This window comes from Rosistilla carotiformis (assembly GCF_007753095.1).
GTDB classification, from domain to species: Bacteria; Planctomycetota; Planctomycetia; order Pirellulales; family Pirellulaceae; genus Rosistilla; species Rosistilla carotiformis.
Genome location: NZ_CP036348.1, coordinates 5550153 through 5665495, shown reverse-complemented (window position 1 = coordinate 5665495; position 115343 = coordinate 5550153). Strand labels below are relative to the sequence as shown.

The following is a 115343-nucleotide window of genomic DNA, read 5'->3' as shown; positions in this document are numbered from 1 at the left end:
AGCTGCGTTGGCTTCATCGTTGGCGTTTCTGACGAAGTCGTTCAGTAAGTTCTCGCAGGTTCGCTTCAATTCGGTCGCCGCCGGTCTACTGAAGACCAGCGCGTCGGCGGGGATCCCCGGCTATGTCGATTCGTACCTATTCGCGGAATCGGTGATCCCGCGTGGCAAAGCGGTATCGACTAGCGAAGTCGCCGACACCGCGGCGTTTCTGTTGAGCCCACGGTCATCGGGAATCTGCGCTCAGCAATTGATCGTCGATGCCGGCATGGAGATCAATTACTTCGATCAAGATGTCGTTCGCCGCGCGACCGATCACTGAACCGCGGATCAGTCCTGAGTCTTCTGCAGCGAGCGTTCAAACAGATTTTTGGTGATCTGTTGAACGCGGCGATCGGGACCGTGCGGACGGCTGTTATGCGACCAGGGGATGATGTGTCCCGGCGGAGTCGCAAGGCCTTGAGCCCAGTAGATCGTCGCGGCGTTGAAGACAAAGTTGCCTTTCGGGCCGGGGAAGATCGTCGCGGTCCAGTGTCCCGGATTGGTGCCGCCGGCCCAGGTCGTCCCCTCGGCGACGACCTGCAGTCCCGGTCGCTGCAGATCGGGATCGCCGTGATGCTCCCAGCCGATCAGGCCTTCGATGCGGTCGCCCTGGCGCATTTGGGTTCCTTCGTAAATCCAGTGCTTGGGCTGAGTGCAAACCCAGTCGCCGCCGCCGTTGAAGGGCACGACCGACCGCGCCCCGATGATCTTTCGTTCGTCGGGGCCATGCGTTTCGAACGGGCCCATGATCTTGCCGTAGGTCTTCGTCTCCTCTTCGCGCATCGGACCGAAGCTGCCGGTTCGGGTGATGATTCGGTTCGGCTGGCCACTTTCGCTGGGGCTGAACGGGCTGACCATATAGACGCTGTTGGCACTCAGCCACAGCACGTTGGTCCCGCGATCGATCGCCGCCGCGACGGTGTCATATTGCCGCGTGTCCCAGTATTCGTCGTGCCCGACGCTGAGGAATGTTTTGCAGCGGTCGATCTCGCCGGGGTTTAGTAGATCGCTGTTGCTGACATAGGTGACGTCGTATCCCTGTTGCTCCATCCAGAAGCACAGCGGGAATTCCCACAGCAGGAATTCACCCGAACCGAGCGACAGCGGATGTTCGAAGATCTGGCAATACATGCCGTAGGGGCGGTCGAAGCTGACCGCGACGCCCGGTTTCTGCGGTCCGTCGGGATGGGTGTACAGCGAGTCGTTCACCGGCCAGCGGTTATACGCTTGCCATGTGTTGTCCGAACATTGGAAGACAAAATCGGCGGGGCGATCGTCTTTCACAATGAAGATCACGTAGCTCTGCCAATAAGGTTGGTCGGCTTCGGGGACCGTCGTCAGTTTTCCCAGATAGACTCCACTGACCCAATCCTCGGGAATCGTGAAGCTGACACTCGGTTCCCACTTGCACTGCCGCACGCGGTCCTTCCCCGCGTCGGGAACCGGTTGCGTGATCGTGTCGATGTTGGATAACGTTTTGACCAGCCGGCCGCCGGTGCCGCCGTAGTAACCCATCCGGTAGATGTCCAGGTTTACGGGAAGCGCCGGATCGGAACTGATGAAGACTTTCAGTTCCTCGCCGACCGCAAGCGATTGCTCCGAACAGTAGCCTTCGACAAGCGAGGTTCGATATCTGCCGGCGTTGGGACGGACGCGGGTTAGCTGCCAATCGGTCGTTCCGGTCCGCTGGTTTTCGGCGACGATCCGGTTGGTTTCGGCAATCGATTGGCCCGGCGCGATCGCGGTGAATACCAACAGAAGGACTGGAATCAGCCCGCCCGACATCGGTTGGCAGAGACTGCGAAGCGGACTCGTGGAGGAGAGCTTGTGTCGCTCGGGGCGAGCAACAGGTGGGATCGTTGGCATCGGTGGGTTCGCTCGTAAAGGCGGGAATCGAGATCGGCGAAAAGACTGCGCTCGAAGTATTGCCAGCATAACTGAACCGCGGTCGGGCTGCATGCGATTCGCCATGGACTCGAAAACTCGTGGCGCGGTATATCGGCCTATGGATCGACGTTGCATGGCGGCAGGCGTCGTTGCATTTCTATGACACGCAACCGAGCCGATGCGGATGAACGAACCGAATAGCGGACGCGTCGATAGAACTCGTCAAGCGTTTCAAGCCTTGCTGATCTGCATGCTCTTGTTGGTGGTTGTTCCGGCGCGAGCGGTCGAGCCGATCGAACCGACGGCGGTTGTCGCGGGAATCGACGCCGATCCGTTGGCCGGAATGCCCGATGCAGAGGCGGGGCGGCTGCGTCAGATCGTGGCCGACCTGATCCGCAGTAGCATTCCCGAAACGTACCAGAACGAAAAGGACTGGGGGCATCAGAAACGAATCTATGCGGGAGTGAAGGTTCGCCGCGACGGATGGAAGATCGATACGAAGCGTCGATGGCGCGAGGTGAACCACGGCGCGTGGACGCGGTACGAGATCCGCTTGATCGATCCAGACCAACAGATGAAAGCCGACCTGCACGATCTGCGTTGGTTGCCCGATGGAACGGCAACGTTTCAGTTGACTCTATCCGGGCGATTGAACTGTTTCGCCCGTCGCAGTCGCTGGAACTACGGCGTCCAATTGTGGAGCTTCAACGTCGACGCGGACGCCGACATCGCGATCACCATTGTCGGCAGCATCGGCGTTGGATTGGATTACGTCAACATCCCGCCAGATGTTGTCGTGAAGCCGGTGATCGAATCGGCACAGATTGCGGTGCCTCGGTTCGAGGTGAACCGGATCAGCGATGTCGGCGGCGATTTCGCCGAAGGGATCGGCGATGCGTTGGAAGGGATCTTGCGCGACGAGATCATTTCCAAACAGCAGGTCAAACTGGTGGAGCGGATGAATCGCCAGATTGCTCGGAAAGAGGAAACGCTGCGGTTTTCGATGAGCGATTGGTTGTCGAAGCTGCTGTCCGACAAGACGCTGACTGCAGAAACACCGAAGGCCGACCTGTTGCCAGGCCGGCCTTAAACTCTGGTCGTTGCGAGCTCGGGATGACGTCGAAGCCGATTGTCGAATTCACCCTGCCGGTGTTATCGGTTCAGTTGCAGCGTCTTCAGGCCGACGGGGCGCGCGACGTGAACTGTTGGCACTTCGCTTTCGATCATCGCATCGGTGGCTGCCGTTTGCATGACGCCGTTGCCGATCGCTGGTGTCGGAATGGAGGGCGAGGGGGCTGGTTGTAATTCGTTGGCACCCAACAGGCATCCGCCATCATCACAGCTGCCACAACTGCCGTCGTCGCAGCAGTTGTTTCCGGCGCCGCCGCAGCATCCGCAACCACCGATCATCTTCGGTGTCCATGTGAATTCAAGCTTGGGGCACTTGTATTCCTTCTTCTTCAGCACGCGAACGGTTCGCACGCAGGCACCGTTGTTCGCACAAGGGTTGCAGCGTTTTTGCCAAGGGAAGACAACTTTGGGGATACAAACTTGTTTGCATTCGACTTCCCATGCGGTCTTCTTTTCATCGACTTTGTCGACCTTCAGGGTGCAGCAACCACAGTTGTCAGCACACAGTCCGCATTGGCAGTTGGCGGCCCGTACGGTACCGGTGAACTGGATTGTCACCAGGCCACCGAACAGCATCGCACCGATCACTAGTTTGTGGATGTTTTTCATCGTATCACTCCGGAATGCCACATCCTTGTGGCAATCGATTTGAAGAACTTAATTTGAGAATGAAACCTTCGTGTCGCAATTCTTGTTGTCGTTGGCACGATTAGAAATCGAGCATAAATCGCATGCCAAGAATCGCGTAGTCACCCGAGGTGTATTCGGTTCCCGTGGGACCAACGGGGCTGTGGTCGTCGATCTCGCCGTAGATCAAGTTGGTCTGCAGTTTCGAATATGCGGTCCAGTACCAGTTCAGGCCACCGGTGACCGAATGCCCAACACCACCTTGGATATCGCCGTCGGTGAGGTCGATGTAGTCGTATCGCAGAGCCAACGCGAGGGCTCCCATTCCCATCTTGCCGCCGCGATTGCCACAAAAGCGATCGACCAAGAAGAAGTTCTCGAATGGCTTGACACGATCGATCGTTCCGTGGCTACGTTTGTAAGGAATGTGTTCCCCAGTCAGGAAGTAGGATGCGAAGATGTAACCGCCGTGGAAGTGCGTATCGGGTCCCGATCCCGCGATCTGGTCGTCGCGTTGAACCCAGTTGAACAGATATTCGCTGGTGATCTGCAGCGATCCGATGTTCAACATCGATTCCAATCCGATCGTTTCAAACCAGTCGGCACCGACGATTCGACCGGTGTTGAGCCAGCGCGAATCGCTGCGCGCTTCGGGGCGTGTGCGGAAGCGCGCTTCGTTGCTGTTGGAATCGGCAGCGCTGGCGTCGCCATCGGGTTTTGCGACCGCACCGGACATCGCCACGTGCCAGTAGCCGCGACCGCCACTGACCTCGTCGTACCAAGGGCTTCCGCCGACGCGACCGTAACCGCCCATTTGCATGCTGTCACCGATGAACCGGCCGGTGGTGCTGGTGTTCTCAAGGTTATAGATGCCGTACGCCCAGAAGGTCGATTCGGAATCGTTGTGGCCGTACATTGCCAAACCGATCCGCCGAGCGTCTTCGTTAAACGCTTCGACGGCAAACGGTCGTTCCATGAAGACGTTGTGGCGACTACTGTTTAGATGGTCCAAGCCCATCGGACGCTTTTGGTTGCCTAACAACAGCGTTTGGTTGTAGGGAAGGTTGGTCCATCCGATGTAGGCGTCCTTGTATTCCGGGGTCGAAGGATTGTTGAAATCCATTTGGATCCGGAAGACCATGTTCTCGGGAACCGTCCCCTCGATTTCCAGTCGCAAGCGACGGAACAGGAAGCGGTCTTCGGGGTCGGTTCCGTAGTTCGCCTCGGCTGCGTCGTCGTGCTCGAAGTATCCGATCCCTGGAGAGTTATCCATGAAGTTCCAATAGTCCATGTGAAGACGACCGCCCATCTTGTAGGACGATTTCTTCTTCTTGGCTTCGGCTTCTTTGGTGATCTTGCCTTGGTATTCGTCCCACGACTTTTCCATGCCGTCCAGACGCTTCGTCAGGTCTTCGATCAATTCGTCCCGTTCGTCCTTCGTCTCTTCCGCACCCTCGGTCACTTTGACCGAATCGCCCAGCCCTTCGGCTGGCATTGCGTCGTCGGCAACCGCCCAATTCGCATTCGCGGCGGGGGCATTGAAGCCGACGGGAGCGACGGCCCCGCTATCGGATTGTCCCAACAGGATGGGACGAAACGCGGAGGCGTCCAAGGCGGCTTCATTCGCTGGGAATTGAGCGTAGCTGATTGCCGCCCCGCTTTGGCAAACAAACGCCAAGCCCAAAAGCTTGAGCAGCCAATATCGTTTTCGAGATTTGAACATCTGGAGTCCTTTCCAGTTCACTTCCATACACAATTGCAACAAATAGAACGGCTAAGGAGAATGAAGCCCCTTTAAACTAGCCATCCTGGCTGTGCTCAAAGGCGATCTGATCTTCTGACATCGATTCCCTACATGCCGTTCGTATGGGTTGAATCGTCGCCACCTTCGGTAGTTGTCCGATCGTGTGCGCAAAAGATGAATAATCTTCACAATCGGTCTCCCTGCAATCGTTACAAAGGTTACGACAGTATCGAAAGGGATAGCGGGCCCAGCTGGATCGGGTTTGTTAAGGAACTGTGAAGAGCCGGTGAAAATGAATGGATACCTTGTTTTGCGACTTGAGCGTCCCCGTTTCGCCCCATACCGTAAGACTGCGTTAGATCGCATTTACACCTCCGTCTTTATGGGAAATCATCGTGCGTTGGCGAAACACTAGCGTTTTTGTGGCAGGCCTTGCTGTTTGTCTTCTGGTTACCGGATGCTCTTCAAGCAGCACCAATTCCGACTCAGGATCGGGCGACGGCAGCACCACAACGGGAAGCGTCAAGCTGACCGGATCGGGGGCAAGTTTTCCCTTCCCGCTTTACGATCGTTGGTTCAAGGAATTCAGCCGTGCCAACGACGGGGTGAAAGTCGACTACCAAGCGAAGGGTAGCGGGGCGGGGATCAAAGATTTCACCAATGGCACCGTTGATTTTGGCGCCAGCGATGCGGCCATGTCCGACGAAGAGATTGCTGCGGTCAGCCAAGGAGTACAGCTGCTGCCGATGACGGCTGGCGAAGTCGTGCTGGCTTACAACCTGCCCGGAGTTTCCGAACTGAAACTATCGCGTGACGCCTACATCGGGATCTTCTTGGGGAAGGTGACCAATTGGACCGACCCGGCGATCGTCGAAGCGAACCCCGGAGTCAAGCTGCCCGATCAAGACATCACCGTCGTCCGTCGCGCCGACAGCAGCGGAACCACCTATGTGTTTACCCAGCACTTGAGCGCGATCAGCGAAGACTGGGCCAATGGACCTGGTACCGGTAAAACGGTTGTTTGGCCAAGCAGCGACAAATTTGTCGCCTCGCCCAAGAACGACGGCGTCACCGCCACGATCACGCAAACGCCCGGTGCGATCGGATACATCGAGTACGGCTACGCCAAGCTGACGAAGTTGGCGATGGCGAGCCTGCAAAACAAGGCAGGCAACTTTGTGCTGCCCTCGTTGGAGAGTGGCCAAGCTGCATTGTCGAACGTTGAAATGCCAGCCGACTTGCGTGCTTGGCTTCCCGATCCTCCCGGCGAACAAGCGTTCCCCATCGTCAGCTACACATGGTTGTTGTGCTACAAGAAGTACGACGATCCGCAAAAGGCGGAAGTGCTGAAATCGATGGTCAAGTACTGCTTGACCGAAGGCCAAAAAGTGAGCGATGAAATGGGCTACGTTCCGTTGCCAGCCGACGTTGTCGAAAAGGTAACCGCCGCTTTGGATTCCATTCAGTAGTCGCGGGTCGGTAGGATTCCACCACCGCTTTATCACGCCACCAGAGGATTTATGGCAACGTCTATCGAGCCAAACACGTCGATTCAATCGGTCGCTTCGCCCCCCACGAAATGGGACATTTCGTGGGATCGAGCTTTCCGCGGAATGACGCACATGTTCTCTTGGTTGACCATCTTGTTGGTGGTTTTCATCCTGTACGAGATAGGTGGCAAAGCTTTTCCCGCAATTCAGGAATATGGTTTCTCGTTTATTACGGGAACCACTTGGGACGCCAATCGAGGTGAATTCGGCGTGCTCCCAGAAATCTGGGGCACGCTTTACAGTTCGCTTCTGGCGTTGATGATCGCGGGCTTCTTCGGTGTTTCGATAGCCATCTTCCTGACGCAAGATTTCTTGCCGACCTACCTGGAAGTTGTTTTCAAGAACATCGTCGAACTGCTCGCCGCGATCCCCAGTGTGGTTTATGGCCTGTGGGGGATCTATGTCGTGATCCCCGCGATTCGTCCGGCAGCCAACTGGATCCATGAGCATTTCGAGTGGATCCCGTTTTTCAAAACATCGCTCAGCGGACCGGGGATGTTGCCCGCTTCGCTTGTGCTGGCGATCATGATCCTGCCGACCGTTTCGGCGATCTCCCGTGATGCGATCAGTTCGGTTCCTAGAAAGCTCAAAGAGGCGGCGTTTGGACTTGGAGCGACGCGATGGGAGGCGATCTTCGGAGTGATCATTCCCGCCTCGGCGACAGGCATCTTCGGCTCGTTGGTGCTTGGGTTTGGTCGCGCCCTTGGGGAGACCATGGCGCTCGCGATGCTGGTGGGCAATTCAAATCAATTGACGGTTTCACTGTTCTCTCCGGCCAATACCTTGGCCGCTTTGCTGGCGAATAACTTCCCCGAAGCGGGCAAGCAGGAAGAACAAGTGCTGATGTACGCCGCGCTGCTGCTGATGGCGATCACATTGGCGGTCAACATCTTCGGAGCGGCGATCATGCGGCGCGCTTCGGCGCACATGAAGGGAGCCACCAAGTGAGCCAAGAAATCACCGATGCATTTGATGACATCGATTTTCCAACCCTGGAACGTTCGCTGCGTCACCCGCGAACACTATTCAGTTCGACGTTGAGCATTCTAACCGGTCTGGTCACCGTCGTTGCCTGCATCCCGCTGTTTTCGGTGTTGTTCATGCTGATCTGGCGCGGTGGCAAGCGACTCAGTCTCAGCCTGTTCACCGAAACGCCACCATCGGCATTTGAGAGTGGCGGCGGCTTTGGCAACGCGATCGTCGGGACGTTGCTGATGGTCAGCATCTCCGTCGTGATCAGCGTTCCCTTCGGTGTTCTGGCCGCGTTGTTCCTGGCCGAATTTGGCAAGGACAGCAAGACCGCCTCGGCCGTTCGCTTCTGCGCTAAATTGCTCACCGGTTTTCCGTCAATCCTGGCGGGCGTGTTTGCGTATGCGGCGGTGGTTTTGGTCACCGGCACTTATTCGGCCCCCGCCGGCGGCATCGCGCTTTCGATCCTGATGCTGCCGATCGTCATGCTGACCGCCGAAGAAGCGATCAAGATGGTTCCGCATCGGATGAAAGAAGCCGCGATCGGAATGGGTGCAACGCAGACACAAGTTGTTTGGAAAGTGGTCCTTCCCACGGCGTTGCCAGGGCTACTGACCGGCGTGATGTTGGCCGTGGCCCGCGCCGCGGGCGAGACCGCGCCGTTGCTGTTCACCGCGCTGAACAGCAACTACTGGATCGTACAAGATGGCAAATTGGCGTTGATGGATCCGACGGCTTCTTTGGCAGTGCTGATCTTTAATTTCTCTGGCGTTCCCTTCGAGAATCAAATTGAACTCGCTTGGGCAGCCGCTCTCGTGCTGGTGATGATCGTGTTAGTGATCAACATCGGTGGGCAAATCCTATCACGCAATAAAGTCACAAGCTGAGCAGGTATTCCAATGGTCCAAGCGTCTCCAGATAAGAAGCCGCATCAAGCGAAGCAGGGCAAGAAGCTTAACGGGAAGAGCAACGGAGTGCCCGCCAATACGGTTATCGATTGCAAGATCGATAATCTTTATTACGGCAAGTTTCGCGCGGTCCGCGATAGTCATATTCCTGTCCAGCAGGGACAGATCACGGCTTTTATTGGCCCATCGGGCTGCGGCAAGAGCACCGCGCTGCGATGCCTGAATCGGATGAACGATTTGGTGCGCGGCTTCCGTTTCGAAGGGCATGTCCATTTTCGCGGTCGCGACATCTACCATCGCAGCGTCGATCCCGTGGCGGTGCGTCGCTACATCGGGATGGTCTTTCAACAGCCCAATCCGTTTGCGATGAGTATTTACAATAACGTTGCCTTTGGCCTGCGCCTGAACCGCGTCAAAGGAGACGTGCCCGAACGCGTCGAGAAGGCGCTGCGCGGGGCGGCGCTTTGGGATGAGGTGAAGGACAAGCTGAAGAACAGCGGATTGTCGTTGTCCGGGGGGCAGCAGCAACGTCTGTGTATCGCCCGAGCGATCGCAACCGAACCCGAGGTGCTGTTGATGGATGAACCTTGTTCGGCCTTGGATCCGATCGCGACGCGACGGATCGAAGAACTGATGACCGAACTGAAGAAGCAGTACACGATCGCGGTGGTCACTCACAATCTGCAACAAGCTCAACGCGTCGCCGACATGACGGCGTTCATGTATGTCGACACGTCGGAAGGTGCGCGAACCGGCTATCTGGTCGAATACAACAAGACCGAAGCGATGTTTGCCGATCCGCAAGAAGAGTACACCAAGCAGTACATTCGGGGCGAGTTCAGCTAGCGTCGGATTCGATCAAATCCCCAGATCGCCAAATCCGTTGTCCTGCAATCGCACCAACAGCTTGATCAGTTCGACCTGCGATTCAACTTCCATCGTTTGCAGGATCGCGTTGTAACGGGAATCGATTGCGTTGGCTTCGCCGCGACCGTGATCGATCGTTCGTCGCCCTCCGGCGATCTCGATCGCAAGTTGGCGGTCGGTCGGGTCCAACTGTTCAAAACGCTGCCATTTGTCGGAAAGGTGCGACCTGGTGGGCGCCTTCGATGCGACGATCCCCAGCACGCGCGTGATCCCAAGGATCGCATAACGCGGGTCGCCGGCTTCTTGTAGGGAACGCTTGTACGTGCGGAATTGAAGCGTTCGCCCCAGCGCATCTTCTCCCACATGGTTGAATTGCACCGTCGAGCAACCGCCCAGGACCATCTTGTCGCTGCGTTGCGACACGTCGATGATCGACGAATGCAGATAAGAATCCCCCGGTTTCCCCGCTGGATCGATCCCTGCGGTAAACCGAAGGTGGTAGGCACTGTTGACTATTTGAGTGTGCCCGTTGGCCGACTTTATGAAAATGCTATCGGGTTCATCTGCAATCGACGCTTGCAAGGACTGTTGCTGCCGAATGCAGGTGAGAACCCTGTCGGAGATGCATTGGACGGTCTGTTCAAAGTTTTCAAGGTTGTTGCCCATGAACGGCAGTGTCTTAGAATGAATGGCGGAAATGGAGTCGGCTGCAATGGGCCTTTATGGCTGGCTGTCGTCGTTGGCAGTGAAGGAGGGTGCCAGATAGGCCCCCCTCTGCTAACTAACGCGTCGGCACTTAACTTGCTCCGCAGGGGCAAATGTAGAGTAATTACCACCATCGGTACCGCTGACGATCGACATTGTGGCTTTGAGAAGCGAGAGTCGCTAAGCGGCGAGCTTTCGTCGGATCTGGTATACAGGATCCATGGGGTTCGACTGGACAACAAATCAAAATCGCGGATTGGAAAATGAATATGCTCGCTTCGACCCGAATCGCTATCGGATGGATCGCGTTGGCTGCTTTGATCGTCGTCGGTTGCGATCGCTTTCGCATGGCAGACGGTTCGGGCAGCGATGACCCGCACTACAGCGAACAGCAGTTCGACGAATTGGTCGCAAAGTCGCCTCTGACCCTAATCAAGTTTGGTGCCCCGTGGTGCGGCCCGTGCCGGATGCTCGACGAGGAATTGCCAAACGTCACCGGCGACGTCGAGATCGTTTCGATCAACGTCGACAACAATCCCGAACTCAGTGCGCGTTACCGAATATCGGGAATCCCGCACATGGTCATGTTTCGCGATGGAAAGAAGATCGACGAACGGACCGGCTATTATTCGGCGGATGAGATCTCTCAGTGGGCTTCTGGTTTCTCTCATTCCGGCGACGCGACCCTCTGATCGTCCGCCGTGTATTGGTTGCGTGCCGCTTGTGGGCCGGTCGGTCGCCAACTCGCTAGGTACCGGTGAAGGCCCGTTGAACGGGCTCGCTTAGTCCAAACTCTTCACTTTCCATTTCTATTCATTTGGGCAGCCATGAACTTTCGAGATCTGACGCACTGGGGCTTTCAACGCAATCGCGGGGCGAGTTTCGGGCGAGTTGTTGTCTGTCTCCTGGCTTGGGGTTGCAGTGGGCTGTCCGCCGTGGCAGCTGAATCGGTTCAGTCGTTGCAGTTGCCGTCGGCGGTGGAAAACCAGTCGCTTCGGCTGCTCGATCCCGAAGCGGGCAAGCTGCATGTGATCTGCTTCTTGGGGACTGAGTGTCCATTAGCCCGATTGTATGGTCCGCGGTTGTCGGCGTTGGATTCCGAACTGCGCGATCGCGGCGTGCGCGTCTTGGGAGTCAACAGCAACCGCCAGGATTCGCTGCAAGAGGTCCGCGAGTATGTCGACCGGTATGCGATTTCGTTCCCGATGGCGAAGGATTACGACGGCGCTGCGGCGACGCTGTTGGGAGCGACGCGAACGCCCGAGGTCTTTGTCCTCGATGCGACCGGCAAGATCCGTTACCAAGGCCGGATCGACGATCAGTATCGACCAGGCATTTCGCGTCCCGTCGCCACGCGCAGCGAATTGCGCGAAGCGATCGACGACCTGCTGGCCGATCGACCTGTCGCGATGCCGCGGACTACGGCGGTCGGTTGCATCATCGGGCAATCACGACCGTTGGCAGACGAGGGCTCGATCACCTTCTGCAAACAGGTCTCACGCGTGCTGCAGCAGCACTGCGTCGAATGCCACCGCGCCGGCGAGATCGGTCCGTTTGCCCTGACCGATTACGATGAAGTCGTCGGCTGGGCCGATATGTCGCTGGAAGTGATCGATCAAGGGCGGATGCCTCCATGGCACGCGAATCCCGAATATGGCGACTTCTTAGGGGCCCGGCAGATGTCGGCGGGGGACAAGCAGATCTTGCGAGATTGGGTCGATCAAGGGATGCCCTATGGCAATGCCAACGACCTTCCCGAACCGCTGCCGCCGCGCGGCGATTGGGGACTGGGAACTCCCGATCTCGTCTTTGCGATGAACGACAAGCCGTATCGCGTGCCGGCCGAAGGGACGGTGGAGTACCAGTATTTTGTCGTCGACAGTGGGTTTACCGAGGATCAGTGGATCCAGGCGGCTGAGGTGATCCCTGGCGACCGCAGCGTCGTCCATCACGCGATCATCTTTGTGCGCCCACCCGATGGCCAACGCCAACGCGGCGTCAATTGGTTGACCGCCTACGTTCCCGGCCAACGCGTCGCGGAGTACCCGCCTGGGCTGGCCCGCCGCGTTCCCGCCGGTTCCAAGTTTGTCTTCCAGATGCACTACACGCCCAACGGTTCGGAGGTTGACGATCTGACGAAGGTCGGCATCAAGTTGGCCGATCCGGCAACGGTTACCAATGAAGTCTTCACCGTTGCGGCGATCGATCAAGAGTTCGAGATCCCACCGCGGGCGGCCAATCATCCTGTTCAAATCAAGCCGGGCGGATTGCCGAAAGCCGGGCAATTGTTAGCCGTTGCGCCGCACATGCATCTGCGCGGCAAAGCGTTCCGTTTAATGGGGCAGATCGCGGGCCAGCAGGAGACGTTGTTGGATGTGCCAGCGTACGACTTCAATTGGCAGCACTCCTATGCCTTCGCCAACCCGATCGATCTGTCGACGGTCAAGGAACTAACGGGGACCGTTTGGTTCGACAACTCCAAGGACAATCTGGTCAATCCCGATCCATCGCAATACGTCAGCTGGGGCGATCAGACTTGGGAAGAGATGGCGCTGGCGTTTTTCGAAGTCTGCCAGCCATTGGACGACAAGCCGGATCGCCGAGCCAATAAGCAGGCGAAAGCAAAGCAGTCGCATGAGAAGAGCGTCGCCGCCGACGAAGCGACACAGCGAGTCAACGACTTCGTCCGCGACTTTTTTGAGCAGATGGATACCGACGGCGATGGCAAGGTCGCCCGCGAAGAGACGCCGATGGCCTTCAGCCGCTACGGATTTCGTAAGTTCGATCGCGACGGCGATTCGATCCTCACGCGGCGGGAAATCGAACAGGCCGCCAAGAAGCGGTTTGGCTCGTGAGTCGCTTGTCCTCATTTGCTGCCCGAGAGGCCGATCATGGATGCCGCTGATCTGCCGCGACGCTATCGAAACTTCATCCGCTTTCACACGCATGTGACCTATCCGGACGAGAGCGAGCGGCGTCAGCAAATCAACACCGCCGAGGTGATTCGGCGGCTCGACGCGATCGGAATGCAGCACATTCCGATTCCAACGATCTGGGATGGCGTGCATCTTGTCGACGACGGACGCTTGGCCGGATCGCTGGAGATCGAGCGGCGGATCGGGCTGACCTACCGGATGCGGATGGGGCGGATCAAGCGTTTCCTCGACGACATCTTTCATTGGTCGCAGCGTGATACGGCGATCTACCATGCCTTGGCATCCGCTTTGCGCGAGATCGAATTCGATCAGCTGGAGGGACGCACCGACATCGATCGCGCGATCGCCAATGTCGCCTTGATCTCGACCGTCAAACAAGCCCTTGCGATCGGGCTGGCGTCCGACGTGATCGCCGCGCAAGTCAACTGGGCTCTTGGCGAAGTGGGCGGGCTGACAGCCGATGAGATCGAATTGTTGGAGTGTCTGCCCGACGAGGATTCGCTGCAATCGACCGACCAGCTCGACCTGGAACGGATGGCCTTGGATCGTGGGATCAGCCAGATTCAATTGGTCGAAAACCTCGAGACACGCGATAAGATCGCGTCGCTGCTGAGCGACTGTTTCGGTGGCGTCCGTCGCGAGACCGAGCACAAGGAGATCCATCCGCTGTCGGTCCGGCGGTTGGATATCGCGTCGCGGATGCTCAGCGAACCGGGGCTCGAAGCGTTGGTGCGGATCGCGCGGATCGCCAACGAATACGTCGGCTTTCAGCCTCGCTTTGAAAAGAAAATGTTGCCGGCGGCCGACGGTGACCAGACGCGGATGCGGATGATGCAATCGTTCGACGAACTGTCGCGGATGGTGCCGGCAGCGTGGGCGCTGAAAGTCGCGTCGCCCAAATATTTTCGCTACCGCGTGGCGACAAAAAGCTTCATGGTCCGCGAGAAGATCAAGAAGAGCGACAAAAAGCAGCTGTTCTACGCGATGTTGGATCGCTCGAAATCGATGCAGCAGGGAGAACGGATCTACAAGCTGATCGCCATCCTGATGAACCGTTTGCGAGCTGTGCTACGGCGCGAAGCCATTTTGGGATTCAGCTTTTTCGATTCCGTCGTTCACGAACAGGTGCTTGTCGACGAAGTGTCTCAGGCACGCCAGGCGATGCAAAACCTGCACTCCAGCTTTTTCCTTGGCGATGATACCGATATCAACCTCGCGATTCGCGAGGGGATCACGCGGATCGAAGCCGTTGTCGCCGACACTCAGGCCGAACGTCCCGAGCTGATCATCGTGACCGATGGCGATCATGGGATCAACGTCAAGCCAGAAGAGCTCAACGGGATCATCCTGCACGCGTTTATCGTCGAAGAGGTCAACGACGACCTAATCCAGTTGGCTAAAGCGACCGGAGGCGTCGCCTTGCAACAGCTTTAGCTTCAGGCTTGAAGATTGCTGAAGCAAAGTTGTGGCGAGTCGATGTCGCGGGAAATCCTGGTCTCAAGCAAGACGTCCCAGGAAGTCGCTCCATTTCGCTATTTGCCGTAGAACCAATCGACGTTCAGGCGAGACATGTGCAAGCCATCGTTGCTGTGATAGACGATCAACGCGGTTCCATCTTCCAGGAATTCAATGCACTGATATCCCAGATCGTTGGTAGGGTCGTCAACCAGGTTTCGTTGGTGCACGAAGGTTTCGCCCTCGTCTTGCGAGATCGCTGTCGACAGCACGCTTCGCAGTGGAAGGCCGCTCTCGCTCTTGGACTTGCCGCTGATCCAAATGAACAGCAAGTCTCCGGTCGATGGAATTCGGCGGACCGTAGGCAGGCCAGCGTAAGGCATTTTCAACTCACGAATGAGTTCGCCCTTTGACCAGGTTTCGCCTCGGTCTTCGGAATAGGCTTTCAACGGGTAACCGCTATATGAGCGAGCGAACATCAGCAGTCGGCCGTCTTTTAATTCCACGGCATCGGGTTCTTGGACCTCGATTTTTCTCGAGTCGTACAAGTCGACGTCGTTTTTGCTCGGATGCCAACTGTATCCTTGGTCGTCGGAGTAGAAGGTTAAGCCGACATAACCATTGTGGTCATGGGAACTAGGCATGTATTTCTTCGTCGCCGCTACCGCGATGATGCGGCCATCCTTGAGAGACAGCAGCTTGTCGTTGTGCACGAGGGTGTATCCCGCGTACGGCGTCATCGGCAGTTGCTCACTCCACGTTTCCCCTTGGTCGGCGCTGCGACGATAAAGGGTCATCGCGTAATACGGCTTGGCGGGGTGAGTGGTGTAGTTGTAGGAGATGAGAAGGTCCCCGTTGTCCAGCTGCAGCAAGCTTGGATGGTTGTATCTTCCCGGTCCCGACGAGGGTGGCTGAGCGACGATAACCTTCGGCTCGCTCCATGTACTTCCTTGATCGGTCGAAGTCTTGGAAACAATGCCTCCGCCTTCACCGGGTTCGGTGTAGCAGAACAAAAGGGAGCCATCCTTTCGCTGGATCAAGTCGCCATTGATGCCGCGATATCCGCGTAGCTTCTCTGCTTTGGGAACAATGTGTATGTCTTCGATTGCTTCGGCGGCAACAACTGAAGAAATCGAGGCGGCGATGACCAGCAATGTAGCAAAAGCGGTGTTCGTTCGTTGATTCACGCGATGGATTACCTGAGGTGATGTTCTTGTTGGATTGCCGAATTCACAAGCTTCTAAGCAACTTTGCGGCGTTGAGACTATTTGTCTTGATTCCAGCGAACCGTGCAGCGCAGGTCGGTCCACTTCGCCGCCGCGTCTTTGTCGCCGAGTGAAACCGTGACTTGGTTTTCATTCAGCTTGAGCATTCCAGGATCCACTGTGCATTCCAGCCATCCATCCGCAGCGGTCGATGGCTTCAGCGCGACTCCATTGAGCGCGACTTGGATGTTCTGAGGAGCTTCCTTGTCAAACTGAAGACGGAGTGTGATTTGGGGCGGAGTGGCGGAATCCAGCTTTTGATATTCCACGCCGTTGTAGAAACTGACCGTCGCCGCTTTGTCGGGTGCTACCGAAACCGCTGCTTTCGGATTGAGCGTGGCGATCTTTTGGTAGCTGCGATGCGGCAAGGCGCCTCCTGCGGCCGCTCCGACGCCTCGGATGCTGGCAAAATAATCATGGTCTTGCCGGGCGAGTGTTGCCGGCTCACCAAGCTCTTTCCAGATGGGCGCGTGGGGATCAAACGAATTGAATAGGTTGAGTCCCGCCATGCCGGCGCTTCGAGCGGCCAATGCGCGGCCGCGATAGGCCTCAACCGTCATTCGCAGTTTTTTAGCCTCGGGATCTCGGACGCGGGATTCATCCAACGACGGGTAGACCGGAACGTTGTACTTGTTCCCTAGTTTGACCGAATCCTCCCATGGGCTCAGCCGGTAATATCCCGACACCGTCATCAGGTCGATCAAATCGTCTTGCATCCATTTCTCGATATCGAGACCACTGTCACGGCAGTAGGAGACCGAGTCGGGGACGCGGACCGAAAGCAGGATCGGGGTGCCTCGCTTTTGTCCTTCGATTTCCGTGACTTTTCTGATTCGACGAATCATGTCCGTCATCAGATTTCGTTCTTCTTCGTTGCAGGGCGTTCCCGATTGGGCTGCCCGTTTGAAGAAGACTGGGTGTCGAAAGAAGTCGAGTTCGATTCCGTTGATGCCGTAGTTCTGGCAAACCTCTTCGACATACGCGACCGCAAGATCGCGAATCTCAGGGCGAGTGAAATCGACAGCGCTCCAACCGCCGAACTTGGGGCGATTTTTCGGGGTCCCGATCAGCCATTCGGGATGCTCGAGCTTCAACGGGTTCGCTCGCAACATGATCGGCCCGTATCCCGATAGGCCCGCGTCATGCGTGTCGTTCATGCGAAACGACCAGAAGATTTCGATGTCATTCTTCTTGCCGAAATCGGCCATGACTTGCAGCGGGTCGGTTCCCGCGTCAAGCATTTTTTCGATCGAGTTCTTGGAGAACAAACCTTCTTTTGTCTTAAAGACATTCCCCACTTTCGTGTCGTGGGTGAACATGCCGAAGCCGCTGCTCCACGTGCAATAGAAAATCGTATCGACGTGGGTGTTCACCAACGGAGAGGTGCGGTGACGAAGCAGTTCCTCGGGTGTCGTATCGCGACAGAGATAGACCGGTTCGTTTCCGTCGTTATTAAAAATGATCCGCCGCTCGCGCTGAGTGGCCTGCTCCCTGTCTGCTTTCAATTGAGCAAGGGAAAGAGGCTCGTCAGCTTGAGCGGGACCGATTGCGACAACCAACAAAACAAATAGCGTAGTACCAACAAGCGGCAATCGGATCATCAAACAAATCTCGAAAGTAGGTGGGGAGTTTAAGAAGTGTCGTTCGAAGCCTAACGATGTGGTTTAGAAGTCTTGCAGGACTTCGCCTCCACCTCGTGTCGTCAGGCCATAAAGAAGCGTCTGGTCCATCGTTTCGGTGAACAATCGAACGCTGCCGTCGGCGAGTGCGAAGTGGGCGCCACCGGGGTGATAGCTCGAAAAACCTTGCGGCCGGTAATTGAAAGTTCCTCCGCCGGGCAAGGTGAATGGCCCGTTGATACCGGTCGAGGTATCGAAGACGTCATATAAGGAATAAGTATTGGCGTTCAGGGTGTTCGCTGGATTCAAGTCGCCGGTGACTTCGCCGATCAGCAGTGTGTTGGAGGTGCCATCGATGATGTCGCGGAACTTGGTAGAGGACCCGCCATAAAAAATGCCGTTGCCGTCGGATCGCGGGCGAACCCCCGTGGTTCCCGAACTGTTGCAACGCCAGTCACGAGAATCCGCAACGCCAGCCATGTCGGTGCGGGCAAAGGCATCAACGAGTCCGGCTAAACCGGTGTTGACCATCGTATCGCTTTGCGGATTGGAAGGACAAAGATAAACGGGGATTGGTCCCAACGCGATGTCCGGATCATGGTTTGGGCCGTAGCCCGTAACATAATTGTTGACGTTGAATTCAATCGCATCATAACGCGCGCTCTGTTCGATGAACGGCAACGTATGAACGCCCCACGAGAACATGTGAGGGCCGGTAAGGCCGCTGCAACCACCGGTGATTCCTCCCCCCAAGGGAAAGGTTCGGTGGGTGTCGTGATAGTTGTGAATCGCCAATGCAACTTGTTTGTAGTTGGCCGAACAGGACATGCGGCGTGCGGCTTCGCGTGCGGCCTGGACTGCAGGCAACAACAGCCCGACCAAAATGCCGATGATCGCAATCACGACTAAAAGTTCGACGAGTGTAAAACCACGGCGCAGCAAGATGCGTTTGTTCTGCGGAATCATTGTCTATTCCTAAAATCAAAAGGGAAAAAAGAGTGGATCTAGAAGTGGAGGCGGGAAGGGGGAAGGAGCTAAAGATTCGGTGGGGTGTTCGAGGCTATTTTCAACGCGCTGTCCAGGCTTTAGCGACTTTGGCTCGCGTGATGTGTTCTCTTAGAAGTTCGGAAGCTGCTTTGATTTGATTGGCTTCCAATTTCGCAATGATTTCGCGGTGCTCTTGAATCACGACCGCTTGGTTTTGTTTGCGGATGTCTTCGGTGACCGGAGCGAGCGGATAAAAATGTTGGGCCGAATGGGAAAACATCTTCGCAAGGATTTCGTTTCCCGAGAGTTCTAAGAGGGTCTGATGGAACAGAAAATCGGATTCATAAAACCCCATCGTCAACCCTGCCAGATGCAGGTCTTCCATCGTGCTGCAGATCTTCTTAAGCGGGGACAAGTTTTGGGGGGCTGCATCGGGACCAAACGTTAATTCGAGCGCGCCGATTTCGAGAACGACTCTGGCGTCCCAAAGCGAGTCGTAGTGGACCTCTTCGGTGGTCGGCACAAAAAAGCCTCCGGTCGCTCGCCGTATCAGAAGCCCATCGTGGGTAAGAAGTATCATCGCCTCGCGCAACGCAGCTCGCTGAGCCCCTAGCCGTTGTGACCATTCGACTTCCGCCAAACGACTGCCGGCGGGGATCTGGCCGCACACAAGCATCTTCCGCAACACGGAATAGCATTTCTCACTCGCGTTCAGCAGGACAAGCCGCTGTGGTTTCTTCTCGGTGATCATCCCGTTCAGAATAGCACCTGCTGTGTACAATATCAACAATAAAATGAACTCAATATTTACATGGTCCGACGAGCCGAGATTGGGCTCGTTGGAGCCCTTTTGCTGCGATTTCGGTTGTGAATATGCCTATTCGTCGATGATTCCTGTTACTTCAACCCGCCGTTCTTCGTGGATGGTGCACAAAAAGTGATTGATTTCGTGTACTGTTTTGCTAAGGTTGGAGGGCTGTCGTGGGGGAACTCTCGGTTTTGCCTCCCCAACTTTCTTTCGATATTCCATAATAGATGGGTCAAGATTTATGAGACCGTTCGAGTTTCGCATCGTGGGTTTGATCGCGTTGGGGCTTCTCGTTTCTGGAGGCTGCTCTAGCGAAAGTGGACCGGAACGACGCGTCGTGACGGGGCGCGTTACCTATCAAGGCGAAATCGTGCCTTCGGGAGAAATACGGATCGCTCCAGAAGGAGACGGACCGGTGTCGGCCGCACAAATTTCGAACGGCGTTTTTGAAATCGCACAGCGCGGGGGCGTAGTCATTGGTCCGGCGAAGGTGATGATTGTCGCGGTGCCTTCGGCGGCTGGTGTCTCACAAGACGAATTGGACCGTGGCGGCGCTAAACCAAAAACGATGGCGATTCCCGCAAAGTACAACGACAAGTCTGTATTGACCGCGGAGATCCAGTCGGGCGACGGTGCGCAGACGATTGATTTTGACCTGGAATAGGCGTTCCTTTTCGGCCGCGCGGACCCTCCGGAAGTACCGCGTGCAGTGCAAAGTTCGTTTGCACTGATTGGTTGAGCGGCAGCTGTCTTCGATCCCCTCACGCTAGAAAAGTTTGATATGCAGTTGTCATCTGTGGTGACACCTTTGGATGATGAGAACTTGGCGCGCGTGGCCCAGTTGGGCGTCAGCGCTGTCGCCATCCGTTATCCGGGCTTAGAGCTTCGGGATCTTTTGGAAACCCGCGAGCGATTGAGTCGCCATGGCCTCAAGATCGCTGCGATCGAGGGGGAACTGCCGATTCAAAATGCCATCTTAGGCACCACGGATCAGGCGAATGATTTCAGCCGCATGAAGCGGTTGTTTGCCATCATGGGCGAGGCTCAGGTGCCCATCTGTTGCTACAACTTTATGCCGGCAACCGATTGGGCTCGAACCGACACAAAGGTTCCGGCGCGAGGTGGGGCGCTCACAACCGCCTTTCGCAGTTCGGATGCGGAATCGGCGGCATCGTTGCATTCCATCTCGAGTGCCGATTCGATTGCGCCAATCTCCACCGACCAAATGTGGCGCAACCTTCAGCGGTTTCTGGAGGAGTTGTTGCCTGCAGCCGAAGCGGCTGGCGTCGCCTTGGCGATGCATCCCGATGATCCCCCGCTGGCATCGTTTGGCAAACATGCTCGGATCATGAATCGCGTCGAGGACTTTGACCGGTTGCTTGAAATTTCCGCTTCGCCAAGCAACGGGATCTGCTTTTGCCAGGGGAACTTCGCCGCAATGGGAGCCGATATTCCAGGCACGATCCGGCGATGGGGAAAGCGGATCCGCTACGTTCATTTTCGAGACGTCCAAGGGACCGCCGACGACTTCGTTGAGACGTTCCACGACAATGGCCCAACCGATATGGTGGCGGCGATGAAGGCCTACCAGGAGATTGGATTTACCGGACCGATCCGTCCCGATCACGTGCCTCAACTGGTTGGTGAGGAGCAGGGGCAACCGGGATATACCATGTTGGCCCGGTACTTTGCTTTCGGATATATCCGAGCGCTCATTCAAGCGACAGCGCTGCCTGCGGACGGCTAAGGTATTGGACGAGGCCACGAGTCCTTGCTCCTGCGTCGAAGGTAGTGGACGAGGTTACGAGTCCGTACGTCTCTGCGGCGCGGCGGGACTCGTGGCCTCGTCCACTACGGAGAGAACATTTCACACGGGTGATGGTAGTGGACGAGGCTACGAGTCCTCGAGTCTCTGCGGCTACAAGTCCTTGCGGCGTCGTGGCGCGGCGGGACTCGTGCCCTCGTCCACTACGGAGCCGGAATTGCGAAATCATTTTCGAACACTGCCTGGAGAAAATGCCTAACGAATTCGACGAGGCGTTTTCGACGACCAGCGACCGTTCCACGGAACCCAAACAAAACGCATGAAACTAAAAGATAAAGCGATCATTGTTACGGCAGCAGGCAGAGGGATCGGGAAGGGGTGCGCTGTCGAATTGGCGCGCGAAGGTGCTGTTCTGATCATCAATGATCGCCCCGGAAGCCAAGACCTGAAGGCAACCGTGCAGGAGCTGCGCGACCAGGGTGCCAGCGTGAAAGGTGTCGAAGCCGATGTCTTCACGCGGGCAGGCTGCGAAGGTTTGCTTCGCGACGCGGTGGAGTATGCCGGGCCGGTGTATGGTCTGGTTAGCTGTCCCGCTTTTCAGAAGGTCTCTCCATTTCTCGATCTGCAGCCGGAAGACTTTGAGAAGGTGGTCCAGGGAACGCTTTGCAGCAGTTTTCATATGAGCCAGTTGGTGGCACGCCAGATGGTCGACGAGGGGATTGCGGGGAAGCTAGTTTTTATCTCCAGCGTGCTTGCTCAGCGTCCGATGGCTCAGAAAAGTGCGTACTGCGCAGCCAAGGCGGGCTTGAATCAATTGGCCATGACAATCGCTGTCGAACTGGCCAGTCGCCATATCAATGTCAACGTGATCGAACCTGGCTGGATCGATACCCCTGGGGAACGCGAGGCGTTCACGCCGAAGTTTTTCGAGGAGGAAGCGCCCAAGCTGCCTTGGGGCCGACTGGGATCAGCTCGGGATATCGGCCGTGCGGCCACGTTCCTGATGTCGCCCGATGCCGACTACATCACGGGAACGGTCTTGCCAGTCGATGGGGCGTTTCGTTATCGCGACGGACGCATGCTCGACTGATCCAATCGATGCGGCGTGGGCCGTGAATCGCGTCGCCACGGCTCAACGTTTTTCGTAATTCTGATCGACAGCGGCTGCGAAAAGCTTCTGTTGTTCTGTCGACTCGATCTGCGGCAGTCGTCGCGTGCGTCGGATAGTTGACGCTCATTTTGGATTAGCTTGGACTGCCGCAGCTTTTACGTTCGTGGCGCCCGCAACGCTATTTGTTCCACGTCGGGCGGGCGTTTGCCGTGATCTCGGCGTCAAGCGCTTTCATGCGTGCTTCCATCGCCGCAACTCGATCGGGATGGGCGTCGGCCAGGTTCGTCTGCTCACCCACATCGGCTTGCAGATCGAACAGCATCCGCTGCGGCAGGTTGGTATCGGTCTTCAGCTTCGCCGACGGCTTCTTCTTCGGCGGCGCTTTGACTAACAGCTTCCACTTCCCCTGCCGCAGGCCTTCCAGATCGCCGCGGGAAGTGTAATAGACAAATTCGTCGCGCGATGCCTCGCCCGATTCTCCAGTCAGCAGGTGGGCGAGATTCATTCCATCGATCTTGCGATCGCTGGGCAGTTTACTAGCGGTCAGCGCGGCGATCGATGGCAACAGATCGATCGTACCCATCAGTTCGTCGCACTGGGTCCCGGCGGGGATCCGGCCTGGTCCCCAGACGACGCAGGGAACGCGTTGCCCTCCTTCGAACGTGGTCCCTTTCCCCGCGCGAAGCGGACCGGCCGAGCCGCCATGATTTTTGAACTGCAGCCATGGGCCGTTGTCCGACGTGTAGATCACGTACGTGTTTTCGGCCAGCTCCAATTTGCGAATCGTATCGATCAACCGGCCGACTTCCGCATCGATGTGCTCGATCACGCAGGTGTAGGCGTTTTGTGGATCGGCGTCGTACGCATCCTCGGGAACGTACAGCGGAATGTGGGGCATGCTGTGCGGAAGATAGACGAAGAAGGGCTTCTTCTGGTTCTCGCGGATGAACTCGATCGCCCGATCGGTGTAACGTCGCGTGACGGTCCGTTGGTCGACGGGCAGTTCGACAATTGTTTCGTTTTCGACAAGGGGCGTGTTCCAGAGCGTCAACGCACTCTCCGGACTTCGCCACAGTTCATCCGACGCCACGCGCGGCTTCCCTTTGTTGTCCGGGTGATTCATGTCGTTGGAATACGGGATCCCAAGATAGGTGTCAAACCCGTGCTGGCGGGGCAACGTTTCGGGGTGGTGCCCAAGATGCCACTTGCCGAAACATGCCGTCGCATATCCGAGCCCTTTCAGGTGATCGGCGATCGTATGCTCCGCTGGGTTCAGCCCTTTCGTTGATTGCGGAAAGAGCACATGTTCGTGAAGACCGACGCGCTTGGGGTAACATCCGGTCAACAGTGCGGCTCGCGACGGAGTGCAGACGGGTGACGCGACCATAAAGTTTGTCATCCGTCGCCCCTCTTTCGCCATCCGGTCGATGTTGGGCGTCTTGATCTTTTCGGATCCGAAACATCCGAGGTCGCCGTAACCTTGGTCGTCGGCGAAGATGATTACGAAGTTGGGAGTCGCGGCAGGGCTGATCTCGCAGCGGAACAGACAGAAGCCGGCAAACGCGGCAAATAGAATCGATCGATACATCGACAAACTCGCTAGGTGTTGGAGGATGGGGAGTCGCCATTCTAGCTGCCCGCCCGTTGCGATGTGGGGGTCGTGTTCAGTCGGCTCGCATTCCTTTGTCGCGCGGTCGATTTTCGACCGCGGTCTCGAAGACCGTCGCAGCGGCTTTCGCCATCAAGTGCAGTGTTTTGCGGGATGGATGCAACGGCAATGAGGCGTGACTCGGCTGTTCGAAGAGCTTTGCTAACGCGGCTTCGATCTGTCGTTCGACTTGGTCGACGATTCTTGGTTCCATATCGAATTCTCTGATAGTTGCGGAGTGGACTCTGCCATTAGCCTACCATGAGGCCGTTCGGCGAGTACTGAGGATCTGTGGTCTATCGCAGGGTGTTGCTTGCCACCAATGGTGGTTTTCTTGTGCCCTTGCAGTGTGGTTTCTGGTTCCTGTGGTGTGGATCTGCGTTCCGTTTGTGGTGTTTCGTGTTCCCTAAAGGTATGGAAAAATTCCGAAAAAAGAACGTTGTGTTATCCACCGATGAATGGTGGATATGTGGATTAGTGGTTGGTGGTGGTCCTTTGTGGTTGCCTAAGGCTTGATTGTTGCACTTTTGCTAAGTTGACAACTTTTTTAGGTCGACGCAGACTTGGGGAAGTTCCTAGTTTTTCATTAAGTTTGTATCCAGAGTATCGAGGCTTTGCAGAAGATGATCCGAACCCAGAGACGTGGTTTTACACTGGTTGAGTTGTTGGTCGTGATTGCGATCATCGGTATTTTGGTCGGGCTGTTGTTGCCCGCAGTTCAGGCGGCACGCGAAGCGGCGCGTCGGATGCAGTGCAGCAACAATCTGAAGCAGATTGGCTTGGCGTTGCACAACTACCATGACACGTTCAAAAGTTTCCCGAGTGCGGCGATCTACACGGGACAAGCACCGAAGCAGAGCCCTCCATTGACTTCCAACCGCTGCAATGGTCGCGATGAGTTTTGGGGCGCGACATGGATGGTTTTGATTCTGCCGTTTATCGAACAGCAAGCGGCCCACAATCAGATGGATTTTGGACAAGTCGCACGCTCGACGGTCAACAACGCGATCACAGGGGAGACGATGGAAGCTTATAATTGTCCGTCGCACCCTGGCGTTGGCTCTCGATTGACACAGGATTACAACGGTTTCGCGAAGGGCAATTATGCTGCAAACGGTGGAACACACTACACGCAAGACATGAGCACCTTCACCAGTAGCACTTACAAAGGACCGTTTTCGCTTCCAGCCCAGTACGGAGCGAAGTTTCGTGATATCACCGACGGAACGTCGCAGGTGATCGCCGTAGGCGATATCGTCGCCTCGCTTGGCAACACGGGAGACGATCGCGGTGCGTGGGGGTGGCCCAGTGGAGTGATTTTCGGTTTGCGTGCCTCAGCTTTCGCTAACGGTCTCTTGACGCCAAACGATTCGCGGCAAACCGACTGCACCGCTTACGCGAGCAACGACAACTCCAACGTCAACTTCAACCAACGCAACAACCCGGATTGCTCCACGACACAGGGGATGGCGTTGCGTAGCTACCACCCCGGCGGCGTACAAACGGTCTTCTGTGATGGAAGTGTTCACTTTATCACCGAAACCATCGATGAGGTCATCTATGAAAATCTGCTACGGATTCAAGACGGCCAACCGATTGGGCCGTACTAATCTGAGTTAGCGATTCTGCGGGAGCAGATTCACGTTCAATGAAGCGGGGGAGTACGCGCTCCGCGTCTCCTTCGCTTGACCTTTCTCGAGCCAGCTGGCGGGTATGGAACGGGTAGGTCAGGACGACATTTCAACCGACCCAATCGTCGGCTCGAGCTGTAAGCGATTTAGGGGAGCCCGGCCTGTATCAACGGTCCTCCCCTTCATGAGCCCGCCTTTCGTGTCTGACGCCCCGTCGCACGGACCCTTTCTTCGTTCCCCCGTACCTTTCAGGATCGACTGCAGATGTTGTCCCGTTCTTCTAGTGTTATGGCATCCCTTTTTCTTGTTTCGGCGCTGTTGACCGGATGCACGGGGGGAGCACCTGTTCCTGCGGAAGGTCAAGTGCTTCAAGACTCGGCGCATTTTGTGTGGGGCTTCATTGATGAGGCCAAGAAAGCACGCAAGGCCGATGTGATTGAGGAAAAACTAAGCATCTTGATGGAATCACTCGACGCTCAGGCCGATGCGTTTGGCGGGAAGTTGATTGTTTTACGAGATGCGGGCAAGACGCTCCAAGCTTCGTTGCAGGCGGGCGCCCCACCAGCCGAGAGCGTGCAAAAATTTGCCGACGCGGTCAGCGCGGTGATCCCTGAGCCTCAAAATCTGGGCGAGTAGTTCGTTTTCCCATTGCGCTCTCAAGGCTGCGCTTGGAGCGGATTGTCTTTCTAGGATGAACCCGGGGGCACTGCGCTCCTGGTGGACTGGCTACGGCTTTAACGCATGCGTTCGCTGAAATTGCATAGACGATGTGGCGCAGCCTGGTCTGTGGATAGGATCGGAAGTTGGCTGTCGGCGCTGCAATTGCGTTTCCTGACGGAAAAAACTGAATGGCCTGCAGGCCGCCCATGGTGGGCAGCCGGGTTCTGCTGATCGTCTCCACGTGGAGGGGCGTTGGCGGTGACAAGCGGTCTGCGTAGCCTGGTCTCTTCTTTGGTTGTCGAGGCTGTATTTCTTGAACATGCAAGGCTCGCGTCACGTTGCGGCGACGTTGGCGAAGCCTCTCTGATGCAAAGCGTCGGCCGCGGGCCAGTTTACCCGCCGGCGGGCGTTCTTAGTGCGATGGGTTGCGCTCGTCGCGATAGGCCAATACTGCGAACGTGGTAAGGTTGCGCATGCGCGGCTACGGTGCAGTGTGTGACATGACATCGCTCTTTATAGCGCCTTCGCGGCCCAACGTGAAAAAAATGAATGACGGGTTGTCCACCAGAGCGTGGTGGATTTGTGCAATAGTGGGGGCGAGGGTGCCGTTGAGTAGGGGCTAGTCGCGGTGGGGCTCCCGGAAAGAGTTGACAGACATCTCAGTGGGGGGCACACTCCCCCTCTGGTAATTGTCTCTCTATCTTCCGTTAAAGCGTTCTTGAGGGTGTTAAGTAATGGCTCGAATCAAGCGACAGGGTTTTACATTGGTCGAATTGTTGGTCGTGATCGCGATCATTGGCATTTTGGTTGGTCTGCTGTTGCCTGCGGTCCAAGCGGCGCGGGAAGCGGCCCGGCGGATGCAGTGCAGCAATAATTTAAAGCAGATTGGCTTGGCGTTGCACAATTACCATGACACCTACAACACGCTGCCGCCTGCGGTTATCACTCCCGCAGCCGATCCAAGTGATACGACCGCAAATAATCCAATTGGGGGCGGAAACGTTGAAAGCTGGGGCTGGGCCGCTTTCATTTTGCCCTTCATCGAACAAGGTGCTCTCCACCAATCCGCAGGGATTGGAGAGGGACGTTTGTTGGAGCTTGAAGTCAACAACGCTGCCAAAGTGGTTGTGTCGGCGTACCGCTGTCCTTCCGACGTCGGCACGGACGTCGGCGATGCAGCCCAGCGGTTTCTGAAAGGGGCTGGTTCAAATTACGCGGTTTACAATAACTCCCGCTCGGGCGTCTTCTATCACAACACGACGCCAGACGGTGGCTTCTATCAGAACAAATCGCGTAAGTTTCGCGACGTGACCGATGGCCTCAGCAACTCGATGGCAGTGGGAGAATCGTGCTCGCGATTGAACGGCCAAACGATGAGTTTGAAATCATGGGCAGGTTGCTTCTACGGTGAGGATGGCAACTGCTTGGATGAAGTGGGGCTATCGGGGCGTTGGCCCATCAATGATTCAACCGGTTCGATCGACCAAAAGGGAGAAGCGCTTAGCAGCTTGCATCCTGGGGGCGCGATGGTGCAGTTGTTTGATGGCAGCATCCGTTTCCTGTCGGAAAACATTCAGTTCGCCCGCAGTGCCGCCCCGAACAACAATACGAGTGCCTGCGACAGCTTGTATGAGTTCTTGATTGGGATCAACGACGGAAATCCTCTCGGCGATTTCTAGTCGCTTTTCAATCTGCGGCGTTTTGAACGTCGAATTGTTGTTCAAGTGAATGATGCTGGGCTGGGAGGTTGGTTTATTCCGCCTTGCAGCCCCGGCCTAACCACGATGTTTTTTCCCACTATCAAATTGTGATCCAAGGCTTTTTTCCGATGCCCGTTGTTCGTCGAAATTTTCAGATTCAAACTGCAGTATTGATTGTCGCTTTATCCCTTGCAGCGATCGGTTGTGGCGGCTCAAGTGCCCGTGATTTGCCGAAGCTTGGCCAGGTGACCGGAACCGTTACGCTCGATGGACAACCATTGGCCGATGCGGTGGTTTCGTTTCAGTCGAAGGATGCGGGGCGCGTTGCTTCGGGAGCAACCGATGCGGCAGGAAACTACACGATCTACCTGCTGAACGACATTGAAGGAGCTCCGGTCGGTACGAATCAAGTCATGATTGTGACCGCCAAACCGGGCGACGATGCGATTCCAGGAAGTGCCAAGCCTGAAGTGCTTCCTGCCAAATACAATGCTGAATCCGAGCTTTCCGCGGACGTCCAGCCAGGCGACAATCAGTTCGATTTTGAACTTACGTCCGCCTGATTCAATCGAAGCAGGTACTTCAATCTGCGGCAGCGGCCTTGTTGATTGCTAGGATGCTCCATTCGTGAGTCCACATGTAACGAGGGCAAGAGTCGCCGCCATCAGCAACGAAGTCGCGACAGTTGCTGCATCGAGTTCGGCGATGCGCTCGGCATCTCCGATTCGATACCTCTCTCCGCTGGAACTCGTTTTCGGCCGTTGAGTAAAGCATTTCGGCATGAACAACAAAGACGATGGACCCGGCTTTCAAACGGGGCCGCAGATCGACTCTGCGAACTCGGTTGCGCTGCGCTATAAAACGAGCTTCAAATATTTCGATGTTCACAGAGCGTTTGCCCACAGCGTTGTGGCATCGTTCTATTGCTTCTCCAACTTCCCACCGATCGGTTTGCGGAGATTGGCGATGTTCGCGGAGTCAACGACAGTGTCAACTGGCGTTGACAGTTCGGGTCGCGTGTGTCAACACAAGTCGACGCCTCGCCGCGAGATTCCTCATTTCAATGCAGGGCTTTCGTATCTGGCTCGCGATTTGCACTCTCGATTCCTTATCCAGCACCATTTCGGAACCGCGGTAAACTCGCTCGCGATGAACGGATGAAACCAGCGATTTTTACCTCGCTGGGATTCTATCCAACGAGAGTGTAGACCAATGCTTACCTCACTAGTCGCAAACACGCCGTCCGGTACAAAGACGCATGGAACTCCGGTGCCACGTCCTGTCTTCCCATCCGCTGGCAAGCAAGCATCACGGTCCGATGAGATAGCGGCGCGTAAGCGGATTCACCGATCGCTTGAGGAGAACGAGGCCATCTCCATGCACGACGCGGAAGAACGGTTTCGCTTGAAAGCAATCGCGATCTTGTTTGTCGCCATGGCGCTCGCGGGGCTGATCTTGATGGCCTACGTCATTTTTATCCCCGAATCGCTGGACTACGACATCACGCCGCAACGGGATTTTTCAACTTGGCACCCTGGCCAATCGTCGTAAGCTTTGAAGCCGACTGCCGTTTGGCGGAACTGCCTCACGAAGGTCTGCTCCGGACGATCGTGAATTAAAACGAGCCTCCTCATCCGCTCGCTCTCCCTCCATTACGCTTCCACTCGCAGGAAGAAATCCTTAGTGCTTCAAACGCACAACTTCGCTGAGAGTTTTGGAGGAAGCCAAAAGGCCACTCATTTCATTGGTTCGTTTGCAGTACACAGAGTGTTCCATGAAAATCATCGCTTGACCGCACGCGTCGCGATGAACGTGTCGAGAAAGTCGGACAAGGGATCGTTGTCTGTTTTTGGAAAACGATCTTCATAGAATCCGGTCAGCATCAGTCCAGCTCTCAATTGTCCGCCGATCTGATCCTCCAAGGTGTGCCCAAATTCAAGCGGCTTCTCCGCATCGATCGCCTCTTGAATGTGAACCTCATCCAGATGGTCCAAGTCGGAATAGGGCAGCGGGTACCGGACTTCCAAATTGCCGTTTTCCTTGCGTTCATCGTCGAAGAGGAACCGCATCGGATTCGTGAAGCCAGCCAGCAACACGCCCCCGCTTCGCAGCACACGGTGGCACTCGCGCCAAACCGGCAACACCTTCGGCACGAAGGAGTTGGAGCAGGGATGGAAGATCAAGTCGAACGACTGATCGGAAAACATCGACAGGTCGACCATATCGCCTTCGACGCACGTGATATCCAATCCGTCGCGATCGGCCACCAATCGGTCTTGTCCCAACTGGCTGGGTGAATTGTCGAATACCGTCACCTCGGCACCAGCGGCCGCCAGAACGGGAGCCTGTTGCCCACCGCTGGAAGCGAGGCACAGGGTCTTCAATCCAGTAAGAGGTGGAAACCAATCGGCCGGAACCGGCTTGATCGGTGTCAGGACGATTGCGAAATCTCCGCACCGCGCCCTTTGAATGGTCTCTCGATCGACCGGCGTGGTCCAACGATCGCATCGGTCGACCTGTTTGTCCCACGCTTTCTGATTGTGTCTGCGAACATCCGATTCGTGCATGAGGAACTCCGGCATTGAGTCGGTAAGTTTGGTCGTGCGGGAAACCCGACTGAAATCCGTCACGCCACGACTGGGTTTTGAAGTGTCGGGATCTTCGCCGATTTGAACAGCGTTGCCTACCCTTTCGCTCGGAACAGCCGAATGCCAAACCGTATCCCAACGTCCACAATCCATTCGAATCGCTCGATTCGAAATGCTTCAGATTTCCTGCGGTGAATCGAATCAGCCGCTGCAGTCGGCTGGCGAGTTCATCTACAATCGCGTACCAACGATTCCCACTTCGACGGACACCTCCTATGCGATGCAACCGATGGCTCCAACGCAAAGTGCGCCCCAAGACGGAAGGAAGTCGCGATGTCCGCGGATAGTTCGCAAACCGACGCACCGCTCGACGAAGGCCAGCCGCCCGATGAGGCCAAGCGGCCGATGCGTTTCGGCAAGGTAGCGATGACGTTTTTTGTCTGCCTGGGTCTGCTGGCGGGTGTCGGGACGTTTACGTTTGGATACGGCAAAGGGGCCAGCTATCTGAGCAATAATCCGGAAACCTGCATCAATTGTCACGTGATGCAGGACCACATGGATTCCTGGCAACAGAGCAGCCATCATCATGTGGCCGTTTGCAACGACTGTCACTTGCCCCACGACTTCGTTGGCAAATGGGTCACCAAAGCGGACAATGGCTTCTTCCATTCGCTCGCCTTCACGATGGGAGGCTACAAAGATCCGATCCAGATCAAGCCGCGAAACCAACGCGTTACGCAGAGCACCTGCATATCGTGTCACAAGGATTTTGTTCATCCTCTGCTGCCCGCGATCGCCGGGCACGACATGTTATCGTGCGTCCATTGCCACGCCGATGTCGGCCATGCCGGTCGTTAGATCGATCGGCTGGCACCGAGCCGATTGACTCTCGATCCCGCGGCGTCCGATCCGACACGTTGTCTTTACTCGCCACACAAACTTCCACTTCGATTCGCCTCCAACCGATCGCCTCTCATGACAACTTCAGACAACCGATCGCGCAGCCTTGGCTGGTTGGCATTGCTAACCGGCACCGTCGCCGCAACCACTTTTGGTGTCGTCGCGATTCTGGTGAACATCTTCGAACGCAAGCAGGAAGCGCGGACACCGTTTGTCCGCGTCGTGGAGGTCGATGAGGTCAGCACCGATCCCAAACCGTGGGGACTGAATTTCCCGCAGCAATACGAAGACTATCTGAAGACAGTCGACGACGAATACACCGACTACGGCGGCAACCACGCGCTCCCCCCCAGCAAACTGGAAGAGTATCCGTGGCTGAAACGATTGTTCGCGGGGTACGCGTTCAGCATCGAGTACCGCGAAGCTCGCGGGCACGCGCACATGTTGGCCGACCAAGAGGTGACCCGGCGCGTGACCGAGGTCCAGCAAGCGGGAGCCTGTTTGCACTGCCATGCATCGATCATCCCGACCTACCGCCGCATCGGCATGGAACAACTGGGGCAGGAAGTCACCGCGGCGAAGCTGGCCGAGTCGTTCAACCAAGAGGCGGTGATGGCCGGCTTTAAAGCGGTCAGCCAGCAGACGTACGAAGAGGTGCACGCGGAACTGGAGAAGACTCCCGACGGCGTGGTCGAAGCGGCCGCGGGCGATCCGCATCTTGGCAACGCGCATCCCGTCTCCTGCATCGACTGCCACGATCCCAAAACGATGGCACTCCGCGTCACACGTCCCGGCTTCTTGATCGGAATCGACAAACTCGCCAATAGTGACGATCCGGTGCCGCATCTGCCCAGCATCGCCAAGTGGCGCAAAGCGGGCTCCAAAGGGACTTACGATCCGAACACCGACGCGACGCGGCAGGAACTGCGTTCGTTTGTCTGCGGCCAGTGCCACGTCGAATACTACTGTGCCAACAAGATGACGTTGACCTTCCCGTGGAGCAACGGGCTGAAAGTCGAAGACCTGGAAGCCGAATGGGACAGCACGACCTTCCCGAGCGAGAACGCGGATGAGACGGGCGAGCCGTTCTATGACTACGTTCATAAAGAGACGGGGACCAAGGTCTACAAGGCACAACATCCGGAGTTCGAATTGTGGAGCCAAGGGATTCACGCGCGTGCCGGCGTCAGCTGCGCCGATTGCCACATGCCTTACGAAAAAGTTGGGGCGACGAAGGTCAGCAGCCACTGGGTTCGCAGCCCGATGACCAACATCAACAAGGCCTGCCAGACATGCCACAAGGTTTCCGAGCAGGAGATCAAAGACCGCGTCGATTTGATCCAGCATCGCACGAGCGACCTGATCGACCGAGCGGCCGCCGCGGTGACGGAGATGTTCGACGCGATCATCGCAGCCCGCGAGGCGGGAGCCAGCGACGAACAACTGAAGCCGATCCGCGACCTGCAACGCAAAGCGATGTGGCGACTCGACTTCATCGCCAGTGAAAACAGCAAGGGTTTCCACGCCAGCCAAGAGTCGGCTCGGATCCTCGCCGAATCGATCGATTACAGCCGCCAAGCGATCGCTGGCTGCTACCAACTGGAAAGCGAGCCGGCGGCAGAGCCGGCCAAGGGCGACGCATCCTAAATAAGCGTCGCCGACGCGCGTGCATTCCGTTCGATCGCCAAGGACATTTCTGCGGCGATCGGAAGCGATTTGGAGGGTCCGATCATGCGGATTCTGCCACAATTCGCCTTCGTTTCCCCGCGACTCAGCCACAAAATGGGACCAGCCAACCGCAGCGGCTCAGCTTGTCCTGCGTTCTCGATTAAGATGGCACAGCGTCGCGTTGGCTACCGCAGTTTTGTCGCTGCCCCAGCAAATGCGACCGCAACTGATTTCATCGCCTGTTCGAATCGCATGGAAACCCACCCAATGACAAAGTCGTTCTATACGTCCCTTCTTTCGCTGGCCCTGCTGGCCGCCTCTACCACCGCAGCGCTGGGCCAGTCGTCGCCAAACGCGTTGACTTTTAATGATCCCAATCCGCAGCGGTACCAATTGAAGGCACGAGCCAGCGAGCTGGATCCGCGAGTCCAAGCACATCCGGAGATCGATTTTTTGATCGATACCAAAGAGGGCAAACCGGCTGATTTCCAACAGGCGGCCGTCGACACCCGCGTCGCGCCGAAGGGGAAGTTGGTGATCTGGTTGATGGGGCACAACCAAGGTCTGTTCGATCGCTGGAACAGCTATGGCTTGCACGCGATCCGTGTCCACTACGCCAACAAGTGGTTTTCGATCTGCTGTCGCGAAAATCCGGTCGGTGAAGAATGTCGCGGCAACATCCGCTTGGAAGCGGCCACCGGCGAAGACTTCAGCAGCGATGTCGACATTCCCAAACCGGACGGCATGATGGAGCGGGCACTCAAATTTGTGCAGTGGCTGGCGAAAGAGAATCCTCAAGGCGGCTGGGATTACTTCTTAACCGAAGATGGCAACGGCCTCCGCTGGGAGGATGTGATCATGTCGGGAAGCTCGCACGGTTCGACGACGGCGGCGCGGTTTGCCAAGCATCAGAAGGTCAGTCGAGTCGTCGCGTTGTGCGGACCTCGCGACAACTACCAAACCTGGCAATCGCTTCCTTCAGCCACTCCCGAGAACCGATACTTTGGCTTCTCTCACGTGCTCGACGGCGGTTGGACGGCAGATCACTATTGCCGCAGCTGGGAGATGCTGGGGATGAATAAATTTGGTCCGATCGTAAACGTCGACAAGATCGGACCGCCCTACCAAAACACCCGCCGATTGATCACCGACTTCGACGTCGACGGCAATGCGCGACGAGCTCACAGCAGCGTTCAACCCGGCGGCAGCGCGGGCAAAGACGCCGATGGCAAATATATCCACGAAGCGGTCTGGAAATATTTGTACACCCATCCGGTCGACGTAGTTGGTGAAGCCACGCCGCCGGATGCAAGCTGTATTAAAGATCAACGCTAAATAATCGGAGCCGCCGACAGATCTGGTGACTTTGCGCACCAGATCGCATTTTGGTTCAGCGTGAATTGGAGTCGATCGAGATCGCTGGTATTCGGAGGTGGAAACAAAGTGGGGCTCATGCTGAAGTGAGTCCCCGTTTCGAGATGTCAAATATTGGGCTCCCGATCCGAATAAGCGATGGTTCAAGCGTGGAAGGTTTTTCGCACCCGCGGGAACATTGAAGGGAACAGTAGCGGCATCGTGGGACGCAACTGCCCTTGGACAGTTCACTTGGCACGGCGCTCGAGATGGTTCTCGCCAGAACGCTCTATCTTTCGACCAAGCAGTTGCACTTTACCTCGGGCCCACAACTGTTGAGCTAGCCGTAGCTCGAGTTGCAACGCGGGTCAGAGAAGGTGGGCACAATATTCCAGAACCGCATATCCGCCGTCGTTACCAACTTGGCATCAACAACTTTGCGTCGCTATATAAGCCCGTTCTCGATGAATGGGTTATCTACGACGGATCGAGCCGACCCGGTGAGATCATTGTCGGAGAGCAGGACAACGTTCGCCGAGTCTATGACGATGCGCGGTTTGCTGAACTCAAACAATTGTCCCCGGAGCTAATGCGATGATTCGAGACAACACACCCGAGCTAGTACGTAAGGCGAACGCCGCAATGCAGCAAGCAGCCAATGACGTTCTTGTTCGCGCCCGCCAACACAACACCCCGATCGTCCTTTGGCGTGATGGCAAGGTCGTTGAAGTCGATCCGTTTTCAGAGGAATTTGACCCGCCGTCGAAAGAGCCACCAGCAGCAGGAACGGAATAGACGACTGGTTCACCGACACGTGTATCGATTCGTTTCCGTAACAATCGGCCACCATCCGGTCGACGTGGTTGGTGAAGCCACGCCGCCGGATGCCAGCTGCATCAAGAACCAACGCTAATAATCATCGCGTTGCCGCGGTGGTTATTGAACCTCCAACAGCAGACTCTCCGAATGACTGTTGAACTCCGGTGCGTACATGCACTGGATGTTGGCGAATCCCGATTGATACCTGCCTCGCAATTGAACGCGCGTCGAATATTCGAAGACGTACGTTCCCTTGGGCAGGTAATCGATGAAGAAGTGACTGGCCGTGTCGCGAGTCGATTCGTAGTAGGCCAGTCCATCTTGGTACTTGTACCGCGATAGCACATTGACCGGTTCGGTGCCGCTGCCACGCTGATCCTTCAGATGCAGATACTCCATGTCGCGATCGGTCTTCAAAACGATCCGGACGACCAATTCATCGCCGACCGCAATCGGCCCGTCGACAGGTTTCAGAACCGGTCCATCTTTGGTCGTCTCTTTCACGAACAGCTGCTTGGTTAGCGTCAGCGGCGTTCCATCGTGAGGCGTGACCTTGGCGATCTCCTCCATGTATTGCCACGTCACGCTTCCCCAAGCGACCCCTTGGTCGACCTTGGTGACCGTGATCTTTCCTTGCTGCGGCGTCACTTCCGCTCCCGAAAACCGCTGCTCGTAAAAGCCGGTTCCCGCTTCGACATCTTTCGGCTCGACCGCCTCGCCCCCCAGCTCCACGCGGACCAATTCGCTGGACGCCAACAGGTCGGTGCCTCGCAACAGCAACGCATAGACGGCGTCAGTTGTCGCTTTGGTCGTCTTCCAGTCCTGCGTCTGCTTTTGCTTCAGCAGCCAAACTTTGCAGTCTTCGACGGCCGCCGCATCGTCCATCACTTCGTCAAACGCTTCGATCATCATCGCCTGCGTTTCGATCGGAGCTCGGTACCACCACCACGATTCTTCGGTGTCGCGCCAGAACATTCCTAGCTCGGGATCGCTCACCGATCGCTCTTTGATCGACGCCATGATGCCGACGGGCGTCTTCAAATCGCCAAACCGTTTTAGCGCCACGGCCAGATGCGCTTGCGATTGGCGGTTGTTCAATTTCAACCAATACTGCTTGGCTTGTTGCAACCAATACAGAACAGCGGTTCGATGTTCTGGGGCGACAGGTTGGTCTTCCAAGAAGAAGCTGCGGCCATACAGATACAGCGCGATCGTCGCGGTCAGATGATTTTCGTCACGGTTGCTTTCCGCGATATCGGTGTACTGCTTGGTAACCCACGCATCCAATCGCGTCAGCGACTTCACCGCCGCCGCGGTATCAACGTCGACGCCCAGGTGACGCATTCGGCCGAATCCGGTGGTGATGTAAAGCGTGATGTAATCGTTGGCCGGACCGCCGGGGAACCAAGGCCACGCGCCGTCGGCGAGTTGTTGATCGGCCAGCTTCTTCAGCAGGCGAGCGGTCTCGTCGTTCAAGCGGTTGTCGTCGAACAAGATCCCCACGTTGCGGCGAGCTTCCGATTCGGATTCCGCTTGTCGCAGCCAAGGGGTCTCTTCGATCATCACGGCCTTAAGATCTTCGTTCTTCATCAACGGACTCTCCAGCGCCGGAGTTCCCCGCCATTGTTCGAAGACGCGATGGATCTTCGGATCGCTGCCGGCGATGTGCCGCGCCAGTGCGTTGGCATACAGTCGACTGAACGTCTGCTCGCTGCACTGGTGCGGGTATTCCATCAGATACGGCAGCGCCATCACAGCGTACCACGACGGGTTGGAAACCATTTGAACGTCCAACGATTGATGCCGCAGCGAATCGGAGTCGCCCGATTTCAGCAGCTTTTCAAAATCGAACTCCACTGTTTGTGGACCGCGAATCGGCAGCGTTTGCGATTCGGTCACCAGCACACGTTGCGACAAGACGGGCAGATACCCTTCTTCTCCGTCGGACAATCGTCCCGTCGAACCAACCGCTTTGTAGGTCAAGAACCCGATTCCGTCGGGAATCTGGATTCGCCAAGCCAACGACTTCGATTGCCCCGCGGCGATCTCAAACGCTTGGTCGCGTTGATCGTTGCCGATCGCCGCGTCGACGCTGTCGCCGGTTCGCGCTTCGGCAAAGCTCAAGCGCACCGTACCGGTCTGACGCGTTGGCGATTGGTTGCTGACTTTGACAGTGAATTCCAACACGTCCCCTTCGCGAACAAATCGCGGCGGATTGGGTTGAACCATCAAGTCCTTTGCCGTCACCACGGTATCGGTTAACAGCCCCGATCGCAGTTCGTTGTCGTGAGCGAATCCCATGAACCGCCACTTCGTTAATGCCTCGGGCATCGTGAACTCCATCCGCACCGTGCCGTCGTCGCCAGCGATCAGATGCGGAAAGAAGAAGGCGGTTTCGTTGAGGTTCTTCCGCGCCGAAACGTTTTCCAGATCGAGATCGGCCGCTGGCGGCTGCTCGTCGGCGGGTGCCCCTTCGGCAACGGGAGCACTCGCGACCTGCGCGTTGGAATCCTTTGCCATTCCCTTGGCCATCGCCATCGGCGCTGGAGCGGCAGCGGCAAACGAATCGGCTTCCATCATCCCGAGGCCACCAGCAATGCCTCCGCCTCTTCGACTACGGAACTGAACATTGCCTCGCATGCCGTAGATCGCGTTGATGATCTCGCCGGGGAACGAGCGGTAGATGAGCGACGCGTCGCGGGCATCGACGTTCCAATTGAAGAGCAGACCTTGCAGCTGCTTTTGTTGGTTTTCAAATTGCGAATAAACGTTGCTGCGGTTGTGCCGGAAGACATGGAATCCATCGGCCCAATGGTGCGGCAGATAAGCATCCAACGACGCGTCGTACATCCCCGCGACCATCTCGGCGGCGGCTCGCTTTGCATCGGGAGCGTCGATCACCGCGGTCCAAGTTTGCTTTTGCGCCGGTTCCAGTTTGGAGACAAAGTGCTCCCAACGAACCGCCAGTTGTTTGTTGGTCCAAGGGACCTCGATCTGCCGCGATTCGAGATAGGCTCGGTTTTCGCGAACCATCGTCGTTCGCAGCGACAGCCCGCCGCGCATCGCTTCTTCGATCGGTTGTTTGATCTGAACCTGAGTCACCCCGGGGGCGGTCCAGAAACTCTGCAACAATTCGCCTCGATGTTCGATCTCGACGAACGCGCGAGCGGTGTCGTATCCGCTTCCCCAGACGCCCTCGAAATCGCTGCCGGGTTGGACCGACCATGCAGCGGAAGCCAACAGGTTGGGGATCTTGATCGACAATTGCTTTGCATCGGGATCGACCACCTGGATCGGCAGCAACGCGGTCACCGCCTTGCCGAATCGATCTTTCGTTTCGAAGATCGCTCGATAGATTCCAGCTTTCAACTGGACCGAAGCTTCCGCTTGCCCGCTGGCTTCGATCTGAATCGCTTGTTCCAACGCGACCTCCCCAAGTGCCCATGAGTTGGGATTGACGGGATCGGGTTTCGGAGCGTCTGCCAAATCGATTGGCCTTCCCGCGCGGTGGTGCATCGGTCGCGGTTGGTTCGACAATCTGCCGCGGGCTGGTTCGTCGGGCTGCTGCAACGCGTAAACCTTCAACACCCCTTCGGCAGCGATCGCTTCGCCGTCGAGCGTTGTGGTGCTGAGTTGGATTTTTGTCGGTGTGTTGGTCGTCTGCCAATCGTCGCTCGAAACCGTCGCTCGCAAGGCGACAAAGCCGACGTTCACTTGGCGGCTGCCCGAACGCGTTTCGCCCGTCGTGTCGACGACATCGGCGTAGATCGTGAACTGGAATGAGGCTTCGCTTTCGGGCGAGACCGACGGATCGGGACGGGCGTCGAAGCGGATGTCAAAGCTGCCGTCGGCGGCGGTTGTCGTCGTGCCATGAGCGATCTCCTGCCCGGCATCGGGAACTTGCGGGATCCACCAACAACGCCACGACCACCAGATCGGATAGCGGACTTCGCGGACGACGCGCCAGCGAACCTCGGCAGCATCGATCGCTGCACCGGTATACGCCTTAGCCGATCCCTGCAGATTGACTTCACCGCCAAGCCGAGCGGCTTTCTTGGGAGCTTCCAGCGAAACCAGGAACTTTGGCCGCTTGTACTCTTCGACCGTGACTTGCGTTGCCCCATTCGGTTCGCCTGCCACTTGGATCGACATCCTCCCCATCAAACGATCGCGTGGCGCGTTGAAGCTGCCGCTGAAACTTCCGTAATCGTTGGTGCGATGATTCTGCCGCTGGATCTCTTTTCCATTGACGTCGTTGAAGACCACGGTCAATTCGCGACCGGCAATCGTTGCATAATCGTCCTGCTGTTGGTCGACTCGCAAACAGATCCCCTTGTATTGGATCGTCTGGCCGGGGCGGTAGATCGATCGGTCGGTGAAGAACCGTGTCTGTTCATCGGGTCGAGGTTGTCGGTTGTTCTGGTAGCTGTCGACGTTGTGTATCGAAGAGAGTGCGTTGTCGCCATCGACGACGTGAAAGACCATTCCTCGCAGTCGTTGGCCACGGAATTCAAACCGCCCGTTTTCATCGGTCTTCGTCGACGGAAGCGGTTGGCGGCGGTTGCCATTGTTCGTTCGCTGCCACGCTCGCACGTTGGCATTGGCCAGCGGATCGCCGCTGCGGGCGTCCAAGACAAAGCCGTCGACGAATCCATCGCCGTTGTGATTTCGCAATACGAGAGCCAGATCGCTAACCCAAATCTCCGTGAACGACACTTGGTTGTCGGTGCGGACAAATTCGGGATGGTGGCTGGCGATCAGATAATAAGCTCCCGGTTTCAAATCGTCGGGCGTCGGTAATTCTTCGACGCGTTCTTGGTAATCGGTTGTCGCTGGCAGATCGGCATCCCAAGCGGTAACCGGCGCGCGTGCCAGCAGTTCCTGTTGCTGGCGTTGATCCAGTTGTTCGGGATTCCAGCGGTCGGATTGGACAAAGGCATCGAAATCAAACGGAACCAATCGGAAGTAAATCTTGGTGACGTTGCGGTATTGAACGTCGATCGTCGGCAGTGGTTCGTTCCAGACGCGTTCGGTCGAAACCTGCGCCGAACGGGCTTCGATCTGCTGGATCAAGTTGAAACAGAGCGCTCCGCCAACGCTCTTGGGAAAATTCTCCAGCCCTTCGCTGGCGATCTTGTGGGCCTCGACCAACTCACCCTCGTCGCGAAGCGTTTGCGCCAGTTGCGCGTTGCCTCGAGCAGAGATCTCGTGCCCGGCGGTCGCTTCGATGAATCGTTTCAGCGACGCCTTAAATCGCGAACTCTTCTCTTCGCCAAACGCCTTGTTATTGCCAAACACCAAACGGGACAGATCGGCATCGTAAAACGCCGACTTGTCATCATCGTCTTGATGGAAGACCAACAGATCTTGGTACAGCGTGATCGCCCGCAACGTGGGCGATTGTGCGTCGTCGGTCGGCGGTTCCCAAGCGATAAAGTCGGCGGCGGATGCGAAGATCGGGCTGTCGGCTTGCAGATCAAAAGCGTCCTGCGAACGAGCACCTGCTTGTTCGCCCGCGGCATAAAAATCAATCGCGTCGAATACCAGGAAATCGTAAAGCGTCGGGCGGTAGGCGTCCGGTGCGTTCCCCTTGTTCAATAACGCATCGTATTGATCGATCGGCGTCTTTTGCAGCGCTTCGGGATTGGCGAGGGCCAGCTGGAAATGCTTGTCGATTTCAGCCAGGATCTGCGGCAACGCCCAGGTGGTAAAGTCGTCGCTGGGGGAGGTGGCGGTCTCGGTCCGCTGCATGAAACGCCAGCGATTCTGCTGGAAATATTGCCAGTACCAATTCGCCAGGATCGCCTGCATCACAGGCCGCATCGGCTCGGGAGCCTTCTCGATCTCGGCGGTCATCCGAGTGACTTTTTCCTCGGGCTTATCCCCTTGGATTGCCCCTTCCAAAGCAATCCGTTGGCTGATCGCTTTCACAGCTTCGGCGTACGCCTTGTCTTTCAACGCGCCATCGATAATCGGCTGCAACGCCTCGATTGCCGTCTTGGGCAAACCTTTGTTCATCGCGTCTTCGACAGCCTTCCATTGAGTGTCTCGAGGTCCCACCGCCGATGCGACCGCAAATGCGATCAGCATGGAAAGGCAGGGGGCGATTAGCCGTAAATGAGTCAAGAGTCTGATCCTTCCTACGTGTTGAATAGCTTCGGTGCAGCGCACGGAACGTGAAATCATAGGCATGGACGACAAATCGGACCAATGCGCACCCAAGAAAGTCGACGAATTTCGAAATCGATTCGTCTCCCCCACAGAAGGAGCGTTCCCGACGATCTCCGCTACGGCCTCGTTTAACCGCGGCGGCAACGCCCCACGCGGTCATGAGGTTCGCCGCGCGGCCCGGTGGGCACGCGGTTAAACGATTTGCAGTTGCAGCGGATTCGACGCATCCCGCAGGGATGTGAGACAGTAGCCGGAGGTCGCCGCGCAGCGGCGTACCTCCGGTATGCGCTTACGCGTTTTCGCTCCACGATCGTTCGAATCTTTCGATCGATGTCGCTTTGCCGGTCTCTGGATCGATGTCGATCACCGCGCCGCATAAGCGGACGTCTTTGCTGGCGACATGGAAGAAGGTGGGGGTGAAGGTGAGGGTCGTCTGCATCACCGGGTCGATCTCACGGCCGATGATACTCTCGTACGCACCACTCATCCCCACGTCGCACATGAACGCGGTGCCGCCGGGCAGGATGCGAGCGTCCGCGGTGGGGACATGCGTGTGCGTGCCAAGAGCTGCGCTGACGCGGCCATCGAGATAGCGACCGAGCAGTTGTTTGTCGCTGGTCGCTTCGGCGTGCAGGTCGACAAATCGGACTTTCACGTTCTCGGGAATCTCCGCCAACACGCGATCCACAGCGGCGAAGGGGCAGTCGACGGGACGCATGTAGACGCGGCCCATCAGCGAGACGATGGCGACTTGAATTCCCGACGCCGTCTCCACGAGAGCGAAGGTTTTGCCGGGGGCTGTGGCGGGGTAGTTGGCCGGTTTGACGATCCGCGAATCTTTCTCAAGCACCGGAATGATTTCGCGTTTGCGATAGATGTGGTCTCCCATCGTAAACGCATCGATTCCGTTTGCCGCCAACTTTTGGAATTGCTTAACGGTTAGCCCCGATCCGTCAGCGGAATTTTCCGCGTTAACGATCACCAAATCGGTCTGCAATTCGTCGCGTAGACCTGGCACCATCGCAACACAAGCCTGCACGCCAGGCTTGCCGACGATGTCTCCTAAAAACAATAAACGCAAGGAAAGATCCTTCTTAAATCAATAATGCCGGTCGTGGTCTGCGGCGCGGCGATCTAGTCGCCGCCGCCGATGTCTTGCATCAGACCGTCGTGCATCAACTGCGTTTCGGCCGATTCGTGCTTCTGTAACTTATCGGCAAACCGATCGAACGCGATAGGAATAATGGTGGTCAAGGCGGCCAAATCGCGAACACTCAACAATTGTTCCGCTCTTTCGGCGATCGACGCGATCTCCATGTACAGGTCGCGATGCTGTTGCAGCAATTCATTGGACCGACGGGCAAACGTCGGGCAACAGAACGCGGGGTCATCGAAGTAACCGTAAGCTTCTTCAACCGAGAACTGAAACGCCAGCTTGTCGCGAAGATCGGACAATCGGCCAATAAACTCGAAACACTTTCCTTCCAGCGAGATCGGCAGGGAACACATCTCCTGCAACGCATGCAGCCCGTCCCAAAGTTCTTGATGCAAATCCTTCACGTCGGCCAAAAATGCCGGATTGATGGTGACAGTCTTTGCTTTGTTAGAAACGCTCATACTAGAAGCTCCTGCGATCGAGAAAAGAATGGTGTCGGGCTACACTTCGAAGATCCTGTGTCCACTGAATATCGCGACCCTACGCTCGGTCGCTGTCCATTTGAAGTCTAGCGAATATTCGGCAGCGATGCGAAGCAATTTCGCTCGCGAAGGGACGCAAAAAGTCGAACCAAAGCGGCTCAGACGACGCACCGTACAACTCCTCAAACCGTTGCAAATGAATCCTAATGGCAAAGAAAAAGCCCGCACTAGTCAGATCGACCGTGCGGGCAGCAATTAATGGTTTCGGAGTGCTTTCCAGCGAATTGAACGAAGGGTTCCGTCCCCGCCGCTATTTGATATCAATCCGCTCGATGTCGGTGAATTTTCCGATCGACATGTTCGCTCCACCAACCAGTATTAGCGAACGATCCCCCAGCGGAAGCATGACGTGAAAGAAGCGCCCTGGATCACACTTGCCGACGATCTCCCACTGCGTGCCGTCGCTGCGGAGCCGTTGGATCGTGCCGTCGATCGCGGTCACATACAGCTGGCCCGCCTGCGAATAGGCCGCGTTGCCAAATCCGGTCATCGGTTTGCCGATCAGTTGTGGCCCCTCGGTCCAGGTGTCGGTTTTGGGATCGTAGATGTCGGTTCGCGTGCTCGGTTTTCCCTCGTGCCCCATGCCGCCGATCACGTAGATCTTTCCGTCGTGTGCACTGACGCTGACAGCTCGGCGTTGAAACGGTGGAGTGGCAATCGGTTGCCAAGTCGCCGGAGACTTGCTGAGATCCATTTTCCAGGCGGTCTGATGCCAGACGTTCTCTTCGGCATCTCCCATCGCCCATCCGCTAGCGACGTAAACGACGTCACCCAAGATCGCTGCGCCGAGCGACGATCGCGGCTCGGGCAACGGCGCCAAATCGGTCCACTGGTTGGTCGCCGTATCGAACTGGCTGACCGTCGATTGCGATTGCAGATCGTGATCCTCCCCTTCGGCATTCATCGCAGTGAAGCCACCGACGCGGATCAGTTTGTCACCGTGAGCGACCAGTCCCAAACCTTGCATTCGCGGTCCGGCGGGCAATTTTTTCCACTCGCTTGGTTGTTCTAGATCCAACGCCCACAACCGGTTCGATTGCTCGGCCGTCGAATACGAGTGGGCCGATCCGGTGTGGCCACCGTAGACGTACAGCTTGCCGCCGGCGATCGCTCCGCCAAAACTCGTCAGCTCCTCAGGCAGGTCGGCCATCTTGGTTGGACTTACCGAAACCTGATCCTTCGCCGCCGGAGCCGCTTGTTTTTCCAGCTGCCATGGAAAGGCAACCGTCAGATAGTGGGCGGCCCCTTCGAAGGCTTCGTCTTTCCATTTGCCCGTCTCCTGTTTGTCGGTGAAGCCAACGCGCAAAGCGTTGTATCCCGACTCCAGTTGCTTTGCGGTAAAGACAACCGCTCCTTGATCGTCGGTCGTCGCCGAACCCTCTTCATCTCCGTCGTCGCAATAAAGTTTTACGTCGACCTCGGGCAACGGCTTGCCTTTAAAAGTGACCGCGACGCGGATCCCGTCTTCCTGGGGAATCAGGCTGGCGGCGAGATCGATTCCGGCGGGAGCAGTTTTCGCCCACTTGGCAGGATCGGTGTCGAGCAATTGTTGTGTGTAGTAGACCAGCTTGCTGCCACGCATCAGGCCGTAGGTTTGAGAACCGACGATGCTGCCGCTGGCGGGAACCGCCGCTTCGGCTCGCAGACCGATCAGATCGTCGTTGTCGATCGGCTGCATCGACAACGCGGTTCGCTTGCCGTCGGCATCCAGATGCGCCAGCGGATATTCGGCGAGCGATTCGGGCAGGTGGTACTGGCGGTCGGTGACATCTTCACCGAAGTAGAGGATCGGATGTCGATCGTCGTCGATCGCAAGCCAAGGAAAGTGGGCCGTCGCTTGGCTGCTCATCATCACAAGCAAAGCGAAACTCAATTGAAGCAAACGCGAGAGGTTGATGTTCATTCTCTTCTCTTTCTTCCACGGTAGAGAGGTTATCGGTTGATGCGTGCGGGTCGACGCGGCGTCGCCCAAAGTGGCGTCGCGACGGGGATTGTCGCGGCGGTTTACTTGCACACCAGAGGGAATCTGTGCCGGCTCCTCCATTGGAGACCGGAATCGGACCGAGCGTGGCTGGCTAGGGAGCAGAGCCCGTCAGGCGAGGGGGCTCGTATCTATCGCTTGCTGCGTCGTCGGATAGCCAAACGCTATTGAGAATCAGTTTCAATTGAATATACTGAGCGTCTGATTTGCGATCAAGGATTGCTCGCGAACATTTTGAAATTAGCGCAACACAAGCACCGCACGGTGGTTACGACGATGACAAACGATCCCGCCCCGCAAGAGGATGCCGCCGCCAAAGATCCCGATCTGGCGGCGGCTGCTTTGAATCTTCCCAAAGTGATTCAATTCAACGATCTGCCCCGCTGTGGCGATGAGGTTTGGATCACCAGTGATGGGCAACTGTATCGGCTGCGAAAGACCCGCCAAGGAAAACTGATCTTAACGAAATGATCCGTTCCTCCCGCACCAACCGGCCCTCTGCGGTCTGGATTTTTCCGTTCGTGGTGGCAGTCGAACGATCGAGCGATTAGCTTATTATCCGTTCCCATGCGCGCTTGATTCGCGGCCGAATCGCGCGATCCTTCCGGAACTGAATTTCTGCTTCCTTGAGACCGCCCCCAATGCCTTCGATCAACCTCTCAATCGCACTTCCCCGTCTGCTCCTTTCCCTCGGTTTGAGCCTGTCGCTGATTGCGACCACCACAGCTCAAGATGCCGCCGACAAGCCAGCGGCAGCGGCCACCGAAGCGAAGGAAAAAACAGAAGCGTCCAAACCGCCGGCCGAAGCTGCGGAAAAGGAATCCAAACCGGCGGATTCGAAGCCAGCCGAAGCGAAGCCTCAAGAAAAACCGGAAGCGAAACCGGAAGACAAGCCCGAGGCGAAGCAGGAGAAGAAGGCTGACGAAAAGCCAGCCAAGCCGAAGAAGGAAGCTGAGCCGGCCAAGCCTGCGGCGGAGGAACCCAAAGCCGAAGCGAAGCCCGAACCGAAAAAGATCACGTCGTTGGGCTACAGCAGCACACCCTTTATTCGCGGCCAACGCTGGAAGGTTCACGACATGAACCGCCCCCGCCCGCGAGCGATCGTGCCTGGGAACGCGTCGACTTATGACAAGCCAGGCACCGCGCCAAGCGACGCGATCGTGCTGTTCGATGGCAACAATCTCGACAACTGGGGCCAGCTGTTGCCCGAAGATCCCGGTTCGATCTATCAACCTCTTTGGTCGGTCGCTGACGGTGCGGTGACCGTCGTTCCCGAAACCGGTCACCTGCGCACGCTCGATACGTTTGCCGATTGCCAGCTGCACATCGAATGGGCGTCGCCCGAAGAGGTTCAAGGAGCCAGCCAAGAACGTGGCGACAGCGGCGTGTTGTTGATGGGCAAATACGAAGTACAGATCCTCGATTCGTTCAACAATCGCACCTTTGCCGATGGACAAGCGGGCGCGATCTTTGGCCAGCACCCACCGATGGTCAACGCCTCGCGCCCCAGCGGCCAATGGCAGGTCTACGATATCGTCTTCGAAGCACCGACCTTCAAAGATGGCAAACTGGAATCACCCGCTTATCTGACGGTGATCCATAACGGCATCCTGTTGCACCACCGCCGCGAACTGGTCGGAAGCGTGAAAGATAAAGAGCTGCAGCCATACAGCGAAGATCAACCGGCCGGGCCGATCTTGTTGCAGAACCACGGCACTCCCGTCCGCTATCGCAACATCTGGATTCGTCCACTGAACTGATCGGCGTCGACGCCGCGAAGAACCTCTGCGGTCATCGCCACGACGGATGACCGATCACTCCCTTCCGCCGCTGTTCCTCGTCGAAGACGCGTTGCGGCACGATCCGGCGGAAATCTTTGGCATCGCCGCGGATCCCGGCGTTGATCAACAGCAGGCCCAGACGGACGCTGTCCTTAGGAATCAACGGCAGCTCGGCAACGCCCTGGCCCAGCGAACCGATCCGGCCGCGAATGAAGATCATCGCGTCCATCATCGCTTCGCCAAGATTCATCCCCGCGTCGCCGCCGATCACCAGCGTTCCGTGCAGGGCTCCGTGAGCCGCGTTGTGGCCGACGTCGCCCCGGACAAAGACCTCGCCGCCACGCAGTGCCGCAGCGCATCCGTCCCCCGCGTTCCCGTAAACGGCTAGCGTTCCGCCGGTCATCGCCACACCGACGCCAACGCCCGCATTCCCGTGAACGCGAACCGCCCCGGAGACCATGCTCTCGCCCAAACCGTCGCCCACCGAGCCTCTTACCCGGACATGAGCCAAGCGATTGAACGCCAACGCGTAATCCCCCAGCGTTCCGCGGACATCGATCCGCCACGGTTTGTCTAACCCCATCAATAGATTGTCGCCACCACGGGCACGGCGGAGTTCGATCGATGGCGTGTCGTGATCGATCGTTTCGGGCATTTCGACAGCACGCAACCGCTCGAGAACCTCGCCGGCGTCCAATTCAGAAATGTCGATCGTCGCCAACGATTCGCTCTTTGCCTCATCCGACACGACTGAATTCCTTTGAAGAGTTTGATTGCTCACCTATTGTTGCGGATCGGCAACCACAAGGGTATCCCAACTGCAAAGCCCCGCCGAATCCAATCGACAAGGAAAAATCCGCTTTTTGTGTTGGGGCGAACTCGTTCCGTTTAAAGCTGCACTACCGGAGTGCAAGCTGGCGATCACGGAACAAGTGCAGTAGATTGGAGCACTCCAAAGGCCGATGTGGATCGGTCCGTCCAAACTTTCCTGCCAAAGATCCCATGCCAGAATCCATCGCAACCACTGCGAGTCTCGTCGGGCGATTGCGTGCTCGCGACTCCGATGCTTGGTCGCGGTTTTCGGTGATCTATTGCCCACTGGTCTATCGTTGGGCTCGGCAGGCTGGGTTGCAATCGTCCGACACCGATGATGTCGTCCAGGAAGTCTTCCGCGGCGTGACGTCCACGATCGACAGCTATCGAAATCAAAGCGTTTCGGGGAGTTTTCGACGATGGCTGTGGGGGATCACGCGACATAAGCTCGCCGATCATTTTCACGCCGCTGCCGCGCATCCGCCGGCGGTTGGAGGGTCCGATGCGAATCAGCGGCTTCAAGAGTTGCCTAATAAACCGCCTGAGGAGATCCGCGACGATGGTTCCTACGATGCCGAGGCGTGGATCTTGCGTCGAGCTCTTGGATTGCTTGAATCCGATTTCGAGGAACGAACTTGGCGCGCGTTCTGGAGGACTGCAATCGACAATTGTTCAGCCGCAGAGGCAGGCGAAGAATTAGACATGAGTTCGAAAGCCGTTCGTCAGGCCAAGTATCGCGTGTTGCATCGACTCCGATCGGAACTTCAAGACCAAGTCGACTGGTAGAATCCTGCCGTTGCGCCCTCCGTTCGCGCGGAAGCTTGTTTCTTACGGAATCGCGTGGCGCTTTGGCGAACAGCTTGTAGAGGTTAATTTTTTGGCCTCGTAGATTTCTCTACAAACTTTTGGGGTATCGGATGCGTTTAACAGACTGCCCGCCAAACGAAGCGTTGGCTGCCTACGTTTCCGGTGCGCTCGAAGAAGAATCCGTCCAGTCGGTTTCCGAACACGTCGAAGTCTGCCCGTCCTGCGAAGAAGCTGTATGCAACCTTGAATCCAGCTCCGACAGGCTCCTGGAGAAACTCCGGCTTCCCCTTCCGCAGGATCCCTTCGCGGAAGAGGAGGGCTGTGATCGCGCGATCGAATTAGTCAAAGAGATTGGCCTGGAGCCGACATTTATTGGCGAAGATGCCACGGTCGCCGGGTCCAATCCCGGCGACGCATCGAATGGGAAGAAGGCTCCGCCGCCAGAAATCGTAGGGATGCTTGGACAATATGAATTGATCAAGAAGTTGGGGCAGGGGGGCATGGGGGCGGTTTACAAAGCCAAACACACGCGGCTGCGGCGCATCGTCGCCTTGAAGGTGCTGCCCGCGAATCTGTTGCAGGATGAAGCTGCCATCGCCCGCTTTGATCGTGAGATGCAGGCAGTCGGAGCGTTGGACCACCCCAACATCATCCGCGCCAGCGACGCTGGCGAGATCGATGGCACACATTACCTGGTGATGGAGCTGATCAAGGGAGACGATCTTGCGGTCGTCGCGCGCCGTCGCGGCCGATTGCCGGTCGCGGACGCTTGCGAAGTGATCCGGCAAGCCGCTGTTGGACTGCAGCATGCGATGGAAAATGGCCTGGTCCATCGCGACATCAAACCAGCCAACTTGATGCTCAGCCAAAAAGGACAGGTCAAAATTCTGGACATGGGGTTGGCATTGCTCGAAACTCCTTTCGGTGACGACGACGGATTGACCTCGACCGGGCAGATCATGGGCACCGTCGACTACATGGCACCCGAGCAAGTCACCAACAGCCACAACGTCGACATCCGTGGCGACATCTACGCGTTGGGCTGTACGATCGATCGGTTGCTCAGCGGCGTGGCGCCGTTCCAGGATGGGAAGTACGACAACGTTATCTTCAAGGCGATGGCTCACGTCGATACACCACCGCTACCGCTGGGCGAGCGGCGAGCCGGCTTGCCTGCGGAGTTGCTCGCAATCGTTGACAGGACGTTGGGCAAGAAACCAGCCGACCGTTTTCAAACACCGACGGAACAATCATCGACGCTGCGCGAATTCCACACAGTGAATCGTCACGACGAACGATAGGAAAACTGATCCGCCGCATCACTGGACGTAACTACGCGAACCGGGACATCAAAAGACGCTTCTCCGCAACTTTTTGGTTATTAATAACGTTTTGGTGGCCCCTTCCAAGGCTCTCTTGCGCATGACGTGATGGAAAGCCCCAGGAACACGCATTGTCGTCGTGGATCTTGTCAAAAATCCGGCCGCGCGGAGATCGTTGGCAAGATCAATGATCCTGGGTAACCGAGCTTCAACCGCAAGAGAAACGTAAAACAAGATGGCTAAAGACGGTTCCTGGCAGACGTGGGGCAAGCGATTGATGGTGTTGCCGCCGATCGTTTTGGCCGTCGTGGTTTTCATGTGGCTGGCCAAGCATCCGCCGTCACTGTCCAAGCATGCCGAGGAGGAAAGCGCTCGGATGCTGAACACCATTGTGGTACCGCGATTGGATGTTCGTCCCATCGTCAGCGGTTACGGGACTGCGAAATACGCTCGATCGTGGCGAGCAGTGGCTCAGGTTCAAGGCCGGATCAAAAAGATTAATCCAGACCTTCGGGCAGGAGCGCGAATCCGAGCGGGGAAAGTGTTGCTGGAAATCGACGATTCCGATTACGTCTCGCGCGTGAGCGAATTGGACGCAGCGATGGACCAGCAAAGAGCGGAGATCGAACAACTCGAACAGACAATTTTAAACGGCAAGAAAAAGCTCGAGCTCCAAAACGAAACCTTACTAATCTTAAGGCGAGAATTTGAACGCGAGGAAGAGCTGCAGGCACGGCAAGCCGGCTCGAGTGCTTCGATCGACTTGAAACATCGCGAACTGTTGGCTCAATCAGAAGCCATGCAGGATCTTGAAAACAGTTTGGCGTTGGTGCCTTCGCAGATTAAAGCCTTGGAGGCGGCCATGAGTCAGTCAGAGGCCCAGAAAGTTCAGGCACTGCGCGATATCGAAAGAGCCAAGATTGCAACACCATTCGATATGCGTGTAGGAGAGGTGCAGTTGGAAGTTGGCCAATTTGTCAGCGTTGGCGAAGCGTTGTTTACTGGTTACAGCGGTGCGGACATGGAGGTCGAGGTTCAGTTGCCGCTGCAGGACATTCACCGATTGCTTGTTTCTGAAGTCGGTGAGAAGGGACTGCGTGAAAGCCTGACTCCGGAAACGTTCAAGGAGATGTTTCAATTCGAGGCCTTGATCCAAGTCGTCGGAACCGATTTCACACAATCGTATCCTGGAGAATTTTTGCAAGTGCGAGAAGTGGTGGACGCTCAAACCAAAATGGTCGGCTTCGTGGTCGGCGTGACGAATTTGCCACCGTCCGAACAAAAACGACCGCAACCACCATTGCTAGAAGGAGCGTTTTGCGACGTCGATGTTTTGGGGAAAATTCTGTCCGACCAAGTCGTGATTCCAAGACGAGCGATTCGCAACGGATCCGTTTTCCTGGTCGATGACAAAAACCGTTTAGCCAAAGCGGATGTTGATGTGACCTTCACTCAAGAAGATTACGCCGTGGTCGGGTCTGGATTAGAGGGGGGCGAGACGTTGGTGATCGCAAACCCTTCGCCCGCGATTATAGGCATGTTGGTCGAACCGATCGCTGCGGATGACGAACTGGAAAAACTGACCGATTCGGTTCACGTCGGCGACAAACTTTATCAGCAGGCCGAGACAGAGTTATCGCAGACCAGTTCGTGAGCGCTGCAAACCATAGTTGCCGAGGGCACGAGCCCCATACTGCGAGACTCGTCGCTTCGTCCACTTCCGCGGCTCCCAATACGATTCAACTTCCCAAAACCGATATGGACCCGTCTCCGTGCTAGAGAAATTCGTTAACCATAAGGTGTTGGCCAACGTGCTGATGCTGTCCCTCATCGGACTGGGAATCTACGCCATCCCGCGACTGCAGAAGGAAACCTTTCCGCGGTTCGACAGCTCAGAAATCCAGGTTCGGATGACGTACAGGGGCGCGTCAGCTGAAGACGTAGAACAAGGAATTTGTTTGCCGATCGAGGATGCGATCGACGGAATCCAGAACGTTAAAAAGGTTACCTGCACGGCGCAAGAGGGTTCGGCGACGGTCGTGGTTGAGATCGATGAAGGAGCTGACATCGCGACGGCGCTCAGCGATATCGAAACCGAAGTCGACGCGATCACGGACTTTCCCGCGGGAGCAGAAGACCTGATCGTCACCGAGCTGAATCGCAGCGATCGGGTGCTCACGATCGCCGTCACTGGCCCCATGGATGAAGACTCGCTGAAAGATTATTGCGAAGGCTTCAAACAAAAACTTAAACGCTTGCCCGGTGTTTCGCTGGTCGAGATCGAGGGGTTTTCGGATCGGCAACTTCGTATTGAATTGGATGCCGCCGCGCTGCGTCGTTTGGGACTGTCCGCCCAAGCCGTTTCGCAAGCCGTCCGCAGTCAAAACTTGGATGTCCCGGTAGGCACGATCGAATCGGAACACGAAGACCTGTTGTTGCGGATGGTCGAACAAAAACAAACTCCGCAGGAAATCGAAGACATCGTCATCAGCGGAGTGACCGGTCGTGCGGAAGTAAAAATCGGCGACATCGGACGCGTCGTGGATCGGTTTGCCGACGCCGAGCAAATGTCTTGGATCGATGGGAAGCGGGCGGGCATCATTCAAGTCAACAAGACTCGGTCGCAGGACACCACCAAAATCGCTGAAGTGGTTCGTGACTTTGTCGTCAAAGAACAACAGCGGCATCCTCAGTTACAGATCTCCATCACGAGTGATGGAGCCGAATTGATCATGAGCCGGCTGACGCTGTTGGCCAAAAACGCTTGGCAGGGCGTGGTGCTGGTCTTCTTGGTGATGTGGTTGTTTTTCAATTTCCGACTTTCGTTCTGGGTTGTAATGAGCCTGCCGGTGTCGTTCATGGGCGCGTTCTTTGTACTGCCGTTGGTGGGGCAGAGCCTGAACATGATGTCGTCCGTGGCGATTCTGATGGCGACCGGAATCTTGATGGACGACGGGATCGTGATCGCCGAAAACATTGCTCGCCACGTTTCGATGGGCAAGAAATCGATGCAGGCCGCCGTCGATGGTGTTCGTGAAGTCGCCATTGGCGTGATCTCATCATTCCTGACCACCTGCAGTGTGCTGTGTCCGCTGTTTGTACTCGAAGGGCACATGGGCAAGGTATTGCGAGTGATCCCGATGGTGCTGCTGACGACATTGATCGTCAGTCTGGTCGAAGCGTTCTTGATACTTCCCAGTCACCTCGGCCACTCGCTGGCCCATCATGAAAGCGACGCGCCGCGAGGGCTGCGGAGAAAGATTGATGGCGGAGTGGATTGGGTTCGCGAGAGTCTGTTCGGAAGTCTGATCGATTTCGCAATTCGTTGGCGTTACTTGACCGTGGGTATGTCGATCGCCGCGTTCATTCTGTCGATCGCGATGGTCACAGGCGGGTTGGTGAATTTCAGGCCATTCCCTGTCTTGGAAGGGGACAGGGTGGAGGCTCGGATCTTGATGCCTCAGGGAACGCCGCTTGCCGAAACCACCGCGATCGTGCGGCACATCAACGAGGCCGCCGCTCGCACCAACGAGCGGTTTCCGGATCAGCCGGGGGGTGCCGAATTGGTGGAGTCGGTAATGTCGATGTTCAATGAGAACACGGACGCTGGCGAAGCGGGACCTCATGTCGCAACGGTCTCGATCAAAATGTTGGCACCCGATGAAAGAACTACTTCGACCGACGATTTCACTCGCGCGTTGCGAGAAGAAGTCGGCCGAATCCCCAACGCTATTTCTGTCTCCATCGCCGAAGCCACTCCAGGACCGGCGGGACGCGCCGTCGAAGTGCTCTTCAAAAGCGACGACTTGGAAACCGCTCATGCGGCCGCGATGGAAAGTCAAAAGTGGCTGTCGCAATACGACGGCGTGCATAACTTCAACATTGATTTAAGGCCAGGAAAACAAGAGATTCGTTTGCACCTGAAGCCAGACGCCGTCGCGCTCGGTTTGAACGTCGAGGCGATGTCGAGCCAATTGAGTACGGCGTTCCAGGGAGCCAAGATCAGCGACATTCAAGCCGGTGTCGATCAATACGAGATCAACGTGCAGCTGGATGCCGAAAGCCGGAACACGCTCGAATCGTTCTTGGACTTCGAGTTCATTCTTCCCGGCGGCGTGCAGGTTCCATTGCAATCGGTTGCGAATTTGGAAACGACCTACGGTTGGTCCAAAATCTCACGTGTGGACGGATGGCGGACGGTGACGTTGATCGCTGACACGTACACGCAGGTGGTGAACACGACGAATTTGATGCGAGAGTATAAGTCGGAGTTCATGCCCAAGCTGGCCGAAAGGTACGACGGCTTGCAGGTTTCGTTGGGCGGGGAAGCGGAACGGTCCAGCGAAACCGGTTCATCGATGGCTTCTCTATTCCTGATGGGGCTGTTCGGGATCTATGCGATCTTGTGTTTTCAATTCGAGAGCTGGCTGGAACCGTTGATCGTGATGGCAGCGATCCCGATGTCCTTGATCGGCGTGATCTTTGGACACATGGGCATGGGCGTCGACATTTGCATGCCCAGTCTGATCGGGTTCGTGTCGCTGGCGGGTATTGTTGTCAACGACTCGATTCTGTTGGTGATGTTTTTGAAAAAAGAACGCGTCGAAGGAAAGCCCAACGTCGACTCAGCCCGCAGTGCAAGTCGGTTGCGATTCCGCGCGATCATGTTGACCAGCATGACGACGATGGTCGGACTGTTACCTCTCACGTTAGAAAGAAGCACGCAGGCACAAGTGCTGATTCCCACCGCAATCTCGATCGTCTTTGGTCTGTTGACGTCCACGGTCTTGGTGCTGGTTGTCATCCCATGTGCCTACGTCATTATGTGTGACCTAAGACTGGTCCGGTCCGAGGACAACGAATCCGCGGTAGCTCATTGAAATCCGCCCCACCTTTCACCCAGAATCAGCACTCAGGCCATTGAGAGGAAGAGGTGACGTGGGAATAGCTTCGATCTTTGGTTCATGGATCGATCCGACCCATTCTTTTTGGGGCGGACGTGTCGAACATCGGCAGCAAGTGAATTCTTTGGCCGTGAGGCTGCAGGGATTCATAGTGCATCGCCGCTATAGAATGGCGCCGTCCTTTCGCCGTGAAAATTGGGAATGGCTGCCGAAACAGACAGCAAACTCCCAGCAGCGGGAACTTTCACAGCCATCTCTCCGTAGGTTGAATCCAATTCCATCAACCTCGAGGGTGAATACGACGCAGCAGTTCCCGCAAGTTCAAACACTGAATAGCCCTGGCCAAACCGACAAACGAATTCGCCCGGCCGCTGCAAAACGGTTACAATAAAGCTCCTTCCCACCTTTACGAAAGCCAGCCGCTCGATAGGGGTTCACCCGACTGCCGGTTTTCGCCTGCCTCCCTCTCCGCACTGGTATCGAGATGCAAGCTTCCAAGCTCTTGCTGGCGCTGACGTTTGTCGCACTGTGCGGCCAACCTGCGGCTGCCGTCGATTATCTGACCGACATCAAACCGATGTTGGAAACCAAATGCTACTCCTGCCACGGAGCGCTGAAACAGGAAGCCGATCTGCGGCTGGAAACGCGGGCGTTGATGCTGGAAAGCGATTCGATCGTTCCCGGCAATGCGGCGGAAAGCCTGCTTTTTGAACGCGTCTGTTCGACCGACGACGACCGCATGCCGCCTCCCGAAGATGGAGCGGCTCTGAAACCGGCTGAGCTTGAGCTGCTGAAAGCTTGGATCGATGCCGGGGCGGTTGCACCGGACGAACCGCCGCCGGCCGCGCCCGATCAACATTGGTCGTTCTTGACCGTCGAGAAGCCGCCGATTCCCAAAATCTCCGATTCCGCATCAGACAGCGCAATCGCGAATCCAATCGACAGCTTCCTGCAAGTCCGTCGCGAGGCGTTGCAGCTGCAGGTTCAACCGCCGGCCGACCGTCCGCTGGCGCTGCGCCGATTGTATTTGGACCTTATCGGTTTGCCGCCGACGAGCGAACAGCTGCGCGATGCGCGGCCCTGGGATCAGATCGTCGACGAACTATTGGCTAGCCCCGAACACGCGCAACGTTGGGCCCGGCACTGGATGGACATCTGGCGTTACAGCGATTGGTACGGGCTGGGAGCTCAGCTGCGTAACAGCCAAAAGCATATCTGGCACTGGCGCGACTGGATCGTTGAATCGCTGCAGGCCGACAAGGGCTACGATCAGATGGTGATGGAGATGTTGGCCGGGGACGAACTGGCCCCGAGCGATCCCGACGTCCTCCGCGCCACCGGATTCCTGGCTCGCAACTATTATCTGTTCAATCGCACGACCTGGCTCGACAGCACGATCGAACACACCGGCAAAGCCTTCTTGGGACTGACGCTCAATTGTGCCAAGTGCCACGACCACAAATACGATCCGATCACGCATGTCGATTATTACCGGATGCGAGCGATCTTCGAACCACATCAAGTGCGGCTGGATCCCGTCCCCGGCGAAACCAACTTTGAAAAGGACGGCCTGCCGCGCGTCTTCGACGATCACCTGCAAGCCGAAACGTTCTTGCACTTGCGAGGCGACCCGACCAAGCCCGATCCCGATACCGAGATCACACCCGGCGTGCCAGCGTTGTTGGCCAGTTTTGCGCCACCGGTCGCGCCCGTCGACCTGCCAGCCTGGGCTTACGCGCCCGGTTCCCGCGACTATGTAGCTCGCGATCAGCTAGCAGAAGCGAAGCAGCGGGTTGTCGCCGCCGAATCCGAATTGCAGGCCGCTGAACAGAAAGCAGCTCAATTGCCCAAGACTCCCGAAACGACGAGCGCGGCGGACGACGAAGCCGAATTTGCGGCGATCGAAGAGTCGTTCGATGCGCTCGATCCCAAGCGATGGGAACTTGTCGGCGAAGGCTGGCGATTTGAAGAGGGGAAGCTGTTGCAGACGATCAGCGGCCGCGACAGCCACTTCCTGCATTTGCAGACGCCGCACCCGCGCGACTTTGATCTGACTTGCCAATACACGACCACCGGCGGCGACACCTACAAATCGGTGATGTTCCGATTCGATGATTCAGCGGACGGCCAGTTCAATAATTATGTCTACAGCAGCGCTCACGAACCGGCTCCGAAAATCCAAGTCGCTTACGCACGGCAGGGTAAGAGCAACTATCCCGGCGCGGGGCGAGTGTCGCGGCAGATCGCTGTCGGCAAAGAATACAAGCTGCGAATCGCCGTTCGCGATACGTTGATCAACGTCTGGCTGGACGATAAATTCCTGTTGGCGACTCATCTGCCCGAGCGGCGAGAGTCCGGCCGGTTTTCGATCTCGGGATTTGATGCCACGCTGGCGCTGAATCACCTGACCCTGGCACCGCTAGCGGCCGACGCAAAGCTTCAAGCGGCGAAGGGGAAGGCCCCCGCAACGCCTGCCACGATCAAGCAGGCTGTCGAAATCGCCGCCGCGAAATTGCAGGCCGCTCGCGCTGCCGAAGCTTCGCTGACCGCAACGATCGCCGCCGATCAACTGCGATTCGCCGAGGATGCCGACGAAGCCGCCACGACCGCTGCTGCATCGCTTGCCGCGCTGCGTCAGGCGGAAAGCTTGCAAGCCGCTGCGGAATACGAACTGCTGCTCGCCGGCGAGGACGGGAATAAGCGCAAAGCCGCGGAAGCGAAGCGAGCGAAGGCGGAGAAACAGCGACTGGCGGCCGAAGCTGGCAAGGGAAAATACAAATCGGTCCGGGCCTCCAAGAAAGCGTTAGAGACTCCCGAGCACAACGATTCGTATTACGGGGCAACCTACCCTTCGCAAAGCACCGGCCGGCGGCTGGCGCTTGCTCGCTGGATCACCGATCGCAAGAATCCGTTAACCGCGCGGGTGGCGGTCAACCATCTCTGGGCTCGGCATTTCGGGACGCCGCTGGTCGAATCGGTCTTCGATTTTGGTCTGCGTGCGAAACCGCCGGAGCATCTCGCGCTGCTCGATTACCTGGCGGCTGAACTGATGGAATCTGGCTGGAGCATGCGGCATCTGCATCGCATGATGGTGACGTCGCAGACTTACCAATTGTCGGCGTCGACAGTCGATGCCGATGCGACGACGCTGGCGGCGGATCCGACCAACGCCTTCTATTGGCGGATGAACACGCGGCGGATGCAATCGCAAACCGTTCGCGACAGCTTGCTGCATCTGGCGGGCGAATTGGACCTGACCGCGGGCGGGCCGTCGGTCGATCCGGGTCCGAAGAGTCGACGTCGCAGCCTGTATTTCAAACACTCGCGCGACCAGCAAGACAAATTCCTATCGATGTTCGACGATGCCGATCTGCTGCAATGTTATCTCCGCAACGAGAGCATCGTGCCGCAGCAGGCGTTGGCGATGGCCAACAGCGAATTGTCGCTGACGATGTCCGAAAAGATCGCTCAACGGATTGGTGATGCGACCTCCGATCCTTCGCTCGCCAGCTTCATCGATCAAGCGTTCCTGACGCTGCTGGCGCGGTTGCCGGCCGATCCGGAGCGACAAGCGTGCGCCGATTTCTGTCGCCAATTGGTCGATCGATCAACGCTCGAATCCGCGGCGGAGCGCGATGCCCGTGCGCGACAGCGATTGATCCACGCGCTGCTGAACCACAACGATTACATTTCGATTCGGTGAGAAAAATGGCTGCCAACAAATCGCAATTCGATTCACAAATGAACGATCCACACAACCGTCGCCGCTTTCTGTCGGGAGCCGGCTTGGGACTCGGGTCGATCGCCCTGTCGTCGATGCTGGCCGACGAACAGCGAGCCAACGCGGCGGGGCTGCATCTGCCCAATGGCCGGCCGCACTTCGCGCCCAAAGCAAAAAACGTGATCTGGTTGTTCATGCGTGGCGGGGTCAGCCACATGGAGAGCTTCGATCCCAAGCCGATGTTGAACAAGTTTGCCGGCAAGTCGATCGATGAAACGCCATTCTCCAGCGTCAACGATCCCGAATTGCTGAAGCGGGTGCGGGTCGTGGTCGTCAACGATGCCAATGGTCAGCAGCGGAAGCAACTCTATCCACTGCAGATCGGTTACAAGGCGTACGGTCAGAGCGGGATCGAGGTCAGCGATTGGTTTCCGCACATCGGTTCGTGCATCGACGACATCGCGGTCGTCCGTTCGATGTGGACGACCGACGACAATCATGGCGCTCAGGTTCAATTCCATTCCGGCCGCCACATGCTCGATCCGCGCGTGCCGACGATTGGGGCCTGGATCAATTATGGTTTGGGCACGTTGAACCAGAACCTGCCGCAATTCATCAGCATGGGGCCGCGGTTCTTCGACCGCCGCGATGGGCATTATCTGGGGCCGGCCTACGATGCTGTCGAATTGAAAGTCGACCCGAGCAATCCGCTCGACTACGCCTCGCCGCAACGAGCGGTGACGCCGACGGAGCAGCAGATGGGGTTTGATCTCGTCAGCCAGTTAAATCGGCTGAGCGATTCTCGATACCCACGCGACGCGGCGATGGAAGCGCGAACCAAGTCGTATGAACTGGCGTTCCGGATGCAGACCGCGGTTCCCGATGTGATTCGGTTCGACCAGGAGACGCAAGCGACCAAGAACCTGTACGGCTTGGACCAACCCGAGACGCGGGCCTTTGGCGAGCAACTGCTTGCCGCGCGGCGGTTCAGCGAACAGGGCGTCCGATTTATTCAGATCATGCACGGCGGCGGAGCGGCGGGGGCGTGGGATCAGCATTCGAATCTGAAGGCGAAGCACAGCCAGCTGTCGATGCAGGTCGATCGGCCGATCGCGGGACTGTTGAAGGATCTGAAGCAACGCGGAATGCTAGATGAAACGCTGGTGGTGTTTGCCACCGAATTCGGCCGCACTCCCGGTTCGCAAGGGAGCGACGGACGCGATCATCATCCCTACGGCTTCAGCGTTTGGATGGCAGGGGGCGGAATCAAGGGAGGCGTTGCCCACGGGGCGACCGATGAGATCGGATTCCATGCGACCGAAAACCCGCACTACGTGACCGACATCCACGCCACGATCATGCACCAATTGGGCTTGGATTCGCACCGCATGGAAGTCGCCGGGCACAAGCGGCTGGAGCAAGACTTTGGCCACGTGATTCACGACATCTTGGCGTAACGCGGGCGACGTTTGGCGAGCCTAGACCGGAAACGATTTGCCTTCGAGTTTTTCGACCGCTTCGCGAATCGCGTCGGGAACGGGGACCGGTTTCTGTTGAGCGAAGTTGTAGAGCACGACGTCGCAAGACGCCTGAGCCGCCGGGACGCCGGTCGCTTCATCGACGATCAAACATTCCAGCGACACGCTGCCGATCGAAACGCGACAGACGCGGACGCCAACGGCCACGTCGCCGGGAAAGTTCAACTGGCGAAGATACTTGCACTGGACCGAAGCGACGATCGCTCCGGTGCCGCTGTCGCGCGAGACGACTTCGACGCCAACACGCTCGCCGTAGAGGCAGCGAACGTGTTCGAACCACTTCATATAGACCACATTGTTGACATGCCCATAGGCATCCAAATCGCCCCACTGGATCGGAATCCGGACGACGATGGGAAAGTCTTGTAACGCTGTCGGTCGTTGAAATTCGGTGGAGCTCAATCGTCTACTCTTCTTCCCGCGGCATCGGTTCGCCACATTGGTTGCAGTATCGCGCGTCGGATGGTTGATCATCGCGACCGCAGCGTTGGCATGTTTTCAGTTCGTCATCGTCATTTTCATCGGCGAGGGCTCGATTCCCCAATCGGTCGCGAGCATGCGCGGTCTCGCTGAGTCGAGCAGTGACGAAACCTGTCGGCACGATGATCAAACTGTAGCCCAACAAGATCAGGATCGCACTGATAATCTTGCCGGCGGTCGTCTTGGGAACAACGTCGCCATACCCGACCGTGGTCATCGTCACGATCGCCCAATACATCGACTGTGGGATCGAATCGAAACTGGAACTGGGGGCGCGATTGTTCAAGTGGTCGTCGAAGTTTTCGACTTGGTACATCAACGTTCCGCTGAGCGTGACGGCGATCACGACGGTGAACAGAAAGACGACGATCTTGCCGCGCGAGTCCCAGATGCTGCGGTATAGGACGTCCGCTTCGCTCATCAAACGCAGCAGCTTCAGAACCCGAAAGACCCGCAGCAATCGGATCGATCGGACCATCGCAACCGAAGCGAAATGGCTGCCCGCCAGATAGAAGATGTAGGTCGGCAGGATCGAACAGAGATCGATCAGCCCCCAAAAGCTGAACATGTAGCGTTGCGGTTTGCGAACGCAACTCAAGCGGACCAGATACTCGGCGGTGAACAGGATCGTGAACGACCACTCCAACGCCTGGAAGTACCACGAGTATCGATCGGCCACGCTGCTGACCGTTTCCATGCTGACAACGGCCACGCTGACCAGAATCGCGATCAACAGCCCGATATCGAACAGCTTGCCCGTCGGCGTGTCCGATTCGAAGATGATGATGTAGAGTTCGCGTCGCCAGCCCGACGCCGGGCATTGCAAACGGCGTTCTTGGCGAGTGAAATGATCGTGAACGTTCATGCAGGCCAAAGCTTCTTCGGTTCGGCGCCTATGTTGGTTTTTCGATGCAACGGTTTCCGGTATCATCGAATCGCGGAACGACCACTTTACAAACTCCCGATGTCGCCTCAAACCACGTGATTGCGCGAATGGCCCGATTAAAGCTGATTCTTGTTGTTTCGTTCCTGCTTCTGCTGGTGATTATCGCCTATCTGAACCGCGGCAAGGTGGCCCTGAATCTGCTGTTTTCCGAGTTTGAAGTCCCCGTCACGATCCTGATCGTCGTCACGGCGCTGATCGGATTTGCGGTGGGAGTCGTGTTTGGGTCGAGAATTCCGCGAAAGTTGAAAGTGACCGGCGTGCCGGGCGATTCCAAAGCGTCGGATAAAACGAAGCGGTAACGCACGCCCAGCGACCCGTCGATGGGGCGGCGAATCATCGCGGTTATGCGTCGGCGGGGCGAACGACGTAGCAGCAACTAGGGACCCAGCGCCGCGTTGATCGCTGAACCAACTGGTATTTGCAATCGTCGATGACTTGCAAAACGACGTCGTCGGGGACAAACAGATTCTGCACGCCAAACACGACGCGGCCGTGAGGCGACAGAAACGCGGGTGCCTGGTTCAAGAACTCGCGAAGTACCTGGGTCCCGTCGTGGCCGCCGTCCCAAACCTGGTCGCCGTCAACTCCCAGACGCTTGGTCAATTGAAGGTCTTGCCCTTGCTGCGACGGAACGTAGGGGACGTTAAAGAAGATCACATCGTATCGACTCTCGGAATCGACACCCGAAAAGAGGTCGCTGACGACAAACCGCGTCGGAACATCATTTGCGTCAGCCACCCGCTGCGATGATTCCACTCGCGTTGTCGAGCAATCGGCGCCATGCAGTTCGACGTGACATTGTTTGGCGACCGACAGTCCGACCAATGCCGCTTGCCCGATCCCCATCTCGAAAACGGCGGTGTCATCGGGAGTGAGCGTGTCGCAAACCGCTTGCCGCAGCGCCACGGTCGTCGGATCGAAACTGACATCGACTTCGGCGGGAACCTTGACGCCAAACAACTGCTTGATCAGCCAATGGTTCGAACGAACCATCGCCAGGATCGGATGGGTGACTTCGTAAACCATTGACTTCAAATCCATCGATCACCCTTCGCGAACGCTACATCCCCAGATGGGGACTAGAAACAGCTGATGATAGTCGGTTCACGCCAGCTAAACAGCACAGGACCGATGTCGACACACTCACCACCTCATCTCAACCCTCACAACACCACGTGTTTCTAGGCTGCCGTCGTCTCCCATCCGGTGGAATAGAAAGGTGGAATCGATCGGCTGCGAGGTACCAAACGGACATCGCTTGCCCGTCGCGTGAGGCATGAAATTAAATCATGTTAAGAAACTGCCCTGTGGTCCATCATTGCGGGTCGTTGTTTATGCACCACAAGGACTGGAGTGAGCCGTTTCGGATTGATTGCCAGTCAACAATTTTTCAAATTTCCACGACCATCCTTCTCGACAATGTTGCTCCCGAAGGCGCAGAGAGGACGTGTATGCGGTGGAAACTCCCGCAGGAACATCGCCGCTGCCGCACCGCGACGGTTAACCGGTTCTTCACCAAACAGAAGCTTTCTCATCACAGTCACTATGTAGCTTGCGGTTGCTTTATGAAGTCGTGCCCATCGAGATGAGGCACACGCGCGTCGGCCGCTGTTGCCACGCAGACTTCGATTCATTTGATACAAAACCGGAGCATCCCCCTGTGTGCTGTTTACAACAGACTTCAACCCTCTCAGTTCGTTCGAACCGTCGTGGTTTCACGCTGGTCGAACTGTTGGTCGTGATCGCGATCATCGGAATTCTTGTCGGCTTGCTGCTGCCAGCGGTTCAAGCGGCGCGCGAAGCGGCAAGACGAATGCAGTGCCAAAACAACATGAAGCAACTCGGGCTGGCGTTGCACAACCACATGGACACCTACGGCTCGTTGCCTCCAGGACACGTCAACTTCGACACAACCGACAATCGTTTTAAGACCGGCGGTTGGCAGCACGGACAAGAGCAACTGGGCTGGCACTGGCTAGCGCTCGTCCTACCCTACATGGAACAACCCGGTCTTTGGGAACAAGTGAAGGTATGTGACAAAGCGATGGTGAGCACGTCCAACCCTTGCGATCACTGCGAAGCCATGAGCACCAACTCCAACTTCGGACGTGAGCAACTGCCTGCGTTCTCCCGCTGTCCATCGGCCGTCACCCTTTCGAAGCAATTCAGCGATGGCGGTTACGGACTCGAAGCGCTCGGCAAAGGGAGCAATTACGCAGCCAGCTGGGGTTCGGGAAACATGCTTTCTTGGGAATCCTCCAGCACCCGCGGTGCGTTTGGGACGGTCTACCTGTCTCCCAACAAGGTCTATTCGGCCAGTGGCACGTCGAACAAGTTTCAACATTCCAAGGGAATGGGCAGCCGCGACTTTATTGATGGGATGAGCAACACCGTTGCACTGAGCGAGATCATCGGCAGCGACGGGCTGACGGGAACGTCCAGCCCCGACATTCGCGGCGTCTGGATGTCTCCAGCAATGGGGGCAACCATCTTCTCCGCCTTCCTGAATCCCAACTCGCGTGAGCGGGATGTGATCGCAGCGTGCGACGAAGCGATTCCAGACACCAAGTTCCCGTTGTTGGCGTGCACCGAAGAACGCGACACCGAAAACGTTTACGCTGCGGCAAGAAGCTACCACGCTGGCGGCGTCAACACGGCGATGGCCGATGGATCGGTTCGCTTCTTCTCCGAAACGGTTGACAACGTCGCCGTCTGGCGTCCGTTGAACACCGCTCAGAACGGCGAAGTGATCAGCGAATAGAAGATCGCCCAAATACGATCAGCCCACGATAAGCTCGCCTTTCTCAACTGAAGAGAGGCGAGCTTTTCTCGTTTTGATCGCAGGCCGTTCCGGTACATCCACCGGCTCCACCCTCGCGCCGCGGCCTCGACGCGTTAACACTTACTCAAGCCCTGGGAGCGGCTATTTGTAAGCCTTCAGCGGTTCGGACTGGCTCAGCGAACCGGCGATGTCGAGGAATTCGATCTTTCCCGATTTGACATCGTACAACGCTCCGACCAGCTTTACGTTTCCGGCGTTCACTGCGTCGCGGATCACCGAACTGCGGCTCAAGATCTCCTCGCCCGTCCGCCGAACGTTCTGCTTGGCGACCTCATCGACAAACGTCTCCAAGGCTTCCTCGTCCATCTGATCCAGCGTGCTCGCATCGATCCCGCTGACGCTTGGCGCGATCTCATCGACGATCGCCTGCAGGTGTTGGCAACCGGTCACCGACATCGCGTCTTGACCATTGGCAACCAATTTGACCGCTGCGGTAACCGCACCGCAGCGAGTGTGGCCGAGGACCGCAACCAACTTCACTCCCGCCACGCCAACGGCATATTCGAGGCTACCGAGCGACTTGGTACCGACGATATTTCCCGCCACGCGGACGCTGAAAATGTCGCCCACGCCGAGATCGAAGACAAGTTCGGTGGGAACCCGCGAATCGATACAGGACAAAATCGCCGCCAACGGGTTCTGTCCCGCCGAGGTTGCATTGACCTGTCGCCCGAGATCGCGATTCAACCGCGTGCCATCGACAAAGCGACGATTCCCTTCGCGGAGAATTTCGATCACTTGATCCGAAGCAACTTGGTCTCGCAATTCGCGACTGGAATAATCGGCGAACTGGACCTCGTCCTGCAGTTGATACTTCGCTCGGAATCCCTTCAAACTGACCGTGATCCCGCGCGCCGGCCCCACGTTCTCTTTGAAGTCGCGGATCAAACTGAGCACATCCGGATCGATGTAATCCGATTCCGTTGCGTCGATCAATAAGTCGCTTCCACGCTTTGATTCGTTCAAGACCCGTTCGATCGCCGCTCGGTTCAAGAAGCTGACTTGGTTTGCCAATTCGATATGCGTTACATCGCCGGCCAGATGCGTTTCAACAATCCGGCGAATCGGTCTACGGAGATTGCTGTTCAAAATAAACAGCACGCTGACCGCCAAGCCGATCAAGATTCCGATCAACAGATCGGTAAACACGATCGCAACCACGGTGATGATAAACGGCAAGAATTGGTAGCGTCCCTCGTCCCACATCTGCTTGAACAGTTTGGGGCTTGCCAATTTGAAACCGGTCACCAACAGAATCGCAGCCAATGCCGACAGCGGAATCATGTTCATGTATCGCGGCAAGATGGCGACGCTCAACAGCAGCAACACGCCGTGGAAGATGGCTGAGAGTTTTGTCTTGGCCCCAGCGCCAACATTCACCGAACCGCGGACGACGACCGATGTGACCGGCAGACCACCGATCAGACCACAGACGAGGTTGCCGCAGCCTTGCGCGATCAATTCGCGGCTGGGAGGCGAATTCCGTTTTTCGGTATCCAGTTTATCGACAGCTTCCAGGTTCAGAAGCGTTTCCAACGAGGCCACCACGGCGATCGTGATCGCCGCAACGTAGACCGCCGGGTTCACAGCTTGGGTAAAGTCGGGCAACCGCAAGAAACCGAAGAACTCCGAAATACTTCCGGCAGTCGGAATCTGAACCAGATGGCTCGCGGTGATCGACCACTGGTCTCCCATCCCCTGGAACCACATGCTCAAACCAACGCCCAGAAAGACTACAATCAGCGGGGCGGGAACCAGTGAGTTTTTCAGCTTGGGGATCCGATCCCAAACGATCAACAATGCAACCGACAGCAAACCGATAACCATCGCGCCGACGTGGATGTCGCCAGCGACAATCGTCAACAGTTCGGAGAAGGTGTTCTCTTGATCGGGCTGCTGGAACGACATCTCTCCTTCGGGATCGGTGTCGTGACCAAAGACGTGAGGAATCTGTTTCAGGATCAGGATGATACCGATCGCAACCAACAGACCCTTAATGACGCTGGAGGGGAAAAACGCGGACAGCGCGCCCCCTTTGGCGATACCAAATCCAATTTGGATCACGCCGGCGATCGCAACCGCCAATAGAAAAGCTTCGAACGAGCCGAGGACCGCGATCTGAGCGGCAACAATCGCTGTCAAACCGGCGGCCGGTCCGCTGACGCTGGTGTGGGAACCGCTGATCGCGGCGACGACAATACCCCCCACGATGCCCGCGAGCAGACCTGAAAACAGATCGGCTCCCGAAGCCAACGCGATGCCCAAGCAAAGGGGCAACGCGACGAGGAAGACAACCAAACCCGCGACCATGTCGCGGGCGATCGTGGTGGGGGAAAACAAAGAGGTGTTCTGGGGCATCGATGTACCGTGACTGTAAAGGAATCTTGACGCAAGTCACAACGAATCTTCGACGAAACGGCAACGGTGCCACAAACGCAGCCCAACCTTGGGATCAACGAAGAACGCAGCAACTCCAATGGAAATAAAACGCCAAAACCTGGCCGGGATCATTGTCCGCCGACGGTCGTTCGACACGAATGTCGATCGGGTTTATGGAGTTTGGAGTCGTCTAAATGGATTCGGCTAGCACCGCATCGGCGCAAGTAATCCGTTGGCGATTCGATGACCATCGACGGGCAACGGTAGCGCAATCACACGCGAAGTGAAGCGTGCGATGTAATCGAATTGGGCGTGTATCGACATTCGGTCAAATGACCGATTGGCACGCTCGCGACGCTGTGAAGAGCAAACGACGCGTTCTTCGACTTCTTCGGTTTCCGTTTGACGTTCGTTGCCAAGCAGCGAACGCGAAGCCGACGATGTGATGCCCAGGCTCGGAAGCGCAAGCAACACCAGCATGATGCATGGCATCAAGCGGATGATTCGTGGGATTCGGAAACCGTTGAGCATGGAAAGCAGTTACTGGGGCAGCTGAGCTTTGTTGCACTGAACGGCACAACGTATGCTTATTTATCTTAGCGGGCCGTCACACCCTGGCAAGAACGATTCTACGCGACCGCAGCCCAAAGGTTCGATATTTCTGTCGGCAATCGAACGACAAAACACGAGTCTTTCCCTCGGTATTCCGCCTTCCTGCGTTGTCGAATTGGAGTGCAATCGGAGCTTGAAGTAAATGAAATTCATGAAGATTTCATCCCCAGGAAAAACTAGGTTTTTCACCAGCTAGCCTCACTCCTTTGGTTGCGTGACGCCATATTTTGCTCCGATGGGAGCCCAAGTCCGCTAGCAATCGACGCTGCCCGGCGAGGTTTGCGTTCCATCGCAAAGTTCGTTGCAGATCCGTTAGGTGTGGGTTACTGGTGGTCGGTCGTCGATTAAACTGCAGGTCGCTTTCCGCTGAAATGCAAGCAGGGTGAAGTGGGGTGGCAGTCAACAATGCTCCACCATGTTTGCTTGTTCCTTCCGTTTCTTCATTAGCCCATCAGGATTCATGAACGATCAACCCGCCCCACCGGATCGACGCAACTTCTTTCAGCACGCAATGCTTGGCACCGCGGGAGCGGGGTTGGCCCTCGCGTCGAGCTCGCATGTCACCGTTGCTTCCGAACCGAAGGAACAATCGACACGCGATCCGGTGATTGCCAACCGTGTCGATGTCCTTGTCGTTGGGGGTGGAACCGCCGGAACGATCGCAGCGATTCAAGCGGGCCGCGCCGGTGCGAAGACGATGTTGGTCGAACGGGGTAGCCAACTGGGCGGAACGATGACAACCGGCGGCGTCGCGTTTCCGGGACTGTTCGACGCTTGGGGTAAACAGGTGATCGCGGGGATCGGTTGGGAATTGGTCCGCGAGAGCGTCGAACTCGACGGGGGGGAACTGCCCAATTTTGCCAAAGTGCCGCAGCGTCATTGGCAGAACCAGGTCTACACCAATCAATTCCTGTACGCGATTCTCGCCGAAGAGAAGTGCCACAAGGCGGGCGTTGAGTTGGCGTATTACGAGTTTCCTCAGGCCGCCACCCGAGTCGCCGATGGCTGGCAAGTCGATTGTGTTGGCTTCGGCACCCAACGCCGGATCCTCTGCAAACAGATCATCGATTGTACCGGCGGCGCCGAGGTTGTCGGCATGCTCGGATTCGACCGCCTGCGTGAAGAGGTGCGGCAGCCCGGTTCGATGCTCTTCAAAATCGGCGAAGAACATCAACCCGGACGCGAACAAGTCCATCGCCTGTACGTCCACGGAGCCGATTCGAGCAACTCGCGGACCGTCACCCAAGCGAACCTAACGGGCCGCCGATCGGTCCTCGCCAAGGTCCGTGCCGAGAAGAAACGGCTGATGCAACTGCAGCCCGAAACGGGGTTCCGCGAGAGCTATCGGATCGTTGGCGAAACAATGGTCACGGTCAACGATTACACCTCGGGGCGTCTGTTCGACGATGCGATTTCCAACGCCTTTTATCCCGTCGACCTGCACACCAAGACGGGCGTCCGACCTAAACCGCTGAAGCCCGGGACCGTGCCAACGATTCCACTGGGTGCTCTGATTCCGAAGGGAAGCCGCGATTTGATCGTTGCCGGGCGTTGTCTGTGCAGCGACCAATTGGCCAACTCGGGCCTGCGCGTCCAGGCCTCTTGCATGGGGATGGGGCAAGCCGCGGGCGTCGCTGCGTCGCTGGCCGCTCAAACCGGAACGACGCCGATGGAGGTTCCGTTGGCCGAAATCCACAAAGTGCTGCGCGAGCACGGTGCCATCATCCCCGGCAAGGCCTAACCGCGATGCGCCGTAGCTTTGTCTCGTTGTTGACCGCGATGACCTTCGTGGTGATTGCGGTGACCGGTGTGCTGGCGTTTGTGCAGCCTTTCTCCGTAACGATCGTGGGGCTTCACGCGCTGATGGGTTTCCTGTTCATCGGCGTTGTCGGATTTCATTTGGCTAACAACATTCGGCCGCTGAAACGCTACCTGCGCAGCAAGTGGCTGTGGATCAACCTAGCCGTCACCGCAGCCCTGACCACTGCGATCGCGATGCAACCGCAACCGGTGCGAACGCTCCTCGGGCTCAGCGGAAACCTGGGGCCGGCACTGGACCGGTTCGAGCTTCACGACGAGGGGCTGACCTACCAATACACTCCCGCGCCGCACTACAAGCTGACGCTGACGGTTCGGATGGGCGATGCGTTTAATCCAGCCGATCCGCCCGAGTTTGCGATCTGGATCGAAAACTCGTCGTTCTACCACATCAAAACGCTCCACCGGCCCGAGGCCGCCGACAACGAAGCCTCGCTGCCGTACTGGTCCTTCAAAGTGAAGGAATATGAAAAGGCAAAGCTTGCCGCCGCTGCAGGGGTCGACGTCGACGCGGTCTCCGGGGCGACGAAAAACAGTTCCTTTGATCCGGCCGATTACATGCTGCCGGTCGATCCGGAAGAACCGATGCCCTATCGGATCCTTGTCGAGATCAACCAACGGGGTGATGCCAGTGAATCGGTCGACGACCAGCCTTCGCTGATCTACAGCGTCGAAGTCGACAACTCCGATCCACACGCCTTCCAATTGCTCGACCTCATCGGTTACCCGCAGCGTGAAGAGGACGAACAACCAACGCAATGGGCGATCTATTACGTCGACCAACGGTTCGATTCCGCGCTGGAACTAATCGACAGCGCCCTGCTAACGATCGATCGCGATAAGCCCTCGGACTGATCGGAGAATCAGCCTCCTACCGAGACATCTTTGCCGAATCGAGCGGCCAACCGGGCAGCTTGCCACACGACTGAAGCGCCAGCACCGCCAAGGCAGTTCCGGTGTTGGAGATCAGGTTTCCCGCATCGTTGACCGGCGAACGCGTGAACCACTTGCCGCTCTCGCGTTGGTTCGTCAACAACCACTGAATTCCTCGCTGCAATCGCGGATCGTCGGCGGGAACGCCCAACTCGCGGCTGATCACGATCACGAGGCCGGTGCCATAAGAATCGCTCGTCTCGGTATCCAACGGCGGCGCATCGGGGTGCAGCAAGTCCTTCCAATCGGTCAAGAAACCGGAGGTCGACCAACCTCCGTCGGGCAATTGATTGCCCATCAATTGCTCCAGCGTGGTCGCTCGCACTTCGTCGCTGACGATGCCGTCGATCCGCACCGAACACCAAGCCAACATGGCGCGGTGATGCAACGATTTCGGCGGGCTGTTTTCGAAGTAGCCGCGCAGCTTTTCCAACCCGGCCTGCGCCTGTTCGGTCTGTGCGTATCCGTCCGGCGCGATGCCGATCGCTAGCGCCGCGACCGTCGCGCCGTAGTGGTCGTCGATCTCCATGGGAGCGTAATCGCAATCGGGCCAAGCCCAGCCGCCATCTTCGCGCTGCACGGTCCACAAGATATCCAACACGTCGCGCGCGACCGGACTCAGAGTGCCCGTCGTCTGCAGATCGTTAAACGTTAGCCCCGCCGCGACGACGATCGGCCAGAAGCCGTTGTTCACGTTGGGCCCCTTCTCCTTCCAGCGAACCGTGCGGTACTCCTCGAAAAACTGACGCACTTCGCCCGAATCTTCCTGCACCGACGCAAGCGCTGGCCGCGCAAACATGTAGGGCATGTTGGTGTGGCAGGTCACGCAGTTCTTTTCCTTCTGCCAAGTCAACGCGGCGCGGTCCATATAGATCGCCGCTTGTTTTGCAGAGAACTCCGCCGCCATCGGCTCATCCGCCGTGATCGGTTCACGCTCTTCCGGAACCGATTCGAGCGTGACCACGTCTTGAGCCATCGCGAGGTGGCACCAACCACCGACGAATATCCCAATCGCGACGTAGCCCAACCGTTGCAAATGTTGGCGAACAAGCATTCTGAATTCCCTGTGGCATGGTAAGGAGGTGGGATGTGAAGGCGGGGGGGGAAGCTCAATTCTAATTCTGTGGGATCGGCTTGTCTGCAGACTTAGGTGCTTAAGTAGGGCATCTCTCCCACGCGAGCGTCCAACCTTCATCGTCCCAACCGATTGCTGAACGTTTCCGTTGGCAAACGTTCGCTTCCCGAGAGGAACGTGCCGATCGGGCGTCTTGCTGTCTTTCCATTCCATTCGCGTCGGATCTCGCTCCAAACGAGGGTTGGGGAAGACTACCATGGTGGCAAATTTAAAAATTGTTTTCATTTTTTCGCGTGAATTGGACGGTTTCGGAAGAACTACGGATGAGGACCTAGGGGATCGCCAGTGACGAGATGCCATGAGAAAGAAGAGTTCGCACGCGTGTTTGCGCGGGTTGAGGGCAGGTTGCGGCGATACGTGCAGGCCATCGTGCCAACCCCCAGCGATGCCGACGACGTGATGCAAGAAACCGCTATTTCCTTAATGCGCAAGTTTGACCAATACGATCCAGAGCTTCCATTTTTCAACTGGGCGTGTCGTTTCGCTCAGTTTGCAGCGAAGAAGCACCACAGTCGCACGATGGCCAATCGCCGTCAATTTTCCGATGCCGCGATCGATGCGATCGCGGAAGATTACCCACATCATCAACAGCTGGCGGGCGAACGTCGAAAGGCGCTTGGTGATTGCTTGACGCATCTGAGCGATGCGGATCGTCGGCTGGTGGAACTGCGTTACTTCAGCGATGAAACCGTGGACAACTTATCTCAACGGATCGAAGAACCGGTCTCCCGGCTCTATCGATCACTCTCACGGATCCGAAAAGCATTGGCAAATTGCGTTCACAAAAAAATGGCCTCGGAGGAATTGCGATGAACTCCTCGCCAGACCCTTTCGACAACGACGAAATACGCCATCTGATCAGCGCCCTCTTCGATGGGACGATCGACGACGCCGCCTTTGAACGGTTGGATCATGCGATCGCAACGAACCCCGAGACGCGTCGGATGTATCTCGAATATCTGCAAATCCATCAAGAGCTTCCCGACCTGCTGGGGCCTACCGACGCGCCGCAGATGATTCGTGGAGCGAGCGTTTTGAATGACACGGCCGACGATTTCGTTTTCTCCCCACAAGCCTCGGTTGTGGGAGGCTGGATGACGGCGGTTATCGCTGCTGCGCTCCTGATCCCGATTTCATTGGTTGTCGGAATTTACGTCGGCAGGTCGTCATCAAAACCGGATGCCAGCACTGCCGCCGCGAATCCGATCGCGGTCGCCAGTGAAGCGCGTTTTGTAAGCCTTGCCCATGCAAGATTCTTCGGAGAATTGCCGCCGCAAATTGGCGCATCCCCCACGTTGAACCGCGACTATCTACTGATTCAAGGGATGGTCGAGCTTGGATTTCCCAGCGGAGCCACCGCGGTCATTCAAGGGCCTGCTTCATTCCGCGTAGAAGGGAACGAGCTTCTTGCGCTCGACATCGGACAATGTAGTGTTCATGCTCCTGCGGGGGCCGAAGGTTTTAAGGTGGAAACGCCTCGTTTGAGCATCGTCGATCGCGGGACGCGGTTTTCTGTGAATGTCTCGCAAGCGAGTGAAACCGACGTGCAGGTGGTGGAAGGGGCGGCAGACGTTTACGAAAAATCGGATTCGAAACGCGCCCCCAGCCTCGCGCTTTCGTCGCCGCTGCGGTTGGAAGAAAAGCAGGCGATGCGTTTTGCGTCGTCCGAGTTCGAGGATTCCGCCGCGGTCCCTTTCGATCGCAAACGTTATCAGTATGGACTTCCAGATCGCGTGGTCTCCTACCAGGCAACAACCTCCGACACCGAGCGCGCCCGTGCGCTCACTTCCGTGACGGTTCAGCGCGGACAACAGATCGAAACGATTCCGGTCGACCAATTGATCCCTTCCCGACTGACCTGGTTTCATGCCTTGCCCAACCACGGATACTTGGCAGGCGAACCGGTCCTGCCCGGGGAGCGCGCGAGCTTCGCTTCGGATCGCTTTTTGCATACCGGAGTGATCAACATTGGCGGCAACAAGGAACCGCTGACCTCAGATCCAATCATGACGATCGACCCGCAGGAGGATGATTTCGGAACTCCCGGAATGGCAATCCAGTTTGATCGCCCGGTACGCAACGGTCCCGGTCCCGATGTCGTTCTGTTCGAGTTGCAATTGCTGATGAACCCGTTGGAAGGGGACGCATTTCATGTCAGCCCGCTGAAATTCGAGCAGGGCTTGCATTCCCACACGATCTCCTCGTTCGACTTAACGATGGAGTCTCCCGAATCGCTCGTTTTGGATAAGATCCACTTGTTCAAATTCAAGCAGGTTCCACGTTCTTTGGAACAATTGGAAACGTTTCCATGCACGTCACTTTTTCAGGGTTTTAAAACGCAGGCCATCGCTGTCGGGATCGATTTGTCCGACTTGGGGTATCCCCTGGGCGCGACGGTCGAAGGACTGTTTTTTCAAGACGATCTCGCAGACGAATATTATCTCGACCCCGTCTTCATTGCCGGACTGCCCGAGAAGATCCCATCCCAGGCAACCGCAAATTCTGGGCACGCTGACTCGGTGTCGGCTGTTGATGTCGGGGATTTCGTCGGTACGAAATCCAGTCCGTCGGAAAGCCGACCTGTTGCCGATGCCATCGACGAAAATGCCCCCTGAAAATACAAACGCATGCATCGCCAAACGGCAACCGATGCGGATCGCTTGACGCGGCAGCGCTCCTAGCTTTCTACCCGAAGGCGAGCTGTTGGCTTCGCTTTGGCACCTCCCTTTCCACGCAACAAATTATGTCATTTTTGAGACTCACCACGATGAACTCCATCGCTCATTTCTTGTCTGCCCTTTCGATTTCGGCAACCGTGGGAACCGTCATGCCAGCGTTGGCTGTTGCAGATGAAGATCCGATTGCCTTTTGGGAATTCGGTCCGGAAGAAGCGACACCGCTGCGGCCGGTGGGCGGCATCCATCGCGACGTTCCCGGGCCTCGACCTCCCGTGTTTCCCGATTTTTCGATCAACAATTCGGCGGTCAACTTCGATGGCAAGGGGGCTCGCTTCGTCTTTGACGACCCCGGCGACGAGAGCCCGTTCGACTTCGACAACGGCGATGAGATCACGCTCGAATCGTGGATCAATATTCGTGATCTCAATGAAGGGGACAACACCTACATCATTGGAAAAGGACGGACGGGAAGGGCTGGCTTCTCGCGCGACAACCAGAACTGGGCGTTGCGAATTCGCGGGCTGCAAGGTGAGGCGCGAGTCAGCTTTCTGTTTGCCACCGTCCCGTCGGAGCCGCAGGAGCGGAATTGGCATCGCTACACAAGTCTTCAAGGCTTTCGCCCGCGAACGGGCTGGCATCACATTGCCGTCGCCTACCGCTTTGGCGACCCCAAAACAATGCAAACGTGGATCGATGGAGTGAAGGTCCCGGGCGCCTGGGATGTTGGCGGCCCAACCTCCAGAACGCCTGCGATCGACAACGATCAAATTTGGATAGGATCCGCACTGGGGGGCGCGCCGCAAAACAGCTTCCGTGGAGGCCTCGATTCGGTCGCGATCCACCGCGTGATGCTCGATGAAAAGACCTTGCAAACGCGGTTCCGTCGTGTCGGCGAAGCGCCGGCGGGAGAATCGATCTCGACGAAGATGCCCGAGCTGGGCGCGTTGGAATCCAACAAGGTGACCGTCACTTTTCACGAAGGTCTTCCCACTCACGATCGCTGGCTATATCCCGAGGAATCGCTACCGCCCAGTGCCACGGCTTGGTCGGGAAGGTCGTTTTTGCTGGATCAAATTCCGCTGAAGTACGACGACTGGGGGATTCGGGCCAGTTGGAAAGCGCCGGTCCTTGTTCGCATGGCGGCCGACGTCTCGCTTCCCCCAGGGGAACACACGATTCTGATGCGAGCTCGCGGCATGGCACGCGCGTGGATCGACGGACAATTGGTCACGACGTCGAAGCCGTTGGTCGGCGCACCGCACGGCGAAGAACCGATCACTCCCGTTTCGCCACCTCCAGCGCCGGGGCAACGTCCTGCTTGGCATCGGTGCCAGGAGACGATGGGACAGGTGGAGATTACCGATTCGAAGCCGATCCGTGTCGTGTTCGATGCCATCGCCGGTGGAAAGCGTTTTCGGCCCGAACCGGGGGAACTGACTTTGGCAGTTCGTCTCGAAGGGGACGAATTATTCTCCGTTTTGCGTCCTGTGGGATCCGTCGAATCTACATTGCAATTGACCGACACGGACGTCGAAAACGAACTGCGTCAGATTGAAGAATCGATGACCCTGTTGAATGATCGGACGCGCCGGCAAGCCGCGAGCCGACAGAACGCCTACTGGCAAAAGCGGCATCAGGCGGGCCGCGACTGGTTGGCGGCAAATCCCGCTCCATCGGTTCCGCAAACCGATCCCCCTTCGGCGAATCCTATCGATGCCTTTGTGCAGTCGCAACGTCCATCGGTCGATCCCCAAGCGGGAAGCACCTCGGAAGCCAACAGCCACGAATTCTTTTCCACTGTTCTGCCAATCTTGAAACGCGAATGCTTTCGCTGCCACGGCGAAAAAGACAAAGGGGGCCTGTCGCTTGAATCGCGAGCATTGGCCATCGAAGGGGGCTTCTCGGGAGAGCCGGCGATCAAACCAGGCGACCCACACGCGAGCGAATTGATGGTTCGGCTGCGTAGCGACGATGCGGACTTGCGGATGCCGCCGTCGGGAAAGCCCCTTTCCGAAGAGAAGATCATGGTGCTCGAGAAATGGATCACCGACGGTGCCAAGTGGCCGGACCCGCAACCGAATGCAGTCGCGATGGACGATGTGCCGCTGATCGCTGATTCGGCGTTCATTCGACGTGCTTTCCTGGATACGGTTGGGGTTGTTCCCAGCGAAAACGACGTGAAGCAATTCCTTTCGGATGCGTCACCCGATAAACGAGAAACGCTTGTCGATCGATTGCTCGACGATCCACGTTGGGCCGACAATTGGATGGGGTATTGGTTGGACATACTGGCGGAGAATCCAACCCTGATCAACGCCAGCCTCAACAGTACGGGCCCGTTTCGTTGGTATCTGTACGACTCGCTACGCGACAACAAACCGATCGATCGTATGATCTTTGAGTTGATGATGTTACGGGGGTCGGCCCACGACGGAGGAAGTGCCGGGTTCGCGCTGGCCGCTCAAAACGATTCCCCCTTCGCCGCGAAAGGGCATATCGTTGGGAGCGCGTTTCTGGGGATCGAGATGCAATGTGCCCGGTGTCACGATTCACCCTATCACTCGACAACCCAACGCGACCTCTATTCCTTGGCCGCCATGTTTGCACGCAAGCCATTGACCGTGCCCAAGTCGAGTACCGTTCCTGCCGGTTTTTTTGAGAATGGAGGGCGTGAATCGTTGATCAAAGTCACGCTGAAGCCAGGCGAAAAAGTGACGCCCACGTGGCCGTTCGCAGAGATCACCGGAGCGGCGGACGACGAGGCGCTCGGCGCGTTGATGCAGCAGCCGGACGACCCACGCGAAAAACTGGCGACATTGACGACGGCGCCCCAAAACAAACGATTTGCGCAGGTCATCGCCAATCGCGTTTGGCGTCGTTACATCGGGGCTGGCATCGTGGAACCGCCGCAAGATTGGGAGGGCAATCCACCAAGCCACCCTAAGTTGTTGGAATGGATCGGGAAGGAATTGGTCGCAAACAACTACGACATCAAGCAATTGACGCGCACGATCATGACCTCCCAGTTGTATCAACGTGAGGCGATCGGACAAAACCGAGATGCATCGCCCGAACAACGTCGATTCAACGCGCCCGATCGACGGCGTTTGACCGCCGAACAAATCGCCGACTCTTTCTTCCAAGCGACCGGCCGCGAGATGGATGTCGAACCGATGACCCTCGATCCCGATAGTCGATCTGCGTCGCAAACCCGTAATTCCTACGGCAAGCCCCGGCGTTGCTGGATGTTTGTCAGTGTTTCCAATGAACGAGATCGCCCCAGTCTCACATTGCCAAAGGCGGAGACGGTGATCGAAATGTTGACGGCATTCGGATGGACCGCCAATCGCCAAGCACCGAAGACCGATCGCGAAAGTGAACCCAACGTTTTGCAGCCCGCGGTGGTGGCGAACAGCACCCTGACGATCTCGTTGACCAAAGCAGCCCATGGGAGTCCCTTGGCCGATCTGGCGGTGGAGGCCGCGTCGCCGCAGGCGTTGCTGGATTCGCTGTTCCTACGTTTTGTCAGCCGCCGGCCGACGCCTGCGGAAGTCCAAATCTTCCTGGGGCCGTTGAGTGAGGGCTTCGCAGGACGCATCGTTCCCGAACAGGAAAGGGTTCTACCGCAGACGCCGCCACGACTGCCCCAAGTCACCTGGTGGAATCATGTTCGCAACGAAGCCAACACCATCCAACAAGAGCTCGCCGAACGCGTCTTGCAAGGACCACCTGCCGATCCACGGCTGAATACTCCATGGCGGCAGCGGTATGAGGATGTTGTCTGGAGCATCGTAAACCTGCGTGAATTCGTCTGGATCCCCTAGCGCACGGTCCCCTTGCCATCGCAATCCTTTTTCATCGACACAATGGAATATTCACAATGTCCCGATTCCCTACTTCCTCTTTCGACCGTCGTCAGTTTCTTGCCGCCGGGGTGACCGCGGCCGGGGTGACTGCAGCACCGGCAATTGCGTCATCCGCCGATTCCGCCCGCTTGAAGGGACAGGCCGAACATGTGATTTCGATCTGGCTTGGCGGAGGCATGAGTCAGATCGACACGTTCGATCCAAAGAAAAAGGGAGATCCTGCAAAGCGGACTCCCGGTTCGTATTACGATGCCATTCCGACGGCGGTCAACGAGGTCACGGTCTGTGAACATCTGCCCAAAGTGGCCGCGATCATGGATCGTGTTACTGCCGTTCGTACGATCCATCATTCCGTCATCGATGAACATGCGGCCGCGACGAATTGGATGCACGTAGGGCGGGCGGTCAGTGGAACGGTTGTTTATCCATCGCTTGGATCGATCGTCTCGCACGAGCGCGGCCCTCTCTCCGAAACAGCGCCTCCCTATGTTCTGATCGGTTATCCCAACACGTCGCGCGGCCCGGGATTTCTAGGAGCCCAGCACAGCTACCTGTATCTCACCGATACCGGGAGGGGGCCGACTGGATTGGCGCGGCATGCGACCGTTTCTCGCCAACGCCAACAACGCCGCGAGGAACTGTTAGTGCAAGCCCGTCGTGTTCAACCCGATCTCGCGGACAAAGCACTACGCGACTACGACGCCGCTGCTGAACTGGGGCTTCGACTCAGTGGGCCGGATTTCATGCGCAGCTTCCAATTGGACAGCGAACCGGCCGCGCTGCGGGAAAGTTATGGAGGCGAGTTTGGTCAACGCTGCCTGTTGGCACGACGGCTTGTTGAACGAGGAGTTCGCTTCATCGAAGTCTCCCACAATTTGAACTTTCTCAACGGAGCGGGCTGGGACGTTCACAACCGTGGCATCCTTGACCAGCACAAATTGATTCATGAACTCGACGACGCGCTCGCGACACTCCTACTCGATTTGGAAACGCAGGGTCTGTTAGACAAGACACTTGTTATGGTGAGCACCGAATTCGGGCGGCCCCCGCAATTCGATGGCGGTGGCGGGCGTGGGCATCAAGGAACGGCCTTCTCATGTGTCCTTGCAGGAGGTGGTTTGAACCACTGCGGGGCGTATGGGCAAACGGATGAGCTTTCGCAAACGATTGCATCGGATCCGGTTTCCGTTCCCGACTTCTTTGCGACCGTTCATGCAGCCGTTGGGATCGATTATGCAAAGTATCTCTACAATGGAGATCGCCCGGTTCCGATCACGGATCTCGGTCAACCAATCGCCAAGCTGTTTCGTTAATCCAACGTTGATCTTTCCATCGCCCCTGACAATCGTTCACCACCATCTCCGATTGGAATCCGTCCGTGCCAAATTCGACAACATCACATCAGATGCCTCGTTTTCAAGGGAACATCCCGCCCATTGTCACTCCGCTGGTGGAGGATGATCGCCTGGATGACGCTGGCTGTGAACGACTCTTAGAACACCTGATTGCTGGGGGTGTCGATGGTATCTTTGTGCTTGGTTCGTCGGGCGAAATCGTCAGCTTAAGTCATCAGCTTCGCGCCGACTTTGTTCGTAAAACATGTCGAATCGTCAATCGACGAGTCCCGGTATTGGTGGGCATCACCGATAACTCCGTTGTAGAAACCAGACGCCTCGCTCGCGTGGCCGCTGAAGCCGGCGCCGATGCCGTCGTCCTGACCACGCCGTTCTACTATCCCGTGAATCAACGGGAACTCAAAACCTTCGTCCACTGCGTCCTCCAAGGGACCGATCTCCCGTTGTTACTCTACAACATGCCAGCCATGACGAAACTCTGGTTTGAAGCGGAGACCGTGGCCGAACTTGCGCAGATTGAACAGATCGTTGGCGTTAAAGATAGTAGTCAAGATATCGACTATTTTCGCAAGCTGGTCGGTTTAAAGTCCGTTCGCCCCGATTGGACATTCTTGATCGGACACGAGACCCTCTTGGCCGAATCGCTCCACGCTGGCGGCACCGGCGGTGTGAATCTAGGAACCAATCTGTTTCCCCACGTCTTCGCTAAACTGATGCAAGCGCATCGGTCGGGTGACGACGCGTCGGTGCGAGACTTCCAGGCAAAGATCGACGCGCTGGCGCCAATCTATAAAATCGCAGACAGTTCTGCGCCGCTGCTGCCTCTGATTGGAATCACCAAGACTGCCTTGTCGATTATGGGGATATGCAGCGATCGGCTGGCACCGCCTCATCAAGCCTGTACACCTGAGCAGCGTCAGGAACTCGTCAAGGTGATCGAACAATTAAAGACCACTCTCGATGTGGAGGATTAACACTCACTGCACATGATGGAGGATGATTCGGCGCGGCGAATTCTCCATATATTCCTGATTTCTTCCAGGATTCCGGCGCAAATAGCTGCGGAAGGTGGGAATAGATAGCGTTAGGCAAGTTTCTCTCTTGTTTCTTTCGAAATCTCATTCATCCCAAAGGGCATTTTATGTCATTCCTCAACCGCTGCCAACGAACGGGATTCACGTTGGTCGAACTGCTTGTGGTGATCGCCATTATCGGGATTCTCGTCGGGCTCCTTCTGCCGGCGGTGCAGCAGGCTCGCGAAGCCGCCAGGCGAATGCAATGTGTCAATAATCAAAAGCAATTGGGCCTCGCATTGCACAACTATCATCATACCTTCGGGTCGTTTCCTCCCGGGATTGTAGGACGGGTGAGTTATGATCCGCCTTCGAGTGGTCCGCAGTTTGAAAAGTGCCCGCCGACCTGGATGCAAATGGTTCTGCCATTTATCGAGCAAGACAATTTATACGACGGCATGAAACAACATTTCTCCAACGGGGAGATGGCCGCCACCGCGCCAGGACGTTTCACGGTGGTCGACGCGTTGATGTGCCCCAGCGATCCGGGAGGACCCAAGATTGTTGATTCGGGATCCTCATCCCCTTGGTACGAACGTTGGGGATTCAATGGAAACTATGTCGCCTGCAGCGGATCCGATTATTTCACACCCACCTCCGATCCCAATATGATCCATCGCGACGGCATCTTTTTTGCCAAGTCGAAGATCGAATTTCGTGATGTGATTGACGGTACGTCGAACACGGCACTGATCAGCGAAATTCTGCTTGTTCCGTACGCTGGGCCCGGATCGGCAATCGATCTCCGCGGCGGGTATTACTTCGGGCGTCGCGCTCCGGTTTCGTTCAGCACTCGGGAATCCCCCAACACGATCATCGGCGATCGGTTGAGCACTTGTGTCAGCAGGCCGCGGATGCCTTGCAATGGTCAAGGCACAGACAATTCCATCATGCATGTGCGCAGCCAACATCCGGGAGGCGGCGTGATCACGCTGGCCGATGCCTCCGTTCGATTTGTCCCCGAGACCGTCGACCGCGTGCTATTTCAAGCCTACGGATCGCGCGCGAACGGCGAAGTGGCTAAACCGTTTTAGTTTTGAACGGCAACGTCTCAATCAGCTGCAACCACTCTCGTCGCGTCTCCCCACGGCGCGTTTCCCATCGGTGCGTTGTCCCGTGGGCAACGTTCACGCTTCCACGCATTCTCGAAGACAAGGACTTTCCCGATGGCATTCCTGCGTGCCTTTGCCCTTCTGATCGCACCCGTTTGTGCAAGCCTGCTGGGCTGTGGCAGACCGGATCCCCAGCTGCCGCCGACCGTCGCGGTATCGGCGATCGTGACTCTCGATGGTACGCCATTGGAAGAAGCGGAGATCACGTTCAGCCCCAGCGCGTCGGGCCCTTCATCAAACGGTCGGGTGGTTGCTGGGGAAGTCATCGACGTGATGACAAATGGCCAAAAGCCAGGCGTGACGATTGGCGAGCACGTGGTGACCATCTACGACAGGCCGGTGGAAGCGGGCGGTCGTGAATTGGTACCCGACAGCTATGGGCGTTTCGATGGCGGATTCCATGCGACGGTCAAGGAGGATGGGCCCAACGAATTCAATTTTGAACTCGCCCGCGATTAGCCATCACCCACGTTGACGGCGATGCTTACGCGATGGATCCTGAGACGGCAGAATCGACGCACCGGGGGCGCGTTCCCGAATCGTTGGATGTCCCGGTCGACTGGGATCTGGGCGACGCCAGCCGGTTCGGGCCTGGTTTGCACGCTTCCCCAACAGGGCGGACGTTGAATGGCGCTACCAGATGCGGTTTAATACGGATTGTCGTTTCTTTTTACGCGGACGTTCTGGTTCGCGTCATCACGTTCCAGGAGTGGTCCCTATGTCAGCGGTTGTTTCCCCCAATCTTCTTGCTGAAGTTCAGCAGTTTCTCGACGGCACGACCAAGTGCGGCTTCGTCGGCGGACAAGACGTCAAGTCTTCCAACGGGGAAACGTTCACCACTTCGGACCCCGGGTCGGGCGCGCCGCTAGCCGACGTCTACGCGATGCAGGCAGACGACGTCGACCGCGCGATCGACGTCGCTCGGGACGCCTTTAAAAAGGCCGCTTGGGCGCGGCTGCAGCAGAACGAACGGAGTGCGTTGCTGCATCGATTGGCCGACGCGGTCGAAGCGAAAAAGAACGTGATCGCACAGATTGAATCGCTGGATGCCGGAAAGATCGAAGCCCAGGCCCAAGGCGACGTCCAGAACTTCGTCGACACGATCCGCTATTTTGCCGATCTCGCCCTTCACACCCAACGCCGAAACACGCTGGCCGTCGCGCGACACGAAGCCTGGACGATGCGTCAGCCTTGGGGTGTGTGTGCTTTCATCTTCCCGTGGAACTTCCCCTTCCTGTTGATTGGCTGGGGAATCGCTCCGGCACTGGCTGCGGGAAACACGGTCGTGATCAAACCGGCGGAAGATACTCCGCTGTCGGCGATCTATCTGGCGCAGCTGGCCAAAGAAGCGGGCATTCCCGACGGCGTGATCAATGTGATTACGGGAACCGGGCCAGTCGCCGGTGCGGCGTTGACGCAAAGCACTAAAATCGAACGGATGAGTTTTACCGGTTCGCCCGAAGTCGGCCGGATGGTTGGCGAAGCTTGCGGTCGTAACTTGGTCCCCGTGAAACTGGAACTTGGCGGCAAAGGGGCTGCGGTTTTGTTCGACGACGTCGACGTCGCTCAAACGGCCGATAAGCTGGTCGGCGCGATCACCTTCCATGCCGGCCAGGTCTGCTGCGACGCGACCCGTTGGATCGTCCATCGCGACATCTACGATCAATTTGTCGACGCGTGCGTCGATCGATTGCAGAAGGTGAAGATCGGTTACCAATTGGATGGCGGCAGCCAGATGGGCCCCGTGGTTAGTGCCAAGCAACGCGAACGCGTGCTCGGCTACCTGACCAAAGGGGAAGCCGAAGGTGCCCAGTGCATTCTTCCCGGTGGCGCTGCCGAGGTCGAAGGTTATTCCGGCCACTTCGTGAAGCCGGCGTTGATGGCCGGTTCCCTGGACAACATCGCCGCTCAAGAGGAGATCTTTGGCCCGGTCGCCTACCTGTCGAAGTTTGGATCGGAAGAGGAAGCGATCGAGATGGCGAACTACACGCAATACGGTTTGGCGAACAGCGTGTGGACCAATGACATGAGTCGCGCCGCCCGCGTCGCCGAAGAACTAAGCGCGGCGAACAGCTGGATCAACGCCCACAACGTCTTCGCGCATGGCGTGCCCTACGGTGGGGTTCACAAGAGCGGATTGGGCGGCGGCGTCCTGTCGGTTGAAACGCTGTACGATTACTGGCGCAACATCTCGGTCGTCCGACCACTCTAAACGCCGATCGCTCGGGCGTCAGGTTCACCGCGGGGCATCGCCCCGCGGGTCTCGGAGATGCGTTTCACTAGATTGCAAACGCGTTTCGTCTTAGAAGCTGAAGTTGGCTGCGTCTTCAGCGGGGGCGGCGTGGTAGCCGTAAGGTTCCATGCTGGCACCGGCGCGGCCTTGGCTGAGGCTACGGATCGCTGACGAATATCCGAACAATTCCTTCAGCGGTGCGTGTGCGATAATCGTCGTCATCATGCCTCGCGATTCGGTCTTGGCGATGATCGCGCGACGCTGTTGCAGGTCGCCAACAATGTCGCCCATGTAATCGTCGGGCGTGGTGATCTCGAGTCGCATCAACGGCTCCAGCAGTACGGGGCCCGCTTGTTTGAGTCCCTGTTCGAAAGCGTCGCTCGCGGCGATTCGGAAGGCGACATCATCGCTTCCCTCTTCGGCCGCCTCGGCGCCCAGAACGCGAACCCGCACTCCGCTGAGCGGGAAGCCGGCGATGTGTCCGCCCCCTTCCAAGCGGTGTTTCAATTCATCGATTACGATCGGCCGGAACTCATCGGGTAGCCCGCCATCGGGTGGGCAATTGTCCAGAACGATCGCCGTTGCCGAAGGATCGTCCAACGGTTCGACGTTGATCTTCACGCGGGCAAACATCTGGTTGGCGCCGATCTGACGATTGCAAACGCCCACGACTTCCGCCTTGCCACCGATCGTCTCGCGGTAATTCACGCGCGGCTTGTAGAATTTGACCTTCAGGCCAAAGTCGCGGGTCAGTCGGTGCTGGATGACCTCCAGGTGCAATTCGCCCATCCCGCTAATCAACGTCTGGCCGGTCTCTTCGTTTTCTTTGGCGTCGAACGTTGGATCCTGACGCTTAAACATCTCCAACGTCTCGCTTAACTTCTTCTTTTCGGCGGTGTTCTCTGGCTCGATCGCCATCGAGATCACCGTGTTTGCAAAGGTGATGCTTGGCAGTTCGATGATCTCACGGGTGTCGCAGATCGTATCGCCGGTGATGGCAAAACGTGGACCGATCATGCAGACGATATCTCCGGCACCGACCGATTCAATCTGTCCGTCACGCTCTTTTTTGGAAGCATGCAGCTGCCACAATTGAGCGATGTTTTCTTTCTTGTCGCGGTTGGGAACGTAGCCCCGCGAGTTCTGTTTGAGTGTTCCGCTGTACAGGCGAATCCAGTAGTTGTCTCCTGTTTTTGCTGGCAGGATCTTGAACACTAGGCCGCACATCGGTTCCGACAAATCAGGCTTCCGTGAAATGATCACGTCGGGCTTTTTGGGATCGATGCCCGTTACGGGGGGCCGGTCCAGCGGGCTCGGCAGGTAATGTCCGACAGCGTCGAGAACCGGCTGCACGCCGATCCCGTGCAACGCCGAACCGCACATCACCGGCTGGATCTCGCCACGAATGCACGATTCTCGGATCGCCGCGCGGATCATGTCGGTGGTGATCTCTTGCTCGTTCATCGCCCGTTCCATCAGATCGCTGCTGAACCCGTACAAGGTCTCGAGCAGTTGTTCGCGATAGACTTCGACATCGTCGACCATCTCTTCGGGGATCTCTTGGATCTGAACCTGCTTGCCTTCGGATTGCGGATCAAACTGCAGGAACTTGCGTTCGATCAGGTCGATCATGCCGCGAAAAGGATTGTTGGTGTGGGCCGGGCCGATGCCCACAGGGATCTGAATGGCGACGGGCGTCGCGTCGAGGCGAGGACCGATGTCATCGAGGACGGCGTAGAAGTCGGCTCCCTCGCGATCGAGCTTGTTGATGAAAACAACGCGTGGGACGCCGTATTTGTTCGCTTGACGCCAGACGGTTTCGCTTTGAGCTTCGACCCCTTCGCGTGCGCTGAACACGACCACCGCACCATCGAGCACACGCAGGCAGCGTTCAACTTCGGCGGTGAAGTCGACGTGGCCGGGAGTGTCCAGCAGGTTGACGTCGTAATTACCCCACTTCAACTTGACGCAAGCCGAATAGATCGTGATGCCACGCTCTTGTTCTTCGGCGTCGTCGTCGGTGTCGGTGGTCCCCGAATCGACGCGGCCGACACGATGCTTCATCCCGCTGACGTACAACATCCGTTCCGTCACGGTCGTCTTGCCAGCATCGATGTGGGCGATGATCCCGATATTGCGAATTTGTGCAAGCTTAGACATGACGAGATCTGATCAGGGTGTTTGGGGGGGGGAGTGGTTCACACGAAAAAAGCCGCAGACCAACGAAGGCGTGCGGCTTTATCGAAAAGGGTTGCGATGGCAATACTACCAAGCAAAGTGAGCGAACGCCTTGTTCGCGTCAGCCATGCGGTGCGTGTTTTCACGCTTGGTGTAGGCCGTGCCTTCTTTGTTGTATGCCGCCAAGAATTCGTCGGCCAATTTCATGTGGGTTGGACGACCCTTCTTGTCGCGAATCGCGGCCAAGATCCAACGGAACGCCAATGCTTGCTGACGCGAGCGATTGACCTGCATAGGCACTTGGTACGACGCACCACCGACCCGCTTGCTGCGAACTTCGATGTGTGGCTTGACGTTTTCGATCGCTTGCTCAAAAACCTCGAAGGGTTCCAGATCCGCCTTGCGTCGCTTGATTTCTTCAAGCGAGTCGTAGAACACGTTCAAAGCGACAGTCTTCTTGCCGTCATGCATCAGGTTGTTGACGAACTTGCTGACAAGCACCGAGTTGAACCGGGGGTCAGGCTTTAACTGCGAACGGCTGGCGGTAATACGTCCCATGGAGGTCTCTAAACTGGATTCGGTGAACTGCGGTATAAAAATTTAGGCACAAACGAATGGCTGCCCGCGGCTAATCGAAGCGGCGGGCAACGGGTTCGTTTTCGCAAAACTAGCTCTTCTTCGCACCATAACGGCTGCGAGCTTGCTTTCGTCCGTCCACGCCCAAAGTATCGCGAGCACCGCGAACAACTTGGTAGCGAACACCCGGGAGATCGCGAACGCGGCCGCCGCGAACCAGCACGATCGAGTGCTCTTGCAGGTTGTGGCCTTCGCCGGGAATGTAAACGGTGACTTCTTTGCCATTGCTCAAGCGAACACGGGTGATCTTACGAAGAGCCGAGTTTGGCTTCTTAGGCGTCATCGTGCGCACTTGCAAGCAAACGCCCTGGCGTTGTGGACATTTTTCCAAAACGGGAGCCTTGCTGACTTTCTTCGACAGCTTGCGACGCTTTCGTACTAATTGGTTGATCGTTGGCATTCGTTATATTTCCGCGAGCCGAGCGCAATAGCAATGAGTTAAAAGGTGAATTTTGATCGCTTAGTATCCATCTTCGGATCGCCCCGTCAAGGGCTTTCAGCGGCAAATCGCTGTCGAAGTCGATGAATCGGCTGAATTCAATCGCCTTCGCTCCGCGGACGAACCCTCTCGCGAACCGCCAATAGTTGCTTTTCTTGAGCTTCGCAGCTCGCCGTCGGCAGTTCGTTGGGGTGTCAAAAACGCTGATAAAGCTATAGCCCTTTGCGGGCTGCCTTCAACGCACTGGCAAAAATCAAATCGAACCCGTCCTGCGCGTTGCGCCACACAAAACGGTTAATCGTCAGCTGCTGGCAGAAAGCAACGGATTTCCATTTTATGGAAGCCCGCCGGTGCGTTAGGCTTAAACTATATCGTCGGTTGATCGCGATCGCCTTAATCATAAGGGGGCGTTCGCGATTTAAGTAGGTCGCCTCCGCGGAATTGCGGGTTGCGGCGTTTTCGCCCCACGGAGCACCCCATGCATCGATGGCTCATCCTTTTAATGGCTTCCGGTTTTGCCGAGGTCTGCCCGGCCGACGTCGTTTATCTCCGGGGCGGTGGCAGCCTCTCGGGAACCGTCAAACCGCTCGAAATCGGAAAACAGAAGGTGATCGTCGTCGATATCGGCAACGGGATTCAAGTTTCCATGACCCAAGGTGAGGTCGCCCGGATCGACCGCGAGGATGATCTAATCGCCCAATACCAGGCCCAACGCGTCGCCGCGGCGGACAAAGCGGACGCGCACTGGGAACTGGCGCGATGGTGCAAAGCGAATTCCCTGCTGCCGCAGTACGATCGGCAGGTCCGGCACGTGATTCGCCTGGACCCGCAACACGCCACCGCGCGGGCCTCGTTGGGGTACACGTCGGTCAACGGTAAGTGGGTCTTGCACGATGAATTGCAACGCTCCCAAGGACTGGTGCACCATCAGGGCAAATGGAAAGTGCCCGCGGATGTGGCGATGACCGAAGCCGAAGAGGAGCTAGAAATTCAGCAGAAGCAATGGATTCAAACGATCAAGCGGCTTCGCGGCCGCGTGCTCAAAGGGGGCAAATCGGGAGACGAATCGCTGACCGAGCTCGCTGCGATCGAAGATCCCATCGCATCGGCGGCGATCGGCAGCCTGTTGGTTCAACGCGAGGATCCCGACCAAGTTCGCATGCTGTGGGTCAAGCTGCTCTCGAAATGGGAGACCGCCGAAGCGGCCGATGCGCTGATCATGGCAAGTTTGTTCGATCCCGAACCGGCGATCCGCGAAGCCTGTCTCGATCGGCTGGAACAGTTTGCCAAGACGCGAGCGGTGAACACCTACGTTGCAATGCTGCGCGACAACGACAACAAAAAGGTTCGCATCGCTGCCAACGCCCTGATGGCGATGAAGGACCCGCGATCGATCCTGCCGCTGACCGACGCCTTGGTGACCACGCACAAATCAAAGACCGGAGGCGGGCCGAGCATGAACTCCAGCTTCGACCGCAGCGGTGGCGGGGGCGGTGGTTTTTCGTTTGGGGGCGGGAAAGAAAAGATTGTCGAACAGAAGGTTCGCAATCCGCCGGTGCTGTCGGCGCTGATGACGCTCGCCCCGGACGCCGATTACCAATACGATGCGGAGCGATGGCGTCAGCACTTTTCGCGGCAGATGGCCGAGGTCTCCTACGACCTCCGCCGCGATCCCTAAACATCGAACTCGGCAGTACTGCGACTAAGGAGTCTCTTGTTTCCAGTCGCGCCACAACCAACGGAGTGATTCGGGCAGGATCGCTCCGCCATGTTTTCCGTTGTGTCCGCCGGTACCGTATTCAAATTTGTAGTCGTACTTTTTGTAGGCCAGCGATTTCGCCATCTCTTGGTTTGCCAGTGGCCAGTTGCCGTGGTCGTTATCGAGATCGCCCGATCCATCTTGCAGGAAGACGCGAATCGGTTTGACGGGTGTCTTGCGAATCAACGCTTCGCAGTTGTGACCGCCGCGAATGTTGACGAAGCTGCCGACGTGGCTCAGCACTTTGCCAAACGCATCGGGACGCTCCCACGCCGCGGTGAAGGCACAGATCCCGCCGGAGCTGATGCCGCCGATCGCACGCAGCTTGGGATTGTCGGTGATCTTGTATTGCTTGCTCACTTCCGGCAGGATCTCTTCCAACAGCAGCCGCGAATAATCGGCCGACAGCGTGTCGTATTCAAAGCTGCGATTCGATGGTGTCGGTTTCCAACCACGCTTCTCGGGCAGTTCCTTCTTTGTGCCCGGATCGATCATCACGGCGATCGTGACCGGCATCGATCCGTCGTGAATCAAGTTGTCGAAAACCGTAGGTACCCGGAAATCGCCCGTCAACGATTCGTAGGCGTGCCCATCCTGAAAGACCATCAGCGCCGCTGGCTGGCTGCCGTCGTATTGCGCCGGAACGTAGACGCTGTAGCGACGCTTCGTCCCTTCAAAAACCTTGCTCTTATCCCAGACGTGTTGGGTTACCGTGCCTTGAGGAACGCCCTCGCGAGGCATCGAATCGGGGCCGTGCTTGTATTGCGAATCATCGCCGCGGGCGGTCCCCACGATGCAAAGGCTGAACAAAAGGAGAGCAAAGCTGCGGTACGTCATGATGGAAAAACCTGTAGGAACGAGATGGGGAGGGGCCGACGCCAATCGGCCCCGCGAGTCGGAACGCCCGGTGGGCAAATGGCAGATTATAGCGACTCGGATGCCAACATTTCTTCGACAAAAGGTCGAACATCTTTGGCGTAAGTGAACCCGGCGTCGTCCCCCGCATCGACAAACCGCTTGGTCAGCTTTCCATCGGCGGCGTAGATAAAGACCGCGGGAATCGAATCGAGTTCCAGCGTTTCGTAGATATCGCTGTCGGCGGTGGTCGACAGGTAATTTGCCGTCGTCGCCTTCTGCGATTTCAAAAACGCAGTGACCGCGTCGCTATAGGTTTCCGGCGGCTTCGACTTGATCCCGATGTAATCGATGCAGACCGAGATGCAGCGAATCTTCTCGCCATGTGCATCGTGCAGTTCGACCAAACCGTGGAACTCCTGCATGCAGGGGGCACAGGCGGTGCTCCAGATGTCGACCACGACCGGCTTGCCCGCCGCAGCGATCTCTTTTTCGATCGCCGGCCAATCGGCGAGGGTCAATTCGACGGCAGCTTCGTCTGACGCAGCCGCTTCATCGCCGGCGTCCTGCGACGTCGCTTCCTGCGAGGTCGCCGCCGAATCGGTGTCTGCCGACTTGCCCGCGATCTTCGAATCACATCCCGCCAGGATCAAGAGAGTACAGCCAACAGCACACAACAGCATTCGCAAATTCATCGATCGATAGTTCCTGAAGGAGGGAGAAAACGGAAGGCGTGAACTCTGCAGGTGGCGTCCGTCACCACCCGCCAGAGGCTCCTCGATTGTCATCCTTTCCGCACCCGGCTGCAACAAGTTAAATCAGCAGGCAACGGGGCTCTCCATCCTCGTGAGGCCCGCCCGGCAGCTCAAGCCCCGCGTTTGCAAGCCAATAATCACCAGAATGATTCATTGACATGTCGCAATATTACGATATATTAGTGGTAGCCAGTGAGGAGATGAAATGGCCACAGCCAAAAAACAAACGAAACCGCGCGGCAGCGTGCAAGATTTTTCCGCGGCAGCGGAATGCTTGAAGACCCTCGCCCATCCGGTTCGCCTGCGGATCGTGCAGATGTTATTGCATGGCCGCTACACCGTGGGCGAATTGGCCGCGGATTGCGAGATCCCTGACAACGTCGGCTCGGAACACCTGCGCCTGTTACAGCGCTGCGGGTTCTTAGACAGCCAACGCGAAGGACGCCGCGTCTACTACAGTGTTGCCGAACCGCACCTTTCACAATTGATGGCCTGTATCGAAGGGCGTTTCCTGAGCGAATAGCCAACGGAAGAAACGAGAATCGATACGCGTCTCTTATTTAAGTAAACACATCGTCAACTTGCGACATTACGAACAATAGTCCAATTGTCCACCTTTTGGGAGATCTAGAAATGAAATCGATCGAAGTCACTCAGCTATCGAAATTGCAAAACAATGGCGACGTCGAATTGATCGACGTGCGGATGCCCAGCGAATTTCGCAGCGTGCACGCGGCCGGAGCGCGCAACGTGCCACTCGACTCATTGGATCCGAGCTCCGTTTTTGCAGACCGTAACGGATCGCGAGACCAGCCGCTGTATGTGATCTGCCAAGGAGGCAATCGTTCGACGAAAGCCTGTCAGAAGTTCATCGACGCCGGTTTCGAAAACATCGTCAACGTCGAGGGAGGAACCACGGCTTGGAACCAAGCGGGGCTGCCGGTCGTCCACGGCAAGAAGACGTTGCCGTTGATGCAGCAGGTGCAACTGACCGCCGGTTCCCTGGTGCTTCTCGGGGCCGTGTTGGGCTACTTTGTCCATCCCTACTTCATCGGCCTGTCCGCCTTTGTTGGTGCCGGACTGATGTTCGCCGGCGCGACAGGCACCTGTGGCATGGCGTCGATGCTCGGCAAGATGCCTTGGAATCAGTACGCCGGTGGTGGATCGTGTTCGGTATGATCACCGGCGACCTGCGAGTGGTTTAAATGCAATACCGCTCAACGAAGCGTAGTGGACGAGGCTACGAGTCCTTTTGCATGCATCAGACCAAATCGCCAAATCGCTGGGACTCGTAACCTCGTCCACTACATCCTCCGCTCATTCTTGCGACGGTCCGAGGCTCCTTCGTTGAACGGTATTGAGTTTAAATGGATAGGCATCTGCTTTGGGCAGGTGTTTGAGGGCAGAGCATCGAATCGTTAAGGCTGTCGAAGTATTGGAGACGTTGATGAAGATCGTGATCATTGGTGGTGTCGCCGGTGGGGCATCGGCTGCGGCCCGCGCCCGCCGACTGGACGAAAACGCGGAGATCGTCGTGCTGGAGCGAGGGGAGCATCCGTCGTTTGCAAACTGCGGCCTTCCCTATTACGTCGGCGGCAAGATTCAGTCGCGCGACAAACTGCTGGTCGCGCCAGTGAAGATGCTCCGCGACCGGCTGCGCCTGGACGTTCGCACTCGCAGCGAAGCGATTCAAATCGACCGCGAGGCGCACCAAGTTCGGGTTCGCAATCTCGACACCGGAAAGGAAACCAGCGAGTCGTACGACAAATTGATCATTGCGACCGGAGCTTCTCCGTTCCGGCCGCCGATCCCGGGCGTTGATGGTTCGCGAGTCCTCGAATTGCGCGACTTGAAAGATGCCGATCGGATGCACGCTTTGGCGACATCGGGATCGAAGCGAGCGGTGATCCTGGGGGCGGGATTTATTGGCATCGAGATCGCAGAGAATTTGGTCCGCCGCGGGATCGCCGTCACGATCCTCGAACTGGCCGACCAGATCCTGCCTCCTTGGGACTGCGAGATGATCGGGCCGATCGACGCCCACATGCGGCAGCAGGGTGTCGACATCCGACTGGGGCTTTCGGTGGAAAGCTTCGAAGAGACATCCACGGGCCTGCGCGTTCAACTGACCTCGGGCGAGACCTTGGACGCTGACTTTGCCGCCGTCTGCATCGGCGTTCGTCCCGAGAGCAAACTGGCTGCCGAAGCGGGCATCGTCTGCGGCCCTCGCGGTGGGATCCAAACGACCGCGCACATGCAGACCAACGATCCGGACATCTACGCGGTGGGAGACGTTGTCGAAGTCGAGTGCTTCGTTTCCAAGACGCCGGTGCAGATACCGCTTGCTGGCCCGGCAAATCGGCAGGGACGGATCGCTGCGGATCACATCTTCGGCCGCGATTCGAAGTACCGCGGAACGCAAGGGACAGCGATCGTCGGGGTTTTTGAAAAGACGGCGGCGATGACGGGGCTGAGCGAAAAGATTCTGCAGCGGATCGGGACGTCCTACGAAAAAGTTTACATTCACCCCGCCGATCACGCGGGCTATTATCCCGGTGCCGAAGGGATGACGTTGAAACTGATCTTCGATCCCGACACGGGCAAGGTCTTGGGAGCTCAAGCCGTTGGCAGCAGCGGGGTCGACAAACGGATCGATATCGTCGCGATGGCGATTCAGGCGGGCATGACGGTCGACGATCTGGAAGAGGTCGAACTCTGTTACGCGCCGCAGTACGGACACGCCAAAGATCCGATCAACATGGCTGGCTTTGTTGCCGCGGGAGTCGTTCGTGGCGACCAACCGATCGTACACGCCGACGCGTCGCTCGCTGAATCGCAGGAGGCGAATTTTCTGTTGGATGTTCGCAGCGAAGCCGAATTTGCGTCGGGGCACATTCCCGCTGCGACCAACGTTCCGCTGGAATCGCTGCGCGAGCGAATCGCCGAACTGCCGCGCGATCGTCGGATCGTCGCTTATTGCAAAGTCGGGCAACGCGGATACATGGCGACGCGGATCTTGATGCAACATGGATTCGACGTCGCCAACTTAAGCGGCGGGTATACTTCTTGGCTAGCCGCGAATCCATCGGCCACCACCTGAGCCAAGGCGCCGATCGTTCCATTAAATTTCCCAACCCTCGCATGCCGTAAGATTTCCATGTATCGCAACTTCACAACTCTCCTGATCGTCTCGCTGATGTTGCTTGCGTTCGACGCGCCTTCGGCATCAGCTCAACTGAGTAACCTCTTCGGCTTCGGCCCCAAAGTGCCGACGATCAGCACCGCCGAACTGAACCAAGAACTCGCCGCGCAGCGCGATGCGGAAGCGAAATCGCTGGCCGCCGGGACCGACGCCCCGGTTCCCAGGTTTGTTGTGGTCGACGTCCGCAGCGAAGCGGAGGTCAACGTCTCGGTGATCCCGGGAGCGATCACCAAGGCCGAATACGAAAAGAACCGTCAACAATATCAAGGCCGAACCGTGATCTCCTACTGCACCGTCGGCGGCCGCAGCGGCAAGTACGCGGCACAACTGGCCAAGGAGGGCGTCGACGTGAAAAACTACAAGGGAAGCATCTTGAAGTGGGTCGACGCCAAGCTGCCGTTGGTGACGCTGGAAGGTCAACCGACCAACCGCGTCCACACCTACAGCGACCGATATAGTGTTCCCGCGGAATACGAACAGGTGACCAAGTGAGCCCGAAGCTCGACGATGCGCCAACCAAGAACATCGTTCTGCTGGGGATGGGGCACACCAATGCCGACATCGCCCATCGCTGGCAGGAGGATCCGATTCCGGGCTGCCGCCTGACCTGCATCAGCAAGTTTCCGACGGCGACCTATTCGGGGATGCTGCCGGGGACGTTAGGGAAGCAATTCGGCGACGATGAGATGCGGATCGATCTGGCCAGCCTAGCCCAACGCGCCGGAGCCGATCTCGTTTTGGCCGACACCAGCGGACTCGATCTCGATGCCGGCCAGATCCACTTTCACGATCACGCTTCGATTCCCTTCGACCTGCTCTCGATCGGCGTTGGTTCGATGCCGGCGGGTTGGGCCGAACACGCTGATTCGCCTCTGATGGTTCCGATCAAACCGATGCAGACCTTTCTGCAACGGCTCGACGCGCGACTGCACTCCGCTTCGCGATCGGCCAGCGCACCGCTGCGCGTTGCAGTCGTGGGCGGCGGCGTCGCCAGCGTCGAGATCGCGTGCTGTCTGCAGACGCGGGCTGGCAAGAGCGACAATAACGGCCCCTTGGCCATCGAAATCTTCACCAGCAGCGCGCGTGTTGCCGATGGGATGACGCCGCGCAGTGTCGATCGAATCGAGCGGCTTCTAAAACGCCGCGGGATTACCGTCCAAAGGTCGCGTCGCGTCGTCGAGGTCGGCGAGCGCGATCTGGCGACCGACGATGGCCAACGCCACGCCGCCGACTGCGTGATCTGGGCGACCGGCGCGGCCGCTCCGCCGGTGTTGCAGCAGCTCGGCCTGCAGACCGACGACCGCGGCTTCATCGCCACCGCGGCGACACTTCAGTCGCTGACCGATCCACGAATTTTTGCCGTCGGCGATGCGGGGACGATCCTCGCCTCGCCAGTTCCGAAAGCGGGAGTCTATGCGGTTCGGCAGTGCCCGGTGTTATGGGACAACTTCAATGCGTCGATCGCTGGCAAACCGTTGCACGAATTCCATCCGCAATCCGACTTCCTGAAGATACTCAATACCGGCGATGGCAAGGCCCTGTTGGAGTTCGGTCGCTGGACCGCCCACAGCCGCTGGTGCTGGTGGTTAAAAACATGGATCGATCGGCGGTTCGTACAAAACTTCCAGCGTCCCAACTAACGATTCCGCGTGTTTGTTTAGCGACCGCTCAGCGGCGCGGCGTAAGCACCCCAACACGCGACGATTTACCGTACTGCGAACACTTGGGCCGATCCGAGTGATCGCCTATGCTAGACCTATCGGCGAACCACAGACTAAACCCCGCTAAACTTTTGCAACGAAGGATACCCAAAATGACTCGAATCGAAACGTTGAAGAACCTGCAGACCGCTCTTTCGATGGAACTGACCGCGACGCATCAGTACCAATTGCACGCGGGGGTTCTGGACGACTGGGGCATGGACCGTTTGGCGACGAAGATGCGTCAAGAGATGCAAGAAGAGATCGGGCACTCGGATGAATACATGGCTCGAATCCTGTTCTTGAACGGGGAGCCCGAACTGGCCCTACAGAAGACACCCGTCGTGGCCCATTCGCTCAAAGAGATGTTCGAATTGGACCTGGCCGATGAACAAGAGGCGATCGGTTTTTATTCCGCCGCGGCGCAGAAAGCTGCCGAAGAAGGGGATCTTGGATCGCGAATGCTGTTCGAACGGATCGCGATCGATGAAGAGGGACACATCGGTTGGCTCGAGCTGCAACTGAGTCTGCTGGACCGAATGGGCGAACCCGCTTACATCGCGAAACACATGTCGGTCGAAGGGGAAGACGAAAACCACTGATCGTGGAAGTCGCTTTGGGGCAAGCGACGCCGCTTGCCATCAGTGCTTGATCTGAAACGGGGCCAACTGCCCCGTGGCAGCTTGCCAGTCGACCGTTTTGTCGCGGATGTTCCCCGACATCGATTGATCGATTCGGCGAAGCAATTCTTTTAAGTCGCCAATGCTTCCTTCGGCGACCATTTGCACTCGGCGGTCGGGCAAGTTCTGCACCCAACCGGTCACGCTCAGTCCGTCGGCTTGTTCGCAGGCGTTGTAGCGAAAGCCGACGCCTTGGACGTGACCGCTGTAAAAGACTTCGATTCGTTCCATCGTTTGGACTCAACCAGGAAGCGGGGAGTCAGCACATCAGCTTCCCCGCTGTAAATGAATTCGACGCGTTCCATCGTTTGGACTCGATCGCTTGGCGGGACGTTAAGCTTTGTTGCGTCCCAAGATCACGATACACATGTCGTCGAACTGGGGCGCGTTGCCCGCGAATTTGGAAATCTCCGATAGAATCCGTTCGCCAATTTGTTCGGGCTTACCGCCAGCAAGTACCGCTGCTCGGACGCGTTCCATACCAAATTCATCGTCGTTGATGTCCATCGCTTCGTTGATGCCGTCGGTATACATCACCGCAAGTTCGCCCGGCTGGATTGGAAGCGTGATTCGTTCGTATTCGAAGCCATCCATGACGGCGATGGGAACGCCCGATTCCTCTTCCCCTGGCTCGCTCAGTTCTCCATTGGGAGACAATACAATCGGCGGCATGTGCCCCGCGTTGACGATTGTCATCGTGTGGGATTTGGGGTCCAGGACGACTAACAGGAACGTAACGAATTGTTCGACCGGCAGCGCGCACATTCGCTCATTCAGTTTATCGATAGCCGTTGCCGGATCGGGTTCGCTGGCCAGGCAAAATCGCGTCTCGGCGGACAGTTTGGCCATGTACATCGCCGCGGCGACGCCGTGGCCGACGACATCGGCGACGATGATCCCGACGCGTCCTTCACCGAGGTCGACGTAATCGAAGTAGTCACCACCGATGTGATGGGCGGCGCGATAGAAGCTGTGGAATTCGTAGCCCTCGACATCCGGCGGGGACATCGGCAGGAAGGCGTGTTGGACATCGTTGGCCAATCGCAGGTCTTGTTCCACAGATTGCTGTTGGAGTGCGTTTTCATGCAGTTTCGCGTTGTGAATCGCAACACCCGCCTGAGTCGCGACGGACGAAAGCAGATCGATATCGATCGCATTGAAACGATTCTTCTGATCCATCGTGTCGATCTGTAGGGCACCAAAGGCCTTTCCATCGCTGTCGATCAGCGGAGCGCAGATCATCGAACGGATGCGGAAGTCGGCGATCGACTCGCTCATTTCAAAACGTTCATCGCTGGCCGCGTCCAACGAAATCATCGGCGTCCCTTCGTTCATCACCTGGCGGATGATGGTCCGACTGATCCGCACGGTCCCCTCTTCTCCCTTGTTTCGATTTTGCGCCCAACGCGGTACCAATTTGCCTTCGGGCGTTTCCAGCACGATGAAGCCGCGATCGGCTTGCGGGAAGATCCGGAACAAACTTTCCAGTGTCGCTGGCAGCACCTCGTCGAGAACCAATTGCCCGCCGAGGGAACGCGAGATATCTAACAGGGCGCGAAGCTTGGCATCGGTGCCGGCGTCGAGTCGGACGACGCCGCTGCTGTCCTTCTGTACTTCGACATGTCCGCTGGACGAATCGAGTTCCGAATCGTCTGCATCATCGTCGACCAAGACGACCCCAAAGCCGCTGCCGGCGGGATCTTTCAGCAGGCCGGCGGTCGATTCGGGGCCCATGAAGCCGGGTTGCTCTCCGGTATGAAAGCTGAATTCGACCTCGCAGATCCGAATCTGATCGCCTTCGCGGAGCGTGTGCAGGCCGCTGATCAGTTGTCCATTAACAAACGTACCGTTGCGGCTCTTGAGATCTTCCAGCTGGATCGAATCGTCCGACCGAACGATTTTTGCATGATGTCGACTGACCGCCCCAACTTCGACCACGACTTTGCATTCGGGATGGCGACCGATGATGATTTCGCCTGGCGGGATTTCGTGCCGCGCCCCTTTGGAGGGCCCTGAGATAGTACTTAAGAACGCCATGAATGCTCCGACGCTAAAATGCGAACATGAAACGACCGCATTTTAGTCCTTGGCGAACGACGATGCACCAGGGGATTGGGAATCGGCCGCGGTAGCTCAAGATTCGGCAGGAGTCCGCACCAAAGCGTTCAATGCCTGATAGGAATGGGACAACATTTCGTCGTAATCCAGATTCTCGATTGCCTCGCCAATCAGTTCCAATTCGAAACTGCCGTCGTAGCCTGCGTCTTCGAAGCATTCGACGATCGCGGCCAAGTTTTGTTTCCCATCGCCCAACAGCAGTCGATCCTGTTCGCCCATCGGCACGTGGGCGGCATCGCACAGTTGCACCAGACGTACCAGGGGAGCGATTTCGGGCAACCACTGGAACAAATTGGGATCGTGTCCCAGATGGTACGAATCGAAGACCAAGCCCAGCCCGGGCCAGCTGATCTCGCCGATGGCGTCGATCGTGTTTTGGATGTTGTTCAGGAAGCAGCCCTGCGTACCGGCACCCAGATGCATCGGTTCGATCGCGACGTCCAAATGCAATGCTGCAGCCGCTTCGCAAACTTCGGTGAGTGCCTGTCGCAACAGACGTCGCGAGTGCGATCCGGTGTGGTTGTTGCGATCGCCGGAAACGACGATTAGGCATTCGGCTCCCAATTGAGCCGCCAGATCGACGGCATCCAAAGCGTCGTGGATGCTGTCGTTGAAGCTGCGGCCGTCGCCGCCGGTGAAGCCTCCGGCCCAGCCGACCGAAGAGACGCGAAGCCCGTTTTCTTGCAGCAGCTCAGCTCCTTTTTCGGTGCCGTATTCCGCCAACTTGGCCCGCCAGATTCCGATCGCATCAAAGCCGTGCTTCGCATACGCGAAGACATCTTCTTCAAACGACCATCGGTAGGTCGACAACTCATTGACGGAAAGTTTAGGCATAATTTCGTCGTGACGCTAAGGCGGCGTATGTGTTGTGAAGTTCCGAAGATCTTTACATTCGTGCGGCGGACAGTATGCCGGGGAATGAATATCTTGTAAAGAAACATCTGGCATTGAATCGGACAACGGCGAAAAATAACGACTTCGCAGAAACGATGATATTGCAATTTGCAGGACGCCTTGAAATTGCTATCGCTCGAAATTGTTCGAGTTTGTTTTCCCCGCGTCGGGGACGTCATTGCAAGCTTCCGACCCACCACCGAACCGAAAGTCAGTTCGCCGATGAGACTCTTCGCAGGCACACCCTTCGACATCCCACCAACATGCGACCGCTGTGGCGAACTCGAACAAGATTGCGCGTGCCCACCCTTGCCCCCTCCCAAACTCGATCCGAAAAAACAGACGGCGCGATTGATGACCGAGAAGCGAAAACGCGGCAAAGTGGTCACGTTGGTCAAAGGTCTGCCCGCCGAAGGCAACGACTTGCCTGCGCTGCTTACCCAACTGAAGTCGCGGTGCGGTGCTGGCGGCACGATCAAAGATGATCAGTTGGAGCTCCAGGGCGATCACCTGGAGACGGTCCGTCGCGTGTTGGCGGAAATCGGATACCGCATCAAAGGCTAGGAAGGTTTTCGGTTTTCCGTCGCTTGGATCGTCACGGCTGCGGATCGATCGAGACCTTCACCGTCGCCACGCGAAGCTGCGCTGGTTCGGGTTGCCAGGATTCGATGAACCGCCACTGACCGCCTTGCAAACCCGAATCCGTGGCAATCAACAAGCTCTTGGGAATCGATTCATCCAACACCGCCGATTGCGCATCGGCGGCGATCGCGATGCTCTCTTGGTCGACGTCCAGTAGCGCGACAAACAGCTTGCGTTGTTGACCCGCTTTTTCGATCGTGAATGGAAAATGGGGCTCCTGACTACGAGCCGCCTGCCAACCGGCCGTCTCGACAGCGGCCTGCACGTCGGCCAATTCGACGTCCAAGCCGACCGAAGGATCCAACGACAGCGAACGCAGCGCTAGGACAATCTCTTGAGAAACGATCTCGTTGTCCATCTGTGACGCCTGCTGCAAACTCTCGCGCGCTTCTTTGGTCTTGCCCAATCGCGCCAGCGACATCCCGCGATTCAACCAGGCTCGCGAATTCGAATCGTCCAACGCAAGCGATCGGTCGTAGTCGGCGATCGCCGCGGCGTATTGTTTCTGTTCCAAGTGGAGGTTGCCGCGCATGAAGTATCCAGCCGCATCGGGTTCCAACTGAATCGCGCGGTCGAAGTCTTGCATCGCGGCGGCGAAATCTCCGGTATCATGAAACGCCAAACCACGATTTTTGTAACCCAAGACAAACTTTGGCGAACGTGAAAGGACGTCGCCAAAGTCGGCGATCGCCTGCTCAAAGCGTCCGTACTGGGCGTGCAATACCGCCCGGTTGTTGTAGGCCTCGACGTAACCAGGGTTTGCTTGGATCGCGGCATCGTAATCGACCAGTGCCCGTTCGCCATCGCCGGTCCGTTCGTGCGCCAGTCCACGCAGGTACAAGGCTTGAGCATTTTGAGGCTGTGATTCCAGCAACCGATCAAACACGGCGATCGCTTCGCCGGGACGCTGCGCATCGGAGAGGTACTGGCCACGCTGTAGCATTTCCGCAGGCGTCAGGTCTCCGCCACCGCATCCCAGCAAAACGGTAAACGGGAGAGCCAACAGGGGGCTCCACCGCCAAGCGTTGGGACGCGGGGGATGCCGGTGAAAACGGGATTTCGATTCGAACATGGTGACGTTAGTGCGGGCGGTTGTGGGAGGTGAGCGAGAAAATTTTGTCGCCAGAATCATCCAAGGATTCCGAGGTCGAATCGGCGGGCGGTTGAGGGGGAATTTCCTGCCCCACGCCCCGCGCGGCATCCAGGGCGCCGCGAATCCGTGCGAACGAAGCGGGGATCGGGATCCCGATCGTGCGACCATCTTCGGACGTGGCTTGGGCGACCTGATTGGGTTCGACCAAGACGACGAAAATCGAATCCTCGCGCTCGTCCAATTGCGATCGCCAGAACCGCAATTCGCTGGCCGGCATCTGGTATCCGTTGCACATGATGCAGCGCGGCTTGAGCACGTTGTAGACTTCGATCGTTTCGGGCCAGGCGTCTAGGCCGATGCAACGGTAACCACACGATTCGAGAGCGCGGATCAAACTGCAACGGCGTTTGGCGGAACGTTCCACAAACAGAACCATGTTGTCGCGATCATTTTCGCTAAGCATCGTCTTCACTTTCTTGATGGGTTTCGCTGTCGTGCGAACCGTGTTGCGGGAGGCCTCGGACGCGTCTGACGTTGGCACTGCAGCCGCTTGGGTATCGTGATCGGTGGTCGAAACGCTTGCAAGTTGCAAGGTAGATGTCGAAGTGGTTTTGCCGCCTGCCACTGCGTCCAACTTGGGCGTGGGAATGCTCAAATGGGCTGGTCGTTCGGTCGCGATCGGGCTTGCAACGTCATCGACGATTGACTCATTGTCCGATGCCGGCAGGAGCGGGGCGCTGTCGAACGGAGCCTGTCGCGATCCGCTGCGCGACCATCCGATGGCCTGCGACGCAGCTTGCAATCCGCGATTCAAAAACGCCGTCGGCACAAAGCTCAAATAACTAAAGACCATAATCCAAGCGAATGGCCACAGCCCCAGAAACAGTCCGATCCCCGCGTGCATTCCCAGGCCAAGACTCAACACGATCCATCGCAACGATCGGTTCCAGACGAGAAATGAAAACGAAATCTCCCAAGCCCAAGTGCCGATCGTCAGGATCTGGTACAGCCACGGGACGTAGGCGAGCCAGGTGAGGCTTGCCTGCTGGTGCTCATAATTCGATGCGATCCACCAGACGGCTTCCCCCGAGACCCACGAAGCGCCTTGCAGTTTAGAGATCCCCGCCCACAGATAGATCAGACACAAATGCACCTGAACCATCCGCATGGTCAATCGCGCCGCCGAGGACAACGGAACGGGAACGTCCTGCAATCCATGACGCTTTATCGCGCGACGACGCCACCAATGATCGACAGACAGCCGGTCACCACACGGCCCGAAACAGAGATACAGCAGCCACGCGGCGGTGACTTGATCCAATCCAAATTGCACCATCGGGACGCGGTTGGCGTAGGAGATGCAAATCAGTAGCGCCGCGAATTTCGTTACGCGCGTGAACAGACCGATTGTAAATGCAGCGACGACGAACATCGCGACCGCATGCGCCATCCATAACCGTTGGTCGGGGATCCACCACCAAAATGAAAACGCCCACTGGCCGCGTTGGATCTGGCTCACCAGTTCGGCCGATTGCCAGCCGGTCTCACTGCTGAAAAACGCCGCCAGGTCCAGCGACCAAATCGACAACGTGTACAGCAGCACCAGCCCCGTCAGGATTCGCAGCAGCGCGATGCCGATCGGATCCTCGGGTTGATACCAAAATTGTTGCCAGGCGTCGCGAATCGCAAACCATCGACCGCGAACGTTGGCGATCAATCGCTGCGCGGTGCGCTGTGCCATTTAAATTCGCCAAGCCATAGTTCGTTGTAAGTGATCGGATCGTCGATCGCGCGGCCGGCGCGAACTTGATCGGGAGTCGACAATTCATGCTGAACTTGAGACATCGTGACGGCGGTGGCCTGTTGTTGCCGGGCGATCTGGGCGGCAAAGCTGTGGACGATCAACGGCTTCAAATCGGGACGGGCCCGAAACAACGCGGCCATCTGTTCGGTCAACAGGAAGTGACGATGGTACCGCAGCCGCGGGGAGAGCTGTCGATCGGGCAAGCGGTTCCAATCCGAGGAACCATCGCTGCGCGTCGCCTCGTAGCTGAGCAAGGTCGCGCCGCCCGGATCGGGGGCAAAGAAGTGGTAGCCGTGATTGAGGTACAAAGCCTGCAAGTATCCGCTGCACATCCGCCACGCGCTACGTGCCAAGGCGGGGGACGGAGGAATCGAGGCGGGCGCGGTGCAGACCGCGAAGAAATGGAAAACGATCCAACCGTTCAAGAGGATGATGCCGGTTCGTTTGAAGATCGATCGCACAGGTACTCGAATTCGACGCGACCTTGCGACTCCGGGTTGACCATCCATTTTGGGTATTGCTTAAAAACTCCCACAGCCGTCCCGTTCGGGAGGCCATGGTGCACCGCCATCCTAATCAGGCCTTCGGGAATCGGGAAGACTGTAACCTCAATGTCCCCCTTGACGGGTGGTTTGGGTGTTGCGTCGGTTGCAACTGAAATGCTGACATTGCCGGTTTCGCTGAATTCTTCGGTTTGCCAAGTCCGATTAATGACTGTTGAGCCGTGCTCCGGGGGGGCTGGTTGCTGACGAAGTCCATCCATCATCGGGATCCCAAATGAGCTTGCTGCCGGTCTCCACGCCACGGACAGCCGATGCGCTGACGCAGCAGCGCTTGATTCGCCAGCTGAACTATGACAGCCTGACGCTCGAAAATCTGTACACCCAGCTGAGCACGGGGCAGCGCGTCAATACGCTCAGCGACGATCCTTCGGCGGCGATTTCAGCGGTTTCCCTGCAGGCCTCCCAGGAATATTCCGCGACGATGCTCCGCAATGCGCAATCGGCCGAGGGCTATCTGAACGTCACCGACACGGTTTCGGCGACGATCGACAATGCACTCATCGAAGCGCAAGGCACGATCATCGCCGGTGCGCAGGATCCGTTGGGGGATGCCGAACGCGATGCGTATGCGCAAAGCCTGTCATTGACGATCGATCGATTGATCACGGCCGCGAATCAGAGCTATCGTGGGCACTACGTCTTGGGCGGTGCGATCGATCAAACGGCTCCGCTAGCACGCGAGGAGGATTTTGTTGTGTGGTCGGGGACGTCGGCGGTGCAGTCGACGCAGATCAGTAAAGATTGGTTGTTGGAGACTGGGATCAATGCACAGCAGTCGTTGGGCGTGGGGGCGTCGATCGCGTCGAGCGTCGATCTCGACGCGGCGGTCACGCGTGACACGCCACTGTCGAAGCTTTACGGCGGCAAGGGCGTTGTACCGAGCGTGATTCGGGCCAGCGGCGGGGATGGTTGGACCGATATCGATCTTCGCGCGGCCAAGACGGTTGGCGATTTGCAAGATGCACTCAACAGTGTTTCGTTGGAAGGCCGCGATCTCAGTGTGACGCTTTCGGCGACGGGAATTTCGGTCGACTATGCCGATGGTCTTGGGGGAACGCTTTCGATCGATGACGTCGGCGAAGGCAAGACGGCCGACCTGTTGGGGATCCGCAATCCGCAGGGCTACAACGGGCTGCCATTGGTTTCTCACAACTTAAATCCGGCGATCACCGGTGCAGTGAAGTTGACGGACGTCGCGGGGGGGGCTGGGATCGATGTCAGTGCTGGAATCCAGATCGATCAAGGCAGTCGCACCTTTACGGTCGACCTGAGCCTGGCCGAAACGATCGAAGACGTGGTGGTGGCGATCAATCTTTCGGGAGCCGATGTCAAGGCATCGATCAATCAAAGCACGGGCAAGCTGCAGATCGCGGGGCTCGCCGATGGGGTCGATTATTCGATCGGGGAAAATGGGGGCAACGCCGCGGCGCAACTTGGTTTGCGAACCGCGACAACGGCAACCAAACTGAGCGAACTCAATCGCGGGCTGGGATTTGAGGCCACCGGCGGCACCGACCTAACGATTTCCCGAACCGATGGAAGTGAGTTGGAGATCGACGTCGATGGGGCGTCGACGATCGCCGACGTGATCGATCGAATCAACAACCATGTCGACAATCTCGGTCCCAATGCGGTCACGGCTTCGCTGCGGACCGACGGCAACGGAATCCAGTTGCAAAGCATCGCGGGAACTTCGACGTTGACCGTCGGCCAACCTGCGGGGAGTAGTCTGGGCGAGGCCCTGGGGTTGATAGCGCCCGGCAGCACCGAAACCACCGCGATCGACGAGGCGGGAAACGCGGTGATCCGCGGCAGCGACTACAAGCCTGTCGAAACCGGCAGCACGTTAGATACGTTGCTTCGGATGCAAACCGCGATTCAGGCGGGGGACATTCCCGAAATCACGCGGCTGGCGCCGAGGATGGATCAACATCTGCAACAATCGGTGCAGATGCGGGCGGAAGTGGGTTCACGCGTTCAAAATCTGGACAACGTGCGGCAGCAGACCGAAGAGCTGTCGATCGAATTGGCAGCCCAGTTGTCGAACCAAATCGATGCCGACTTCGCGTCGGTGATCAGCGAAATGACGGCCCGCCAACAGGCGATGCAGGCCAGTTTGCAGGTAACCGCGCAGATTTCGCAGTTAACCGTATTGAACTTCCTTTAACAGATTTTCCAATGTTGGCGATTGAAATTGCCGAAAACTAGGAACAGCGACCCTAGGGAATCGGTCCGATTGGGCGTTGCGAAGACCGCTTGCGTTGCCTCTTAGGAGACGACGAGCGTTGCAGCGAATGCCCCGCGGAATATTCCTTTGCAGGCAATTTCGCGAGTCGCTTCCCGCACACCACAAACCTCACGTTTTGGGAATCGCAGTCATGCGTATCAACACCAGCCGCTTCGGAACGCTCGATCTGGCAGAAAACGAACTGTTCAATTTCCCTCAAGGATTGATCGGTCTCGAATCGCTAAAGGTTTGGTGCTTGGTTCCCGATCCGACCAGCCCCGCAGTGGCTTGGCTGCAATCGGTCTCGCGAGCGACGCAAGCCGTCGCAGTGATCAGCCCCCGAGCGTTTGTCGAAAACTATCGCGCTTGCGTCTCGTCGCGCGACCTGGGAACGCTGCAGATTCGACCTCAAGATCGCACCTACATCGTGACCACCGTCGCCGGCCATGTCGGCCGCCTGACCACCAACTTGCAAGCACCGATCGTGATCAACCTCGATCGCCAACTCGGTTGCCAAGTCGTCGCGACCGACGATCAACCGCTCCGCTTTGCTCTGCACATCGCGTTCGAACACCGCGCCGCGGCGTAACGCGTCCATGAGCCTGCCTGCCGCCGCGCCCCGGCGGTGAGGACTTGCTCGCTCCCAAAGCCTTCGCGCCAGTTGCCCCCAATATCCAGAACGTTGCGTTGGTCACCATTTTCGTGACGTGTCGTTCCGATACGAGTCCAATCAAGCCCGCGGCCAAGGATTCGCCACTTTCAATTCTCCATTGGGGAAGTTCTACCTTCCGTTGGATCGCTGAAATCAGCGTGTCTTTCAGGGAGAATCGCTATGGAAACAGGGCAGACACGCGATACCGCGAATGTCTGCCCTCGCGGAACCTTACTTACCGAAGCAACGGCTTATGGGTAAGTCAGGTCGATCGTGTTACTGCCTGGCACGACTTCGACCGTCTTCTGCACCTTAAGATATTCCGCTGGAATACCTGAGGTATCCTCAAGCACCGCGGTTGTCGCACTTTCGGTCTCCTCAACCACTCCGCCCCCTCCGCTGATTGAAGCATTGTGAGATCCGATCAACGCCCCCATGCTGGAAGGGCTAAACATGAGTTCATAATTTCCTGATGCATCCGTTGTTCCGCTAGATCCGCGGCCACCGTCTGCAGGCAGAAAGCTAACCACGACGCCTTCTGCTGGTTTTCCGTCGATCGTAACGGTTCCAGTAACCTCTCCTACTGGTGGACCGCTCGGACCGCAGCCGACGACGAGAAAAAGGAAGCTACATGGGACAAGTGCTAATAGGGATCGATACATATTCGGTTTTACTGCGTGTTCTTGGAAACGAGTTTTGGAAAAGAAAGCGAGCGACACCCTGACTTGGATGTCGCTCTTTCTGTGTTTAAAGCTTCCGGGGGGGGACCCTCCGAGCCTAGAAGGAACCGACCGACTGGCCATCTTCGCGCGAGCCCAGGCGTTCCATCGTACTGTCAACCGCATCGGTGCCACCATTGTGAACAGGGCTGTGATCGATGGTCTCCGAGATAAAACGCACACTTGCATCCCCAAGCACAAACATAATCCCGCCGGGGTGAGGACCTGCGAATCCATGGATGCAGGTATTCGCATCAGTGGAGTTAATAGCGCTTGTTAACGTTCCCAAAGACCTTCGAATCGACAGCTGTTCGTTCGAAATTTCGTTTCCGATCGCAACACCCGCTCTACAGATGGTTGGGGTTCCCGATGGATTGGTGTACTGGTAAACCCTTTCACCTACCAACAGGGTATTGCTTGTACCGTCCAGAATGTCGCGAAATCTTATCGAACGGTCCCTCATGAAACAGCCATTTGGCTTGTCACCGTTACCCGGTCCAGCGCCCCACTGATTGGTCACGCCGGTATCCGGACCAGTCAACCGCCCTCCAGAGTGCCATCGCTGAGTCGTGTTCAAAGCAATGTAGTTAGATTTGGCAACATCTTGCCAAGCATCGGCCGAGTCACGAAGTTGATCATCGGTCTTGTGAACCTCGGGGCCAGAATCCGAAGGGCAGATGAAAGTATCGATTGGCGTGGCAAGCAATGCGGTTCGGTCGGATGGACCTCCGGGAGTTAACGCAGCGGAAAGGCTGATTGTGCCAACCTGCAATTGGTCGTGCATTGGAGCTTGCTCGATGAAGGGAAGGATAAATGCCCCCCAAGCCCATTGTGAATACTCCCCTGAAACGGGGCCATTCGTTGTGGCTTTGTTGTTGATGTAACCAGGTGGCAAACCTTGAAACGTGTCGTGGTAATTATGCATCGCCAAGCCAATGTTCTTCAAATTATTTGAACAGCTCATGCGGCGTGCCGCCTCGCGGGCAGCTTGAACAGCGGGCAGTAGTAGTCCCACCAGAATCCCGATAATTGCGATGACGACCAGTAGTTCAACTAGCGTGAATCCCGGTTTGGCACGCATCTTATTCTTCCGAAAAAACACTGATTGCATCTAACTTCTCCGATTGGATGAACGGTGAGCGAATGGAACGTATTCGCACGTAATTATATGACAACGCGGAATTGCGCCGCATTGGTGCCCCAATTGTAGAGCTCCATCGTGGCACAATTCAACGTCATCCTCGAACTTTAAGTGTTATTCATGGAAAAAGGCGACCCGTGACCTGCCGCACAATCGGCGCAGCACCCCTGTCTTCTTGGGGGGGTGGCTAGGTTGAAGCTCGCAACCGGCAAGCTCCCCTCAATTTTGTCGAAAGCTGTGTCACGGCCTCTCCCACCTTTGCATGAACCGTCGGTCGATAGCGTCATTACACGCGGCAGCTGGCATGTGCCCCCGAAAGAAAAAATGTTGATATGCGTCCGGCGTTCTGTGATAATCGCAGCCCCACCCACTCGACGCCCCCCCACCGCACCGATCGAGGCTGTCAAATTGTTTCGAATCCTTCCTTTGCTCTGCTTCAGCCTATCCGCTGTCATCGATCTGCAGGTCGCGGTTGCCCAGCCAGAGATCTCGGCGCAGGAACGAAGGTTTTTCGAGAACAAGATCCGGCCTGTTTTGGTCGAGCATTGTTACGGTTGCCACAGCGCCGACGCCGACGAAATTGGCGGCAAGCTGTTGCTCGATAGTCAGGCGGCGATGATGAAAGGAGGAGAATCGGGACCAGCCCTGGTTGCCAGCGATCCCGATAACAGCCTGATCATTCAAGCATTGCGATACGACGAGGGCGCATCGGCGATGCCTCCCGATGAGCCGCTGCCCGAGACGGTCGTCGGTGATTTCGTTCGTTGGGTTTCCCGTGGCGCAGCCGATCCGCGGACCGAAACGACGACACATCCCGCCGATGACGATTTGGATCGCGAATCGCTGTGGTCTTTTCAACCACGCCGCTCGCCCTCACCGCCGCAGATTGCCGACGCCTCGTTGGCTCTCGATCCATTGGACCATTTTGTCGGTGCGCGGCTGGAATCCGAAGGGCTGCAACCGACGACAGATGCTCCACCCGAAACTCTCGTTCGGCGTCTGTATGTCGACTTGATTGGATTGCCACCAACCAACGATCAGACCGCTGCCTTTATCGCCGATTGCGAGCACGATCGCAGCGGTGCGATTCGTCGTCTGGTCGATCAATTGCTCTCCTCGCCACAGTTCGGGATTCGTTGGGGACGCCATTGGTTGGACGTCGCGCGTTATGGAGAATCCAACGGCAACGATGGACTGGGACGCAACGCGAGCATGCCCAATGCGTGGCGTTACCGCGACTATGTCATCGACGCAATGAACCGCGATACGCCCTACGACCGCTTCTTGACCGAACAGATCGCCGGGGATCTATTGCCCGCAGAGACAGCCGACCAACGAAATCGGAATCTCATCGCGACCGGCTTCCTCGCCATCGGTTCGAAACCAGCCGTCGCGATGAATAAGAATTTTGCGATGGATATCGTCGACGATCAGATCAACGCGGTCTGCACGGCGGCGATTGGATTGAGTGTCGCATGTGCGCGTTGCCACGATCACAAACACGATCCGATCCCCACCCGCGATTACTATGCCTTGGCGGGAATCTTCTCCAGCACCGAAACACTCTATGGCTTGGCGGGGAAGGAATCGCTGACCGCTCCGCCAACTCCACTCCATCCGCTTCGTGACCAATGGGTGCCGGAGAGCGAAGATCGGGACGCCCGCAGCCAATCGCCAATTTTCCCCGGCAGCTATCCTCAAGCGATCGAGAGCCTCGATCCGTTGCTCTACAGCTCTTTGGAATCGGTTCCGGAGGAATTGAAACCCGAAGATGTTAAAGGCTTCTCAGCGAAGAACTTTGCCACGCTCAATGGGAGTCGTTTGGTTGGGAAACTGCCTGCCCCAGACGTCTCCTACAGCATCGCGTTTTGGTTCAAAAACGAGTCCCCAAACGGCAGTCATCCGATCACGGCGTATCTGTTTTCCCGTGGCACGCTGACCGACAAAAACGTCCCTGGCGATCATCTGGGAATTGGCGGCACCCACAATAAGTCGCGAACGGGCAAGTTGTTCGTTTTCAATGGGAACGCCGGGAAGAAAAGTGTTGCCGGATCGACGGTGATTCAGCCGCAAACATGGAACCATATTGCGATGGTCCGCCAAGACAAGAAGGTCCAAGTCTTCCTCAATGGAGGATTGGAAATCGAGACAACGATGCCGGCAACGTTTGGCGATTCGCTTGATTTCTGCTTCGGAGCTCGCAGCGAAAAAGCATTTCCGCTGTACGGTAACCTGGCGCATGTGGCACTGTTTCAACGAGCTCTCTCAACCAAAGAAGCGAAGGATTTGTACCGCACAGCGGACCAACCCGAACCGCCACGAACCTTAGGTTGGGCGATGGGCGTGCGCGAACGCAAACCGGAAAAAATCGTCGACAGCAAAGTCCATATCGATGGGCAGACGGGCAAATACGGTCCACAGGTCCCTCGAGGCACTCTGACCGCTTATCGCCAATTTGTCGACGCGGATGAAACGACCGTTGGACTCAGTGCCAACATCGCAGAGGAATTGCAGATCGCTCCGGAGCGCAGCGGACGACTGGAGCTGGCGCGATGGCTGACCGATCCCTCCCATCCCCAAACCGCTCGCGTGATGGTGAATCGGATCTGGCTGCATTTGATGGGGCGTGGGATTGTGTCGACGCCCGACGATTTTGGTGTTTATGGCGGCCGACCCTCGCACCCCGAATTACTCGATCACCTGGCGAATCGATTCGTCGATTCCGGTTGGTCGATCAAGCAACTGATCCGATCAATCGTCCTCAGCCGGACCTACCAATTGGACAGTGACTGCGAACCATCGCTGGCCACCGCGGATCCCGAGAACCTTCTGTACGGGCGACACCTGTCGCGGCGACTCGATGCCGAATCGATCCGAGACAGTTTGCTTCTAGCCAACGGAGAACTCGATTTTGCACCAGGGCAAGGTTCCGCGATCGAGGAGACGGTTGCGTTGATCAATTGGCCGCTGGGCGCATCATCGAACCTCCATCGCCCCAGCAATCATCGCAGCGTCTATCTGTGCATGTTGCGACACGCGCCCCCCGCAGAACTGTCCGCCTTCGATCTGCCCGACGGGATTGGCGTGATGGGCCAGCGGAACGTGACGACGTTACCGACACAGTCGTTGTTCTTCATGAACAGCCCGTTTGTCGTGGCTCAGTCCGAACGACTTGCCGAACGATTGATGGCCAGTGGCGGAGACGACGATTCCAAAATCCGGCTGCTATTCCAGACCACCCTCCAACGCCCACCTTCCCCGCTTGAATTGAAACAAGCGGTGGCGTTGGTGCTGCAAACCGAGACCTCGTTCCCATCGGAAATCGATTTGCCGCAGCGACAGCAGAAGGCATGGGCCAGTCTCTGCCAAGCCTTGTTTACCTCCAACGAGTTTCGCTATGTCGACTAACAACAACTCCGTTGCCATCGCTACGCGGCGGCAGATGCTGCAAACCACATCCTTCGGCTTTGGGTATCTGGCGTTGCAATCGCTGTGCCAGCAAGCCGTCGCTGCAGCTCCGCCAGCATCCGCCACAGCTGGCATCACCCCCAACGTCCCTCGGGCTCGTCGCGTGATCTTTTTGTGCATGAGCGGCGGACCGGCGCAGATGGATACATTCGACTACAAACCGCAAACCGGGAAGAAGAAACACGCCGGGTCGGTCTTCGATTTCAGCCAGCATGGCGAAAATGGAATCTGGGTCTCGGAGCTGTTGCCAGAAACGGCCCGGCATATCGACCGGATGTGTATCATCAACGGGATGCATGCCGATACGGGAAACCATGCCCAATCGTTTCTGCAACTGCACACCGGCGAACGGCTCCGCAAACGTCCCAGCATGGGATCTTGGATCTCTTACGGTTTGGGAACCGAAAACGAAAATCTGCCAGGCTTCATCAGCCTCAACGCATCGAAGCCCTCGGTCTATTCCAGCAGCTTCCTGCCGACCGAGTTCGAAGGGACGCCGATCGGCACCAATGGCGAGGACATGTCCCAAGCGACGATCCGCGATATCGCCAGCCAGCACCTGCCCCACTCGGCCCGGCGTCAACAGATCGATTTTGTCCAAGCGATGAACGGTCAGCATGCCACCGGGCGCGTCGATCAGTCCAATCTGAACGGCGTGATCGAATCGATGGAACTCGCGTTCCGTATGCAAAGTAGCGCTCCCGATCTGTTGGACCTGTCCAACGAAACCGAAGCGACGCTACAGCGTTACCGCGTTGGCAAAAAGTTGTCGGTCGGCACCTGTCGTCCCACCGACTTCGGGCGGCAGTGCCTGTTGGCCCGCCGCTTTGCCGAAGCGGGAGTGCGATTCATCGAGGTCAATCACGGCGGCTGGGATCAACATAAGAATCATCGACGCGACCTGAAAGCCAATTGTGAAACTATCGACGCGCCGATCGCCGCGTTGTTGGAAGATCTCGCCGCCCGGGGCCTGCTGGAAGACACGCTGTTGGTTTGGGGAGGTGAATTTGGCCGGCCCGGACTGGTGCCCGAAAACGGCAAAGACGAAACCGGTCACAATCATCGTGGGTTCACATTTTGGTTGGCCGGCGGTGGCGTCAAGGCTGGTTATGTCCACGGCCGAACCGACGACACCGGTTCCCGAGCTGTGGAAGGGAAGGTTCACTTCCGCGACCTACACGCAACGATCCTGCACGCGTTGGGGCTCGATGCCAACAACATGACCTATCAACACGCCGGCCGCGCCCACCGACTGACCGGCCCCGAAGGTGGCCAAGTCATCCACGATCTGTTTGCTTGAAACGCGATGGCGTTCTGAACGCCAAACTTCCGGAGTTTGCCTCAGACGAGCGCCCGGTCCGTCGAAGCATAGCCACAAGGCCCGGGCCCACTTTTATCGATCGACAACGGTATCATAATCCCTCCGCGTCTCACGGCGACCGATCGAGGGTCCGCTGCAACGCCGACTTCAGCGCGGGATCGTCGAGCTTCGTTAGGGCTGCTTGCAGAACGCTGTGCGTGGTGGAAGGCTGAAATACGGAGTGGGTCATATCTTTGTCAGTGGGAGCGCCCAAGGCGTAACGACCGATGAGCCGTCCATTCTCACTAAAGGTGAAACCACAGGGTGCAGGACGCGTCGGGCAGAGGACATCGAACAACTCCGGTCCGTTCCTGTTGCTGCCATAGATTGCGCTTCCAACACTCCGTACCGTTTGCGATTGCCAATCGATCGGCGACGCAAAGTTCGCGATCGGATGGCGCGAGCGATCGACCGTGAAACAGCCCGACAAGACTGGCTGGAAGAGCTGTGGCCGATAGTCGACGGGAGCCAATTGAACAGCGACCAAGCCGCGAGCACCGCGAATGTGATAGATCGCAGAGCCGGTGTCATAGGCGTCCAACGGCTCGGTCACCGACTTCGGGTAATCCGTCGATTCCAACGTGATCTCTCGCGTTTGACCGTCACCCAATGTGAGCGTCGCGCTGACCGCCGGCTTCGCCTTGTTGTCCGCATGCCCGATCAATTTCACAGGACCGATCTGCATGACATCCAGCGGCAACTGCTTCGGCTTCCCCGATGCATCTCGCACCCTTGCCACACATGCATATCCCTTTTCGATGTACCCTGCGATACTGTCCGGTCCAAGCAGCAACGCCTGATCTTGGTGGACAGCAACAACGGCAGTCGTCAGTGAATAGATTCCACCCTGTTGGCTGCCGATGTTGTCTTTTCCTGGATTGATATAGCAGTCGATCCGCACCAACGACGCCGGATCAACTCCTGTACTGTGCGGCGTGAGCCAAGTTTTCGCTAGCCCGACGAAGTCCGCAAGCCGCTTCTGTGTGAGCAAACCCGTTCGCGCACCAATCAACTGGCGATCCTTCATCAATACAAAATGTGTCGCTGGTGGCGCAGTAACCTTCCGCCACTTCCGCTGCGGGAGTTCGACAAACACCACCGATGCGGCTTTGGTCACCGATTTCGCGACGGGCAACATTTGAGCGCTGATGTCGGAATCGTTGCTGAACATCACCAGCGCCGTGCCGACCTCGGGCAGCAATTCCAGGAAGTCGTTCCAGTCTGGGAGTTTCTCCTCGGCAACAATCTGCGTTTTCTCTTCAGCCAGATGCCGTTTCGTTTCCCATTTGTCCGACAGCGTCGAAGTTTTGTCGGGCTGCACGCGACTGCATTCCAACAGCGTGACACGTTTGCCGGGGACAAATGTTTGAGGCCGAAAGTCTTTGTCGGCGATGGCAGAGCCGGAGTTCGCCATGCAGATTCTCAGGCTGGATTCGTCGACCTGTAGGAGACCGTGTTGCGTCTCTGCATCCCCGTTGGGATCAACAACAAGTTCCACCTGCCAAACGGGACTTGCATCGTTCTTTATGCGAATTTGAATCGGACTGCCTACCTCCTCCGATCTCGAGACGCAACGCAATATTTGTCCATCGATCACCAGCTCAAGTTGAGGTTCGGTATCCGCCTGGTCTTCACCGGCAATGTTATGAACATCGACCTGCCACCGTCCTTGAAGCATCTGTAGCGACTGCTGATTGCTTTCCGCAGGCGGGGCCGAAGCATACGGCATCGATGGTAATCCGTTGCCGTTTGCCTGGGGCCTCGATGGCAGGACACTTGGACTGTTGCTGGGTGCGATCGCGGCTGATTCCGAAGGTTGGAGCGTTGTTGCGCCCGCGAACTCCATCAGCTCATCGTCGGATCCACGTTGCGAAATCTTCCAACGCCCATTCTCTACGTGCAGTTCAACCGATTTCGTTTTGCAAACCGTTTGATCGATGGGCAAGGCTTGCTGAGTTGCTGTCGCACGAATTCCGTCGATCACAATCTTCCAATCGGAGGCAACCGATTGCTGGGTATCATCTCCCTTGACCTCCATTGCACCCGCTACATCGACCATCGCACTTGCGGCGTCGAGCATCGTTGCACAGAACGATCGCGGATCGGTCAGCATTCCACTGGACTGACGCAGCACCTGAGCATACTCACCGGGTGCGAATTGAGGTGGCTTTACGGGGGTTCCATCCGGCCCAGTCGCCCCCAATTGAAAAAAGACCGGAGGCAGCATACTGGCTAACTTTCCCATTGCGGCAACCGATTCGGATGTTGGGTTGGAACGCATGAAGCGGTTGCAATTTTCGACGATCGATTTGATCTGCAGCGTCTCCTCGGGCGACTGGCCCGTGGCTTCCATCAAGCCCAGCATGTTGCCCATCATTGTCATCGATTGCAGCAGCATTCCTGCCAGCAATTCCGCTCCCTCATCCGACAACAGGCTGACGTAGGCTTCGTAATTCTTCTCCTTTGAAAAACGCTCCATGGATTCAAGCACAGCCTGGGGAGTCCTGAATTGCTCGGGAACGTCCAGGAACATTTTGACGCGTTGTGCGACGATACCTTCTGAATTCGATTGCCGCATTTTGATCTGGACGCGGCTTGCAGCAATCTTCGCCTCAGCTTCGGCCAGTTGCGCTTTGTGCAGTTTCTGTTGCAGATCAAACGATTCCTGAACCGCGTCGATCAATTGCTGCGTGAGTGCTTCGTATTCCGCAAGCTGTGTATCATCGGCCTGTCGTGCCACCACCAACTGTCCGGCAATTTGATTTGCCAGCGCGTTGGAGGCAGCAACTTGCGTTTGCAAAGCACCTATGGATCCAGGCTGCTTCGAGTCCTGAGGCGAATCCGATTGGGCAAAACAAACTGTTGCACCGATCCATATCAGCAGAGAGGTTAATGTGATGTTTCGCATGTTCTACTCGTC

91 protein-coding genes (2 of these 91 cut by a window edge) are annotated in these 115343 nt (G+C 57.2%); 53 read left to right on the top strand and 38 right to left on the bottom strand.

Going from position 1 to position 115343, the window contains the following annotated elements; translation table 11 throughout:
* A protein-coding gene (locus tag Poly24_RS20515) for an enoyl-ACP reductase FabI (protein ID WP_145099943.1) crosses the window boundary here: on the top strand, nt 1–319 show its 3' end. It extends 485 nt beyond the left edge of the window; only the last 319 of its 804 coding nucleotides appear in the window; the start codon falls outside the window, past its left edge; it ends in the stop codon at nt 317–319.
* A gap of 8 nt (nt 320–327) precedes the next feature.
* Here Poly24_RS20515 and Poly24_RS20510 read toward each other — a convergent pair whose 3' ends face one another.
* On the bottom strand, nt 328–1905 hold the full coding sequence (locus Poly24_RS20510) for a N,N-dimethylformamidase beta subunit family domain-containing protein (protein WP_145099940.1): 1578 nt from the start codon (nt 1903–1905) through the stop codon (nt 328–330).
* A gap of 205 nt (nt 1906–2110) precedes the next feature.
* Here Poly24_RS20510 and Poly24_RS20505 point away from each other — a divergent pair, with 205 nt between their 5' ends.
* A complete protein-coding gene (locus Poly24_RS20505) occupies nt 2111–3016 on the top strand; it encodes a hypothetical protein (RefSeq protein WP_145099938.1) in 906 nt (301 codons plus the stop codon).
* Between the two features lie 62 nt (nt 3017–3078).
* Here Poly24_RS20505 and Poly24_RS20500 read toward each other — a convergent pair whose 3' ends face one another.
* Both Poly24_RS20500 and Poly24_RS20495 read right to left on the bottom strand, forming a co-directional pair.
* Complete coding sequence (locus Poly24_RS20500; RefSeq protein WP_145099935.1) at nt 3079–3666, bottom strand: hypothetical protein; 588 nt, start codon at nt 3664–3666, stop codon at nt 3079–3081.
* A gap of 100 nt (nt 3667–3766) precedes the next feature.
* Nucleotides 3767–5407, bottom strand: coding sequence for an OprO/OprP family phosphate-selective porin (locus Poly24_RS20495; RefSeq protein WP_231753257.1), 1641 nt, complete (start codon nt 5405–5407; stop codon nt 3767–3769).
* 416 nt (nt 5408–5823) lie between these two features.
* Here Poly24_RS20495 and pstS point away from each other — a divergent pair, with 416 nt between their 5' ends.
* The 4 genes from pstS to pstB are packed head-to-tail and all read left to right on the top strand — an operon-like array spanning nt 5824 to nt 9701.
* A complete protein-coding gene (gene pstS / locus Poly24_RS20490; RefSeq protein ID WP_231753256.1) occupies nt 5824–6897 on the top strand; it encodes a phosphate ABC transporter substrate-binding protein PstS in 1074 nt (357 codons plus the stop codon).
* 51 nt (nt 6898–6948) lie between these two features.
* A complete protein-coding gene (pstC, locus tag Poly24_RS20485; RefSeq protein WP_145099929.1) occupies nt 6949–7926 on the top strand; it encodes a phosphate ABC transporter permease subunit PstC in 978 nt (325 codons plus the stop codon).
* On the top strand, nt 7923–8834 hold the full coding sequence (gene pstA, locus Poly24_RS20480) for a phosphate ABC transporter permease PstA (protein ID WP_197452058.1): 912 nt from the start codon (nt 7923–7925) through the stop codon (nt 8832–8834). The genes pstC and pstA overlap by 4 nt, the downstream gene beginning before the upstream one ends.
* Before the next feature lie 12 nt (nt 8835–8846).
* On the top strand, nt 8847–9701 hold the full coding sequence (gene pstB, locus Poly24_RS20475) for a phosphate ABC transporter ATP-binding protein PstB (protein WP_231753255.1): 855 nt from the start codon (nt 8847–8849) through the stop codon (nt 9699–9701).
* A 12-nt stretch (nt 9702–9713) separates the two neighbouring features.
* Here pstB and Poly24_RS20470 read toward each other — a convergent pair whose 3' ends face one another.
* On the bottom strand, nt 9714–10388 hold the full coding sequence (locus Poly24_RS20470) for a hypothetical protein (protein ID WP_145099926.1): 675 nt from the start codon (nt 10386–10388) through the stop codon (nt 9714–9716).
* A gap of 302 nt (nt 10389–10690) precedes the next feature.
* On the opposite strand from Poly24_RS20470, the gene Poly24_RS20465 reads away from it, so the two are divergent.
* The 3 genes from Poly24_RS20465 to Poly24_RS20455 all read left to right on the top strand — a co-directional run bounded on the left by Poly24_RS20465 (nt 10691) and on the right by Poly24_RS20455 (nt 14797).
* Nucleotides 10691–11119, top strand: coding sequence for a thioredoxin family protein (locus Poly24_RS20465; protein ID WP_145099923.1), 429 nt, complete (start codon nt 10691–10693; stop codon nt 11117–11119).
* Between the two features lie 135 nt (nt 11120–11254).
* The gene (locus Poly24_RS20460) at nt 11255–13282 is read left to right on the top strand and encodes a redoxin domain-containing protein (protein ID WP_145099920.1); all 2028 of its coding nucleotides are present in this window, start codon (nt 11255–11257) and stop codon (nt 13280–13282) included.
* Between the two features lie 36 nt (nt 13283–13318).
* A complete protein-coding gene (locus Poly24_RS20455) occupies nt 13319–14797 on the top strand; it encodes a hypothetical protein (RefSeq protein WP_145099917.1) in 1479 nt (492 codons plus the stop codon).
* Nucleotides 14798–14895: 98 nt separating this feature from the next.
* On the opposite strand, the gene Poly24_RS20450 is transcribed toward Poly24_RS20455, so the two are convergent.
* From Poly24_RS20450 to Poly24_RS20435, 4 genes are all read right to left on the bottom strand, one after another.
* Nucleotides 14896–16005, bottom strand: a complete 1110-nt coding sequence (locus tag Poly24_RS20450) for a sialidase family protein (protein ID WP_197452056.1) — start codon at nt 16003–16005, stop codon at nt 14896–14898.
* A 77-nt stretch (nt 16006–16082) separates the two neighbouring features.
* Nucleotides 16083–17684, bottom strand: coding sequence for a glycoside hydrolase family 10 protein (locus Poly24_RS20445; protein WP_145099914.1), 1602 nt, complete (start codon nt 17682–17684; stop codon nt 16083–16085).
* Between the two features lie 63 nt (nt 17685–17747).
* A complete protein-coding gene (locus Poly24_RS20440) occupies nt 17748–18668 on the bottom strand; it encodes a DUF1559 domain-containing protein (RefSeq protein WP_145099911.1) in 921 nt (306 codons plus the stop codon).
* A 100-nt stretch (nt 18669–18768) separates the two neighbouring features.
* Nucleotides 18769–19440 carry a GntR family transcriptional regulator gene (locus tag Poly24_RS20435; protein ID WP_145099908.1) on the bottom strand — a complete coding sequence of 224 codons (672 nt, stop codon included), beginning with the start codon at nt 19438–19440 and terminating at the stop codon, nt 18769–18771.
* A gap of 328 nt (nt 19441–19768) precedes the next feature.
* Here Poly24_RS20435 and Poly24_RS20430 point away from each other — a divergent pair, with 328 nt between their 5' ends.
* From Poly24_RS20430 to Poly24_RS20420, 3 genes are all read left to right on the top strand, one after another.
* A complete protein-coding gene (locus Poly24_RS20430) occupies nt 19769–20161 on the top strand; it encodes a hypothetical protein (protein ID WP_145099905.1) in 393 nt (130 codons plus the stop codon).
* Nucleotides 20162–20278: 117 nt separating this feature from the next.
* Nucleotides 20279–21244: a mannonate dehydratase gene (locus Poly24_RS20425; protein ID WP_145099902.1), complete on the top strand. Its 966-nt coding sequence runs from the start codon at nt 20279–20281 to the stop codon at nt 21242–21244.
* A gap of 337 nt (nt 21245–21581) precedes the next feature.
* Nucleotides 21582–22352, top strand: coding sequence for an SDR family NAD(P)-dependent oxidoreductase (locus Poly24_RS20420; RefSeq protein ID WP_145099898.1), 771 nt, complete (start codon nt 21582–21584; stop codon nt 22350–22352).
* Between the two features lie 199 nt (nt 22353–22551).
* On the opposite strand, the gene Poly24_RS20415 is transcribed toward Poly24_RS20420, so the two are convergent.
* A complete protein-coding gene (locus tag Poly24_RS20415) occupies nt 22552–23961 on the bottom strand; it encodes a sulfatase family protein (RefSeq protein ID WP_145099895.1) in 1410 nt (469 codons plus the stop codon).
* Nucleotides 23962–24037: 76 nt separating this feature from the next.
* On the bottom strand, nt 24038–24235 hold the full coding sequence (locus Poly24_RS20410) for a hypothetical protein (RefSeq protein WP_145099892.1): 198 nt from the start codon (nt 24233–24235) through the stop codon (nt 24038–24040).
* Nucleotides 24236–24644: 409 nt separating this feature from the next.
* Here Poly24_RS20410 and Poly24_RS20405 point away from each other — a divergent pair, with 409 nt between their 5' ends.
* The 5 genes from Poly24_RS20405 to Poly24_RS27175 all read left to right on the top strand — a co-directional run bounded on the left by Poly24_RS20405 (nt 24645) and on the right by Poly24_RS27175 (nt 29563).
* Nucleotides 24645–25631, top strand: coding sequence for a DUF1559 domain-containing protein (locus Poly24_RS20405; RefSeq protein ID WP_145099889.1), 987 nt, complete (start codon nt 24645–24647; stop codon nt 25629–25631).
* 285 nt (nt 25632–25916) lie between these two features.
* Nucleotides 25917–26288: a hypothetical protein gene (locus Poly24_RS20400; protein WP_145099886.1), complete on the top strand. Its 372-nt coding sequence runs from the start codon at nt 25917–25919 to the stop codon at nt 26286–26288.
* A 758-nt stretch (nt 26289–27046) separates the two neighbouring features.
* A complete protein-coding gene (locus Poly24_RS20395) occupies nt 27047–27991 on the top strand; it encodes a DUF1559 domain-containing protein (protein WP_145099884.1) in 945 nt (314 codons plus the stop codon).
* Between the two features lie 266 nt (nt 27992–28257).
* On the top strand, nt 28258–28575 hold the full coding sequence (locus tag Poly24_RS20390) for a carboxypeptidase-like regulatory domain-containing protein (RefSeq protein ID WP_231753254.1): 318 nt from the start codon (nt 28258–28260) through the stop codon (nt 28573–28575).
* A gap of 814 nt (nt 28576–29389) precedes the next feature.
* On the top strand, nt 29390–29563 hold the full coding sequence (locus Poly24_RS27175) for a hypothetical protein (RefSeq protein ID WP_197452055.1): 174 nt from the start codon (nt 29390–29392) through the stop codon (nt 29561–29563).
* A gap of 230 nt (nt 29564–29793) precedes the next feature.
* Here the strand turns inward: Poly24_RS27175 and Poly24_RS20385 are convergent, their stop codons facing one another.
* On the bottom strand, nt 29794–30579 hold the full coding sequence (locus Poly24_RS20385) for a class I SAM-dependent methyltransferase (RefSeq protein WP_145099878.1): 786 nt from the start codon (nt 30577–30579) through the stop codon (nt 29794–29796).
* Nucleotides 30580–31005: 426 nt separating this feature from the next.
* Between Poly24_RS20385 and nrfH the strand changes: the two genes are divergently transcribed.
* The 4 genes from nrfH (at nt 31006) to Poly24_RS20365 (ending at nt 35316) form a co-directional block, all read left to right on the top strand.
* Nucleotides 31006–31458 carry a cytochrome c nitrite reductase small subunit gene (gene nrfH, locus Poly24_RS20380; RefSeq protein WP_145103217.1) on the top strand — a complete coding sequence of 151 codons (453 nt, stop codon included), beginning with the start codon at nt 31006–31008 and terminating at the stop codon, nt 31456–31458.
* 117 nt (nt 31459–31575) lie between these two features.
* Nucleotides 31576–33147 carry an ammonia-forming cytochrome c nitrite reductase subunit c552 gene (locus Poly24_RS20375; protein WP_145099875.1) on the top strand — a complete coding sequence of 524 codons (1572 nt, stop codon included), beginning with the start codon at nt 31576–31578 and terminating at the stop codon, nt 33145–33147.
* A gap of 288 nt (nt 33148–33435) precedes the next feature.
* The gene (locus tag Poly24_RS20370) at nt 33436–34503 is read left to right on the top strand and encodes a BPSS1187 family protein (RefSeq protein ID WP_231753253.1); all 1068 of its coding nucleotides are present in this window, start codon (nt 33436–33438) and stop codon (nt 34501–34503) included.
* Nucleotides 34504–35115: 612 nt separating this feature from the next.
* The gene (locus Poly24_RS20365; RefSeq protein ID WP_145099872.1) at nt 35116–35316 is read left to right on the top strand and encodes a hypothetical protein; all 201 of its coding nucleotides are present in this window, start codon (nt 35116–35118) and stop codon (nt 35314–35316) included.
* Between the two features lie 141 nt (nt 35317–35457).
* On the opposite strand, the gene Poly24_RS20360 is transcribed toward Poly24_RS20365, so the two are convergent.
* The 4 genes from Poly24_RS20360 to Poly24_RS20345 all read right to left on the bottom strand — a co-directional run bounded on the left by Poly24_RS20360 (nt 35458) and on the right by Poly24_RS20345 (nt 45112).
* Nucleotides 35458–41430 carry an alpha-2-macroglobulin family protein gene (locus Poly24_RS20360; protein WP_231753252.1) on the bottom strand — a complete coding sequence of 1991 codons (5973 nt, stop codon included), beginning with the start codon at nt 41428–41430 and terminating at the stop codon, nt 35458–35460.
* A 370-nt stretch (nt 41431–41800) separates the two neighbouring features.
* On the bottom strand, nt 41801–42592 hold the full coding sequence (locus tag Poly24_RS20355; protein ID WP_145099869.1) for a TIGR00282 family metallophosphoesterase: 792 nt from the start codon (nt 42590–42592) through the stop codon (nt 41801–41803).
* Nucleotides 42593–42645: 53 nt separating this feature from the next.
* The gene (locus Poly24_RS20350) at nt 42646–43128 is read right to left on the bottom strand and encodes a hypothetical protein (protein WP_145099866.1); all 483 of its coding nucleotides are present in this window, start codon (nt 43126–43128) and stop codon (nt 42646–42648) included.
* 331 nt (nt 43129–43459) lie between these two features.
* On the bottom strand, nt 43460–45112 hold the full coding sequence (locus Poly24_RS20345; RefSeq protein ID WP_197452053.1) for a kelch repeat-containing protein: 1653 nt from the start codon (nt 45110–45112) through the stop codon (nt 43460–43462).
* A 354-nt stretch (nt 45113–45466) separates the two neighbouring features.
* Between Poly24_RS20345 and hemP the strand changes: the two genes are divergently transcribed.
* Nucleotides 45467–45661 carry a hemin uptake protein HemP gene (hemP, locus tag Poly24_RS20340; RefSeq protein ID WP_145099861.1) on the top strand — a complete coding sequence of 65 codons (195 nt, stop codon included), beginning with the start codon at nt 45467–45469 and terminating at the stop codon, nt 45659–45661.
* A gap of 170 nt (nt 45662–45831) precedes the next feature.
* Complete coding sequence (locus Poly24_RS20335; RefSeq protein WP_145099858.1) at nt 45832–46950, top strand: family 16 glycoside hydrolase; 1119 nt, start codon at nt 45832–45834, stop codon at nt 46948–46950.
* Nucleotides 46951–46981: 31 nt separating this feature from the next.
* Here the strand turns inward: Poly24_RS20335 and Poly24_RS27495 are convergent, their stop codons facing one another.
* Nucleotides 46982–47719, bottom strand: coding sequence for a tributyrin esterase (locus tag Poly24_RS27495; RefSeq protein ID WP_231753251.1), 738 nt, complete (start codon nt 47717–47719; stop codon nt 46982–46984).
* Nucleotides 47720–47973: 254 nt separating this feature from the next.
* Here Poly24_RS27495 and Poly24_RS27165 point away from each other — a divergent pair, with 254 nt between their 5' ends.
* The 6 genes from Poly24_RS27165 (at nt 47974) to Poly24_RS20300 (ending at nt 59995) form a co-directional block, all read left to right on the top strand.
* Nucleotides 47974–48570 (top strand): RNA polymerase sigma factor, encoded by a 597-nt coding sequence (locus Poly24_RS27165; protein ID WP_197452052.1) that lies wholly within the window; start codon nt 47974–47976, stop codon nt 48568–48570.
* A 131-nt stretch (nt 48571–48701) separates the two neighbouring features.
* Nucleotides 48702–49892, top strand: a complete 1191-nt coding sequence (locus Poly24_RS20320) for a serine/threonine-protein kinase (protein ID WP_145099849.1) — start codon at nt 48702–48704, stop codon at nt 49890–49892.
* Nucleotides 49893–50148: 256 nt separating this feature from the next.
* The gene (locus Poly24_RS20315; protein ID WP_145099846.1) at nt 50149–51567 is read left to right on the top strand and encodes an efflux RND transporter periplasmic adaptor subunit; all 1419 of its coding nucleotides are present in this window, start codon (nt 50149–50151) and stop codon (nt 51565–51567) included.
* 118 nt (nt 51568–51685) lie between these two features.
* Complete coding sequence (locus Poly24_RS20310) at nt 51686–54793, top strand: efflux RND transporter permease subunit (protein ID WP_145099843.1); 3108 nt, start codon at nt 51686–51688, stop codon at nt 54791–54793.
* A 508-nt stretch (nt 54794–55301) separates the two neighbouring features.
* Nucleotides 55302–58520 (top strand): PSD1 and planctomycete cytochrome C domain-containing protein, encoded by a 3219-nt coding sequence (locus Poly24_RS20305; RefSeq protein WP_145099840.1) that lies wholly within the window; start codon nt 55302–55304, stop codon nt 58518–58520.
* A gap of 38 nt (nt 58521–58558) precedes the next feature.
* On the top strand, nt 58559–59995 hold the full coding sequence (locus tag Poly24_RS20300) for a DUF1501 domain-containing protein (protein WP_145099838.1): 1437 nt from the start codon (nt 58559–58561) through the stop codon (nt 59993–59995).
* Nucleotides 59996–60016: 21 nt separating this feature from the next.
* Here the strand turns inward: Poly24_RS20300 and Poly24_RS20295 are convergent, their stop codons facing one another.
* Nucleotides 60017–60478 (bottom strand): acyl-CoA thioesterase, encoded by a 462-nt coding sequence (locus Poly24_RS20295; RefSeq protein ID WP_197452051.1) that lies wholly within the window; start codon nt 60476–60478, stop codon nt 60017–60019.
* Nucleotides 60479–60482: 4 nt separating this feature from the next.
* The gene (locus tag Poly24_RS20290; RefSeq protein ID WP_145099833.1) at nt 60483–61421 is read right to left on the bottom strand and encodes an ion transporter; all 939 of its coding nucleotides are present in this window, start codon (nt 61419–61421) and stop codon (nt 60483–60485) included.
* Between the two features lie 128 nt (nt 61422–61549).
* Between Poly24_RS20290 and Poly24_RS20285 the strand changes: the two genes are divergently transcribed.
* Nucleotides 61550–61801 (top strand): LapA family protein, encoded by a 252-nt coding sequence (locus Poly24_RS20285; protein ID WP_197452050.1) that lies wholly within the window; start codon nt 61550–61552, stop codon nt 61799–61801.
* Nucleotides 61802–61844: 43 nt separating this feature from the next.
* Here the strand turns inward: Poly24_RS20285 and Poly24_RS20280 are convergent, their stop codons facing one another.
* Nucleotides 61845–62543, bottom strand: a complete 699-nt coding sequence (locus Poly24_RS20280; RefSeq protein WP_145099827.1) for a methyltransferase — start codon at nt 62541–62543, stop codon at nt 61845–61847.
* Nucleotides 62544–63087: 544 nt separating this feature from the next.
* Here Poly24_RS20280 and Poly24_RS20275 point away from each other — a divergent pair.
* A complete protein-coding gene (locus Poly24_RS20275) occupies nt 63088–64263 on the top strand; it encodes a DUF1559 family PulG-like putative transporter (protein ID WP_145099824.1) in 1176 nt (391 codons plus the stop codon).
* 162 nt (nt 64264–64425) lie between these two features.
* Here Poly24_RS20275 and Poly24_RS20270 read toward each other — a convergent pair whose 3' ends face one another.
* Both Poly24_RS20270 and Poly24_RS20265 read right to left on the bottom strand, forming a co-directional pair.
* Nucleotides 64426–66702: a SulP family inorganic anion transporter gene (locus Poly24_RS20270; protein WP_145099820.1), complete on the bottom strand. Its 2277-nt coding sequence runs from the start codon at nt 66700–66702 to the stop codon at nt 64426–64428.
* A gap of 225 nt (nt 66703–66927) precedes the next feature.
* The gene (locus tag Poly24_RS20265; protein WP_231753249.1) at nt 66928–67254 is read right to left on the bottom strand and encodes a hypothetical protein; all 327 of its coding nucleotides are present in this window, start codon (nt 67252–67254) and stop codon (nt 66928–66930) included.
* A gap of 541 nt (nt 67255–67795) precedes the next feature.
* On the opposite strand from Poly24_RS20265, the gene Poly24_RS20260 reads away from it, so the two are divergent.
* Together Poly24_RS20260 and Poly24_RS20255 are read left to right on the top strand one after the other, a co-directional pair.
* Nucleotides 67796–69076 (top strand): FAD-dependent oxidoreductase, encoded by a 1281-nt coding sequence (locus Poly24_RS20260; RefSeq protein WP_197452049.1) that lies wholly within the window; start codon nt 67796–67798, stop codon nt 69074–69076.
* A 5-nt stretch (nt 69077–69081) separates the two neighbouring features.
* Nucleotides 69082–70008: a DUF4405 domain-containing protein gene (locus tag Poly24_RS20255; RefSeq protein WP_145099816.1), complete on the top strand. Its 927-nt coding sequence runs from the start codon at nt 69082–69084 to the stop codon at nt 70006–70008.
* 16 nt (nt 70009–70024) lie between these two features.
* Here the strand turns inward: Poly24_RS20255 and Poly24_RS20250 are convergent, their stop codons facing one another.
* The gene (locus tag Poly24_RS20250) at nt 70025–71062 is read right to left on the bottom strand and encodes a prenyltransferase/squalene oxidase repeat-containing protein (protein ID WP_145103199.1); all 1038 of its coding nucleotides are present in this window, start codon (nt 71060–71062) and stop codon (nt 70025–70027) included.
* Between the two features lie 444 nt (nt 71063–71506).
* Between Poly24_RS20250 and Poly24_RS20245 the strand changes: the two genes are divergently transcribed.
* From Poly24_RS20245 to Poly24_RS20210, 8 genes are all read left to right on the top strand, one after another.
* Complete coding sequence (locus tag Poly24_RS20245) at nt 71507–72034, top strand: sigma-70 family RNA polymerase sigma factor (protein WP_145099814.1); 528 nt, start codon at nt 71507–71509, stop codon at nt 72032–72034.
* Nucleotides 72031–73836 carry a FecR domain-containing protein gene (locus Poly24_RS20240; protein ID WP_145099811.1) on the top strand — a complete coding sequence of 602 codons (1806 nt, stop codon included), beginning with the start codon at nt 72031–72033 and terminating at the stop codon, nt 73834–73836. The genes Poly24_RS20245 and Poly24_RS20240 overlap by 4 nt, the downstream gene beginning before the upstream one ends.
* A 152-nt stretch (nt 73837–73988) precedes the next feature.
* On the top strand, nt 73989–77723 hold the full coding sequence (locus tag Poly24_RS20235) for a DUF1553 domain-containing protein (RefSeq protein ID WP_231753248.1): 3735 nt from the start codon (nt 73989–73991) through the stop codon (nt 77721–77723).
* A gap of 56 nt (nt 77724–77779) precedes the next feature.
* On the top strand, nt 77780–79078 hold the full coding sequence (locus tag Poly24_RS20230) for a DUF1501 domain-containing protein (protein ID WP_145099808.1): 1299 nt from the start codon (nt 77780–77782) through the stop codon (nt 79076–79078).
* A 65-nt stretch (nt 79079–79143) separates the two neighbouring features.
* Nucleotides 79144–80094: a dihydrodipicolinate synthase family protein gene (locus Poly24_RS20225; RefSeq protein ID WP_231753247.1), complete on the top strand. Its 951-nt coding sequence runs from the start codon at nt 79144–79146 to the stop codon at nt 80092–80094.
* 167 nt (nt 80095–80261) lie between these two features.
* Complete coding sequence (locus tag Poly24_RS20220; protein WP_145099802.1) at nt 80262–81227, top strand: DUF1559 domain-containing protein; 966 nt, start codon at nt 80262–80264, stop codon at nt 81225–81227.
* Nucleotides 81228–81359: 132 nt separating this feature from the next.
* Nucleotides 81360–81764 carry a hypothetical protein gene (locus tag Poly24_RS20215; protein ID WP_145099798.1) on the top strand — a complete coding sequence of 135 codons (405 nt, stop codon included), beginning with the start codon at nt 81360–81362 and terminating at the stop codon, nt 81762–81764.
* Nucleotides 81765–82023: 259 nt separating this feature from the next.
* The gene (locus tag Poly24_RS20210; protein WP_145099795.1) at nt 82024–83517 is read left to right on the top strand and encodes an aldehyde dehydrogenase family protein; all 1494 of its coding nucleotides are present in this window, start codon (nt 82024–82026) and stop codon (nt 83515–83517) included.
* A 90-nt stretch (nt 83518–83607) separates the two neighbouring features.
* Here Poly24_RS20210 and fusA read toward each other — a convergent pair whose 3' ends face one another.
* From fusA to rpsL, 3 genes are all read right to left on the bottom strand, one after another.
* Entirely contained in the window at nt 83608–85698 is a 2091-nt protein-coding gene (gene fusA, locus Poly24_RS20205; protein WP_145099792.1) for an elongation factor G, read from the bottom strand.
* Nucleotides 85699–85803: 105 nt separating this feature from the next.
* Complete coding sequence (gene rpsG / locus Poly24_RS20200; protein ID WP_145099789.1) at nt 85804–86274, bottom strand: 30S ribosomal protein S7; 471 nt, start codon at nt 86272–86274, stop codon at nt 85804–85806.
* A gap of 109 nt (nt 86275–86383) precedes the next feature.
* A complete protein-coding gene (gene rpsL / locus Poly24_RS20195) occupies nt 86384–86752 on the bottom strand; it encodes a 30S ribosomal protein S12 (protein ID WP_145099786.1) in 369 nt (122 codons plus the stop codon).
* 517 nt (nt 86753–87269) lie between these two features.
* Between rpsL and Poly24_RS20190 the strand changes: the two genes are divergently transcribed.
* Entirely contained in the window at nt 87270–88469 is a 1200-nt protein-coding gene (locus tag Poly24_RS20190) for a HEAT repeat domain-containing protein (RefSeq protein WP_145099783.1), read from the top strand.
* Nucleotides 88470–88493: 24 nt separating this feature from the next.
* Here the strand turns inward: Poly24_RS20190 and Poly24_RS20185 are convergent, their stop codons facing one another.
* Both Poly24_RS20185 and Poly24_RS20180 read right to left on the bottom strand, forming a co-directional pair.
* Nucleotides 88494–89387, bottom strand: coding sequence for an alpha/beta hydrolase (locus tag Poly24_RS20185; protein ID WP_145099780.1), 894 nt, complete (start codon nt 89385–89387; stop codon nt 88494–88496).
* 86 nt (nt 89388–89473) lie between these two features.
* The gene (locus Poly24_RS20180; protein ID WP_145099777.1) at nt 89474–90100 is read right to left on the bottom strand and encodes a TlpA family protein disulfide reductase; all 627 of its coding nucleotides are present in this window, start codon (nt 90098–90100) and stop codon (nt 89474–89476) included.
* Between the two features lie 265 nt (nt 90101–90365).
* Between Poly24_RS20180 and Poly24_RS20175 the strand changes: the two genes are divergently transcribed.
* The 6 genes from Poly24_RS20175 to Poly24_RS20150 all read left to right on the top strand — a co-directional run bounded on the left by Poly24_RS20175 (nt 90366) and on the right by Poly24_RS20150 (nt 95664).
* Nucleotides 90366–90683, top strand: a complete 318-nt coding sequence (locus Poly24_RS20175) for an ArsR/SmtB family transcription factor (RefSeq protein WP_145099774.1) — start codon at nt 90366–90368, stop codon at nt 90681–90683.
* Between the two features lie 110 nt (nt 90684–90793).
* Entirely contained in the window at nt 90794–91339 is a 546-nt protein-coding gene (locus Poly24_RS20170; RefSeq protein ID WP_145099771.1) for a rhodanese-like domain-containing protein, read from the top strand.
* Nucleotides 91340–91607: 268 nt separating this feature from the next.
* Nucleotides 91608–93260 carry an FAD-dependent oxidoreductase gene (locus Poly24_RS20165; RefSeq protein WP_145099768.1) on the top strand — a complete coding sequence of 551 codons (1653 nt, stop codon included), beginning with the start codon at nt 91608–91610 and terminating at the stop codon, nt 93258–93260.
* A 57-nt stretch (nt 93261–93317) separates the two neighbouring features.
* Complete coding sequence (locus tag Poly24_RS20160) at nt 93318–93854, top strand: rhodanese-like domain-containing protein (protein WP_145099765.1); 537 nt, start codon at nt 93318–93320, stop codon at nt 93852–93854.
* Complete coding sequence (locus Poly24_RS20155) at nt 93851–95002, top strand: FAD-dependent oxidoreductase (RefSeq protein WP_231753246.1); 1152 nt, start codon at nt 93851–93853, stop codon at nt 95000–95002. Before Poly24_RS20160 ends, Poly24_RS20155 begins: the two co-directional genes overlap by 4 nt.
* A 173-nt stretch (nt 95003–95175) precedes the next feature.
* Nucleotides 95176–95664 (top strand): bacterioferritin, encoded by a 489-nt coding sequence (locus Poly24_RS20150; RefSeq protein ID WP_145099762.1) that lies wholly within the window; start codon nt 95176–95178, stop codon nt 95662–95664.
* A 39-nt stretch (nt 95665–95703) separates the two neighbouring features.
* Here Poly24_RS20150 and Poly24_RS20145 read toward each other — a convergent pair whose 3' ends face one another.
* The 3 genes from Poly24_RS20145 to Poly24_RS20135 all read right to left on the bottom strand — a co-directional run bounded on the left by Poly24_RS20145 (nt 95704) and on the right by Poly24_RS20135 (nt 98694).
* Nucleotides 95704–95973 carry an acylphosphatase gene (locus Poly24_RS20145; RefSeq protein ID WP_145099759.1) on the bottom strand — a complete coding sequence of 90 codons (270 nt, stop codon included), beginning with the start codon at nt 95971–95973 and terminating at the stop codon, nt 95704–95706.
* A gap of 102 nt (nt 95974–96075) precedes the next feature.
* Entirely contained in the window at nt 96076–97779 is a 1704-nt protein-coding gene (locus Poly24_RS20140) for a SpoIIE family protein phosphatase (protein ID WP_145099756.1), read from the bottom strand.
* A 96-nt stretch (nt 97780–97875) separates the two neighbouring features.
* On the bottom strand, nt 97876–98694 hold the full coding sequence (locus tag Poly24_RS20135) for a sugar phosphate isomerase/epimerase family protein (protein WP_145099753.1): 819 nt from the start codon (nt 98692–98694) through the stop codon (nt 97876–97878).
* A gap of 282 nt (nt 98695–98976) precedes the next feature.
* Between Poly24_RS20135 and Poly24_RS20130 the strand changes: the two genes are divergently transcribed.
* A complete protein-coding gene (locus Poly24_RS20130; protein WP_145099750.1) occupies nt 98977–99318 on the top strand; it encodes a translation initiation factor in 342 nt (113 codons plus the stop codon).
* 31 nt (nt 99319–99349) lie between these two features.
* Here Poly24_RS20130 and Poly24_RS20125 read toward each other — a convergent pair whose 3' ends face one another.
* The 4 genes from Poly24_RS20125 to Poly24_RS20115 form a co-directional block, all read right to left on the bottom strand.
* A complete protein-coding gene (locus Poly24_RS20125; protein WP_197452047.1) occupies nt 99350–100399 on the bottom strand; it encodes a tetratricopeptide repeat protein in 1050 nt (349 codons plus the stop codon).
* A 76-nt stretch (nt 100400–100475) separates the two neighbouring features.
* The gene (locus tag Poly24_RS27160; protein WP_197452046.1) at nt 100476–102230 is read right to left on the bottom strand and encodes an HTTM domain-containing protein; all 1755 of its coding nucleotides are present in this window, start codon (nt 102228–102230) and stop codon (nt 100476–100478) included.
* Nucleotides 102203–102718, bottom strand: a complete 516-nt coding sequence (locus tag Poly24_RS20120; protein ID WP_231753245.1) for a hypothetical protein — start codon at nt 102716–102718, stop codon at nt 102203–102205. Before Poly24_RS20120 ends, Poly24_RS27160 begins: the two co-directional genes overlap by 28 nt.
* The gene (locus Poly24_RS20115) at nt 102715–103059 is read right to left on the bottom strand and encodes a hypothetical protein (RefSeq protein ID WP_145099741.1); all 345 of its coding nucleotides are present in this window, start codon (nt 103057–103059) and stop codon (nt 102715–102717) included. The genes Poly24_RS20120 and Poly24_RS20115 overlap by 4 nt, the downstream gene beginning before the upstream one ends.
* 11 nt (nt 103060–103070) lie before the next feature.
* Between Poly24_RS20115 and Poly24_RS20110 the strand changes: the two genes are divergently transcribed.
* Nucleotides 103071–105023, top strand: coding sequence for a flagellin hook IN motif-containing protein (locus tag Poly24_RS20110; protein WP_145099738.1), 1953 nt, complete (start codon nt 103071–103073; stop codon nt 105021–105023).
* A gap of 211 nt (nt 105024–105234) precedes the next feature.
* On the top strand, nt 105235–105672 hold the full coding sequence (gene fliW, locus Poly24_RS20105) for a flagellar assembly protein FliW (protein WP_145122901.1): 438 nt from the start codon (nt 105235–105237) through the stop codon (nt 105670–105672).
* A gap of 314 nt (nt 105673–105986) precedes the next feature.
* On the opposite strand, the gene Poly24_RS20100 is transcribed toward fliW, so the two are convergent.
* Both Poly24_RS20100 and Poly24_RS20095 read right to left on the bottom strand, forming a co-directional pair.
* On the bottom strand, nt 105987–106190 hold the full coding sequence (locus Poly24_RS20100; protein WP_145099731.1) for a hypothetical protein: 204 nt from the start codon (nt 106188–106190) through the stop codon (nt 105987–105989).
* Nucleotides 106191–106512: 322 nt separating this feature from the next.
* The gene (locus Poly24_RS20095) at nt 106513–107535 is read right to left on the bottom strand and encodes a DUF1559 domain-containing protein (protein WP_145099728.1); all 1023 of its coding nucleotides are present in this window, start codon (nt 107533–107535) and stop codon (nt 106513–106515) included.
* 468 nt (nt 107536–108003) lie between these two features.
* Here Poly24_RS20095 and Poly24_RS20090 point away from each other — a divergent pair, with 468 nt between their 5' ends.
* Both Poly24_RS20090 and Poly24_RS20085 read left to right on the top strand, forming a co-directional pair.
* Nucleotides 108004–111003, top strand: coding sequence for a DUF1553 domain-containing protein (locus tag Poly24_RS20090; protein ID WP_231753244.1), 3000 nt, complete (start codon nt 108004–108006; stop codon nt 111001–111003).
* The gene (locus Poly24_RS20085; RefSeq protein ID WP_145099722.1) at nt 110993–112363 is read left to right on the top strand and encodes a DUF1501 domain-containing protein; all 1371 of its coding nucleotides are present in this window, start codon (nt 110993–110995) and stop codon (nt 112361–112363) included. The genes Poly24_RS20090 and Poly24_RS20085 overlap by 11 nt, the downstream gene beginning before the upstream one ends.
* Before the next feature lie 130 nt (nt 112364–112493).
* Here Poly24_RS20085 and Poly24_RS20080 read toward each other — a convergent pair whose 3' ends face one another.
* Both Poly24_RS20080 and Poly24_RS20075 read right to left on the bottom strand, forming a co-directional pair.
* On the bottom strand, nt 112494–115223 hold the full coding sequence (locus Poly24_RS20080) for a hypothetical protein (RefSeq protein ID WP_145099719.1): 2730 nt from the start codon (nt 115221–115223) through the stop codon (nt 112494–112496).
* Between the two features lie 111 nt (nt 115224–115334).
* Nucleotides 115335–115343: the end of a serine/threonine-protein kinase gene (locus Poly24_RS20075; protein ID WP_145099716.1), read on the bottom strand. Its footprint extends 2502 nt past the window's final position; the window shows 9 of its 2511 coding nt (coding positions 2503–2511); its start codon lies off the right edge, out of view; its stop codon occupies nt 115335–115337.

What these genes read in the sequence shown, in the direction of transcription:
- Poly24_RS20510 (WP_145099940.1), bottom strand. Translation starts at nt 1,905, where the DNA reads ATGCCAACGATCCCACCTGTTGCTCGCCCCGAGCGACACAAGCTCTCC.
- Poly24_RS20505 (WP_145099938.1), top strand. Translation starts at nt 2,111, where the DNA reads ATGAACGAACCGAATAGCGGACGCGTCGATAGAACTCGTCAAGCGTTT.
- Poly24_RS20500 (WP_145099935.1), bottom strand. Translation starts at nt 3,666, where the DNA reads ATGAAAAACATCCACAAACTAGTGATCGGTGCGATGCTGTTCGGTGGC.
- Poly24_RS20495 (WP_231753257.1), bottom strand. Translation starts at nt 5,407, where the DNA reads ATGTTCAAATCTCGAAAACGATATTGGCTGCTCAAGCTTTTGGGCTTG.
- pstC (WP_145099929.1), top strand. Translation starts at nt 6,949, where the DNA reads ATGGCAACGTCTATCGAGCCAAACACGTCGATTCAATCGGTCGCTTCG.
- pstB (WP_231753255.1), top strand. Translation starts at nt 8,847, where the DNA reads ATGGTCCAAGCGTCTCCAGATAAGAAGCCGCATCAAGCGAAGCAGGGC.
- Poly24_RS20470 (WP_145099926.1), bottom strand. Translation starts at nt 10,388, where the DNA reads ATGGGCAACAACCTTGAAAACTTTGAACAGACCGTCCAATGCATCTCC.
- Poly24_RS20465 (WP_145099923.1), top strand. Translation starts at nt 10,691, where the DNA reads ATGAATATGCTCGCTTCGACCCGAATCGCTATCGGATGGATCGCGTTG.
- Poly24_RS20460 (WP_145099920.1), top strand. Translation starts at nt 11,255, where the DNA reads ATGAACTTTCGAGATCTGACGCACTGGGGCTTTCAACGCAATCGCGGG.
- Poly24_RS20455 (WP_145099917.1), top strand. Translation starts at nt 13,319, where the DNA reads ATGGATGCCGCTGATCTGCCGCGACGCTATCGAAACTTCATCCGCTTT.
- Poly24_RS20445 (WP_145099914.1), bottom strand. Translation starts at nt 17,684, where the DNA reads ATGATCCGATTGCCGCTTGTTGGTACTACGCTATTTGTTTTGTTGGTT.
- Poly24_RS20440 (WP_145099911.1), bottom strand. Translation starts at nt 18,668, where the DNA reads ATGATTCCGCAGAACAAACGCATCTTGCTGCGCCGTGGTTTTACACTC.
- Poly24_RS20435 (WP_145099908.1), bottom strand. Translation starts at nt 19,440, where the DNA reads ATGATCACCGAGAAGAAACCACAGCGGCTTGTCCTGCTGAACGCGAGT.
- Poly24_RS20425 (WP_145099902.1), top strand. Translation starts at nt 20,279, where the DNA reads ATGCAGTTGTCATCTGTGGTGACACCTTTGGATGATGAGAACTTGGCG.
- Poly24_RS20420 (WP_145099898.1), top strand. Translation starts at nt 21,582, where the DNA reads ATGAAACTAAAAGATAAAGCGATCATTGTTACGGCAGCAGGCAGAGGG.
- Poly24_RS20415 (WP_145099895.1), bottom strand. Translation starts at nt 23,961, where the DNA reads ATGTATCGATCGATTCTATTTGCCGCGTTTGCCGGCTTCTGTCTGTTC.
- Poly24_RS20410 (WP_145099892.1), bottom strand. Translation starts at nt 24,235, where the DNA reads ATGGAACCAAGAATCGTCGACCAAGTCGAACGACAGATCGAAGCCGCG.
- Poly24_RS20405 (WP_145099889.1), top strand. Translation starts at nt 24,645, where the DNA reads ATGATCCGAACCCAGAGACGTGGTTTTACACTGGTTGAGTTGTTGGTC.
- Poly24_RS20400 (WP_145099886.1), top strand. Translation starts at nt 25,917, where the DNA reads ATGTTGTCCCGTTCTTCTAGTGTTATGGCATCCCTTTTTCTTGTTTCG.
- Poly24_RS20395 (WP_145099884.1), top strand. Translation starts at nt 27,047, where the DNA reads ATGGCTCGAATCAAGCGACAGGGTTTTACATTGGTCGAATTGTTGGTC.
- Poly24_RS27175 (WP_197452055.1), top strand. Translation starts at nt 29,390, where the DNA reads ATGCACGACGCGGAAGAACGGTTTCGCTTGAAAGCAATCGCGATCTTG.
- Poly24_RS20385 (WP_145099878.1), bottom strand. Translation starts at nt 30,579, where the DNA reads ATGCACGAATCGGATGTTCGCAGACACAATCAGAAAGCGTGGGACAAA.
- nrfH (WP_145103217.1), top strand. Translation starts at nt 31,006, where the DNA reads ATGCGTTTCGGCAAGGTAGCGATGACGTTTTTTGTCTGCCTGGGTCTG.
- Poly24_RS20375 (WP_145099875.1), top strand. Translation starts at nt 31,576, where the DNA reads ATGACAACTTCAGACAACCGATCGCGCAGCCTTGGCTGGTTGGCATTG.
- Poly24_RS20370 (WP_231753253.1), top strand. Translation starts at nt 33,436, where the DNA reads ATGACAAAGTCGTTCTATACGTCCCTTCTTTCGCTGGCCCTGCTGGCC.
- Poly24_RS20365 (WP_145099872.1), top strand. Translation starts at nt 35,116, where the DNA reads ATGATTCGAGACAACACACCCGAGCTAGTACGTAAGGCGAACGCCGCA.
- Poly24_RS20360 (WP_231753252.1), bottom strand. Translation starts at nt 41,430, where the DNA reads ATGCTGATCGCATTTGCGGTCGCATCGGCGGTGGGACCTCGAGACACT.
- Poly24_RS20350 (WP_145099866.1), bottom strand. Translation starts at nt 43,128, where the DNA reads ATGAGCGTTTCTAACAAAGCAAAGACTGTCACCATCAATCCGGCATTT.
- Poly24_RS20345 (WP_197452053.1), bottom strand. Translation starts at nt 45,112, where the DNA reads ATGAACATCAACCTCTCGCGTTTGCTTCAATTGAGTTTCGCTTTGCTT.
- hemP (WP_145099861.1), top strand. Translation starts at nt 45,467, where the DNA reads ATGACAAACGATCCCGCCCCGCAAGAGGATGCCGCCGCCAAAGATCCC.
- Poly24_RS20335 (WP_145099858.1), top strand. Translation starts at nt 45,832, where the DNA reads ATGCCTTCGATCAACCTCTCAATCGCACTTCCCCGTCTGCTCCTTTCC.
- Poly24_RS27165 (WP_197452052.1), top strand. Translation starts at nt 47,974, where the DNA reads ATGCCAGAATCCATCGCAACCACTGCGAGTCTCGTCGGGCGATTGCGT.
- Poly24_RS20320 (WP_145099849.1), top strand. Translation starts at nt 48,702, where the DNA reads ATGCGTTTAACAGACTGCCCGCCAAACGAAGCGTTGGCTGCCTACGTT.
- Poly24_RS20315 (WP_145099846.1), top strand. Translation starts at nt 50,149, where the DNA reads ATGGCTAAAGACGGTTCCTGGCAGACGTGGGGCAAGCGATTGATGGTG.
- Poly24_RS20305 (WP_145099840.1), top strand. Translation starts at nt 55,302, where the DNA reads ATGCAAGCTTCCAAGCTCTTGCTGGCGCTGACGTTTGTCGCACTGTGC.
- Poly24_RS20300 (WP_145099838.1), top strand. Translation starts at nt 58,559, where the DNA reads ATGAACGATCCACACAACCGTCGCCGCTTTCTGTCGGGAGCCGGCTTG.
- Poly24_RS20290 (WP_145099833.1), bottom strand. Translation starts at nt 61,421, where the DNA reads ATGAACGTTCACGATCATTTCACTCGCCAAGAACGCCGTTTGCAATGC.
- Poly24_RS20285 (WP_197452050.1), top strand. Translation starts at nt 61,550, where the DNA reads ATGGCCCGATTAAAGCTGATTCTTGTTGTTTCGTTCCTGCTTCTGCTG.
- Poly24_RS20280 (WP_145099827.1), bottom strand. Translation starts at nt 62,543, where the DNA reads ATGGATTTGAAGTCAATGGTTTACGAAGTCACCCATCCGATCCTGGCG.
- Poly24_RS20275 (WP_145099824.1), top strand. Translation starts at nt 63,088, where the DNA reads ATGAGGCACACGCGCGTCGGCCGCTGTTGCCACGCAGACTTCGATTCA.
- Poly24_RS20270 (WP_145099820.1), bottom strand. Translation starts at nt 66,702, where the DNA reads ATGCCCCAGAACACCTCTTTGTTTTCCCCCACCACGATCGCCCGCGAC.
- Poly24_RS20265 (WP_231753249.1), bottom strand. Translation starts at nt 67,254, where the DNA reads ATGCTCAACGGTTTCCGAATCCCACGAATCATCCGCTTGATGCCATGC.
- Poly24_RS20260 (WP_197452049.1), top strand. Translation starts at nt 67,796, where the DNA reads ATGAACGATCAACCCGCCCCACCGGATCGACGCAACTTCTTTCAGCAC.
- Poly24_RS20255 (WP_145099816.1), top strand. Translation starts at nt 69,082, where the DNA reads ATGCGCCGTAGCTTTGTCTCGTTGTTGACCGCGATGACCTTCGTGGTG.
- Poly24_RS20250 (WP_145103199.1), bottom strand. Translation starts at nt 71,062, where the DNA reads ATGGCTCAAGACGTGGTCACGCTCGAATCGGTTCCGGAAGAGCGTGAA.
- Poly24_RS20240 (WP_145099811.1), top strand. Translation starts at nt 72,031, where the DNA reads ATGAACTCCTCGCCAGACCCTTTCGACAACGACGAAATACGCCATCTG.
- Poly24_RS20235 (WP_231753248.1), top strand. Translation starts at nt 73,989, where the DNA reads ATGAACTCCATCGCTCATTTCTTGTCTGCCCTTTCGATTTCGGCAACC.
- Poly24_RS20230 (WP_145099808.1), top strand. Translation starts at nt 77,780, where the DNA reads ATGTCCCGATTCCCTACTTCCTCTTTCGACCGTCGTCAGTTTCTTGCC.
- Poly24_RS20220 (WP_145099802.1), top strand. Translation starts at nt 80,262, where the DNA reads ATGTCATTCCTCAACCGCTGCCAACGAACGGGATTCACGTTGGTCGAA.
- Poly24_RS20215 (WP_145099798.1), top strand. Translation starts at nt 81,360, where the DNA reads ATGGCATTCCTGCGTGCCTTTGCCCTTCTGATCGCACCCGTTTGTGCA.
- Poly24_RS20210 (WP_145099795.1), top strand. Translation starts at nt 82,024, where the DNA reads ATGTCAGCGGTTGTTTCCCCCAATCTTCTTGCTGAAGTTCAGCAGTTT.
- fusA (WP_145099792.1), bottom strand. Translation starts at nt 85,698, where the DNA reads ATGTCTAAGCTTGCACAAATTCGCAATATCGGGATCATCGCCCACATC.
- rpsG (WP_145099789.1), bottom strand. Translation starts at nt 86,274, where the DNA reads ATGGGACGTATTACCGCCAGCCGTTCGCAGTTAAAGCCTGACCCCCGG.
- rpsL (WP_145099786.1), bottom strand. Translation starts at nt 86,752, where the DNA reads ATGCCAACGATCAACCAATTAGTACGAAAGCGTCGCAAGCTGTCGAAG.
- Poly24_RS20190 (WP_145099783.1), top strand. Translation starts at nt 87,270, where the DNA reads ATGCATCGATGGCTCATCCTTTTAATGGCTTCCGGTTTTGCCGAGGTC.
- Poly24_RS20185 (WP_145099780.1), bottom strand. Translation starts at nt 89,387, where the DNA reads ATGACGTACCGCAGCTTTGCTCTCCTTTTGTTCAGCCTTTGCATCGTG.
- Poly24_RS20180 (WP_145099777.1), bottom strand. Translation starts at nt 90,100, where the DNA reads ATGAATTTGCGAATGCTGTTGTGTGCTGTTGGCTGTACTCTCTTGATC.
- Poly24_RS20175 (WP_145099774.1), top strand. Translation starts at nt 90,366, where the DNA reads ATGGCCACAGCCAAAAAACAAACGAAACCGCGCGGCAGCGTGCAAGAT.
- Poly24_RS20170 (WP_145099771.1), top strand. Translation starts at nt 90,794, where the DNA reads ATGAAATCGATCGAAGTCACTCAGCTATCGAAATTGCAAAACAATGGC.
- Poly24_RS20165 (WP_145099768.1), top strand. Translation starts at nt 91,608, where the DNA reads ATGAAGATCGTGATCATTGGTGGTGTCGCCGGTGGGGCATCGGCTGCG.
- Poly24_RS20160 (WP_145099765.1), top strand. Translation starts at nt 93,318, where the DNA reads ATGTATCGCAACTTCACAACTCTCCTGATCGTCTCGCTGATGTTGCTT.
- Poly24_RS20150 (WP_145099762.1), top strand. Translation starts at nt 95,176, where the DNA reads ATGACTCGAATCGAAACGTTGAAGAACCTGCAGACCGCTCTTTCGATG.
- Poly24_RS20145 (WP_145099759.1), bottom strand. Translation starts at nt 95,973, where the DNA reads ATGGAACGAATCGAAGTCTTTTACAGCGGTCACGTCCAAGGCGTCGGC.
- Poly24_RS20140 (WP_145099756.1), bottom strand. Translation starts at nt 97,779, where the DNA reads ATGGCGTTCTTAAGTACTATCTCAGGGCCCTCCAAAGGGGCGCGGCAC.
- Poly24_RS20135 (WP_145099753.1), bottom strand. Translation starts at nt 98,694, where the DNA reads ATGCCTAAACTTTCCGTCAATGAGTTGTCGACCTACCGATGGTCGTTT.
- Poly24_RS20130 (WP_145099750.1), top strand. Translation starts at nt 98,977, where the DNA reads ATGAGACTCTTCGCAGGCACACCCTTCGACATCCCACCAACATGCGAC.
- Poly24_RS27160 (WP_197452046.1), bottom strand. Translation starts at nt 102,230, where the DNA reads ATGGCACAGCGCACCGCGCAGCGATTGATCGCCAACGTTCGCGGTCGA.
- Poly24_RS20115 (WP_145099741.1), bottom strand. Translation starts at nt 103,059, where the DNA reads ATGATGGATGGACTTCGTCAGCAACCAGCCCCCCCGGAGCACGGCTCA.
- Poly24_RS20110 (WP_145099738.1), top strand. Translation starts at nt 103,071, where the DNA reads ATGAGCTTGCTGCCGGTCTCCACGCCACGGACAGCCGATGCGCTGACG.
- fliW (WP_145122901.1), top strand. Translation starts at nt 105,235, where the DNA reads ATGCGTATCAACACCAGCCGCTTCGGAACGCTCGATCTGGCAGAAAAC.
- Poly24_RS20100 (WP_145099731.1), bottom strand. Translation starts at nt 106,190, where the DNA reads ATGTTTAGCCCTTCCAGCATGGGGGCGTTGATCGGATCTCACAATGCT.
- Poly24_RS20095 (WP_145099728.1), bottom strand. Translation starts at nt 107,535, where the DNA reads ATGCGTGCCAAACCGGGATTCACGCTAGTTGAACTACTGGTCGTCATC.
- Poly24_RS20085 (WP_145099722.1), top strand. Translation starts at nt 110,993, where the DNA reads ATGTCGACTAACAACAACTCCGTTGCCATCGCTACGCGGCGGCAGATG.